The sequence below is a fragment of the Aminobacter sp. SR38 genome (assembly GCF_014843375.1).
Classification (GTDB): domain Bacteria; phylum Pseudomonadota; class Alphaproteobacteria; order Rhizobiales; family Rhizobiaceae; genus Aminobacter; species Aminobacter ciceronei.
On sequence record NZ_CP062112.1, the window covers coordinates 1,465,269 to 1,580,611 of the forward strand.

Below are 115,343 nucleotides of genomic sequence, written 5' to 3' on the forward strand. Positions count from 1 at the left end.
TCGGCATAGATCGTCGTGTACTGATGCGGCACGAAGAACGGTCCGACGATGCAGACGGTCGCCATGGCGATCAGGTAGAAAAGGCTGAACATCGCAGCCTTGTTGGCCTTGAGGCGTGCCCACGCATCGCCCCAGAGCGATCGCCCGACGACGGGCGCTGAAATGGCTGTATCAGTCATAGCGCACCCGCGGATCGAAGAAGGCATAGAGGATGTCGACGATCAGGTTGAAGGCGATCGTAAACAGCGCAATCACCACCACCGTGCCCATCACCAGCGTGTAGTCGCGGTTGAGTGCCGCATCGACGAAGTAGCGGCCGATTCCGGGAATGGCGAAGATCGTCTCGACGATGATCGAACCGGTGAGCAATGCCGCCGCCGCCGGGCCCGCATAAGACACGATGGGCAGGACAGCGCCACGCAGTGCGTGCTTGACCACCACCGACCAGTCGGACAGGCCAAGCGCACGCGCCGTCCGGATGTGGTTGGAACGCAGCGACTCGATCATCGAACCGCGCATCAGGCGCGCCACGATGGCGATCTGCGGCAGTGACAAAGTCAGGATCGGGCCGATCTTGTTGATCCATGCCCCATCGCCCCAACCGCCGATCGGCAGCAGCTTCCAGGTCAGGCCGAACAGCAGCTGGATCACAGGGGCAATGACGAAGGTCGGGATCGTGCTGCCTGCAGTGGCGAGTGCGATCACCGAATAGTCGCCAAGCTTGTTCTGGTTGAGGGCTGCGACGATACCAAGCACCGTTCCGACGGCAAGCGCCAGGACAAGAGCCGACAGGCCCAGCTGAACCGAGATCGGCAGGCCATTGGCGAACAGCTCGGTGACGGTGAAGTCAGGCAGGTTGTAGCTGGGCCCGAAGTTACCGTGCAGCAGGTTCTTGAGATAGTTGAAGTATTGCAGCCAGATCGGATCATTAAGACCGAATTGGGCCTCAAGATTGGCCTTGATCTCGGGACTGAGTCCGCGCTCCTGATTGAATGGGCCGCCCGGAGCGACGCGGATCAGGAAGAAGGCCAGCGTGACGATGACGAACATCGTCGGAATGGCGGTCAGAAGCCGCCTGAATACATAGAGAAACATAGCTACCACGCCTTCGCAGGTTAGCCGGGACCGCCGCCCCCTTTTTCAGGGGCGGCGGCAGAGCCGGGACTAGTCCTTGCTGACGAAGCGTGAAGGATGAACGTCCATGACGTTCTCGTCGAAGCCCTTGATCTTCGGCGAAACGAGGTTCTTGTAGCTGTAGTAGAGCAGCGGGATCTGGCCGACATCATCGATCAAGATGCGTTCTGCTGCGGCCATTTCCTTCAGGCGTTCTTCCGGCTTGCCGCCAGCGGCGGCTGCCTTGTTCATGGCCTCCTCAAACTTTGGGCTATTGTAGTTCGAGTAGTTGTTGCCGGAAGCCTTGCGCGAGATGCCGAGGAAGCTTTCCGGATCCTTGTAGTCGGCAATCCAGCCCGCACGAGCGACGTCGAAGTCACCCTTCTGCTCGAGATGACCGTAGTGGGTCTTGGTGTCGGTGTTGAGCAGCGTCACCTCGATGCCGAGCGGCTTGAGCTGCTCCTGGATCGCGACTGCCGTGTTCTTGTGGTTCTCCGACGTGTTGTAGCGGATTTCCATCTTCAGCGGCTTGTCGGGGCCGTAGCCGAGCTTCTCGAGAACCTTCTTGGCTTCATCCTCGCGGTCGATCTGCGACTTGTCGGCGAAGGTCGCCAGTGCCGAAGTGTAGCCTTCGATACCGGGCGGCACCATCGAGTAGCCGGGGATCATCGAGTTCTGCCAGACCTTCTCGGCCAGGAAGTCGCGGTCGATGGCCATCGACACTGCATTGCGCAGCTCGACATTGTCCCACGGTGCCTTGTCCGTCTTGATGGCGTAGTAGTAGGTGCCGAGATAGGCGCCGATACGCAGCTGATCGCCGAATTTGGCCTTCAGGTCAGCCATCTGCTCGGTCGGGATATCGTCGTTGCTGTCGAGTTCGCCAGCCTCGAAGCGCTTGATGGCGGTCGAGCGGTCTTCCGTCGGGAAGTAGTTGACGGCGTCGAGCTTCACATTGGCGGCGTCATGGAACTTCGGGTTCTTGACCAGCTTGATGTGATCGTTCGGGACGAATTCTGCGAGCGTGAACGCGCCGTTAGACACCAGGTTGCCCGGCTTGATCCAATCGGCGCCGAGCTTGTCGATGGCGGCCTTGTTGACCGGATAGGTCGACTGGTGCGTCAGCATTTCGAGGAAGTATGGGGTCGGTGCCTTGAGGGTCACTTCGAAGGTGTTGGCATCGACTGCCTTGACGCCGAGTTCTTCGGGCTTGGCCTTGCCGGTGTTCACTTCTTCGCCGTTCTTCACGACATAGAGCATCGAAGCATATTCGGCGCCGGTGGCCGGGTCCTCGAGGCGGCGGAAGGAGTAGACGAAGTCTTCGGCGGTAACCGGGCTGCCATCCGACCAGGTAGCGCCCTGACGGAGCTTGAAAGTGTAGACGGTGCCGTCGTCCGAAACGGTCCAGCTCTCGGCTGCACCCGGAATGATTTCGGCATTCTGGTCCTGCATGACAAGACCTTCGAACAGGTCGCGCAGGATGTGGGCTTCATAGACCGTCGATGTCTTGTGCGGATCCAGCGATTCCGGATCGGCCGAATTGCCGCGATTGAAGACGACCTCCGCAAAAGCCGGAACGGACAACGCTCCAGCAGACAGCGCAAGCGTCGTAGCGAACACTGTCGCTTTCAGCATGTTCTTCAGCATGTGTTACTTCTCCCAAATAGGCGTGTTCCCCGTAAACACGGCCTCGCCTGGTTAGCGCCCGAATGCCGGATGTTTCCGGTTTCGTTGAGCGAGCCGGCAGCTCCCTACCGCCAGCGGTGGCTGACACTAGACACGACAATTTTTATTTTCAACACGACTCGTGCTCACCTAAAGTCAACTTGAGCGAGTTCAAACTAAGCGCCCGATAAAGTAATCGAGCGGCGCCAAGGTGATACGGTCTTTTTCGAACTCACCTGAAGCGCCGGGGAACGACACTTGGCTCACGCCGGCAAGCCTTGCCGGAACTGGCAATGAGGCTGCTTTCTCTGAAAAGTTGAAGACGCAGAGCAGCCGTTCGGCCCCTTCCTCACGCAGGAAAGCGAGCACGTCGCCCTCGGTTTCCAGCAGCTCAATCGAGCCGTGGATAAGTGCCGGAAGCGTCCTGCGCGCCTCGAGCACCGCCCTGTAACGACACAGAACTGATTCCGCGTCGCCCTGCTGGCGGTCGACCGCCAGCGCACGATGGGCAGCCGAAATCGGCAGCCAGGGTTTGCCGTCGGAGAAGCCACCCTGCTCTGCCTGGGCCTCCCACACCATCGGCGTGCGGCAGCCGTCGCGGCCCTTGTAGCCTGGCCAGAAGCGGATGCCGTAAGGATCGCGCAAGTCTTCGAAAGCAACGTCGGCTTCTTCAAGACCAAGCTCCTCGCCCTGGTAGATGCAGATCGAACCGCGCAGGCAGGCAAGCAGGGCAATGGAGAATTTGGCCACCGCCTCCGGGTCGCCGCCGGGCCGCGTCCAGCGCGTGACATGGCGGATGACGTCATGGTTGGAGAAGGCCCAGCAGACCCAGCCGTCGGTCACCGCCGCCTCGAAATCGGCAATGCATTTGCGGACGTGGGCGGCGGAAAATTTCGGCCCAAGCAGGTCGAATGTGTAGCACATATGCAGCTTGTCGCCGCCCGAGGTGTAGGCCGCCACCGTCTGCAGCGAGCGCTCGCCGTCGCCGACCTCACCGACCGAACTGCGACTGCCATATTCGTCGAGCAGGGCGCGAAAGCGCTCGAGAAAGGCGATGTTTTCCGGCCGCGTCTTGTCGAACAGATGGTCCTGGTACTCGTAGGGATTGGCTTCCTCGTTCTCGCCGGCAACGCTTTTCGCCAAGGGCGGGTTGTCGCGCAGCCACTTGTCGTGGACGTAGAAATTCACCGTGTCGAGCCGGAAGCCGTCGACCCCGCGATCGAGCCAGAAGCGAACCGTTTCCAGAAGCGCTGCCTGCACTTCGGGATTGTGGAAGTTGAGATCCGGCTGCGAGGCGAGGAAATTGTGCTGGTAATATTGCTTGCGCGTCGAATCCCACTCCCAGCCTGGACCGCCGAAGATCGACAGCCAGTTGTTCGGCGCGGTGCCGTCAGGCTTGGGCTGGGCCCAGACATACCAGTCGGCCTTGGGATTGTCGCGGCTCATCCGGCTTTCGACGAACCAGGGATGCTTGTCGGACGAGTGCGACAGCACCTGGTCGATGATGATCTTCAGCCCGAGGCGGTGCGCCTCCGATATCATCGCGTCGAAGTCGGCGAGCGTGCCGAACATCGGATCGACGTCACAATAATCGGAGACGTCGTAGCCCATGTCGGCCATCGGCGACTTGAAGAAGGGCGACAGCCAGACCGCATCGACGCCCAGCGAGGCGATATGCGGCAGGCGCCTGGTGATGCCGGCGAGATCGCCGCTGCCGTCGCCGGTGCTGTCCTGGAACGAGCGCGGATAGACCTGGTAAATGACGCAGCCGCGCCACCAGTCGGCACCGGATTGCTGGGTCATGGCTGATCTCCTGGGCTTTCGGCCTGAGGCCGTTCGATCGCAAATGAAACGCTGCGCGCCGGCACGGCAAAACGCCCGCCACCCGGATGTGCCCCGGCCATCGCCTGTCGCCATTCGAAGGCCGAACGCGCCGGCAGGGCAAAATGGACATCGCGCCGCGCGCCGTTGATCATGACGGCAAGCCGGCCGCCCTCTGCGGCACCATTGCCCAGAAGCATCGTCAGGCGGTGACGGTCGGGTTCATGCCAGTTGGCGTCGCTCATCGCCCGGCCGGCCTCGGTCAGCCATTCGACGTCCGCCACCTGCGCGCCATCAGGGACTGCGCCGCTGAGGAAGCCGACTTGCGCCAGCGCCGGCACCTCTCGCCTCAGCTTGCCAAGTTCAGCGACGAAGTCCTCCAGGGCGACGTCACGCTCGGCCCAGTCGAGCCAGGTCAGTTCGTTGTCCTGGGCGTAGGCATTGTTGTTGCCGCGCTGGCTCCGGCCAAATTCGTCTCCCGCCGTCAGCATGATGGCGCCGCGCGAGGCAAACAGCGTCGCCAGCAAGGCGCTGATATCGCGACTGCGCTCGGCCGATATCTCGGGATCGCCGCTCTCGCCCTCGACGCCGTTGTTCCAGGAAAAGTTCTCATTGTGGCCGTCGTGGTTGTGTTCGCCATTGGCCTCGTTGTGCTTGCGCTCGTAGCGGACGAGGTCGGCGACCGTCATGCCGTCATGGGCGGCAATGAAGTTCACCGTCCGCGTCTGCGCCCCGCCGCCGAAGCTGTCGGAGGATCCGGCAAGCCGTGTCGCCAGCGCGCCGACCAAACCGCGGTCGCCGCGCCAGAAACGCCTGACGTCGTCGCGGTAGCGGTCGTTCCATTCGAGAAACTCCGGGGGAAAGCCGCCAAGCCGGTAGCCGTTGTGGCCGATGTCCCAGGGTTCGGCGATCAGGACGCGGTCGCCGATGACGGGGTCCTGCCGCATCGCCTGCAACAACGGTGCGTCAGCACTGAATTCACCGCCGACCCGACCCAGCACGGGCGCGAGATCGAAGCGGAAGCCGTCGATGCCGGCGTGGACGATGAAATGCCGCAAGCTGTCGAGCACCAGTCCCTGAACCACCGGATGGTCGCAGGCAAGCGTGTTGCCGGTTCCGGTGTCGTTGGCATAGCGGCCGGGATCGTCGACCGCCGGGCGATAGTAAGCTGGGTTGTCGAGGCCGCGCAGCGACAGGGTCGGCCCGAATTCATCGCTTTCGGCGGTGTGGTTGAAGACCAGGTCGAGGATGACGCCGATGCCGGCGGCATGCAGTGCCGCTGTCGTCTCGCTGAGCTCGGCGATGCCGCCAGGCGCCAGGCGCGGATCAAGCGCCATGAAGGTCACCGGATTGTAGCCCCAGGCATTGCTGAGGCCGAGGCGCGGCAAGTGGCGCTCGTCCATCACAGCCGTCACCGGCATCAGCTCGACCGCCGACACGCCAATCTTCGACAGATGGTCGATGATGACAGGCTCGGCCAGCGCCCGGATCGTGCCGCGCAGGCGCTTCGGCACACCGGGATGGCGCATGGTGAAGGCGCGCACCGGCACCTCGTAGATCAGCCCGCCCGGCCGAAACGCCGGTGCTGCGTGCGGCACGATGGGCAGCCTCGCGGCCACTGCCTTGGGCATCAGCGCAGCGCTGTCGCCGCCCTGCCCTCTTGGGGCGGCAAGCCGGGCGTCATAGCGGTAAGGCCGGTCTATTCGCAGCGCGTAAGGATCGACAAGCAGCTTGCCGGGATCGAACCACAGGCCGTCGTCCGGCGCATATCGCCCGTCGGCGCGAATACCGTAGCGCGTGCCCTCGCCCAGTCCGGCGACATGCAGTGCGAAAACCCCGTCGCTTTCACGCTGAAGCTCCAGCCGGGCCGTCTCCGCCTTGCCGTCGGCGTCGAAGACCGACACCCACATGCGTTCGGCAGCTCCGGACCAGACGCCAAACCGGATGCCGTCATCGGTTAGTGTCGCGCCAAGAGGTGGAGTGCTGCCATCCCTGGTCATCGGGCAGCACCGGTGCGGCCAGCCGATCTCCCCGGAGATGTCCGGCAGGACAGAGGGGCGCGCGAAGGATTGCGACCTCTCCGGACCGGACGAGTATCTCGCCCGGGGAGCAGGCTCGTCCGGTAGACTTCAGAGGAAAGCGCTCGACGTTGCCCCCCTCTGTCCTGCCGGACATCTCCCCCGCAAGGGGGGAGATTGGCAGCGGCACCCTCGGCGATCGTCCTTCGCCATTGGCGATTGGCAGCGTCACCTCCCGTCCTGTGCCGGAGATCGGCGCGGGCAATGAAGGCTAATCTCCCCCCTTGCGGGGGAGATGTCCGGCAGGACAGAGGGGGGTGCGAAGGATCGCGACCTCTCCGGGCCGGACGAGTATCCCGCCAGTGGAGCAGGCTCGTCCGGCAAACGTCGGAGGAAAGCGCTCGACGTTGCCCCCCTCTGTCCTGCCGGACATCTCCCCCACAAGGGGGGAACTCAGCCGCAATCGACCATTTCACGTAATCACGCTCGGCTTGTCGCGGCCGGTGTGGCTGCGGATGCCGGCGATGTCGTCGGCGGCCTTGATCAGGTCGGCAAGTGCGGCCTGCGTGTCCTGCCCGTGCCGCGCCGGATCGGGTTCGTAGCGCTCGATATAGACGCGCAAGGTGGCGCCCGAGGTGCCGGTGCCCGACAGGCGGAAGACGACACGCGAACCGCCTTCGAACAGCACGCGGATGCCCTGGTTCCTGCTCACCGAGCCGTCGACAGGGTCGTTGTAGGCAAAGTCGTCGGCACTGGCGATCTTCATGCCCTGAACGCTGGTTCCCGGCAGCGACGCCAGCTTGCCGCGCAGGGCGTCGACCAGCGCATTGGCCTTGTCGGTCTCGACCTCTTCATAGTCATGGCGCGAATAATAGTTCTGGCCATAGGTCGCCCAATGCTTGGCGACGATGTCCTTGGCGCTCTCGCCGCGCACGGCAAGAATGTTGAGCCACAAAAGCACCGCCCACAGCCCGTCCTTCTCGCGGACATGGTCGGAACCGGTGCCGGCACTCTCCTCGCCGCAGATCGTCGCCATGCCGGCGTCGAGCAGATTGCCGAAGAACTTCCAGCCGGTCGGCGTCTCATACATGCCGATGCCGAGTTTCTCGGCAACCCGGTCGGCGGCACCGCTGGTCGGCATCGAGCGGGCGATGCCCTTGAGCCCGGCCTTGTAGCCCGGCGCAAGATGGGCGTTGGCCGCCAGCATCGCCAGCGAATCCGACGGCGTGATGAAGATGCCGCGGCCGATGATCAGGTTGCGGTCGCCGTCGCCGTCGGAGGCGGCGCCGAAATCAGGCGCGTCGGGCCCCATCATCTCGTCATAGAGATGCTTGGCGTGAACCAGGTTCGGATCGGGATGGTGGCCGCCGAAATCCTCCAGCGGCACGAAGTTGCGGGCGGTGCCCTCGGCAGCGCCGAGGCGGCGCTCGAGGATCTCCTTGGCGTAGGGGCCCGTCACCGCGTGCATGGCGTCGAAACGCATGCGGAAGCCCGACTTGAACAGGGCACGCAAGGCGTCGAAATCGAACAAAGTCTCCATCAACTCGGCATAGTCGGTGACGGGGTCGACGACCTCGACCTTCATGCCGCCGACCTCGAAGGTGCCTGTTTTGTCGAGATCGACAGCGCCGATGTCGGCGATCCTGTAGGCCGAAATGACCTTGCTGCGGGCATAGATCGCATCGGTCATCTTCTCCGGCGCCGGACCGCCGTTTTCGGCATTGTACTTGATGCCGAAATCCTCGTGCGGGCCGCCGGGATTGTGGCTGGCCGACAGGATCAGCCCGCCGAAGGCCTTGCGCTTGCGGATCAGGTTGGAGGCCGCCGGCGTCGACAGGATGCCGCCCTGCCCGACAACGACGCGGCCGAAGCCGTTGGCCACCGCCATGGCGATGACCTTCTGGATCACCTCGCGATTGTAGAAGCGGCCGTCGCCGCCGACGACCAGCGTCTTGCCGGCGAAACCTTCGAGCGAATCGAACACCGACTGGATGAAGTTCTCGGCATAGTTCGGCTGCTGGAAGACCGGCACCTTCTTGCGCAGGCCCGACGTGCCGGGCTTCTGGTCGGTATAGGGCGTGGTGGCGACGGTGCGAATCATTCAGGCATCCCTTTTTGAGAGAAGCATGCGGTAAAGTGCGGCATATTTCTGGGCGCTGCGGTCCCAGGATACATCCGACTTCATGCCCTGCTTCTGGATTGCCGCCCAGACTGCCGGCTCGGCATGCAGCGCATTGGCCCTCGATATGGCGTGGTGGAAGGCGCCGGCGTCTTCGGGCGCGAACTGGAAACCGGTGGCGACGCCGGCCGCCACCGCCGCCTCGTTGGCGTCGATGACGGTATCGGCCAGCCCGCCGGTGCGCGCGACGATCGGCACGCAGCCATAACGCAGGCCATAAAGCTGGGTCAGGCCGCATGGCTCGAAACGCGACGGGATCAGGATACCGTCGGCGCCGCCCTGCAGCAGATGCGACAGGCCCTCGTCATAACCGATGACGACGCCGACACGGCCGCGATGGCGGGCGGCAGCGGCGAGAAGCGCGCCTTCCAGCCCGGCATCGCCCGAGCCCAGTATCGCCAGCCGCGCGCCGGAGGCGACCACCGGATCGATGATGGTCGAAAGAATGTCGATGCCCTTCTGCCAGGTCAGGCGGCTGACGACGCAATAGATCGGACCGTCGTCACGATCGAGCGTCATGCGCTCTTCGATCGCCCGCTTGTTGGCCTTGCGCCCCTTCAGGCTCTTGGCCGTGTAGGTGGCCGCAAGATGGGTGTCGGTCTCCGGGTTCCAGATGTCGTCGTCGATGCCGTTGACGATGCCGTAAAGGTCGGGCGAGCGCAGGTTGATCAGCCCGTCGAGCCCCATGCCGAAGGCCGGAGTGCGAATTTCCTGGGCGTAGGTCGGGCTGACGGTGGTGATCGCCCACGCTGCCTGCAGGCCGGCCTTGAGGAAGCCGACGCCGCCATAATATTCGACGCCGTCGAGCGCCATCGCCTGCTGCGGCAGGCCGAGGCCGGCAAAGATGCTGGCGCCGAACTGCCCCTGGAAGGCGAGGTTGTGCACCGTCATGACAGACGGCACATCAGCCGCCTCGCCATAACGCATATAGGCAAGCGTCATCGCCGACTGCCAGTCATGGGCGTGCACGATGTCGGGCTTGTAGTCCTTGACCACACCCGCAGCGATGTCGGCGCCGACACGGCCGAGTGCTGCAAAGCGCCGCCAATTGTCCTGCCAATCGGCACCGGTGACGTCGCCATAGGGTCCGCCGGGCCGGTCGAACAGATGCGGCGCGTCGAGCACCAGCATGTCGAGGCCGGCGATCTCGGCTGAATGGAGCGCTGCCTTGCCGCCTTGCAAAGCGGGGTAGTGATGAACCGTCTTTTTCTTCTTCAGCGCGTTCATCACCACGGGATAACCCGGCACCAGGCTGCGGGTGGCGACGCCGAGCCCGGCAAGTGCCGCCGGCAAGGCGCCGGTGACGTCGGCCAGCCCGCCGGTCTTGATCAGCGGGAAGATCTCGGGCGTGACCGAAAGCACCTGCACCGGTTACGACTCCAGCCTGTTGATCATCTCCTGGGTGATCAGGCAGATGCCTTTTTCCGAGACGCGGAAACGCTTGGCGTCGAGCACCGGATCCTCACCGACGACAAGTCCCTCCGGTATCTGGACGCCATGATCGATGACGACCCGTTTGAGCCGCGCATTGCGGCCGACATAGCAGGCCGGCAGCATCACCACATCCTCGAGCGTCGAATAGGAATTGATGCGCGCGCCGGTGAAGATCAGGCTGCGCTTCAGCGAGGCGCCCGAGACGATGCAGTCGCCCGAGACCAGTGACGATATGGCGGACCCGCGCCGGCCGTCCTCGTCATGGACGAACTTGGCCGGCGGCGTCAGTTCCGAATAGGTCCAGATCGGCCAGTCGCGATCATAGAGGTCGAGTTCGGGCGTGATGTCGGTGAGGTCGATATTGGCTTCCCAATAGGCGTCGACGGTGCCGACGTCGCGCCAGTAGGCCTCGCCTTCCATGCTCGAGCGCACGCAGGACTTGGCGAAACGATGGGCGACGGCTTTGCCGTGCTGGACGATGTAGGGAATGATGTCCTTGCCAAAGTCGCGGCTCGATTCCGGTTCGTTGGCGTCGCGGCGCAACTGCTCCATCAGGAACTTGGTCTTGAAGACATAGATGCCCATCGAGGCCAGCGCATAGTCCGGCTTGTCGGGGATGCCGGGCGGATCGGCCGGCTTTTCGATGAAGGAAATAATGTTGTCCTTCTTGTCGACATGCATGACGCCGAAGCCGGTCGCCTCCATGCGCGGCACCTCGAGGCAGCCGACGGTGACGTCGGCGCCGGCGTCGACGTGCTGGCGCAGCATCAGCTCGTAATCCATCTTGTAGATGTGGTCGCCGGCGAGGATGACCATGTATTCGGGGCCGTAAGCCTCGATGATGTCGATGTTCTGGTAGACCGCATCCGCTGTGCCTTCATACCACTGCGTTTCGGAGACGCGCTGGCTTGCCGGCAGGATGTCGAAACTCTCGTTGCGCTCCGGCCTGAGGAAGTTCCAGCCACGCTGCAGGTGGCGGATCAGCGAATGCGCCTTGTACTGGGTGGCAACGCCGAGGCGGCGAATGCCCGAGTTCAGCGCATTGGACAGCGCAAAATCGATGATGCGGGTCTTGCCGCCGAAATAGACCGCGGGCTTGGCGCGCCGGTCGGTCAGTTCCTTGAGCCGGCTGCCGCGCCCGCCGGCAAGCACATAGGCCATGGCATCGCGCGCCAGCGGCTGGTTTCTCTTCAGTTCCATGCCATCCTCCCTGCTCAGTCCGCCACAAATTCGAGCATGATCGTCGCCAGCGGCGGCAGAAGCAGCACAGCCGCTGCCCCTCCTCCATCCGTCGGGTGCGCGGTGACCATGCCGCTGTTGCCTTTGCCCGACCCGCCATAGTCCAGCGCGTCGGAGTTGAAGATTTCCCACCATGTGCCTGCCTTTGGCAGCGGCACGCGATAGCCGTCGCGCAGAACCGGCGTGAAGCTCGAGATGACGGCGATGGGTGCAGCGCCAGGCGCCTTGCGCAGCCAGGCGAAGACGGAATTCGCGGCATCGTCGACGATCAGCCACTCGAAGCCTTCGGGCTCGCAGTCGCGGGCATGCAGCGCCGGGCGCGAGCGGTAGAGCTGGTTGAGATCACGCACCAGCTGCCAGACACCACGATGCGGGGCGAAGTCGAGCAGGTTCCAGTCGAGCGCCCTTGCCTCGCTCCATTCCGCGCGCTGGGCAAACTCCTGGCCCATGAACAGGAGCTTCTTGCCGGGATAACCCCACATGAAGGCATAGTAGGCGCGCAAAGTCGCGAACTTCTGCCAGTCGTCGCCGGCCATCTTGGCGAGCAGCGTGCCTTTGCCATGCACGACCTCGTCATGCGACAGCGGCAGGACGAAATTCTCGCTGAAGGCGTAGAGCAGCCCGAAGGTGATCTCGTTGTGATGATGCTTGCGATGCACCGGCTCCTTGGCAAGGTACTCCAGCGTGTCATGCATGAAGCCCATGTTCCATTTGAAGCCGAAGCCGAGCCCGCCTTCATGCACCGGCTGCGACACCTTGGGCCAGGAGGTCGATTCCTCGGCGATGGTCATCACACCGGGATGGGCGCCATAGACAGCCGCATTCATCTTCTGCAGGAAACGCACCGACTCCAGGTTCTCGCGGCCACCGAACTCGTTGGGGATCCACTCGCCTTCCTTGCGCGAGTAGTCGAGATAGAGCATCGAGGCGACCGCATCCACGCGCAGCCCGTCGACATGGTATTTCTCTGCCCAGAACAGGGCGTTGTTGACCAGGAACGACACCACTTCGCGCCGGCCGAAATTGTAGATCGCGGTGTTCCAGTCGGGATGGAAGCCCTGGCGCGGGTCGGCATGCTCGTAGAGTGCTGTGCCATCGAAATGCGCCAGTCCGTGTTCGTCGACGGGGAAATGCGCCGGCACCCAGTCGAGGATGACGCCGATGCCGGCACGATGGGCGCCGTCGACGAAGCGGGCAAAACCTTCGGGTTCACCGAAGCGGGCGGACGGCGCATAAAGCCCCGTCGTCTGGTAGCCCCAGGACGGGTCGTAGGGATGTTCCGAGATCGGCAGGAACTCGATATGGGTGAAGCCGGTGTCGACGGCATAGGGGATCAGCCGGTCGGCCATCTCGTCCCACGACAGGAAGCTGCCGTCGTCGCGGCGCTGCCATGAGCCGGCATGGACCTCATAGATGCTGATCGGCTCGCGCCGATGGTCAGCCGCTTTCCAGTGGGCCCGGTGCGCGGCATCGCCCCATTCATGCGCGGGCGGCATGTCGGTCACCGATGCGGTCGCCGGGCGCAGCTCCGAACGGATGGCGTAGGGATCGGCCTTGAGCGGCAGGCGCACGCCGCGCGCCCCGATCAGCTCGAACTTGTAGGGCCGGCCCGGACCGATGTCGGGCACGAAGATCTCCCAGATGCCGGTGTCCTGGCGCAGGCGCATCGGATGCCTGCGGCCGTCCCAGTCGTTGAAGTCGCCGACCACCGAAACCCGGTGCGCGTTGGGCGCCCAGACGGCGAAATGCACGCCGTCAGCGCCTTCATGCGTAATCAGATGCGCGCCGAGCTTGTCGAACAGGCGGAGATGCGAGCCTTCAGAGATGAAGTAGTCGTCCATCGGACCGAGCACCGGGCCGAAGCTGTAGGCATCGGTCACCCACCAGTCGCCGCCGGCATTTTTTGCCAGATAACGCAGCGGCTGGCGCTTGCGGATCGACAGCTTGCCTTCGAAGAAACCGGCATCGTTGCGGCGGGCAAGATCGCCGCACGCCTTGCCTTCAATCGTGTGGGCGGTGACGGTCTCGGCATGCGGGATGAAACAACGGGCAAGAAAGCCCTTGCCCGACTGCTGGAGCCCGAGCACCGCGAACGGGTCGCCATGGGTGCCGTTCACGATCGCCTCGATATCGCCGTCCGTGGCTCTGTCGAGCTCCGGTTTCGTTTCGGCGGCCGCGCCGGGCTTCAGCATGTCTTGGTGTCCCCTCCCAGGGTTTCTTCGGCGAGGTCAGTTCATGCAATCACATCAGGCCGGTACGTTCCAGATTTCTTTGGCATATTGACGGATTGTCCGGTCCGAAGAGAACCAGCCGACACGCGCGACATTGCGAATGGCGCGCGCGTACCAGTCCGGGCTGTCGCGCCAGACAGTGTCGACCTGGCGCTGGGCAGCGGCATAAGAATCGAAGTCGGCGGCGACCATGAACCAGTCGTGCTGGTAGAGCCCGTCCATCAGCTCGCGGTAGCGCGCGGGGTCGTCGGGCGAGAACACGCCTGAGGAAATCGCAGCGACCGCCTGCTTGAGTTCAGGCGAACCGTCGATCACCGCCGCCGGCTGGTAGGCGCTGTTGCGGCGCTGGGCAACCTCCTCGGTGGTCAGGCCGAAGATGAAGATGTTGTCGTCGCCGACATGCTCCTTGATCTCGACATTGGCGCCGTCGAGCGTGCCGATGGTGAGCGCGCCGTTGAGCGCGAACTTCATGTTGCCGGTGCCCGACGCCTCCATGCCCGCCGTCGAGATCTGCTCCGACAGGTCGGCCGCCGGCATCAGGATCTCGGCGACGCTGACATTGTAGTTCGGCACGAAGACGACCTTGAGCAGCCCGCGCACCGATGGATCGCTGTTGATCACCCTGGCGACGTCATTGGCCAGTTTGATGATCAGCTTGGCGTTGTGGTAGCTGGGTGCTGCCTTGCCGCCGAAGAACTTCACCCGCGGCATCCATTCGCGCTCGGGATGCGAGCGGATCTGGTCGTAGAGCGCCACCGCCTCGATGATATTCAGCAGCTGGCGCTTGTACTCGTGGATGCGCTTGATCTGGATGTCGAACAGCGCCGACGGATCGACCTTGATGCCCAGCCGCTCGGCGACGAGGTTCGACAGCCGCACCTTGTTGGCGCGCTTGACGGCGGCGAACTTGTCGCGGAACGCGGCATCTCCGGCAAAGCCGTCGAGCTCGCGGATCGCCTCGATGTCGTCAAGGAAGCGGTCGCCGATGGCTTCGCGCGCCAGGCCGGTCAAGCCGGGATTGCACTGGATCAGCCAGCGCCGCGGCGTGATGCCGTTGGTCTTGTTGTTGATGCGGTCGGGATAGAGGCTGTGCAGGTCGGCAAACACCGTTTCCTTCATCAGCTCGGTGTGCAGCGCCGAGACGCCGTTGACGCTGTGCGAACCTGCGAAGGCGAGATTGCCCATGCGGACGCGGCGCTCGCCATTCTCCTGGATCAGCGAGATACGACTGATCTGCTCGCCATTGAAGCGGCCGGTCGCCCTGGCTTCGAGCAGAACCTCGGCATTGATGGCGTAGACGATCTGCATGTGGCGCGGCAGAAGCCGCTCGAACAGCGGCACCGGCCAGCTTTCGAGCGCTTCCGGCAAAAGCGTATGGTTGGTGTAGGCAAAGGTCCGCCTGGTGATGTCCCAGGAGATGTCGAAATCCATGCCATGGACATCCATCAGCAGGCGCATCAGCTCGGGCACGGCGACGGCGGGATGGGTGTCATTGAGGTGGATCGCCGCCTTGTCGGGCAAGGAGATGAGGTCGCCATATTTGCTGATGTGGCGCTGCAGGATGTCCTGCAGCGAGGCCGTCGAGAAGAAATACTCCTGACGCAGCCTGAGCTCCTGCCCCTCCTTGTGCGAGTCGGCGGGATAGAGCACGCGCGACAGCGCGTCGGCCTTGTTGCTTTCGGCCAGCGCGCCGATGTGGTCGCCGGCATTGAACCTGTCGAGCAGGATCGGATCGAGCGGCATGCCAGACCACAGCCTGAGCGTGTTGACGCGGGCGCCGCGCCAACCCACCACGGGGGTGTCGTAGGCAACCGCCAGCACGCGGTCGGTCGGTTTCCAGACGTGGCGTTCGAGCCGTCCGTCGGGTGCGGTGATCGACTCGACCGAGCCGCCGAAGCCGACCTCGAAGGCACGTTCGCGGCGCTCGAATTCCCAGGGATTGCCGTGTTCCAGCCAGGTCTCGGGCAGTTCGACCTGCCAGCCGTCATGGATTTCCTGGCGGAACATGCCGTTGGCGTAACGAATGCCGTAGCCATGGGCCGGAATGTCGACGGTCGCCATGCTTTCCATGAAACAGGCGGCGAGCCGGCCGAGACCGCCATTGCCGAGTGCCGCGTCGGGCTCGAGCCTGGCGATGACGTCGAACTCGACGCCGAGCGAGGCCAGCGCCTGGCGCATCGCATCCATCAGGCCGAGATTGGAGAAAGCGTCGCGCATCAGGCGACCGATCAAAAACTCCAGCGAGAGGTAATAAACCCGCTTGGCGCTCTGGTCATAGGCCTCCTTGGTCGAGGAGATCCACTCGTCGACGATGCGGTCGCGCACGACCTTGATCGAGGCGGTCAGCCAGTCATAGTCGGTCGCAACCGTGGCGTCCTTGCCGAGCCGGTACTTCAGCGCGCTGAGGATTTCGGCAGCCAGGGCCTCGGGGCTGGTATCGCCAAGCGGCGGTTCGGGGATTTTGGGGGTCACTGCGCGGGTCATCTCGCCTCTCGCATGTTGTTCGGCCACCGTTCTTCTGCCTCCCTTGCCGACACCTGTCCTCCCACACGCATGTTAGCCATTCCGAATGCGATCTCAATCGATTTAAATCTCCGCGTCAATATCTCGCGACGCGGAGACAGGGGGATCTCGCGAGCGGAGACCCCCAGGTTTAGGCCGGCCGGTCAGGCAGCGATGGCCGCTTCCGGCGGCGCCTTGGCGCCGGTCATGAAGGCCACCGCATCGGACATCGAGTATTCCTTCGGATCGATGACCGTCAGCCGGCGGCCGAGGCGGTGGATATGGATGCGGTCGGCGACCTCGAAGACATGCGGCATGTTGTGCGAGATCAGCACGATCGGCAGGCCGCGCCGCTTGACGTCGAGGATCAGTTCGAGCACGCGCCGGCTTTCCTTGACGCCGAGGGCCGCCGTCGGCTCGTCCATGATCACCACCTTGGAGCCGAAGGCAGCCGCGCGTGCCACCGCCACGCCCTGACGCTGGCCGCCGGACAGCGTTTCGACAGCCTGGCTGATGTTCTGGATGGTCATCAGGCCAAGTTCGGTCAGCTTTTCGCGCGCCCGCTTTTCCATTGCGCCCCGGTCGAGCATACGGAACCAGTTGCCCATGATGCCGGGCTTCCGGATTTCACGGCCGAGGAACATGTTGTCGGCGATCGACAGCGCCGGCGAAAGAGCGAGGTTCTGGTAGACAGTCTCGATGCCGGCGTCGCGCGCCTCCATCGGCGCCTTGAAGTTCACCACCTTGCCTTCGAGGCGGATTTCGCCTTCGTCAGGGGTGATGGCTCCCGAAATCGCCTTGATGAGCGAAGACTTGCCGGCGCCGTTGTCGCCGATCACAGCCAGGATTTCGCCGGGATAGAGGTCGAAATCGGCCTGATCGAGGGCGGTGACGCGGCCATAGCGCTTGACCAGACCGCGCGCGGTGAGAAGGGGTTCGGTAGCCATCAGCCTGCAACCTTTCTGATCCACTGGTCGATTGCGACCGCGATGATGATGAGGGTGCCGATCAGCAGATATGTCCACTGCGGATCGGTGCCGATGAGGCGGAGGCCAAGCTGGAAAACGCCGACGATCAGCGCGCCGAACAGCATACCCAGGATCGAGCCACGCCCGCCGAACAGCGAGATGCCGCCGATCACCACCGCGGTGATGGATTCGATGTTGGCGAACTGGCCTGCCGTCGGCGACACCGAGCCGATGCGGCCGATGAGCATCCAGCCGCCGAGGGCGCAGATCAGGCCGGAAATGACATAGACCGAGATCAGCACCCTGTTGACGCGCACGCCGGAAAGCTGGGCCGCCTCGGGATCGTCACCGATGGCGTAGACATGCCGGCCCCAGGCGGTGTGGTTCAAAATGTACCACAGGACCGCCACCAGCAGCACCATGGCGACGACGCCATAGGTGAACACCGCATTACCGAGCCGAAAATTGGCCCCGAAGAACTGGAGGATCGGAGCCTGGGCCTCGATGTCCTGGGCGCGGATCGTCTCGTTGGCCGAATAAAGGAAATTCGTTGCCAGCACGATCTGCCAGGTGCCGAGCGTGACGATGAAGGGCGGCAGCTTCATGTAGGAGACCAGCACGCCATTGATCCAGCCGCACAATGCGCCGACGGCGAACCCGCACAGGATCGCCAGCGACGGCGGCAGGCCGTATCGGAACGTGAACTGCCCCATGACCACAGACGACAGCACCATGATAGCGCCGACGGACAGGTCGATGCCGGCGGTCAGGATGACCAGCGTCTGGGCGGCGCCGATGATGCCGGTGATCGCCACCTGCTGCAGGATCAGCGTCATCGAGAAGGCGGAGAAGAACTTGCCGCCGATGATCAGGCCGAACAGCGCCACCGAGGCAACCAGCACGATCAGCGGCACCGCCGCGGGATTGGAATGCAGGAAATGCTGGATCTTCTCGATCGGCGACCGTGTATGCGTATCGAAGCTGGCCACTGACGTGTCGCTGCCCGAGAGAACCTTCTCGAACTCCTGCGGCCGCCTGGCATCTGCCGAAGCGTCACTCATGTCGATTTCCTCCCATCAGGGATTTCATATCCCCCTTGTAGGAAGGGCGACCAAGGGGTCGCCCTTCGTCTGCAAGGAAGTGTCTCGCCGTCAGGCGGTCAGATCAACCCCAGCACTTTTCCAGGCCGGTCTTCACGTCGATCGATTCCACGCCGGTGGCCGGCTTGTCGGTCACCAGCGAAACGCCGGTGTCGAAGAAGTCCTTGCCTTCGGTCGGCTTGGGCTTCTCGCCGCTGTCGGCGAACTTCTTGATCGCCTCGATGCCGAGAGCGGCCATCATCAGAGGATACTGCTGCGAGGTCGCACCGATGACGCCATCCTGGACGTTCTTGACGCCCGGGCAGCCGCCGTCGACGGAGACGATCAGCACGTTCTTCTCCATTCCCACGGCCTTGAGTGCTTCATAGGCGCCGGCGGCGGCAGGCTCGTTGATGGTGTGGACGACGGTGATGCCCGGATCCTTCTGGAGCAGGTTCTCCATCGCCTTGCGGCCGCCTTCTTCATTGCCGTTGGTGACGTCATGGCCGACGATGCGGGCATCGTCTTCGTCGCCGATCTTGTTGGCGTCCTTCACGTCGATGCCGAAGCCCATCATGAAGCCCTGGTCGCGCAGCACGTCGACCGTCGGCTGTGACGGGGTCAGGTCGAGGAAGGCAATCTTGGCGTCCTTGGCCTTGTCGCCGAGGGTCGCGGCAGCCCACTGGCCGATCAACTTGCCGGCAAGCAAATTGTCGGTGGCGAAGGTGGCGTCGGCCGAATCGGCCGGCTCAAGCGGGGTGTCGAGGGCTATGACCAGGATGCCGGCGTCGCGCGCCTTCTTGACCGCCGGCACGATGCCCTTGGTGTCGGAAGCCGTGATCAGGATGCCCTTGGCGCCGTCGGCGATGCAGGTCTCGATCGCCGCGACCTGGCTTTCCGAGTCGCCGTCAATCTTGCCGGCATAGCTCTTCAGCGTGACACCGAGCTCCGCCGCCTTGGCAGTCGCGCCTTCCTTCATCTTGACGAAGAAGGGATTGGTGTCGGTCTTCGTGATCAGGCATGCGCCGACATCGGCAGCCGATGCAGGGGCTGCGACAGCGGCGAGCGCGGCTACGGCCGCACCAAAGACAGTCGTCTTCAGAATTGAAAATTTCATAAGGGGCACTCCTCCCAGAACCAAACCATGCACGCCCATCATCGGGCCGTGCTCCGGATGCTCGTTCACTCTTCCCAGTCGAGTATCCGGCGCTGACGAAACACCAATCAGGATCGCCTGTCAATAATTAAATCACTCTTATTTATTATTGACAGGATTGCGGTCGGCCCGCATTCTGCCGCAAAAGAGAATTGCGGATTTTTCAGGAAAACCGCTGAGCGGATCTCTGGAGAAGACCGCGGGCGGATCTTCTGAGAAGACCGCGAAGTATGGGAGGAAGCCGGTGGAGGCCGGGAGTTTGAGGCACGGTTCGCCCGATGCTGCGGAGACCCCGCAATTGCGCGGCACCAACCAGAGCGGCATGCGCGACCAGAACGAGCGGCTGGTGCTGTCACTGGTCAGGCAGAGCGGCGCGCTGGCCAAATCCGACATCGCCCGCATGACCGGCCTGTCGGCGCAGACCGTCTCCGTCATCATGCGCGAACTGGAGGTCGAAGGGCTTCTGCTGCGCCAGGAGCCGATCCGCGGCAAGATCGGCCAGCCCTCCATTCCGATGGCGCTCAACCCGGAAGGCGCCTTCTTCATCGGCCTCAAGATCGGTCGCCGCAGCGCCGAACTCGTGCTGATCGATTTTCTCGGCCGAACGCGGGCGATGCTGCAGAATTCCTATGGCTACCCGACGCCCCAGGACACCATCGAATTCGTGAAATCAGGCATCGCCCAGATGCGTGCCGGCCTGACGCGCGAGCAGGACAAGCGCATCGCCGGCCTCGGCGTGGCCATGCCGTTCGAGCTCTGGAACTGGGTCGACACGGCGGGTGCTCCGCGAGAAATCATGGATGCCTGGCGCAACCGCGACATCCGCGCCGACCTGCAGGCACTGTTTTCCTTCCCCGTCTATCTCCAGAACGATGCCACCTCCGCCTGCGGCGCCGAACTGGTGTTCGGTGACATCGGCGCGCTGCGCGACTTCGTCTATTTCTACATCGGCGCCTTCGCCGGCGGCGGCGTGGTGCTGAACGGCAGGCTCTACAGCGGGCCGACGGGCAATGCCGGCGCGCTCGGCTCGATGCCGGTGCCGGGCCCCGGCGGCAGGCCAACCCAACTCATCGACGTCGCCTCCATCGCCGTGCTCGAAAAGGCACTGAACGCCAGGGGTATCGAAGCGGCCTACCTCTGGACATCGCCCGAGGAATGGCAAGATCTCGGGCCCGACATGGGCCCCGACCTCGACAACTGGATTACGACCGCCTCGGAGGCGCTTGCCTATGCCATAGTGGCGTCGGCCTCGGTCATCGATTTCGAATGTGCCGTCATCGACGGCTGGATGCCGGCGTCGATCCGCGCCCGCCTGGCGCAGGCAGTGCAGTCGGCGATCGGCAGGATCGACGTCGAGGGCTTGCGTATCCCGTCCGTCCGCGAGGGCACCGTCGGCATCCATGCGCGCGCCATGGGCGGCGCCAGCCTGCCGCTGTCAGAGCGCTTCCTCATCGGCTCGACCGCACCGTCGCGAGGGGTCTGATCGTGCTCATCAACATTCCCGCCCTGCTCGGACCCGAACTGCTCTTCACCTTGCGCGCGATGGGCCATGGCGACGAGATCGCCATCGTCGACGGCAACTATCCCGCGCTCGAGCATGGTCGCCGCGTCGTCCGCGCCGACGGGCTGGACCTGATTCCGGTGCTCGACGCCGTGCTGCAGGTGCTGCCGGTCGACGATTTCGTGCCGCAGGCGATCTTCCGCTCCTCGGTCAAGGGCGACCCTGACGTGTCCGACCCCGTGCATGGCGAAATCGCAGAGGTCTGTGCCCATCGCGCCCCCGGCTTCGCCGTCGTGCCGCTCGCCGGTGATGCCTTCTACGACAGGGTCAAGGCGGCCCACACCATCATTGCCACCAGCGAGCCAAGGCTCTACGCCAATGTCATCGTCCGCAAGGGCGTCATCTATCCCAAGGGAACCGGCAAATCATGATCCTGTGCTGCGGCGAAGCGCTCATCGACATGCTGCCACGGCAAAGTCCCGACGGCGAACCCGCCTTTGCGCCTTATGCCGGCGGTGCGATCTTCAATTCGGCGATCGCGCTCGGGCGCCTCGGCGTGCCGACCGAATTCTTCTCCGGCCTGTCATCAGACCTGTTCGGCCAGCAGATCCGCGACGTGCTCGCAGCGAGCAATGTCGGCTCGCGCCACGCCAATCTGTCGGGACGGCCGACGACGCTGGCCTTCGTCCGGCTCGACAACGGCCACGCCACCTACACCTTCTATGACGAAAACACCGCCGGCCGCATGCTGACCGAGGCCGATCTGCCGAGCCTTGGCGACGACATCGATGCCATGCTGTTCGGCGCGATCAGCCTCATTCCCGAGCCATGCGGTTCCGCCTACGAGGCGCTGATGAAGCGCGAGCACCAGCGCCGCGTCATGATGTTCGACCCCAACATCCGGCCGGGTTTCATCCAGGACAAGCAGGCGCATCTTGGACGCATGCGCCGCATGCTTGTCATGGCCGACATCGTCAAGCTTTCGGACGAGGACCTGGCCTGGTTCGGCGAGACCGGCAGCCATGACGAGATCGCGGCGCACTGGCTGGGCCAGGGCCCGAAGCTGGTGATCGTCACCAGGGGCAGCAAGGGCGCAACCGCCTACAGCGCCCGCCATACCGTCTCGGTGACGCCGGAAAAGGTAACGGTGGTCGACACAGTCGGCGCCGGCGACACCTTCAATGCCGGCGTTCTCGCCTCGCTGCACGAACAGAAGATGCTGACCAAGGACGCTGTTGCGGACCTGTCGGAATCAGCCATCGAAGCGGCACTTTCGCTCGGCGCGCGGGCCGCGGCGGTAACCGTATCCAGGGCAGGCGCAAACCCGCCATGGCGGCGTGAACTGGCCTGAATCGGGCGTTTACAGGCGATTTCAGCGATCACTTTATGTTTCGCATCGGCAAGCCGGCTTAAACGCATCTGCCTGAAAATCCCTGTTTTCCGCCATTTTCGACGCGAAATCGCTGCAACCGAAAGTAACAGGAACCGCAGCCGCGCCCTGCATGCCGCAGGGCGCTCGGCTTTTTCGGGCACCCCAACTCTGCTATCAGCGGCGCGAAGAAACGATTGGGTTTTGGGGCAATAATGCAGTTCATCGATCTCGGCGCGCAGCGCGAACGAATCCGCGACCGTCTGAAGGCGGCCATCGACAAGGTTGTCGATGAAGGACGCTACATCCTCGGACCGGAAGTCACCGAATTCGAGAACCAGCTCGCCGAATATGTCGGCGTCAAGCATGTGGTCGCCTGCGCCAACGGCACCGACGCGCTGCTGCTGCCTCTGCTCGCCTCCGGCATCGGCCCAGGTGATGCGGTGTTCGTGCCGAGCTTCACCTTCGCGGCCACCGCCGAAGTTGTGGCGCTTGCCAAGGCCGAGCCTGTCTTCGTCGACATCGAGCCGGACACTTACAACATATCCATCGAGAGCCTCGAAGCCGCGATCGCCATGATCAAGGCCGAAGGCCGCCTGAAGCCCAAGGCGATCATCCCGGTCGACCTGTTCGGCATCGCCGCCGACTATGCGGCCATCGATGCGATTGCCAAGCGCGAGAACCTGCTGGTCATCGAGGACGCCGCCCAGTCGATCGGCGGCTCGCAGGACGGCAAGATGTGCGGCGCCTACGGCCATGTCGCCGCCACCAGCTTCTATCCGGCCAAGCCGCTCGGCTGCTATGGCGACGGCGGTGCGATGTTCACCAATGACGACGCGTTCGCAGCCAAGCTGCGTTCCTTCGCCTTCCACGGCAAGGGCGAGACCCAGTACGACAACATCCATGTCGGCCTGAACTCGCGCCTCGACACGCTGCAGGCAGCGATCCTGATCGAGAAGCTGGCGATCCTGGAAGACGAGATGGAGGCGCGTGCGCGCGTCGCCCAGCGTTATGCCGACGGCCTCGGCGATGTGGTGAAAGCCTCGCGCGCACCTTCCGGCGGCCGTTCGGCCTGGGCCCAATACGCCATCGAGACTGCGGACCGAGACGGCCTGAAGCAGCACCTGCAGGCCGAGGGCATTCCGTCGGTCATCTATTACGTGAAGCCGCTGCATGTGCAGGTGGCCTACAGCCACTACCCGCGCACGCCGGGCGGCCTGCCGGTATCCGATGCCGTGCCGGGCACCATCCTGTGCCTGCCGATGCATCCTTACCTCAGCGAAGCCGACCAGGACCGGATCATCACCACGATCCGCAACTATGTCGGCTCCAACTCGGCCAAGATCGCGGCCGAATAAGCGGTAATTTCAGATCAGAACATGAAGGCCGGGTCGATGATCCGGCCGCTCGAGACGAAATGCGGATTGGCGAAATCCGCATCATTGGCCTGGTTGCGCTTGCCATAGACCAGCGGCGCGCCGTCCAGCGTATGGGTGGTGCCGCCGGCGGCGCGCAACACCGCATCGCCCGCCGCCGTATCCCATTCCATTGTCCGGCCGAAGCGCGGATAGAGGTCGGCCTCACCAGATGCCAGCAGGCAGAACTTCAGCGACGAGCCGACCGAGACGATCTCGGCGGCATGCACGCGCTTGATGAAGGTTTCGGTCTCGGGTGTCAGGTGCGACCGGCTGGCGACGATGGTCAGCGGCTCACGGCCTTCGCGCACATGAATCTGGCGGCGGCCGGCGGCCACGCCGTCGACGATCTCGAAGGCTTCGGCCTTGCCAGGGCGGCCGGCAAAAAACCGGCCGGTGCAAGGTGCATAGACGACGCCGATTTCGGGCGCGCCGTCGCGGACAAGCGCGATATTGACGGTGAAGTCGGTGCGCCGCTTGACGAATTCCTTGGTGCCGTCGAGCGGGTCGATGACGAAGAAGGCGCGGCCGAGATCGGGCGCAATTACACCCTCCGACGTCTCTTCCTCGGCGACACATGGCACACCTGAAAAGGCCGCGCGCAATCCTTCGAGGATGATCTTTTCAGCAGCCCTGTCGGCCTGCGTGACGGGCGAGGCATCCGCCTTGTCCGTCACCGTGATCTCGGAATTGTAGACCTCCATGATCGCTCGCCCGGCCGCGATGGCCAGGCGTTCGAAGGTCTCCAGTATGGCTTCGTCAGATACCGCCGCCGTCGTCGTATTGATGCTCTGCAAGGTCTCGCTCATTCAGCCAGTGCTCGACGGTCTCGACCATCTCTTCAGGGGTCTTGCCGAGTGTCTGGAGATGAATCTCAGGATTCTCCGGCGTTTCATAGGGCGAATCGACACCGGTGAAGTTCTTTATCGCGCCGGCGAGCGCACGGGCATACAGCCCCTTGGGGTCGCGCTTGGCGCACTCCTCGAACGGCGTGTCGACAAAGACCTCGACGAACTCGCCCTGCCCCATCAATTCGCGCGCCATGCGGCGCTCGGCGCGGAACGGCGAGATGAAGGAGACGATGACGATCAGGCCGGCATCGGCCATCAACTTGGCGACTTCGGCGACGCGGCGGATGTTCTCGACACGATCCTCGTCGGTGAAGCCGAGATCGCGGTTGAGGCCATGGCGGACATTGTCGCCGTCGAGGATGTAGGTGTGGCGGCCGGCCGCGTGCAGCTTCTTTTCCAGCATGTTGGCGACTGTCGACTTGCCCGAACCAGACAGGCCGGTGAACCACAGCACCGCCGGGCGCTGGTTCTTGAGGTCGGCGCGGGCATGGCGGGTCACGTCGAGCGACTGCCAGTGGATGTTTTCAGAACGCCGCAGCGGATGCAGGATCATGCCGGCGCCGACGGTGGCGTTGCTGATCCGGTCGATCAGGATGAAGGCGCCGGTGGTGCGGTTTTCGGCAAAACTGTCGAAGGCGATAGGCGACTGGGTCGAGATGTTGCAGACGCCGACTTCGTTCATCTCCAGCGACTTGGCCGCCTCATGGGCGAAGTCGTTGACGTTGATGCGGTACTTCAGCTCGGTGACGGTGGCGCTTGCCTGGTCGGTCTCGGTGCGCAGGATGTAGGAGCGCCCCGGCAGCAGCGCCTGCTCGTCGAACCAGACGACATTGGCGGCGAACTGGTCGGCGACATCGGGCCGGGCATCAGGCGAAACCAAAAGGTTGCCGCGCGACACCTCGACCTCGTCTTCGAGCACGAGGGTGATGGCCTGGCCAGCAACGGCGCTGCGCAGGTCGCCGCCATGGGCGACGATGCGCTTGACCGTCGACGGCTTGCCTGACTTGGCGACGACGATTTCGTCGCCCTGCGAGATCGATCCGGAGGCGATCGTGCCGGCAAAGCCGCGGAAATCGAGATTGGGCCGGTTGACATATTGCACCGGGAAGCGGAACGGCCGGTCGGTCGCCTCTTCCTCGACGACAACCGTCTCGAGATGCTCGATCAGGGTCGGGCCGGAATACCAGCCCATCTTGTCCGAGCGCCGCGTGACATTGTCGCCGAAGCGCGCCGACATCGGGATCGGCACGATAGACCTGAAGCCGAGGCTTTCGGCGAAGCTGGCATATTCTGCAGTGATGCGGTCGAACACGCCCTGGTCGAAGCCGACGAGGTCGATCTTGTTGATCGCGACGACGATGTTCCTGATGCCGAGCAGCGAGGCGATGATCGAATGCCGGCGCGTCTGGCGCAGCACACCCTGGCGCGCGTCGACGAGAACGATGGCGAGGTCGGCGGTCGAGGCGCCGGTTGCCATGTTGCGGGTGTACTGCTCATGGCCGGGCGTGTCGGCGACGATGAACTTGCGCTTCGGCGTGGCGAAGAAACGGTAGGCGACATCGATGGTGATGCCCTGCTCGCGCTCGGCTTCCAGCCCGTCGACCAGCAATGCGAAATCGACGTCCTCGCCGGTCGTGCCGTGCTTGCGCGAATCGCGCTCGAGGGCTGCGAGCTGGTCTTCGAAGATCTGCTTGGTGTCGGAGAGAAGCCGGCCGATCAGCGTCGACTTGCCGTCATCGACCGAGCCGCAGGTCAGGAAGCGCAGGAGCGACTTCTGCTCCTGGCCGGCGAGATATTCGCGGACGCTCTCGGCGGCCTCGATCTTGGTGGCCATGGCGTGGCGCATTCTCAGAAATACCCTTCGCGCTTCTTCTTTTCCATCGAGCCGGCTTCGTCGCGGTCGATGAGGCGTCCTTGCCGCTCGGAGGTGCGGGCGGTCAGCATCTCGCTGACGATGCCTTCGAGGCTGTCGGCGTCGGATTCGATCGCGCCGGTCAGCGGGTAGCAGCCCAGCGTGCGGAAGCGCACGAGCTTGTTTTCGACCACCTCGCCCGGCCTGAGCTTCATGCGGTCGTCGTCGCGCAGGATCAGCATGCCGTCACGCTCGACCACCGGCCGATGCTTGGCGAAATAGAGCGGCACGATCGGGATGTTTTCCTGCAGGATGTATTGCCAGATATCGAGCTCGGTCCAGTTGGAGAGCGGGAAGACGCGGATCGATTCACCCTGGGCGACGCGGGTGTTGAAGATCTTCCACATTTCCGGACGCTGGTTCTTCGGGTCCCAGGCATGCTGGGCATTGCGGAAGGAAAAGATGCGCTCCTTGGCGCGCGACTTCTCCTCGTCGCGACGGGCGCCGCCGAAGGCCGCGTCGAAGCCGTATTTGTCGAGCGCCTGGCGCAGGCCGACAGTCTTCATCACATGAGTATGGGTGTTCGAGCCGTGATCGAACGGATTGATGTTGTCGCGGACGCCGTCCGGATTGACATGGACCAGGAGGTCGAAGCCGAGCTCGCGCGCCATCGCGTCGCGGAACTCGATCATCTCGCGGAACTTCCACGTCGTGTCGACATGCAGGAAGGGGAATGGCGGCTTGGCGGGGTAGAAGGCCTTCATCGCCAGATGCAGCAGGACCGAGGAATCCTTGCCCACGGAATAGAGCATCACGGGCTTGGTGAAAGTGGCGGCAACCTCACGGAAAATGTGGATCGCCTCCGCCTCGAGACGGTCCAGGTGAGTCAGTCTGGCAAGCATTGAAAAGCCTTCGGAAATCGTTCCATGGCCGCGGTTTGAGTGCCGAAACGACCGATTGGCTGCAGTGTCGCACAAATCAGCGGTGTCGCAAGCAGGACACGACCAAAAACCACCGTCTGCACAGTCAGTTTTTGCCCGCCTTCCGCATCTTCTGGAATGCAATTCCCCGGCACGCTTGAACAGCTGATCCTGGCGCGAAATTTGTCCTCGGACAGGCAGGCCGGTCAGTCGGAGGAGAACATCGGGGACACAGGCCACCAGGATCGGCGGCCGCCGGTTCGCACAGGCTCAGCGATGGATGGCAGAAAAGGTATTGCCGCCAGACGCGATCATCTGGCGGCCGAGGTGAAGCGCCTGGATGCGGGGTGATGCCGGATCGGGCCGACGGATGCGCGGAGCCTCAGTCTTGTCGGCAGTCGCTTGCGGCCTTGGAAGAACAGTGGCGGGTCCGTCTTCTCGACCCATTTGAGATGCCTGAGTATACCGACTGGACGTAAGGTTAATATTTTGTTTCACTGATGAAGTAAGAGAGCAACGAAAACTCGTGGGGGGTATCGATGACTATCTCTGATCTTCATTCGCGATTCATCAATTTTGCCAAGGGCATGCCGGCAATTGCCTTCAGCAGGCTGCAGCTGGTTCGGGAAATCCAGGCAATCCAGGGCAAGCTGGAAGGGGTCTTCCCGGACCAGCCGGCAGTCGGCATGGGAGACATCCCGTTGCCGGTCTATGGGCTTGCCTATTCGGCGTTCCTGTCGGACCTGAAGGTCAAGATGGGCTTCGGTTATGTCGAGCTCGACGCCAGGATCGAGGCGACAATCCATCTCAGGGGCAATCCGAGCGAGATCATCAGGACCTACGAGGTCACGACCAGCCAGCCGATCCGGCTCGTGCTCGATTATGACTTTGCGTCGCGAAAACTGTTCTGGCGCGAGCAAGGCGGCGCCGACACCAACATGGTCGGAGCCTGGGGGCCGGACGCGGTCGCGGTCCTGGCGAAGACAGCCCTGCCCGCGCCGCAACAGGACGGCTTTCTGCAGGAGGTCGAGCTGCCGAGCATCTGGACCACCAAGAACATGTTCATCAATCTGCTGATCGCGCTCCTGCCCTATTACGAGACGGGCGAGCTTGCGCCCTGGCTGACATTGCTCGAGCCGCTCCAATTCGACTATGACGGCGATCATGTGCTGGTCACCGCCTCGAGGGCGCAGATCGCTGTCGGAGGCTGCGACCCGACCTCGATCACCGTCGAGCCGGACCCGCTGTTTCCCTATGGCCAGGCGATCCCTGCGCCCAGCTTCAGCGCGGATCGGGTCGACATGGCCGTCTACCTGCCGAAGACCCGGTTCATCGACTTCACCGCCAAGGTTCTCCAGCCCGCGGTGATGGTCAACGCCGGCGGCGGCGGGCTCGTCAAATGGAGCGTCAGCGGGGCCTTCGGCCTCAAGAAGCTGACCGCCGACATCACCACCGGCATCATATTTGGCGGCGCCGGCCTGACGGTAACCGGCAATATCGGGCTCCGGGCGGTCATCGACTTTCTCGGCGCCGCGCGGGCCTGGATCGACGGTCCCAGCGGCCTGAAGCTCGGCCTGGCGAGCGCGAGCGTACTGGGCAGCGGCGACTTCGCATCGGAAATCCGGCTCACCGCCGATCTGACCGCCGGCTATGTCTATGGCGACCTGGTGGTCACCCAGGCCGTTCTGACCAAGGTCGATTTCGACGTCAACACGCCGCTGGGCTGGCCGATCGACGATGTCGCCGGCGAAATCCTGGATCGGGTCGCAAAGAACGAGATCAAGAAGCTGACAGGCCAGGTGACGCATCTCGGCCGCTGGGACTTCATGGGCATTCCGTTCAGCTACAAGGACAGCCTGGGCGAGTTCGACGCGGCGACGCCGGTGATCGAGGGACTTGCCGGGGTCGCCGCCTACACCGGCATCGCCCGCATCGGCATCGGCTAACAGGCAACGTCACGGCCACCGCGGGAGCAGCCCAAGGTCTTTCCCGCGATGGTCGATCGTCTCGCCGGTAATCTTCCCCAGAACCGCGTCAAGCCTGTTAACGTGGTCGTGCAGGAGCGAGTAGGTCTCGTTGAACGGCTTCAGGCCGATAACGCACTGCTGGACTGCTTTGCGGAAAGGGATCGCGGCGAGGACAATCGCCTCGATCTCGCTCTCGGTCAGTTTTTCGCTTCTTTTGGGTCTGCGTGGCATGTCCCAATCTTCCCGGAAAAATGGCATCCCCTAGTCATTGATGGCGACAAGCCTGCGCAGCTTGTTGCCGGCAATCAGACGTGGCTGCACCTGCAAAAGCGTGACCGAACCGCGACCTCGCTGGCATCGTTCAGCTTGGACAGGAAAGGGCATTGTCGGCATTAAGCATTTTGAACAAAACAGGAACAAATACCTTGCGGAGTCAATTCACGACGGTTCACGAAAATCGATCTTGAAACAAGAATTATCCCAACACATATCGAATGCGGGCCGGCACCGCTGTCGGCGTCGGCCTATCCAAAAACGCAAACTTTCGTTCGACTTGGAGGATCTGATGAGCGATCGGATGTTCGACAGCCCTGTTTTCGTGAAGGTCGGAAACAGTCTTGTTGAGGAGATAGCCTGCCTCGAGGACGCCCTAGAATTTCTCTACGAATGGCCAAGAAACCGCCGTGGCCCGATCTACGAGACGGCCCTGAGAGCGTGCCAGCGCGCCTTCGACAGCGACTATCCGATTTCCGCCGCGCGGCAGGCATTCATCGGCTTTGCCAAATCCATCGACATACTGGAAGACGTCAGCGTCCCACTGCCGTGGATGATCGGCGGCAAGACGGGCGCAAGTGGCGTCGGCGTTTGACGGGAGGGGCATGCAATGCTGGCACAGCCGTTCAGCAAGCCCGTCCGCGTTTGGGTCGGTCTTGGTTTCCCGCGTCAGCTGAACACGGTTGCCGACGCCTATCAGTTCGCCATGGAATGGTGCGGCAACAGTCCGGAGCAAAGGGCTGCCATCAGAGCGTGTCGGGCTGCTTTGGCAGGCGACATCGATGCTGAAACCGCCAGGGGTGTCCTTGTCGCCTTTGCGCGCAAGAAGGACATCCTTGTTCAGGACGGCGCAGCGCCGCCGCCGGCGGGATCGGGACAGCAGAGACACGTCTGACTTATGGTTCAAACGGCGGGTGGCGACGTAGGGTCGCCACCCCACTGCACATGGACATGCCATCGATGCCAAAAAACATGGCGATCAGATCGCCGGAAAGTCACGCCAATTCGCTTGCCTATGACGCAGAATGCCAAAGCGCCCTGACAGATCGTTTGGAAAGCCTGCTTGACGATGCCCAGGCTGCCGGCTGGGATCGCACCAAGGCAGCCGCAGCATTGATGTATCTGAGCGCAAAACGCCTGAGGTCATCGGCCGACTAGATGAAGTTGTCCCAACCCTTTGTCATGGATGTCGTGTATGATCCGATCGCGGGCACATTCACAATGTCGAAAGGCTCCTGGAAGAACACCTATCCCATCTCCGATCTGCCTAAATGGCTCGATTTCTATCGAACTCAGCAGGTCATGTTTCCCCGCTACGCATCGCATTATCAGGATTCCGTCGACGCCCTGGAGAAGCTGACGGCAGACCTTCAAGCCAACGGGAGCACTCACGATGCCAAGCGGTGATGTGGCGGCCTGATATTCCATCTATCCGAGCGGTCACTGGCCGTCTCTGCGGTGAGGATGCAACCATGGTTGATGCCAAATATCTCAATCACAAGCTCGAATGTCCTTATTGCGAAACAATTCGCTTGCGCATTCCCGAGGATGTCGACCCTGGGACACCGATATCATGCGAGGATTGTGGCCAGTTCCTCGGAATCTGGGACGAGTTACTGACGGACCTCGAAAAGCAGGGCGGGACCGACGGCGTTTTCCGATTGGACAAGGGCCGTATCAGGAAGATCGGATAGCCTTAAACGCCAGAGGTCTGCGTTACCGTTTTTTCGCCAGCAGATTGGCCTCTCGCAACAGCGACTGCCAACCATACCCGATGAGGGCGATGAGTTCTCGGGCTTCCTCTTCTGTTATGCTGGTTTCTGTCACGAGGCGCTGCACCAGCGGGTGAGAGCCAAGCGGTTAGTTCGGAAGGTCGGACATCTCAAGAAGTCCTTGTGCGCTCCTGTCGGTCGCGCTTCAGCAAGATCATCCAGATCGAGAGTGCTGCCGATGCGAACCCGTTGGCCGCCGGCAATTGCCACGCCAGACCACTCTCGCCTGTATCCGTTCCAAAGTCGAGGCGACAGGTTCCCTCCGTGCCGGAACAGGGCCGGTGGCCTTGGCTCAGCCTTGTTGCTCAATTGCAGGTCACGCTTCGGTGGGCCGGGCTGCTCGATGCAGCTTGCAGCCTCCCCCATCATGAAGCGACGATCGCCAGGACGATGCCACCGACAACCAGCTTGGCGATCGAGCTGACCGGAAGCCCGGCAGCAACCAGACGACCGGTCGATCTGTCGGCCTTGCCTCCTGACGGGCACCGTCGGGCGGCAGCGCCCCGACGCCGGAGCCCCTCCCCCGTCGCCAATGTTCCTTGCGGTCTGCTCGGCCTCGGTTTTCTTCTCGCTCGACGCACGCGCCGGTCCGACGGTTGCACCCTCACCCGCATCATCTGGAACAGACCTCGGCATCGGGCGTTGATCCGGCGTCAACCTATTCGATTTCAGGAGGTGCGCGACAGTGAAGGGTTTGTTGGGGCTCAATCTCCTGGGACGATGCGACGACGGCTTGAGCGACGGGTTCGAACAGTTGCTCCGTGCCGCGGCGCGCGAGTCGCAACGCGAGGCGACGTTAAGACGCCTGCTCGAAGCGGGTTGGTCACAAAGTGGCACCGCTTCGGAACCTGAGCCGACACCGGTCGTTGTCCCCGGGCAATACCTCAACCCCAGGAGCAACGACATGCCTAACAAGGAAAAGGGTCTCGACGACCTGTTCTACGACACGCTGCGCGACATCTATTATGCCGAGCGCAAGATTCTGAAAGCCCTGCCCAAGATGGCGCGCGGCGCCGGTTCGCCGGAACTGAAGGCCGCCTTCGACAAGCACCGCGACCAGACCGAAGGCCATGTCGAGCGTCTCCAGCAGGTGTTCGACATTCTCGGCAAGCGCGCCCAGGGCAAGACATGCCCCGCAATTGACGGCATCATCGAGGAAGGCGAGGAAATCCTCGAGGAGTTCAAGGGCACCGCCGCCGGTGATGCCGGCCTGATCTCGGCTGCCCAGGCCGTGGAGCATTACGAGATCACCCGCTATGGCACGCTGCGCCGCTGGGCGGAGATCATGAAGATGCCGGACGCCGCCAAGCTGTTTGCGGCTACGCTCGCCGAGGAAGAAACCACCGACAATGACCTGACCATGCTGGCCGACAGCAAAGCCAATCGCGAGGCTTTGGCGGCCTGAACCAGCCCACTCGCAAAGGGCTCGCCGGCACCGTCTGCGGGCCCTTTTTTGGTGCCGCCTGGCCGTCGACGAGCGCGCAGCACCGCTTCATCTTCATCGCGGACGCCGGCCCGGTGCATGGCCAGCAGAGGCTTCCACAGGTTCATGACGTTGGGTCCGAAGGATCGAGGCGCAAGGCAGGCATCGTCGTAGCGGCTCACCAGGAGTTGCGGTGCCGAAGGGCTGTCGGACAGACCGTCTCCCGATGCACGGCCGTTATGCTCTGAAGTCACGAAAACCTCGCAAACGAAAAGCCTGCCGTCCGCAAAGGGCAGGCTTTCGCATATGGGTAGAGAGTGGGAACAGAGCTACAGATCGATCGCGAGGGATCCGAACGCTACCTCGCCGCGCCTATGCTACAGTTGCTGCCAGGATCACCGTACTCAGCCGTCCACAATCGAATGCGGCGCGGATGTGAAGGCTGCCGCTGGATTTCTCCAATGCAACTGCCAATGCTCTGGAATCGCTAATCCCCCGGCGGAATAGCGCCATCACACGTGTTGCTACCTCCTCACGATCACGGCCGCCCGCGATGCGATACTTCGCGCAATAGTCATCGACCGCTCTGGTAAGAATGGTGAGTTGGGCGGAGTCCGCCATACCGTTTGCCAACATGCTTGCTTCCCTGGACAGGGCGAAAGCACGATGACCGCTTCCAAGCGCCCGTTTGCCTGTTGCTGATACGGACGACTTGATGACGATAGCCCCGTTCCCTGGTCCGCGCTATTCAATATGACGTACCCCGCCAAATCCAAGAACGGGCGGAGCCTCAACGCATGGAAGAGGCCCGCCGGCCAGCGGGCGCGAGCAACGTCCTCAGCCGCGGAAAATCAGTGCGGCACTTCCGGCGAGGAGAAGCCCGACCGGCCGCCCCCTGAAGAGGGGCGGCATCGCGCGGTCGGTGAAGCGCCCGCGGGGAGACGCCCGATCGCCGTACCTACTGGACGCGGTAATATCTGCCGTACCAGTCGACGAAGCGGACGAGCCCGTCCTCGATCGGCGTGTGCGGCAGCTCGCCGATCAGGTTTTCGAGGTCGCCGACATCGGCCCAGGTGCTGAGCACGTCGCCCGGCTGCAGCGGCATGAAGTTCTTCACCGCCTCGCGGCCGGTCGCGCGTTCGAGGATGCGGATCATCTCCATCAGATGTTCCTTGCGGCGGTTGCCGATGTTCATGACGCGATGCGGCGCCCAGCTGCCCGATGCCCCGCCGGCTGAAATGTCATAGTCGGAGTCAGGCCTGGGCGGCAGGTCGATCAGCCGCACGATGCCTTCGACGATGTCGTCGACATAGGTGAAGTCGCGATACATATCGCCATTGTTGTAGATGTCGATGGTCTCGCCGGCGAAGATGGCGCGGGTGAATTTGTAATAGGCCATGTCGGGCCGGCCCCATGGCCCGTAGACGGTGAAAAAGCGCAAGCCCGTTGCCGGCACGCCGAACAGATGGCTGTAGGTATGCGCCATCAGCTCATTGGCCTTCTTGGTGGCGGCATAGAGGCTGACCGGATGGTCGGCGCCGTCGCGCGGCGAATAGGGCTGCTTCTTGTTGCCGCCATAGACCGAACTCGACGAGGCATAGATCAGGTGTTTCGGCTGCGTTGCGCGGCAGTTCTCGAGGATGTTGAGAAAGCCGGTGACATTGGCATCGACATAGGCTTGCGGATTGTCGAGCGAATAACGCACGCCGGCCTGTGCGGCGAGGTTGATGACGATCTCGGGCCGGCATTCGAAAGCGGACGTCACCGCCGCCGCATCGGCCAGATCGGCCTGGATGAAGCGGAAATCGCCATGCTCAGCCAGAAGCTCCAGCCGTGCTGCCTTCAGCGAGGTGTCGTAATAGTCGGTCACGCTGTCGAAACCGACGACCTCGTGACCATCGGCCAGAAGGCGGCGGGCGACGTGGAAGCCGATGAAGCCGGCCGTGCCGGTGACGAGAACGGTCATGAATTCACTGCTCTTCAAATGCAAAACGCCCCGGCCTTTCTAAGGCCGGGGCGTCCATTAATCCATCGCCCGTCAATCCATCGCCAGGCAAATCCACCGCCCGGCAGATCAAACGCCTGTCGAGGCGATCAGGCTTTCTTGGGCAGCAGCGCCCAGATCGCCGGAACGGCAGCGGCAGCCAGCGCCACCTTGATCAGGTCGGGCACGATGAACGGCACGACGCCGAACTGCCAGGACTTTTCCGCGCCGATCAGCAGCGACAGCCAGGAGAAACCGAGCGCCATCATGACGATTTCGGCGACCAGCATGACGCCGAGCATCTTGACGATGCTGCGGCCCCAGCCACGGTCGACGGCCCAGCCGACGATCGCCGCCATGGCGACGAAGCCGAGCAGATAGCCGCCGGTCGAACCGAGCATGTAGGCAATGCCGATGCCCTTTTCGGGCGTGCTCTGGAACACCGGATACCCCATGGCGCCCTGCGCCATGTAGAGCAGCAGCGTCGCCACGCCGAGGCGCAGGCCATAGGCCGCGCCGATGCCGAGCACGGCCAGCGTCTGCAGCGACATGTCGACCGGTCCGAGCACGACCTTGGTCTTGGCCGAAGCGATGAGCAGCAGCGAGCCTGCAACGGCCAGCAACAGCTGCGTTGCCAGGCGCGTCGCGCCCTTTTCGGGCAATGCCGCCGAGATGAGTGCTGTGGAACTGGATGCAGCGGCCATGTAAATCCCCTTGTGGTATGCGCGCCGAGGCACGCTTTGCATGCCCCAGCGAAAATCGAACTCGATTTTCGCTGGGGATCATGCACCGATTCAAAACTGCTACAGCGTCCTTTGCGCCTCAACGCGCGGCACTGTAGTCATGGTTTTCCCTATATTGTCTTCCATGCTAAGCGGCAAACGAATTTGCCCAGGGCACCTCGAACCCACAGATATCGGCCGGCCATGTCTCTCGATTTCGACACACGCTTCGACCCTGCCTACGGCCAGCCTGTCACTGTTGCCGACGGCGTCATGCGGCTCACCGCCAACAACCCAAGCGCCTTCACCTTCCATGGCACCAACAGCTACATCATCGGCACCGACACGCTTGCCGTGCTCGATCCCGGGCCAAATGACGACGCGCATCTCGAAGCGCTGCTTGCCGTCATTGCCGGCCGCCCGGTCAGCCATATCTTCGTCAGCCATACCCATCGCGATCACTCGCCGCTGGCGGCCCGGCTGAAGGCTGCGACCGGCGCCGTGACGGTTGCCGAGGGGCCGCACCGCTCGGCGCGTCCGCTGCGTATCGGCGAAGTGGCGCCGCTCGATGCCAGCAGCGACACCGACTTCGTCCCCGACGTCATCGTCGCCGACGGCCAGCTCGTCGATGGCGACGGCTGGCGCATGCGAACGGTACTGACGCCTGGCCATGCGGCGAATCACGCCGCCTTTGCGCTCGAGGGCAGCGGCATCCTGTTTTCGGCCGACCATGTCATGGCCTGGTCGACCTCGATCGTGGCGCCGCCTGATGGTGCGATGTCGGATTACATGGCGTCGCTCGACAAGCTGATCGAACGCGACGACAGCACCTATCTGCCCGGTCATGGCGGCCCGGTCGCCTCGCCGCAGACATTCGTGCGCGGGCTGAAAGCGCACCGTCAGATGCGCGAAGCCGCGATCCTCGAACGCCTCGCGGCCGGCGACAGCTCGATCCCCGACATCGTGCGCGCCATCTATCGCAACACCGATCCCAGCCTCTACGGCGCGGCCGGGCTTTCGGTGCTGGCGCATCTCGAAGATCTCGTCGGCCGCGGCCAGGCCGTCAGCAACGGGGCAGCGGCGATCGACAGTCTCTATTCCCCAGCCTGAAAAACATCTGGTCAGAATAAATCGATCGTGCCTTCCAGGCCTATTGTTCGGGCGTCGCCGTCGTCGCGGTTCCGGCCTGGCTGGCAATTTCCTGGTCGAGCTCGGCCAGGAAAGCCGTGATCCGCGCGGCGTTTTCGCCGAGGTCGTGGCGGCCGTAGCGCGAGGCTGAGCGCATGTCGACAAAGGTCGAATCGCCGTCATCGACCATCCGGATGGCCACGTCGGAGGGCAAGGCCAGGATGAAGGTCCGTGCCACAGCCTCGATGTCGACTTCACCAGTGGCCTTGTCGGCGGCCGGCGGCGGCACGACGATCTCCCAGCCCTGGCGGGCGAGCACGGCCGAAACACTCTGCAGCACCTGGTCGAGCGACAGGTCGTAACGCCGCCCGGCAACCAGCGGATAGGACTGGCTCTGGAGGGTGCGCTCGCCTGCGGTCGGGATCTCGAGCCTGTTCATGGCGGAGGTGCGCAGCGAGGCCGCCGCCGTCAGCGCCGGCGGGTCATCGACATCGGTCGAGATGTCGCGCAGCATCGGCAAGGTGGCGATCTGGTAGGCGACAAAACCGAACGGCGCCAACACCACCAACGCCAGCAGGGCACCGAAGGTCAGGTCGTGGCCGCCGCGATCGCCGAATTTCCACAGCCGCGAAAAGGCAAAGCCGGACAACAGCAACGCAAAAGCGGCAAGCAGTGCGACGATGCCGAGCACCCAGAAGAACGCCGTGGTGTCGACGAGGCCGCGGCGATGGCCGAGAACCACTGTTACCAGCAGCACGGCCGCAAACGATGCCATGCCCCTGGACAGACCGGCCGAACGCGTGGTGCGCACCTCATGATATCTCGTCTGGAACTCAGCCATGGAACCCCGTTACCCACCCAGTCTAAATGGCAGCACTGCCGTCCCCACGGCAGACGTCGCTGCTTGGTCAAACTAGAAGGTTTCCGGCTGCGGTTGAAGCGGAAAGGCGGCTCACGCCCCCTTCCCGCACATGAACTTGTCTATGCCGCAGTGTCCGTCGGCAGGCGATAATCCCTGAATTTCTCGCGCAGCGCCGTCTTCAGGATCTTGCCGGTCGCGGTATGGGGGATTTCGTCGACGAAAGCGACGTCGTCGGGCATCCACCACTTGGCGACCTTGCCGTCGATGAACGCCAATATGTCGGCTTTATCAGGCTGCTTGCCCTGCTTGCGCACGATCACCATCAGCGGACGCTCGTCCCAGCGCGAGTGCCTGACCCCGATCACCGCTGCTTCCTGAACGTCGGGATGTCCGACCGCCAGGTTTTCAAGCTCGATCGAAGAAATCCACTCGCCGCCAGACTTGATCACGTCCTTGGAGCGGTCGGTGATCTGCATGTAGCCATGTTCATCGATATGGGCGACGTCGCCGGTATCGAACCATTCGTCGGCGTCGAACTGCTCGGCGCTGGCGCCGCCGAAATAGGAGCCGGATACCGCAGGACCGCGCACCTTGAGCCGGCCGAAGGTCTTGCCATCCCAGGGCAGCTCGTTGTTGTCGTCGTCGGTGATCTTCATCTCGACACCGAAGGGCGTGTAGCCCTGCTTCTGCTGGAGGTTCAGCCTGTCGTCGCCTTCGAGCTCGTCATATTCGGGCTTGATGGTGCAGAGCGTGCCGAGTGGCGACATCTCGGTCATGCCCCAGGCGTGGATGACCTCGACGCCGTAATTGCGCTCAAACTTCTCCGTCACCATGCGCGGGCAGGCCGAGCCGCCGATCACCACCTTGTTGAGATGCGGCAGCTTCTTGCCGGTTTCCTCGAGGTGCTGCAGCAGCATCAGCCAGACGGTCGGCACGGCCGCGGTGAAGGTGACACGTTCGGTGTCGAGCAGTTCGTAGATCGAGGCGCCGTCCATCTTGCCGCCGGGCATGACCAGCTTGGCGCCGACCATCGGCACGCTCTGGGCCAGCCCCCAGGCATTGGCATGGAACATCGGCACGACCGGCAGCACGACATCGCGCACCGAAATGCCCATGGCGTCAGGCATCACGGCGATCATCGCATGCAGCACGTTGGAGCGGTGGCTGTAGACGACGCCCTTGGGGTCACCTGTGGTGCCCGAGGTATAGCACATGCCGGCCGCCGCATGTTCGTCGAGCGCCTTCCAGGCAAAGTCGCCGTCGGCTTCGGCCAGCCACTCCTCATAAGCCATGACATTGGGCAGCGCCGTCGGCGGCAGATGGGCGGCATCGGTCAGGACGACGATCCGCTTCAGCGACGCGACCTGCGGCGCGATCTTTTCGACCAGCGGCATGAAGGTCAGGTCGACGAACAGCGCCTGGTCCTGGGCATGGTTCATGATCCAGACGAGCTGCTCGGGGAAAAGCCTGGGATTGAGCGTGTGATAGACGGCGCCCATGCCCATGATGCCGTACCAGGCCTCCATGTGCCGCGCCGAGTTCCAGGCCAGCGTGGCGATACGGTCGCCGAGCTTGTAGCCGTCACGCTCCAGCCGTTGCGCCACCTTGAGCGAGCGCGCGCGCAGCTCGACATAGTTTGTGCGAACGATGGGCCCCTCGATCGACCGCGTCACGATCTCCCGGTTGGGATGCTGCCGCGCGGCGTGGTCAATGATCTTGTGGCACAATAGCGGCCACTCCTGCATCAGTCCGAGCATGTGGATCCTCCCAGATCTTGTCAGGCCATTTTGGGCGCAATGGCTGGATTGTCCAGTCCGACAAAGGGGAAAGCCAAGCCGGCAAATCCAGCGGCCATATTGCGGCCACGGTCCCGGTTAACCTTTGTTACCGGCTGGCGGGATGGGCAAGATATTGTGAGGCATCACATGGATACGCATCCCCGCGCGGAAGACGAAGGCCTGCCGCAGCACGAAGCGTCATCGCAGGAGCCAGAGGCTCAACTGGATAATGTTGCCGAAACGGTTCAGCCGGAGCTGATCGCAGCCCCGGAGCTTATCGCAACCGAAGAGATTTCGGCCGGCGACGAGGCTGCCGACGTTTCCGCCGCCCAGGTTTCCGTTGCCGAGGCAGAAATCGTCGAGGCCGCATCCGAATCGGTCGCGGAAGCTGCGGCCGATGTCGAGCTTTCGGCGGAGGAGCTGTCCACCGAAGCTGCCGTGGTTCCCGAGGCTGCGGAAGCGCCTGAGCTTGCGGCGGAAACATCAGCCGAAGGTGAAGTTGAGGCGGAAGCGCCGGCCGCCGAGGAAGCTGCGCCCGTCGTGCTTGGCCCCGAGGAGCTGGCCGCGCAAGCGCCGGAGGACGCCGGACCGGCAACCATCGCCGCCCCCTCGATCGCTCCAGGCAGCGTCTCGGAATCGGAATTCGCCGACATGGTCGACGATGCGCTCGAGGCCGTCGGCGGCATCCTGCTGTTCAAGATGCGCCTCGACGAGGCCGGCGAGGACAGGCATGTCGCGGCGGCATCGATCGGTGACGGCGCCAGGCGCCAGTTCCTGCTGCTTTCGCTGCCTGTCACCGGCGGCAAGCTCAAGGTCGAATCGGCCAGCCGCAGCAACAGCCCATTGGCAAAACTCGCCGAAGCCTATGTCGGCGTGGTCGAGGCTTTCCGCGCCGCAGCGTGAAGCGGCGGCGCGACGGCATCAGTTCGTCGTGTCGTCGGTACCGTCATCTTCGACATCGTCCAGCCGCACGAAGGTGTAGCCCTTTGCCTTCAGCGCCAGCAGGCCCTTGACCAGCCCGCCGCCTGCCGCGTGGGTCGGCTGGTTGATGTGGGCGATGATGACGTCGCCATCCCTCGCAGCTGACACGCGGCGCTCGGTTTCGCGCGCACCGAGCAGCGAGCCGCCGTCGCCATTGATCGAATAGCCGGCGATCCTGAAGCCGAGACTGCGGATCAGTGCGATCGAGCTCTTGCTGTATTGCGCGGTAGCGCCGCGGAACCACTTCGGCGCCGGCCCGCCGCGCTCGGTCAGGGCCAGAGCGCCGGCCACGACCTCTGCCTGCACGGCCTCGCTGCTGCCGGCGCTTTTCAGCCCATAGATGCTGTGTGGCGTGTCGACCGCCGGCACATGCTCGGCGCCGTGATTTTCCAGCTCGAACAGCTCGGGATGCGCCCGCATGACGGCGAGCGCCTCAGCGTTGCGCTTCAGCCACTTGCCGGTGACGAAGATCGTCGCCGGTATCTTGTTGTCGACGAGTGCCGAGAGGATGCGGGCGTCTGTCTTGCCGCCGCAGGCGTCGAGCGTCAGCGCCACGCGGGGGGTGGCTTCGGTGGAAGGCCTGAGATGCAACCGCGGTTCGAGAAGTGCCGCCGAGGCTGAAGACCCCATCAGCGCCGCAAAACCGACGCCAATCAAAAACCTGCCGAGCATGCGCATGCGAATTTCCGGGAAATGCAGTCTGGAATCGCGGCCACTGGCGCCCCAATCTTGGCGCGATGATGACCGTGACGGCTATTTGGCTGAGGTGCCGGACGCGTTGAAGACGATGCCGCACCGGCGTTGCTGCCGAACAACGGAACCAAGCGGCGCAATGCCGTCAGCCATCACGGTTCGAAATCGGCGTCTGCCTGGCGAGGTCAGCAGATGCGATCGGTCATACCCAATTTGCAAATGGGTATGACCGATTAAGTTGCCTTGGAACGCTTTAGCGCTGCGCCTTGACCGCCGACTGCGCGGCGGCAAGCCTGGCGATCGGCACGCGGAATGGCGAGCAGGAGACATAGTCCAGCCCGACGCTTTCGCAAAAGTGGATCGAGGCCGGGTCGCCGCCATGCTCGCCGCAGATGCCGAGCTTGATTTCCGGCCGCGTCGCCCTGCCCTTTTCGGCGGCGATCTTGACCAGTTCGCCGACGCCGTCGACGTCGAGCGAGACGAACGGGTCCTGCTCGATGATGCCCTTCTGGCGATAGGTCTCGAGGAAGGACGCGGCATCGTCACGCGAGATACCGAAGGTCGTCTGCGTCAGATCGTTGGTGCCGAAGGAGAAGAATTCGGCCGCCTCGGCAATGACATGGGCGCGAATGGCCGCGCGCGGCAGCTCGATCATCGTGCCGACGAGATAATCGATATTCACGCCCGTTTCCCGCATCACGCTCTGCGCGACCTGGTCGATGCGCGCCTTGACGTAATCGAGCTCCTTCATCAGGCCGACCAGCGGCACCATGATTTCTGGAACGACCGGGCTGCCGGTCTTCTTGCCGGCCTCGACGGCCGCCTCGAAGATGGCGCGCGCCTGCATCTCGGCAATCTCCGGATAGGAGACGGCGAGACGGCAGCCGCGATGGCCGAGCATCGGGTTGAACTCGTGCAGCGCCTCGGTGCGCTGGCGCAGCTTGTCGGCCGAGACGTTCATCGCCGCCGCGACCTCGGCGATCTCTTCCTCGGTCTTGGGCAGGAACTCGTGCAGCGGCGGGTCGAGCAGGCGGATCGTCACCGGCAGGCCGGCCATGATCTCGAACAGCTCGATGAAGTCCGAACGCTGCATCGGCAACAGCTTGGCAAGGGCGGTGCGCCTGTCCTTCTCGGTGTCGGCGAGGATCATCTCGCGCATCGCAACGATGCGGTCGCCATCGAAGAACATGTGCTCGGTGCGGCATAGGCCGATGCCTTCGGCGCCGAAGGAGCGCGCCATGCGCGCATCGGCCGGCGTTTCGGCATTGGTGCGCACCTTCATGCGGCGTGCCGCGTCTGCCCACTCCATGATGGCGGCGAAATCGCCTGACAGTTCCGGCTGCAGCATCGGCACCGAGCCCTTCAGCACCTGGCCGTTGGAGCCGTCGATGGTGATGACGTCGCCCTTGCGGAAGGTGTGTCCCATGGTGATCAGCGTGCCGGCGCGATAGTCGACGCGCAGCGAACCGGCGCCCGAAACGCAGGGCTTGCCCATGCCGCGGGCAACCACCGCGGCGTGGCTGGTCATGCCGCCGCGCGTCGTCAGGATGCCTTCCGAGGCATGCATGCCGTGGATGTCCTCGGGGCTGGTCTCGATGCGCACCAGGATGACCTTGCGCCCGGCCGACTTCAGCTCCTCGGCTTCGTCGGAGGAGAACACGATCTCGCCGGTGGCGGCACCCGGCGAGGCCGGCAGGCCGACGGCGATGACTTCGCGCTGCGCCTTGGGGTCGATTGTCGGGTGAAGCAGTTGGTCGAGCGCCGACGGATCGATCCGGCAGATCGCCTCCTCCTTGCTGATCAGCCCTTCGCCGGCCATTTCGGCGGCGATCTTGAGTGCCGCCTTGGCGGTACGCTTGCCCGAGCGGGTCTGCAGCATCCACAGCTTGCCGCGCTCGATGGTGAATTCGAGGTCCTGCATATCGCGGTAATGCTGTTCGAGGCGATTGGAGATCGCAACGAAGGTGTTGAACGCCTCCGGCATCAGCTTCTGCAGCGAGGGCTTGTCGGAGCCGGCGGCGATGCGCGCGGCTTCGGTGATGTTCTGCGGCGTGCGGATGCCGGCAACGACGTCCTCGCCCTGGGCGTTCACCAGGAACTCGCCATAGAGCATCTTCTCGCCGGTCGAGGGGTTGCGTGTGAAGGCGACGCCGGTCGCCGAGGTCTCGCCCATATTGCCGAACACCATGGCCTGGACGTTGACCGCCGTGCCCCAGCTCTCGGGAATGTCGTGCAGGCGGCGATAGGTGATGGCGCGGTGGTTCATCCAGCTCTGGAACACCGCACCGATGGCGCCCCAAAGCTGCTCGTGCGGATCCTGCGGGAAGGCGCGACCGAGCTCTTCCTCGACCTTGGCCTTGTAGAGCTTGATGACGTCCTGCCATTGCGGCGCGGTGAACTCGGTGTCGAGTTCGTAGCCGAGACGGCCCTTCTCGTCTTCGAGCAGTTCCTCGAAGACCTCATGGTCGAGGCCGAGCACCACGTCGGAATACATGGTGATGAAGCGACGGTAGCTGTCATAGGCAAAACGGGCGTCGCCGGCGTCGATAGCCAGCGCCTCGACGGTGACGTCGTTGAGGCCGAGATTGAGCACGGTGTCCATCATGCCCGGCATCGAGGCACGGGCGCCCGAGCGCACCGAGACGAGCAGCAGCTTTTCAGGATCGCCGAAGCGGCGGCCGGTGATGGCGCCGACAGTGTCGAGGGCGGCGCGGACGTCGGCTTCGAGCGTTGCGGGATAGGCGCGTCCATTGGCATAAAACCAGTTGCAGGCTGCCGTGGTGATGGTGAAACCGGGCGGCACCGGCAGGCCGAGACTGCACATCTCGGCGAGATTCGCCCCCTTGCCGCCGAGCAGGTCGCGGTCGCTGGACCGTCCCTCCGCTGCACCGTCGCCAAAACTGTAAACCCACTTGGTCATGCCTTCTCCTCGCCGACTGAGTGTGGAGCTGGACGGTGGCCGCCGCCTGCTTCTGCGGGGAGCGATAGGATGCTGCGCTGCGAAAGGCAAGGCACTGTTCCGCCACGGAATGTCCTACAATCGATTAATGAACCGGGACTGCGGCACCCTTGCGGCCACCCGCTACCTCATATAGAACATAACGAGAACAAACATCGGAGACGACCATGCGCAAGACCGGCAAGCTCGACTACATCGAAATGGCGGCGGTTGGCGGCACGCTCGACCATGTGAAGTCCTTCTACAGCGCGGCTTTCGGCTGGACCTTCACCGATTACGGCCCCGATTATTCAGCCTTCGCCGAAGGCCTCGACGGCGGTTTCCAGGCCGAAGTCCCGGCAAAACCGCTACCTGTACTCTATTCCGAGGCATTGGAAGACAGCCTTGCCGCGGTCGAAGAGGCCGGCGGCACCATCGTCAAGCCGATCTTCTCCTTCCCCGGCGGCCGGCGATTCCATTTCGTCGATCCGGCCGGAAACGAGCTCGCCGTCTGGGGCGAATGACCGCCATAGCTCCGAGGGGGCAGCGTTGCAGAGGCTCGGCAATCGCCGACACGTCGGCGCATGCGATTCGGTCGATTCGAGCCTAATGCGACCAGCCCCCTGGGCCGCTCATACCTGACGCGAGCTGCCGCAAGATGATGCGGAAAGCGGCAAGGCTACGATTGTGCTTTTGCCGCGCGCTGCATATAAGGCGGCTGTCGATTGACTCGCTGCGGCCTGCTGCCGAAGCGTGTTGGGGCGTCGCCAAGCGGTAAGGCATCGGTTTTTGGTACCGACATTCCCAGGTTCGAATCCTGGCGCCCCAGCCACAATTTTCGCAAATCGCTCGAAATCCCCTCAGTTCGCAAGGTTGGCGACGGGCCTCATGCGCGCGGCAGTCGCATCCTCACCTCACAACGTCGGCAGGACCTGCCGGATGTGATTGGCGAAAGCCTCGACCGCCGGCGAGCGTTCGGTGTCGCCATAGGCGATCAGCATGCCGAGGCTGGAAAGCGGCGGCAGGGGCGCGTTGAGGATGTGGAGGTCGGACGGCACCGCCTCCTTGGTCATGACGCTGATCGCCAGGCCCGAGCGGGCAACCGCGATCAGGCCGGCCAAGCTGTTGCTGGCATAGGAGATCTTGTAGCGCAGCCCGGCATGGGCCATGGCATCGCAGGCGGCGCGGTGATCCATCGCGTTGGAGGCCGGCAGCGCCATCGGGATGACGTCGCCGAAATCATGCTGCTCCAACGTCGGCCGGCTGCCGACCCAGACCAGCGGCTCGGGGCGGACGACATCTGGGGAATCACTCGCATTCGGCGTCGAGACCAACGCCAGGTCGAGCTGCCGCTGGTGCAGCAGCCCGCGCAATTCGACCGTAGGCGCCGAGACGACCTTGATCTCGACATCGGGATATAGACTGCCGAAGGTCTTCAGGATCGCCGGGAAGAAGGCGATCAGATAGTCCTCCGGGCTGCCGAAGATGATCGAGCCGTGCAGGCCCTTGTCCGAAAGGGCCGACACCGCATCGTCCTGCAGCTTGAGGATGCGTTCGGCATAGGCAAGGAAACGGGCGCCGCTGGCCGTCAGGCTGACGCCGCTGCCGCGGCGGTGAAACAGGCTCTGGCCGAGCACCTCTTCCAACCGCTGGATCTGCATCGTCACCGCCGACTGGGTCCGCCCGACCTGCACGGCGGTGGCGCTTAGCGTGCCCAGCTGGGCTGCGCGGACGAAGGTCGTCACCAATCTCAGGTCAAGCGGCGCCTGCATATCAAATCCTCTTATATCTGAATCCTAATATTATCAATTTTACTGCATAAACGCCAAGCCCTATCGTTCGACCGAGCATCATCAAAAGGGGTGAGACATGTCGAACAACCGGGATCAGGCGTTTTGGGCTTCGGCGAGGAAGCACCTCATCCGTTATGGCGGCAGCTTCGAGCCGGCGATCATCGAGCGTGCCGCCGGCTCGTTCGTCTATGACGCCAACGACCGGCCGATCCTCGACTTCACCTCCGGCCAGATGAGCGCCCTGCTCGGCCATGCCCATCCGAGGATCGTCTCGACGGTCAGCCGGCAGGTCGAAAAGGTCGCGCATCTGTTCAGCGGCATGCTCTCGCGCCCGGTCGTCGAGCTCGCCGAGCGCCTGGCCGGGCTGGCGCCCGGCCTCGACAGGGCGCTTCTGCTGTCGACAGGCGCCGAATCGAACGAAGCCGCCATCCGCATGGCCAAGCTGGTCACCGGCAAGCACGAGATCGTCGCCTTCTCCAAGAGCTGGCACGGCATGACCGGCGTCGCCGCCTCGGCGACCTACAGCGCCGGCCGCAAGGGATATGGGCCTGCGGCCGTCGGGTCGATCGCCATACCGGCGCCGAACAGTTTTCGCCCGCGCTTCCGGCATGCCGACGGCAGCCTCGACTGGCGCACAGAGCTCGATGACGCCTTCACCCTGGTGGACAGCCAGTCGACGGGGAGCCTGGCGGCCTTCGTCGCCGAGCCGATCCTGTCGAGCGGCGGCATGCTGGAGCTGCCCGAGGGTTATCTCGCCGCCCTCAGGCAGAAATGCCACGAGCGCGGCATGCTGCTCATCCTCGACGAGGCGCAGACCGGCATCGGCCGCACCGGAACGATGTTTGCCTTCCAGCGCGACGGCGTCACCCCCGACATACTGACCCTGTCCAAGACCATCGGCGCCGGCCTGCCGCTTTCGGCTGTCATGACGACGGCGGAGATCGAGGAGGCGGCCTATGCCAAGGGCTTCCTGTTCTACACCACCCATGTCTCCGACCCGTTGCCGGCGGCCGTCGGCCTTGCCGTGCTCGATGTGGTCGAGGACGAGAATCTCGTCGAACGCGCCCGGCATCTCGGCGCCAGGCTGTTCGACGGCCTGTCGCGGTTCAAGCAACGTTACGAATGTGTCGGCGACGTGCGCGGCCGCGGCCTGATGCTCGGGGTCGAGATCGTCAAGAATGGCACGGACAGGGAACCCGACCATGAGCTCGGCGCGCGGATCGCGGCCGAGGCGTTCAAGCGCGGCCTCAGCATGAACATCGTCAAGCTTCCCGGCATGGGCGGCGTGTTCCGCATCGCCCCTCCCCTGACGATCTCGGAGGCCGAACTCGACCTCGGCCTCGGCATCATTTCCGACTCGATCGAAGCCGGGCTGGCCGCTGGTGCAAGCGGCTCCAGCATCGCCGCAGAGTGAAAGGCACTCCAGACATGACCGACATGAACACCATCAGCCAGGGCGACGCCGCCCGGGCGGAGATCGACGTCAACGCGCCCGGCAGCATCCGGGTGCTTGTCGCCAAGCTCGGCCTCGACGGCCATGACCGGGGCGCCAAGGTGGTCGCCCGGATCCTGCGCGACGCCGGCATGGAGGTCGTCTATACCGGCCTCTACAAATCGCCCAAGGACGTGGTCACTGCCGCGATCCAGGAGGACGTCGACGTCATCGGCGTCAGCCTGCTGTCGGGGTCGCACCTGCCTTTGTTCCAGGAACTCGGACGTTGCCTCCGGGAAAAACAGGCCGAGCATATTTTCGTCGTCGCCGGCGGCGTCATTCCCGAGCATGACTACGCCGCTCTGTCGGACAGCGGCGTCGACGCCATCGTGCCGCAGGAAGCCAGGGGCGACCTGATCGTCACGACGATCAGGAAGCTGATCGCCGAACGTGGCCTGAAATGACGGCGTTCGCCTCATCCCGGCCCGCCCGGCGAACGGCCTATGTGCCTTCGGCGGCCCTCGTGCCGGAAGTGCTCAGGGGCAGCGTGCTGGCGGTCGCCCGGATGATCAGCCGGGCTGAGGCAGGATATGCCGAGGCAGCCGAGGCGCTGGCCGAGATCTACCGCCACGGCGGCAAGGCCCATGTGCTCGGCATCACCGGTGTTCCCGGCGCCGGCAAGTCGACGCTGGTCGCCGCCCTGATCAGGGCCTTTGCCGCAGACGGGCACAAGGTCGGCGTGGTTGCCGTCGATCCGAGCAGCCCGTTTTCCGGCGGCGCCATCCTCGGCGACCGGGTGCGGATGAGCGAGGCGGCGCAATCCTGCCAGGCCTTCGTCCGCAGCATGGCGACGCGCGGACATCTCGGCGGCCTGGCCCGCGCGACGCTTCAGGCCGTCGATGTCCTCGATGCCGCCGGCTATTCGCCGATCATCATCGAAACCGTCGGGGTCGGACAGGACGAGGTCGAAGTCGTCACTGCCGCCCACACCATCGTGGTGCTGTCGGCGCCGGGACTTGGCGACGACATCCAGGCGATCAAGGCCGGCATCCTCGAAATTGCCGACATCCATGCCATCAGCAAGAGCGACAGGCCCGACGCATCGGCAACGGTCGCGGCCCTGCGCGGCATGATGAGCCTCGGACCTGCAAGACCGGGGTCGGACTGGCAGACGCCCGTTCTGCCGGTCAGCTCGCTGTCGGGCGAGCGGATCAACGAGCTGAAGGACGCCATCTCAAGGCATTGGGACCATCTCAGGGACAGCGGCGAGCTGCGCGAGCGCGAGCGCAGCATCGGCAGGACGCGGATCCTGGGCACCGCCCGGCAGCTTTTCCAGGACAGGTTCAAACGCGACACAGGCGAACTCGAGGCCCACGTTCAGGCGGTGGTGAGCCGGACCACGGATCCGTCCGCCGCCGCCTGCCTTTTGCTGGGTTGGGACAATGAGGTGCTGGCATGAATCTGTTCTCAGCCGAGGCGATCGAGGACATCAGGGAAAAGCAGGCCGCGTGGGAAGCCAACGAACTCGCGGCCACGCTGAACAGCAGGCCCGAGGAAAAGGCGGCCTATGAGACGGAATGCGGCATTCCGCTGAAGCGGATCTACACCGCCGCCGACGTCGCCGGCATCCCGGCCGGCGATCTCGGATTTCCGGGCGCCTATCCCTTCACCCGGGGCGCCTATCCGACGATGTATCGCGGCCGCCCCTGGACCATCCGGCAGGTCGCCGGCTTCGGCAATCCCGAGGCGACCAACCAGCGCTACAAATACATGATCCAGACCGGCCAGACCGGGCTGTCGACCGACTTCGACCTGCCGACGCTGCTGGGCCTCGATTCGGACGATCCGATGGCCTTCGGCGAGGTCGGGCGCGTCGGCGTGGCGATCGACACGGTCGACGACGTCGACCGCCTGTTCGACGGCATCGACCTCGAAAAGATCTCGGTGTCGCTGACCATCAACCCCTCAGCCTGGGTGATCTACGCGATGTTCGTCGCGGTCGCGGAAAGGCGCGGCTACGACCTAACCAAGCTGACCGGCACATTGCAGGCCGACCCGCTCAAGGAATATGTCGCCCAGAAGGAATGGATCTACCCGGTACGGCCGGCCGTCAGGCTGCTGCGCGACCTGATCATGCACAGCGCGAAGACGACGCCGAAGCTCAATCCGATCAGCCTCAGCGGCTACCATCTCTCCGATGTCGGCGGCAATGCGCTGCAGGAGATCGCCTTCATCATGGCCTTCACCATTGCCTATTGCGAGGAGGTCATCGCCGCCGGCATGGACATAGACGACTTCGCGCCGCGGCTGTCGTTCTTCTTCATCAGCCACCAGGATTTCTTCGAACAGATCTGCAAGTTCAGGGCGGCCCGGCGGGTCTACGCCAGGATCATGTCCGAGCAGTTCCACGCCAAGAAGCCGGAATCGATGCGCCTCAGGGTGCATGTGCAGACAGCGGCAATGAGCCTGACCAAGGTCGAGCACCACAACAACCTGATGCGCACGGCGATCCAGGCTTTGGGCGCGGTGCTCGGCGGCTGCCAGAGCATGCACACCAATGGCCTCGACGAGGCCTTCGCCATCCCGACCGAGGAGGCGATGAAGCTGGCGATCCGGACGCAGCAGATCATCCGCGACGAAATCAACGTGACGTCGGTGATCGATCCGCTCGGCGGCTCCTATTTCGTCGAGCGCCTGACGCATGACATGGAGACCGAAATCTGGAAGGTGCTGGACGAGGTCAAGGAGCGCGGCGGCGCCATCAAACTGGTCGAGGAAGGCTGGTTCCAGCAGAAGCTGGCCGATTCCGCCTATGCCACCTTCAAGAAGATCGACAGCGGCGAAAAGGTCTCGGTCGGCGTCAACCGACATGTCGACGAGACCAGCGGTTCCGCCGAGGTCCACATCCATCCCTATGACGACCAGTGCACCCAGCTGCAGATCGACCGCCTCAACGCGGTGCGGACCGAAAGGGACAACGGACTGGTCAAGCAGCTGCTGGCCGAGCTCGCCGAACAGGCCCAGTCAGACGACATCAACCTGCTGCCCAAGACGATCGAGCTGGTGAAGGCGCGCGCGACGCTCGGCGAGATCTGCAGCGCGCTGAGAGAAGTCTGGGGCTCCTATGCCGAACCGATGATCGTATGAGGACCCCATCATGACACCAGCAGTCATTTCGACGGACGACGGCGCCATCAGCTGGATCAGGCTGAACCGGCCGGAACGGCTCAACGCCATGAATGGCGACCTGGTCAACCAGCTTTCGGCAGCACTGGCGGCAGCCGAAGCGAGGACGGCCACCCGCGTCGTCATCCTGCATGGCGAAGGCCGCGCCTTCTGCTCCGGCGACGATCTCAAGGATCTCGACGCGCAGACCACGTCGGAAGCGGCGACGCAGGCCTGGGTCGAGTCCATCCAGCAGATCACGCTGCAGATCATGCAGTCGCGCAAGATCGTCATTGCCGCGGTGCATGGCTGGTGCGTCGGCGGCGCGCTGGAATGGGTGGTCAATTGCGACTTCCGGCTGTTTGCCGACACCACGCGCTGGTTCTTCCCCGAGGTCGGCTACGGCCTGTTCGTGACAGGCGGGGTGACAGCACTTCTGACCAAGCAGGTCGGGCCGCAGATCGCCAAGGAATTGATGATCCTCGGCGAACGCCACGATGCGGCCAAGGCGGTCGAGGTCGGCATCGCCTGGAAGCTGGTTGCCGAGGCCGAGCTGCTCGAGGCGGCAAGGACGCTGGCGCTGGCGATCGCCGCGCGGCCCGAGGAGGCGGTCGCCGACATCAAGCACGCCATCAACGAAGGTTTCCACTCCTCGCTCGCCGCCGCCATGGCGCTCGAGACCAGGGCCACGGTCAGCGGCTTCCTCTCCGCCGAAGCGCAGGCCCGGGCAAAAAGGTTCTGAACGCGCCATGACATCGAGCGTCTTTTCCCCCGCCTACATACCGGGTAAGAACGACAACGAGCTGGAGAGCCGGGTGCTGCCGCGGATCCTGCTGCGCCAGGCCGAGCGCTTCGGCAACAAGTCGTTCATCGACGTCTGCGGGCGCAGCGCAAGCTTCGAGGAGATGCTGCAGGTGTCGAGCCGGCTGGCGCGCGGCCTGCGCCAGCTCGGCGTCGGCCGCTCGGACCGCGTGGCGATGCTGTTGCCCAACTCGTTCGAACTCGTCGCGCTGTGGTTTGCGACAGCGAGCCTGGGGGCGATCGAGGTGCCGACCAATCCCGGCCTGAAGGGCGACCTGCTCTGCCACAACCTCAACAATTGCGGCGCCGAGGTGCTGGTTGCGGACGCCGGCGCGCTGGCCGAGCTGGCCAAGGTCCAGGACAATCTGCCCAGCCTGCGGACGCTGATCCTCGTCGGCACGGATCCCGCCGAGGCGCGGGCGGCGGGCATCAGGATCGACCGCATCGTCGCCTTCGACGACTGCATGGCACCGCAATTGGGCTTCGACCTCGTCGATGTCCACTACGCCGACCCGATGGCGATCCTCTACACCTCCGGCACGACGGGCCCGGCCAAGGGGGCATTGATGTCGCACCATCATTGCTATTCCTGGGCGGCGGCGATGGCGTCCAATCTCGGCTACACCGGCAGCGACAGCTATTTCTCCGCGCTGCCGCTGTTTCACACCGATGCGCAGATGTTCGGCGTGCTGCTGCCGCTGATCTACGGCACCAAAACGACGCTGGTCGAAAGCTTCAGCGCCTCCAGGTTCTGGGATCAGCTCCGCGCCAGCGGCGCAACCGCGACCAATCTGCTCGGCGCGATGGCCGTCATCCTGATGCGTGCCCAGCCATCGGACGCCGACCGCGACAATCCCGTCCGGGTGTGTCAGTGCATTCCGATGGTAGCAGACAGGGAGGCCTTCGAACGCCGCTTCGACATGCGGCTCGTCACCGGCTACGGCCAGACCGAAACCAGCTTCGTGACGCTTGATACGGTGGACGAGACCCGTCCCGGGTCCTGCGGCCGGCCGCATCCGGACTGGCAGGTGGCGATCGTCGACGATGCCGACAGGCCGCTGCCGCCCGGCAGCATAGGCGAGATCGTTTCGCGCCCGACCAAGAGCTGGAGCATGTTTTCCGGCTACTACCGCGCAGAGGCCAAGACGGTGCAGACGCTCCGGAACCTCTGGTACCACTCGGGCGACGCCGGCTACATGGACAAGGATGGCTGGCTCTATTTCAAGCATCGGCTGAACGAGGCGATCCGCCGCCGCGGCGAAAACATCTCCGCCTATGAGGTGGAGACGGTCGCCGAAAAACACCCCGACATTCTGGAAAGTGCTGCTTTCGGAATCCCTTCCGAATTCACCGAAGAGGACATCATGGTCGTTGCCCTGCGGCGCGCCGGCTCGACGGTGGAGGCGGCCGACCTGCTCGACCATTTCAGGGACCTCGCGCCCCGTCACATGGTGCCGCGCTACATCGAGATCACCGACACGCCGTTGCCGCGAACGCCGACGGAGAAGGTGGCGCGGAACACCTTGCGCCAGCGCGGCGTGGGGCCTGCCACTTTCGACCGGGGTGAGCGTTAGCGCGGGAGCAGATGCGGTGGAACGTCGGATGGTCGCCCCCTGTTTCGTCGACGATACGCTCGAATGCCTGCGCCGCCACGACGTTCCCATAGCGCCTCTGCTGGCGCAGCTGGGGCTGCCGCCCATCATCTCGGAACCGATCTCCGCCCGGCAGTATGGCGCGCTCTGGCGGGCGGTGGCCGAGGCCATGGACGACGAGTTCTTCGGCGAAGGCGCGCGGCCGATGCGCTCGGGCAGCTTTGCCCTTTTGTGCCATGCGGTGCTGACGACAACGACGCTCGAGCATGCGCTGCGGCGCAGCCTGCGCTTCCTGCGTGTCGTGCTCGACGATCCGCATGGCGAACTGATCGTCCGAGACGGACTGGCGGAGGTCACCCTGCGCGATGCCGGCCCGCTGCGCTCGGCCTTTGCCTACCGTACCTTCTTGATCATCGTGCATGGCCTGAACTGCTGGCTCGTAGGCCGGCGCCTGCCGATCCGCTGGGTCGATTTCAAATGCAGCGCGCCGCCGACCGGAACCGATTATCGCCTGTTCTTCGGCGCCCCGGTGCGCTTCGACCAGCCCGAGACGCGGCTGGTCTTCGACTCCGATTTCCTCAAGCTGCCCGTCATCCGCGACAGCAGCGCCCTGCGCGAATTCCTGCGCCAGGCACCGGCCAACATATTGGTGCGCTATCGCCATGACGATGGGCTTTCCGCTGCCATACGCGGACGCCTGCATGGACTGGTTCCTTCGGCCTGGCCAAGCCTCGGCAACCTCGCCACCGGCATGCGCATACAGGAGCCGACCTTGCGCCGCCGGCTGCAGCAGGAAGGCCAGACCTATCGTTCGATCAAGGACGAGATGCGTCGCGCCTTGGCCATGGAAGCGTTGTTGAGCGGCGGACGGACGGTCGCCGACGTCGCCGCCGACATCGGCTTTTCCGAACCGAGCGCGTTCCATCGCGCCTTCCACAAATGGACAGGCAAGAGCCCGGCTTCGTTTCGCCGGGAGGCCATCGTCATCGCCAACACAGGGGACGGTCCAGCCTCGAGCCCGCACGCGCTCTACGCGCAGGGTGCGGCGAGCAGCAAACATTGCAAAATCGATCACCAAATCTGAGCGCGGCGGTCATCGCCGGTCCCCTTGCTTCGTAGCAACATGCCCGGGAGAGCAACGCATCCGGGCCGAGCAATGCAGATCAAGGACAAGGTTTTTCTGGTGACCGGAGCAGGCTCGGGGCTGGGCGCGGCGGTTGCGCGAATGCTTACCGACGAAGGTGCCAGCGTGCTCGCCATCGACGTCAATGCTTCCGCTGGCGAGAAGACGGCCGCAGAACTCGGCGGCAAGGCGCGTTTCTTTCGCGCCGACGTCACCAGCGAAGCCGACGGCCTCGCCGCGGTGAGACATGCCGAGGAGATGTTCGGCGGCATCCACGGGCTGGTCAACTGCGCCGGCATCGCACCGGGCGAACGGGTCATCGGCCGCGACGCACCGCATGGCCTCGACAGCTTCGCCCGGACCGTCGCCGTCAATCTCTTGGGCACCTTCAACATGTTGCGGCTTGCCGCAAGCGTCATGGTCAAGGGTGAAGCCGACACCGATGGCGAGCGCGGCATCATCATCAACACCGCCTCCATTGCCGTCTTCGACGGCCAGATCGGCCAAGCCGCCTATGCCGCGTCGAAGGGCGGCGTCGTCGCGCTGACCTTGCCCGTCGCCCGCGAACTGGCCCGCCACGGCGTGCGCGTCGTCACCATCGCGCCGGGCATATTCGAGACGCCGATGATGGCAGCGATGCCGCAGGAGGTGCGGGACGCGCTCGGCGCCAGCGTACCGTTTCCGCCGCGCCTCGGCCGCCCTGACGAATATGCCGGGCTGGTCAGGCACATCTGCCAGAACACCATGCTGAATGGCGAGGTTATCCGCCTCGACGGCGCGCTGCGCATGGCGCCGCGCTGAGCACATGCAGGAGGAGAGCTAGGTGAACAGTCATGATCCGGTGGTCATAGCAGGGGCAGCCAGGACACCGCTTGGCGGCTTCCTCGGTAGCCTGAAGGAGGTCACCGCCCCGCAGCTTGGAGCGGCAGCCATCCGCGCCGTCCTGGAGAGGTCCGGGCTGGACACCGGCCTTGTCGACCAGGTGCTGATGGGCTGTGTCCTGACCGCCGGCCAAGGCCAGGCGCCGGCGCGCCAGGCAGCGCTTGCAGCCGGGCTGCCGCTCGCCACAGGCGCCACCACCGTCAACAAGATGTGCGGCTCCGGCATGATGTCGGCGATGCTAGCGCACGACCTCATCGCCGCGGGATCGGCCAGGACGATCGTCGCCGGCGGCATGGAGAGCATGTCGAACGCACCCTATCTGCTCGACCGCGCACGCTCGGGCTACCGCATCGGGCATCATCGCCTCGTCGACCACATGTATCTCGATGGCCTCGAGGACGCCTATGACGAGGGGCGCCTGATGGGCACATTCGCCGAGGACTGCGCCGAGGCCTATGGCTTCACGCGCGATGCTCAGGACACGTTTGCGCTGGAGTCGCTCGACAGGGCACGGCAGGCCATCGCCGACGGCAGCTTTCGCGACGAGATCGTTCCGGTCACGGCACCGGACGGCAAGGCCGATCGGCTGGTCGGCGACGACGAGCAGCCGCAAAAGGCCCGCCCCGACAGGATCGCCTTGCTGAAACCGGCCTTTCGCGACGGCGGCACGGTGACGGCAGCCAACTCCTCGTCGATCTCGGATGGTGCCGCGGCCCTCGCGCTGATGCGCCGCTCGGCGGCGGACAGAGCCGGCCTCACCCCTCTCGCAACAATTCGCGGCCACGTCACCCACGCCCAGGCGCCCAATCTCTTCACCTCGGCACCGGTCGGCGCCATGCGCAAGCTCTGCGAGACGGTCAGCTGGCGTATCGAGGACGTCGATCTCTTCGAGATCAACGAGGCCTTCGCCGTGGTGCCGATGGTCGCGATGAGCGAGCTCGACCTGCCGCGCGACAAGGTCAACGTCCATGGCGGCGCCTGCGCGCTTGGCCATCCGATCGGCGCCTCGGGGGCGCGCATCCTCGTCACGCTCGTGTCGGCGCTGCGCCAGCACGGGCTGCGGCGCGGCATCGCTTCGGTCTGCATCGGCGGCGGCGAGGCGACCGCGATGGCCGTGGAACTGACGTCCTAGACGGCCGCAAGGAGAAGGCCGCCGTTCAACAAGGGAACACCGGCGGCAGGTCCGGAACGGTCAGCCTTGCCAGCGAGCGTGGGCATCACGGCAAGGCATCACGCAACGCCCACAATGCCAATGGGAGTCTCCACATGAAAAAATCGCTGTTGTCAGCAGTTGCCTTGACCGCGCTGGTCGCCTTTGGCGGCACGGCCTGGGCCGACATCGTCATCGGCGTCGCCGGCCCGATCACCGGACCCAACGCCGCCTTCGGGGCGCAGTTCCAGAAGGGCGCCGAACAGGCGGCCGCCGACATCAACGCCGCCGGCGGCGTGCTCGGCGAGCAGATCAGGATCCAGGTCGGCGACGACGTCTCCGACCCCAAGCAGGGCATTTCGGTGGCCAACAAATTCGTCGCCGACGGCGTCAAATATGTCGTCGGCCACTTCAATTCGGGCGTGTCGATCCCGGCCTCCGAGGTCTATGCCGAAAATGGCGTGCTCGAGATCTCGCCGGCTTCGACCAATCCGCAATATACCGAGCGCGGCCTGTGGAACACCTTCCGCACCTGCGGCCGCGACGACCAGCAGGGCAAGGTCGCCGGCGACTACATCGCCGCCAATTTCAAGGACGCCAAGATCGCGATGATCCACGACAAGAGCCCTTATGGCCAGGGGCTTGTCGACGTCGCCAAGGCGGTGCTCAACGGCAACGGCATCAACGAGGTGCTGTATGAAGGCATCAATATCGGCGACAAGGATTTCTCGGCCCTGATCGGCAAGCTGAAGCAGGCCGGCGTCAGCCTGATCTATTTCGGCGGCCTGCACACCGAGGCCGGCCTGATCCTGCGCCAGTCAGCCGACCAGGGGCTGAAGGCGATCCTGTTCTCCGGCGACGGCATGGTGTCGAACGAGCTCGCTTCGATCGCCGGCGACGCCGTGGTCGGCACGCTCAACACCTTCTCGCCCGATCCGCGCAAGAATCCGGCAGCCAAGGGTTTGGTCGAGAACTTCCGGGCCAAGGGTTTCGAGCCGGAAGCCTATACCTTGTATTCCTACGCCGCCGTCCAGATCATCGCCGCCGCCATAACCAAGACGGGCGCGGCCGACGACGCCCAGAAGGTCGCCGAGACGATGCGGGCGAACGGTCCCTGGACGACGGCGATCGGCGACATCGGCTACGACGCCAAGGGCGACATCACCCGCCCCGACTACGTCATCTATGAATGGAAGCGAGGCGACGACGGCAAGCCGACCTATGCCCAGAAGCAGTAGCGTCTGAGGGAGGGATGCCCGGCCCCACGGGGTCGGGCATCCCGCCGGCACTGGCGCACAGGATTATGTGCCTGTCAGGGGCCAATCGATGCGGCGCGGCCGAATTTTCCTGCTAGAAGGATCCGCCACCGGGTCCCCGCAATGAACCACACGATCACCGTCCTCGATAAGCCGTCTTCCGACGAGCTCGACATCATCGGCGAACGCCTCGCCACCTTCAATTCAGGGGATGTCGGCCCGGCAGAAAAGCAAGCGCTGATCGTTGCCGTCCGCGACGAGACCGAAAAACTCCTTGGCGGAATCTCGGGCTACACCGCCTGGGGCTGGCTCTACATACAGTGGCTTTGGGTCGACGACAGCCTGCGCGGCCAGAACATGGCGTCACGCATGCTCGAGGCGGCCGAGGACGAGGCCACCCGGCGCGGCTGCCACGGGGCCTATATCGACACCTTCAACCCGACGGCGCTGAAGGTCTATCAGCGCCAGGGCTACAAGCCCTTCGGCGAGCTGGCAGATTTCCCCAAGGGGCGCACGCGGACCTTCCTGTCGAAGCCGCTTTAACCGGTAGCGGCCTGAACCGGCGGCAACTTGCTTGCCGCCCCGTCAATGGACTGGCTGCCTTGCAGGTCGCAGCCTGCAACCGGTCAGCCGGCGATGCGGCCGCCGGTCATCGGCTGAGGCACACCTGTCGTGCTCGGAAAACTGATCGGCATGCCGCGCAGGACACGTACGGCGAGGAAGGCAAAGCACTCGGCTTCCACCGCATCGCCGCGCCAGCCGATCGTGTCGGCAGAGACGGCATCGACGCCGGCGCGCTGACGCAACATCGCCATGAAGGTCGGATTGTGGCGGCCGCCGCCCGAGACAAACAGCTTCTTCGGCCGCTGCGGCAGGAGGTCGAGCGCCTTGCCGACGCAGGACGCGCTGAAGGCGGTCAGCGTGGCGGCACCGTCCTCGTCGCTCAGCCCGTCGGCCATCCCGGCGGTGAAATCGAAGCGGTCGAGCGACTTGGGATAGGCAGCCGTGAGATAAGGATGTTCGAGCAGGCGCGCGAGCCTCGCCTCGTCGACGGTGCCGGCCGCGGCGAGCGCCCCGCCGCGGTCCATCTCGCCCAGCCCCCGCGCCTTGACGAAGTCGTTGATCGGCGCGTTGGCCGGGCCGGTGTCGAAGGCGACAAGGTCGGACTTGCCGTCCCACCAGGTGACGTTGCCGACGCCGCCGAGATTGAGGATGGCGCTGTCGCCGCTCGCGCCTGCCGTGCCGAGCAGTGCGGCGTGGTAGGCGGCGGCCAGCGGCGCACCCTGCCCGCCGGCGCGGATGTCGGCTGTGCGGAAGTCATAGACCACCTTGGTGCCGAGCAGCGACTGCATCAGCGCGCCATCGCCGAGCTGGCGGGTCTCGCCCGGCAATCCGCCCTTCTGCGGGCCGCGATGCAGCACCGTCTGGCCGTGGAAGCCGACGACGCCGATCTCTGCCATCGTCATGCCGGCCCCCTCGACGACCTGGCGCACGGCGGCGGACTGGGCGCGGGTCAGCGCCTCTTCGGCGCTGGCGAAGATCGCCGGCTCCGGCCCCTCGAAGTTCCAGACCCTGGCCTCGGCCTGGGCCTGCTCCAGCATCGGCCGGACCGACGCCTCGTAAGGCACCAGCGCGTAAGGGCCGAAGGCCTCGATGCGCTCGCCGTCGGTCTTGAGCAGCGCGACGTCGATATTGCCGTCGAGCACGGTTCCGGTCATCAGCCCGACCGACCAGATGGGTTGCATGTTCAAGCTCCTGTCATGATGTCGCCGACCTGGCGGCGCAGATTCGATATGCCGCTGTCGAAATGACGCGTCGGGTGGATACGGTTGGTGAGCAGGGTCCAGGCGCGGCCGGCGTCGAAATCGATCCACAGGCCGGTGCCGGTAAAGCCGGTATGGCCGATTGTGGCTGGGCTGCAGCGGTCGCCGCCGGACCAGCCAGCATGAGCATGCTCCCAACCATGCGTGCGCTTGTCCGAAAGCGGCGTGCGCATCAGCGCGATCGTGTCGGCGGAGGCGCCACTGCCGTCGAGCAGGCCGTGCGCGAAAGCCAGAACCGAGGCCGCCGTGCCGAACAGGCCGGCATGGCCCGCCCCCTGCAGTGCTGCGCAATTGTCGTCATGGACCTCGCCCGACAGCACCCGGTGGCGCCAGGTGCAGTCCTCGGTCGCGGCCGCCTGCTCCGGATCGGTCGCAAAGGCAAAGCCCTTGCCGGCATCCATGCCGCGGATCCATGTGCCCGACAGGCGCTCCATGGCAAAGCCGAGCAGGATGAAGTTGATGTCGGAATAAACAGGCGCATCGAGCTTTCGCCATTGGCGCTGCAGGATGAAAGTCCGCAAAAGATCCGGATCGCGGCCATAGGTGTAGATCGGCTCGACTGCCGGGAACGGCGTCTGGTGGCCGAGGCACTGGCGGAAGGTGACCTGCCGTTCCCAGGCGTCGGCATCATATTGTCGCAAGTCCGGCAGCACCGTCGTCAGGGGCGCGTCGAGGTCGATGCTGCCTGCCTCGGCCAGCGCCAGGATGCGCGGCGTGGTGAAGATGACCTTGGTCAGCGATGCCAGGTCGAACCATGTCTCCTGCTGCATCGGCCGCTCGGACGCCACGCGCTGGGCGTGGCCGATCGCACGGGAGAAGCGACGGCCGTCCTTGTCGACGACCCCCATCACACCGCCGGGAATCCGACCAGCGGCGACGGCCTGTTCGAGCGGGACGAATGCACGCTCGAAGCGCTGGGCTATGTCGTGGCTGGCCATGTTCGCTTCCCTCAGGCCTCGGCGCGGACCTTGTGGTCGGTGCCGTATTGCATCCATGTCGCGACAGGCGGCTCGTAGCCGACCGGACGCACCAAAGACGGCACCTGGCGGGTGTCGAGCTCGAAATTCTGCTTGCGGCGGTCGATTGTCGGCACGGCCTCGATGAGCTTCTTCGTATAGGGGTGCTGCGGGTCGGACAGCACCGATTTCGCATCGCCGATCTCGACGATCTGCCCGGCATACATCACCGCGACACGATGCGCGATGCGCTCGACGACGGCCATGTCGTGCGAGATGAAGAGATAAGCGAGACCATATTCGTGCTGCAGGTCGACCAGCAGCTCGAGCACGCGCGCCTGGACAGAAACGTCGAGCGCCGAGACCGCCTCGTCGAGCACCACCACAGACGGATTGAGCATCAGCGCACGCGCAATGCACAGGCGCTGACGCTGGCCGCCGGAGAACTGGTGCGGATAGCGGGCAAGGCTGTCTTCGGGCAGGCCGACACGCTTGAGCAGTGCTGCCATCCTGTCACGAACCTTGACGTCGATGGGCGTGCCGGTGGCGATCACCGGCTCGGCCAGGAGCTGCTCGACATTGAGACGCGGATTGAGCGAGGCATAGGGGTTCTGGAACACCATCTGCACCGGCAGCCGGCTCTGGCCGGGCCGCGCGGCCTGGGCTTCGACAGCAAACGCCCCGCGCGTCGGCGCAACCAGGCCAAGCACGGCGCGTGCCGTGGTCGACTTGCCCGAACCGCTTTCGCCGACGATCGCCAGCGTCTCGCCCGGCAGCAGGTCGAAGCCGACGCCGTCGACGGCATGCACCGCACCCACCGGCTTGCTGAACCAGCCGCCCTTCAGCGGATACCGCACGACGAGGTCGTCGACTTCGAGCGTCGGCCTGGGCAGCGGCGCTGACATGCGCGCGCCGTCGGTCCGTGCCGCTACGCCGCTGGAGAAATGCGGCACCGCATGCAGCAGATGCTGCGTATATGGATGTTGCGGCTTGTCGAGGATCTCGCTCAGGTCGCCCTGTTCGACGACCCTGCCGTCCTGCATTACCATCACGCGGTCGGCGATGCCGGCGACCAGGCCGATGTCGTGGCTGATGAAGATCATCGACATGCCGGTCTCGCGCCTGAGTTCGGCCAGCAGCGCCATGATCTGCGCCTGGACGGTCACGTCGAGTGCGGTCGTCGGTTCGTCGGCGATCAAAAGACGCGGATTGCAGGCGAGCGCCATGGCGATCATCACCCGCTGCAGCATGCCGCCCGACAGCTCGTTCGGCGTCGCCTTGAGCCGGCGCGCGGCATCGGGGATACGCACCCGCTCGAGCGCCTCGCGCGCAGCACTGCGCGCCTGCGCGCCGGTCAGGCCGCGATGCAGGCGGAACGATTCCTCGATCTGGGCGCCGATGGTCAGCACCGGATTGAGCGAGGTCATCGGCTCCTGGAAGATGACGCCGATCTCGGCGCCGCGGATGCCGGTCAGCTCCTGCCGGCCGGCACGGGTGACGTCGAGCACGCTGCCGTCGGCGCGCAGCAATTCGATGGTGCCGCTGGTGATGCGGCCGCCGGCATAATCGATCAGGCGATTGGTCGACAGCGCCGTCACCGACTTGCCCGAACCGCTCTCGCCGACGATCGCCAGCACCTCGCCGACGCCGAGGTCGAAGCTGACGCCGTGGACGACCTCCTTGGCGCTGGCCGCCGGGCCGAAACTGACATGCAGGTCGCGGACCAAAAGGATCGGCTTCATTTCAGGCGCCATCGTCACGCCCTCCTCGTCTTGGGGTCGAGGATGTCGCGCAGCGCATCGCCGAGAAGGTTGAAACCGAGGATCGAGAGCATGATGGCGACGGCAGGGAAGGCCAGCAGCCAGGGCGCCTGCTCCATCAGGTTGCGGGCGTCGCTCAGCATCAGGCCGAGCGACGAAGCCGGCGGCTGGGTGCCGAGGCCGAGGAAGCTGAGGCCGGCTTCGGTCAGCAGCGCCCAGGCGAGCGCCAAAGTCACCTGCACGGTCAAAGGCGCCACCAGGTTGAGCAGCAGGTGCCGGGTCAGGATGTAGCTGCGGCTGGAGCCGAAGGTGCGGGCAGCATCGACGAAGTCGCGCGCCTTCAGCGACAGCGCCGGGCCGCGCACCACGCGAGTGAAGATCGGGGTGTAGACGATGCTGATGGCGGCAACGCTGGTCCAGGTGCCGGGGCCGACGATGGTGACGATGAGCAGCGCCAGCAGGATCGCCGGGAAAGCCAGCAGCACGTCCATGAACCGCATCATCACCGTGTCCCAGCGGCCGCCGAACCAGGCGGCGGTGAGGCCGAGCACGGTGCCGGCAAGCGTGGCAAGTGCTACGGAGAAGAACGCCACGGTGAAGGACTGGCCGATGCCCTTCATCAGGCGGCTCATGACGTCGCGGCCGAACAGGTCGGTGCCCATCCAGTAGGACGAGGTCGGCGCATGCAGGCGGTCGATGCGGTACTGCATCAAGGGGTCGTGCGGGGTCAGGCCGACGGCGCCGAGCAGGGCGACCAGCAGATAGACCAGCACGATGACGCCGCCGATGCGGCCGCTGGGATGCGAAAGAATGGCCTTCACGACACGCATCAACGGCCCTCCAGGCGAATACGGGGGTCGAGCGCGGCATAAGCGAGGTCGACGAGCAGATTGACGATCATGAAGTTGAGGGCGATGAACAGCACGGCCCCCTGCACCAGCGCGTAGTCGCGTTGCAGGATGGCTTCCAGCACCATGCGGCCGAGGCCGGGCAAGGCATAGATCTGCTCGACGATGACGGCGCCGCCGAGCAGGTAGCCGAACTCGATGCCGCTCAGCGTGACGACCGGTACCAGCGCGTTGGGCAGAGCGTGGCGCCAGATGACGCTGCGCTCGGAAGCGCCCTTGCTGCGCGCGGTGCGCACATAGTCGTCGCTCAACACGTCGAGCATGGCCGAGCGGGTGACGCGGGTGACCGAAGAGGCGAAGGCGCAGCCAAGCGTGATCGCCGGCAGGATCATCTGGCCGAGATTCTGCAGCGGGTCCTGCCAGAACGGGGTGAAGGCGCCCATCGTCGGCAGCACGCCGAAGCCGGCCGACAGGATGTAGATGATGACAAGGCCGACGACGAAACTCGGCGTCGACTGGCCGATCATGGCGACGATGCGGACGCCGAGATCGGCGGGACGTTCGTTGCGGGTGGCGGCGAAGACGCCGGCCGGCACGCCGATCGACAGCGCGATCAGCATGGCCAGAAGCGCCAGTTCGAGCGTCAGCGGAAAGCGTTCGAGGATGACCGACAGCACCGGCTTGCCATAGGTCACCGATATGCCGAGGTCGCCGCTGAACAGGCCGGTGAACCAGCGCCAGTATTGGACCGGCCAGGGTTGGTCGATGCCGAAATAGACGGCCAGCGAATCCCGCTGCTGCGGCGTCAGAAGCCCAGCCTCGGTGCCCAGCATGGCGGTGATGGAATCGCCCGGCACCAGCCGGATGGCGATGAAGACGATGATAGAGACGCCGATCAGCACCAGGGGAAAGGCCCGCAGGCGACGTATCACGTAACTCATGGCGTAAGGACCATCTGGAGTTGGGGAGCCGTTGCGGTTCCCGGGCTGGACCGGCCATGGCCAGTCGCGGGTTCAAGGCCGGTCGGGATTCAAGGGCGGTCGCCATCGGCTCAACGGCGACCGCCTTTGGGCGGCAGCAGGGAGATGCCCGCCGCCCAAAACGCCAGTTGCTACTGGATGGTGACCTTGCCGAGGCTGACCAGCGAGCCGGTCGGCATCGGCACGAAGCCCTGCACGTTCTTCTGCTGGGCGGTGTAGCCATAGCCAGTGTAGAGCCAGATCCACGGCGCCTTTTCGGCAAGCTGCTTGTCGAACTCGGCGAAGATCGCCTTGCGCTTTTCCGGATCGGTCTCGGCGCGGCCGTCCTGCAGCAGCTTGTCGAGCGTGTCGTCGGCGAAGTTGGAAACCTTCTGCAGGTTGCCGTTCTTGGTCCAGTAGCGGTTGTACATGGTGTAGGGGTCGGGACGACCGCCATTCAGCGCCACCGCCATGTCGAAGTCGCCCTTCAGCCAGGTGTCGACATAGACGTTGAGCTCCATCATCTTGATGTCAAGCTTGACGCCGATCTCGGCCAGCTGCGACTGCAGCACCTGGGCTTCGGCGGCAGCCGTCGGCGGCTCGCCGGTGGCGGCGATCACCGTGGCGCTGAAGCCGTCGGCAAAGCCGGCATCGGCCATCAGCTTCTTGGCCTTGTCGATATCCTGCTTGTAGCAGAACAGCGAATTCGGATCGGAAGCGAAGAAGGGTGCAGTGATCGGCCCGGTCACCTGGCCTTCGCCGAGGGATGCCGTGTCGAGCACCGCCTTGCGGTCGACGGCGCAGGAGATCGCCTGGCGCACGGCAAGCTCGTTCATCGGCTTGCGCGCCGGGTTGAGCTGCAGCACATGGTAGGCGAGCAGCGGCGCGCGGTTGAGCTGGAGCTTGGGCTCGTTGGGCACCAGCGTCGCGATCAGCGGATCGTTGAGCAGGGCGAAATCGACCTGGCCGGTGCGCATGGCGGCGAGGATCGCGGTTTCGTCGGGCAGGACGCTGATCTCGATGCCGTCGACGCCGGTCGCGCCGCCGGCCCAGTCCTTGTTGGCGACGAGTGCCGCCTTGGAATTGGGATCCCACTTCTCGAGCTTGAACGGACCCGAGCCGACAGCCTTGGTGCCGATGGTGCCGGCCGCGATCTCGCTTGCGGGGACGATCGACGAATTGGTGTCGGTCATGGCGGTCAGGATCGGCGCGTCGGGCTGCTTCAGCTTGAACACCACGGTGCCGGCATCGGGCGCCTCGATGGTCTCGATGGAGAGATAGTTGGCGCGGTTGGCGGCACCCGTCTTCTCGTCGAGGATACGCTCGAACGATGCCTTGACGTCGGCCGAGGTCACGGCGGCGCCGTTCTGGAACTTGGCCTTGGGGTCGAGCTTGAAGGTGAGCTGCTTGCCGTCGGCTGCGAATTCCCAGGACGTCGCGATGCCGGGGATGATCTTGAGATCGGCGTCGAGGCGCACGAGCGGCTCATAGATCAGCTCGAGCAGGCGCAGCGACGAAAACGCCGTCTGCTTGTGCGGGTCGAGGCCGGTGGCGTCCTGGGCCCAGGCCATGCGCAGGTTCGCCGCATCGGCATGGCCGGCGACTGCCGACAGGCCGATCATCACGGCCGTCGTCGCGCCTAGGAAATACTTGAACTTGCTGGTCATTTCATCCTCCCTGTTACTCTTTCGCCGGCGGCCGGAATGGCCGCCCAGATCACTCACTTATCCGGATCAGTGGCCCGGATCATATGGATGCCTGCTTCGCATCCTGGATTGCTTGCCGCAAGAAGCCTCTGGAGCCGTCCAGCGCCGATCGCGCCGTGGCGACGTCCATCCCCGTCATGACGATGAGGATGGCGAGCTTCACGTCGTTGTCGGTCTGGGCGAGCGCTGCCTGCGCCTCTTCCAGCGTGCAGTCGGCTGCCTGCATGACGATGCGGGCCGCGCGGGCAACAAGCTTCTTGTTGGACGCCTTGAGATCGACCATCAGGTTTTCATAGGTCTTGCCGATGCCGATCATGCTGGCGGTGGTGAGCATGTTGAGCACCAGCTTTTCGGCCGTGCCCGATTTCATCCGCGTCGAACCGGTCAGCGCCTCGGGGCCGACGACGGGCGAAATGGCGATGTCGGCGATTTCAGCGATGGCCGACTGCGGGTTGCAGGACAAAGCCACCGCGGTGGCGCCGACCTTCTTCGCATAGTTCAGACCGCCGATGACATAGGGCGTACGGCCGCTTGCAGCGATCCCGACGACGACGTCCCTGGATGTCAGCTCGATGTCGGCCAGCGCCTCCGCACCCTTGGTCAGGCTGTCCTCGGCCCCTTCGGTGGCCTTCAGCAGCGCGCTGTAGCCGCCGGCAATGAGGCCGACCACCATGGTCGCAGGCACGCTGAAAGTCGGCGGGCACTCCGAGGCGTCGAGCACGCCGATGCGGCCGCTGGTGCCGGCGCCCATATAGATCAGGCGCCCGCCCTGGCGGAAGGCGGCGATGGTGCGGTCAACGGCAGCGGCGATCTCTGAAATCACGTCCTCGACCGCATGGGCGACAAGCTTGTCTTCGTCGTTGATTTTCCTGAGCACGTCGATGGTCGGCAAAAGGTCGATATCCATGGTGCGCGGGTTCCGCTCCTCGGAAACCAAACGCCCCAGTTCCGAAATCAAGGCTTGTTCTGACACTTGTCGCCACCTGCCCGGTTCTCAAGATGCAAGAGCCTGTGGAGCCGGTTCTCCTAGGCTTTCATTAACGTTTTAGAATGACATATTCCTGTTGTCAATAAATTTTGGAATGGATTATTCCTTGGCAATGAGCGTCCGGTCGAGCTGTCGGGCCAGGATGATCGCCCCCGACACGGCATCGCCGTCCGCCGGCTTGAGGCGGCGGCGGACGTCGGGCGCAAGCCAGGGCTCCAGCGGGCTGGCCAGGCCGCCGAGCAGGGTGACGCGCGGCGCGCCCTTGTCGAACAGGGTGCGCACGATGGTGTCGATCTGCTCTGCCGCCGCCTGCACGATGCGGCGTCCAGCGGCATCGCCCTGGTCGGCATGGCGCATGACGGTGGGCGCAAGTGCTGCATAGTCGGTGGCGGTTGCCCGGTCCATCCAGGCCACGGCTTCCATCGGATCGTTGTGGAAACGCTGCATGACCTCGCCGAGCAGCGCCGAGCGATCATGGCGGCCATCATGGGCGCGCAGCGCCAGTTGCACCGCCTTCAGACCGAGATCGGCGCCACTGCCCTCATCCGAGATCGGAAAACCGTAGCCGCCGACCCTGAGGTCGCGTCCCTCGACGAAACCCAGCCCGATCGAACCGGTGCCGGCAATGACGATGCCGCCGTCCTTGCCCGAATGGGCGCCAAGGCAGGCGCCCATGCCGTCGCTGGTGAAGCCGATGGCGGCGAAGGGGTGTTCCAGCGCCTGCAGCGCCTCCAGCGCGCCCTTGCGGCCGATGCCGGCAAGGCCGATGCCGGCAAAGGTGCGCGCCAGCTCGGCTGCGCCGAAGCCGGCCTCCTCGACAGCGGCGCCATAGGCACGGGCGATCGAGGCCCAGGCGACGTCGATGCCGAGCCGCGTCGTCGCCGGACCGGAGAGCCCTTGGCCGAGCACATCGCCTGTCGCATCGACGATGCGGGCGCGGCAACCGGTGCCGCCGCCATCGACGCCGAGATAGAAACGGGGGAGCGCCACCGAACTCATCCGGGTAGCCGCTCGATTGTCGCTCCGCACATCTGGAGCTTGCGGTCGAGGCTCTCGTAGCCCCGGTCGAGGTGGTAGACGCGATTGACGATGCTCTCGCCCTCGGCGACCAGGGCTGCAAGCACCAGCGACACCGACGCCCGGAGATCGGTGGCCATGACCTGCGCCCCGCGCAGTGGTGTGCCGCCGCGCACCAGCGCCGTCGTGCCCTGCAAGGTGATGTTGGCGCCGAGGCGAACCAGCTCGGGCACATGCATGAAGCGGTTCTCGAACACCGTCTCGCGCAACAGCGACGCGCCCGGTGCGCAGCACATCAACGCCATGAACTGGGCCTGGAGATCGGTCGGAAAGCCCGGATAGGGCTCCGTGGTGACGTCGACCGGCGTCAACGGACCGTCGCGCGAGACGATCAGCCCGCGGTCGCCCGGCCAGACGCTCACGCCCGCCGCCTCCAGCACCTGCACCACCGACGCCATGTGCTCGAGCCGCGCATTGGTCAGCTCGAGCTGGCCGCCTGTAATCGCTGCGGCAATCGCATAGGTTCCCGCCTCGATGCGGTCGGGGATGGTGTGATGGCTGGCCGCGCGCCAGGACGTGCCGCCCTGGACGAGGATCCGGTGCGTGCCCGCCCCTTCGATGTTTGCGCCCATGGCGCCGAGGCAGGCGGCGAGGTCCATCACCTCGGGCTCGCGGGCGGCGTTGACGATCTCGGTCTCGCCCCGGGCAGTCGTTGCCGCCATCATCGCCGTCTCGGTCGCGCCCACCGACGGCGAGCCGAGCACGATGCGTGCGCCGGTCAGCCCCTTGGGCGCGGCGGCGACGATCGAGCCGCCGCGAATGCCGATGTCGGCGCCCAATTGTCCGAGCGCCTTGATGTGCATGTCGACGGGCCGCGCGCCGATGGCGCAGCCGCCGGGTAGCGACACCTCGGCCTTGCCGAAACGGGCAAGCAGCGGCCCCAGCACCAGCACCGTGGCACGCATCTTGCGCACCGTGTCGTAGCTGGTTTCCCGCGACGAGGCCTTGCTCGCGTCGACATGGACGGAGCGGCCCTGGCGGCTGATTTCGGCGCCATGCTGGGTGATGACGCCGAGCATGTTCTCGACGTCGCTCACCGCAGGCAGGTTTGTCAGGTGGAGCGGTTCCGGGCTCAGCAAAGAGGCCGCGATCTGCGGCAAGGCCGCATTCTTGGCGCCTGAAATGGCGACCGCGCCCTGCAGCCTCTGCCCGCCGACGATACGCAACTTGTCCATATCAAAGAATCCGTTCAGCAGCCGATCGAACCGGCAGAACTGACATGAGAGTTGATCGCAATATTCTTCTCTGTCAACCTTGCCTGGAATATTCTATTCCTTGATGTCAGCTGGATGAGAGAGCCCCGAGGAGCTTCATGTCGGTTCTCACGAAAATCATTGCGACGCTCGACACCATGGCGCCGGCAGACCGGCAGATCGGCCAGTTCATCGTCGACAATCCAGATGAAATGCTGCGCCTGTCGTCGGTGGCGCTGGGCGAACAGACGGGCCGCAGCCAGTCCAGCGTGGTGAAATTCGCGCAGAAGCTCGGTTATCCCAGCTACCAGCAGCTGAAGCTCGCGGTCAGCGAGGCCAAGGCCCAGCAATGGCAGGCGCCGCCCGGCATGGTCCATGGCAGCATCGACCGAGCCGACGGCTACATCGCCGTGCAGCAGAAGCTGGTCGCCGGCAAGCTGGCGGCGATGCAGCAGACGATGTCGGTCAACAGCGAACAGACGGTGGAGCGGGTTCTCGAACTGCTCGACCGGGCCGAGCGCATCCACCTCGCCGGCGTCAGCGCCTCGTCGCTGGTCGCCCGCGACTTCGCCATCAAGCTGATGAAGCTCGGCCGCAACGTCCTGCACGACAGCGACAGCCACGTCCAGCTGGCCAGCGCCGCCTCGCTGGGGGCGCGCGACGTGATGCTGGCCTTCTCGCATTCGGGCACAAGCATCGAGACGGTGCGCATCGCCGAACTCGCCAAGGAGCGGGGTGCCACCGTCATCGTCATCTCCTCGCTCAGGGACAATCCGCTGAGCGCCATTTCAGACGTCGTGCTGCACTCGGTCAGCGACGAGGACAATGTCCGCTCGTCGTCGATCACCGCCCGCGACGCGCAACTGGCGCTGACCGATCTGCTGTTCATCCTGCTGGTCCAGCGCCAGGACGACGCCAACGACCATATCCACCGCAGCGAGGCGGCGGTGGCGGCGCTCAAGATGCGGTGATACCGACAGGCGCGGCTGCTCCCCTCGCCGGCTTCACTCGGCGGCCAGCAGGCGTGACGCTTCGAGCATGGTCCTGATCTCAGACCGGCAGGAGCCGCAATTGGTGCCGGCCTTCAGCGCTGTGCCGATCTCGTCGAGGCTTTTGCTGCCGCCCGATATCGCGGCGGTGAGCTGGTTGACCCCGACATTGAAGCAGGAGCAGACGATGCGGCCGACAGACGGCACCGGCACCGGCGCTCGCCCCGACAGCAGCGCGCGGCGGTCGAGCGGCGACAGCGGCTCGGCGGAAGCGAGCAGCGACAGCAGCCAGTCGCGCTCGGGCAGATGGCCGTGCGGCGCGACCAGCAGCGCCTCGCCGAGCCGGCCCGCCGCGTCGGTCGCAGCGGCGCGGAAGGTCGAGGTACGCCGGTCGGTGTATTCGAGCAACTGGTCGGCCGGCACGACGTCGACCAGCCGGCGGGCGAGCAGGATGCCCTGTTCGGGCGGTTCGGTGCCGGACAGTTCATAGACCCAGCCGCCTGCCACCGCCGCGCGACTCCAGTGGACAAAGCCGGTCGGCCTGATGTCGCGGCGGGTCATCAGCACGCCGGCCCAGGCGACCGGCTCGCGCGCGATCCGCACCGGGACGTGCTTGAGTTCCGGCTGGCCGGAAAATGGATCGGTGACCGGCGCCGACAACGACCCGGCGGCGGCGTTGGCGGCAAAGCGCCCGCTCCAGTGCATCGGCAGGAAGGCCTCGCCCCGCCGCTGGCCGGCGCTGGCAGCGACCTTGGCCCGGCCGCCGCCATAGCGGCTCTCGATGCGGACGAGATCGCCGTCGGCGACCCCAAGTGCGGCGGCGTCGGCAGCGTTCAGCTCGATCACCGGCTCCGGCGCATTGGCCATCAGGCGCGGCACCCGGCCGGTGCGGGTCATGGTGTGCCACTGGTCGCGCAGACGGCCGGTGTTGAGAACCAAGGGAAACGCCGCGTCGACCGGCAGCGCCGCGCCCTCCTGGCGAACGGCGACGAAACGGGCGCGGCCGTCGGCGGTGGGAAAGCGGCCATCGCCAAGCAAGCGTGAGCTCTTGGCCGAGGCGCGGGCGGGAAAAGGCCAGTGCAGCGGCACAAGCGTATCATAGGCGCTGTCCTCGATATCGGCGAGGCCGCCAATGTCGAACAGGCGGACGCCGTCATTCTCGAAGGCGGACAATGCGGCATGCTCGCGAAAGATCGCCGCCGGGTTGGCGTAGTCGAAGGCCTCGGCAAAGCCCATGCGCCGGGCGACCTGCGAGACGATCCACCAGTCGGGCCTGATATCACCCGGCATCGGCAGGAACGATTTCTGGCGCGATATCAGGCGCTCGGAATTTGTCACCGTGCCGTCCTTTTCGCCCCAGGCGGCGGCAGGCAGCAGCACGTCGGCGAAATGGCCAGTGTCGGTGCGGGTGACATCCGAGACCACGACGAATTCGCACGCCTTCAACGCCGCGCGCACCTTGCCGGCATCCGGCATGCTGACGGCGGGGTTGGTGCCCATCACCCAGAGCGCCTTGATGCGGCCGTCGCCTGCCGCCTCGAACATGTCGACGGCCTTCAGGCCCGGCTTGCGGGCAATGGCAGCCGTGCGCCAGAAGCGGCCGACCCTGTCAGGCGCCTGGGGATCGTCGAAGCCCATATGCGCTGCAAGCTGGTTGGCCAGGCCGCCAACCTCGCGCCCGCCCATCGCATTGGGCTGGCCGGTGACCGAGAACGGCCCCATGCCCGGCCTGCCGATGCGGCCGGTCGCCAAGTGGCAATTGAGGATGGCATTGACCTTGTCGGTGCCATGGGCCGACTGGTTGACGCCCTGGCTGTAGACGGTGACCGTGCGCGCCGTCGCCGCGAACCAATCGTAGAAACGTGCCACTTCGGCGCTGTCGAGATCGCAGCTTTCGGCGACACGCCGGGGCGTCGGCGCATCGGCGCAAGCGAGGCTGAGCGCCGCCTCGAAGCCCGAAGTGTGGGCGGCGACATAGTCGCGGTCGATGGCACTGCTGCCCACAAGATGCGCCAGAAGGCCGTTGAACAGCGCCACGTCGGTGCCCGGCCTGAGCTGCAGGTGCAGGTCGCACTCGGCAGCGGTTGCCGTGCGGCGCGGATCGACGACGACGATCCTGGTGCCGCGCTCGCTCCGCGCGGCGAGCAAGCGCTGGTAGAGGATCGGATGGCACCAGGCAGCGTTGGAACCGACAAGCACGACGAGGTCGGCCTGTTCTAAATCCGCGTAGACGCCGGGCACAATGTCTTCGCCGAAGGCGCGCTTGTGGCCGGCGACGCTGGAGGCCATGCACAGCCGCGAATTGGTGTCGATATTGGCCGAGCCGATGAACCCCTTCATCAGTTTGTTGGCGACGTAATAATCCTCGGTCAGCAATTGCCCCGAGACATAGAAGGCAACGGCGTCAGCTCCGTGCCGGGCGATAGTCTCGGAGAAGCGTTTTGCCACCAGATCGAGCGCTGCGTCCCAGGAGGTGCTGCGGCCGGCGATCTCGGGATGGAGCACGCGCCCGTCGAGGCCGAGCGTCTCGCCGAGCGCCGAGCCCTTGGAGCACAGCCTGCCGGCATTGGCGGGATGGCCGGGGTCGCCGCGCACGGACGACGTGCCGTCCGCAGCGACCCGCGCCTGCACGCCGCAACCCACCCCGCAATAGGGACAGATGGTCCTCACCTCGCGTGCATCTGTCATGGTCAGGCTGCCTTCGAAGCACGGAGTTCGAGGGCGATGAACAGGCGTCCGTCCTCGACCTTGAGCGGGATGGTCCTGACCGCGCCTTCGTCGGCGCCGAGCGCCTTGCCGGTTTCCAGCGAAAACACCCAGTTGTGCAGCGGGCAGGTCACCGCCGCACCATGGACGATGCCCTGGCTCAGCGGCCCACCCTTGTGCGGGCAGTGGTCCTCGATGGCGAAGACCTGGTCTTCGGCGGTGCGGAACACGCCGATCTTGCCCTGGGGCGTGTTCACGCAGCGCGCGCCGCGTAACGGTATGTCGGCCAGGGTGCCGATCGCGATCCAATCCATCTCGCTCATTCCGCTGCCTCCGCAAAGCCGACCGAGGCCATAGGCCGGAATTCGTGCTTGTCCTTGCCGGAGACGCGCTCCGACCATGGGTCGACCTGGGCGAATTTCTGGCTGAAGACGAAACGCTCGTAATAGGCCTTGCGCTTGCCGGCATCGTCGAGGATCTGGCGCCTGATCTCGGCAATGCCGACACGCTTGGCCCATTTGTAGATGCGTTCGAGATAGCGGCCCTGCTCGCGATACATCTGCGTCAGCGCGACGATGACCTCGAGCGCCTCGTCCTCCGATTTCACAAGGCCGAGCACCTCGGTGCCCTTGATGTCGAGGCCGGCAGCACCGGCAAAATGGATCTCGAAACCGCTGTCGACGCAGATGACGCCGATGTCCTTGCAGGTCGCCTCGGCGCAGTTGCGCGGGCAGCCCGACACCGCCATCTTGAGCTTGGCCGGCGTCCACGAGCCCCACATGAACTTCTCGATGCGGATGCCGAGTCCGGTCGAATCCTGGGTGCCGAAACGGCACCAGTCGGAGCCGACGCAGGTCTTCACCGTGCGCAGGCCCTTGGCATAAGCGTGGCCCGAGACGAAACCGGCCTTGCCAAGATCGGACCAGACTTCAGGCAGGTCCTCCTTCTTGATGCCCAGCATGTCGATGCGCTGGCCGCCCGTCACCTTGACCAGCGGGATCTCGAACTTGTCGACGACATCGGCGATGGCGCGCAGTTCATTCGCATTGGTCACGCCGCCCCACATGCGCGGCACCACCGAATAGGTACCGTCCTTCTGGATGTTGGCGTGGACACGCTCGTTGATGAAACGCGACTGGTAGTCGTCGGCATATTCGTCGGGCCAGTCGCAGACGAGGTAGTAGTTGAGCGCCGGCCGGCACTTGGCGCAGCCGCAGGAGGTCATCCACTGCAGCTCCTGCATGACTTCCGGGATGGTCTTCAGGCCCTTGGCCTTGATCAGGCGACGCGCGTCGTCATGGCCGAGCTCGGTGCATTTGCACATCGGCTGCACGGCTGTGGGGTTGTAGCTGTCGCCCAGGGTCAGCGACATCAGTTGCTCGACCAGGCCGGTGCAGGAGCCGCAGGACGCGGACGCCTTGGTATGGGCGCGGACGTCGTCGAGCGAGGTCAGCCCCTTCGCAACGATGGTGCCTGTTATCTTGCCCTTGCAGACGCCGTTGCAGCCGCAGATTTCCGCATCATCCGCCAGTGCCGCAACGGCCGCCATAGGGTCCAGCGGCGATCCTCCCTGATAGGCCTGGCCAAAGATCAGCGTGTCGCGCATCTCCGAAATATCGGTCTGCTTCTTCTTGAGGTCGTTGAACCAGGCCCCGTCACCCGTTTCGCCATAGAGCACCGTGCCGATGACACGATTGTCCTTGAGCACCAGCCGCTTGTAGATGCCGGCTGCGGCATCGCGCAGCACGATCTCCTCGCGGTCGTCGCCATCGGCGAAGTCGCCGAGCGAATAGAGGTCGATGCCGGTGACCTTGAGCTTTGTCGGCGTGTCGGAATGGACGAAGCAGGCCGTCTCGTCGCCAGCGAGATGGGCCGCTGCGACGCGTGCCATCTCGTAGAGCGGCGCGACGAGCCCGTAGACCTGGCCGCCGACCTCCGCGCATTCGCCGAGCGCAAGGATGTCGGGATCGGAGGTGCGCATGCCGTGGTCGACCACAATGCCGCGATTGGTGTCGATGCCGGCATCCCTGGCGATCGAAGCATTGGGCCGGATGCCGACTGCCATCACCACCAGCGTCGCCGGGATGATGGTGCCGTCGGCGAGTTTCACGCCCTCGACCTTGCCATCGCCGACGATGGCCTTCGTGTTGGCCTTGGTCATCACCTTGATGCCACGCGCCTCGACCGCCTTCTGCAGGAGATAGCCGGCGGCAGGGTCGAGCTGGCGCTCCATCAGCGTCGGCATGACGTGCAGCACCGTCACATCCATGCCCTGCTCCTTCAGTCCCGCCGCGGCCTCCAGGCCGAGCAGTCCGCCGCCGATCACCACCGCCCTGGCGCGTGACTGGGCGGCAAACAGCATGGCATTGACGTCGTCGAGGTCGCGGTAGGTCAGCACGCCGGGCAAATCCGTGCCCGGCACCGGAATGATGAAGGGCACCGAACCGGTGGCGACGACCAGCTTGTCATAGGGCTCGGTGACGCCATGGTCCGATGTGACGGTCTTCGCCACGCGGTCGATGGCGACGATCCTGTGGCCCTTGTAGAGCGTGATGCCGTGCTTGATGTACCAGCCGTCGCCGTGGATCACGATCTCCTCGAAGGCCTTCTCGCCCGACAGGACCGGCGACAGCATGATGCGGTCGTAGTTCACGCGCGGCTCGGCGTTGAAGATGGTGACCTGGTAGCGGTCGGGTGCTGCTTCCAGCAGATGTTCCAGCATGCGCCCGGGGGCCATGCCGTTGCCGATGATGACAAGTCTCTCGGTCATTGCTGTGCTCCTCGACAATGTCACTGGGCAGCGAAGGTCAGCGGCGCGTCGGCGCTTTCGCGCGACATCCGGCGAATCGACAGGTGCATCCAGACCAGCGATGCCACGACGATGGCGAACAAAAGCATGAAGCAGCTCGACCACAGGCCGGTGAGGTCGTTGAGGGCACCGAAGGCGATGGGCAGGATGAAGCCGCCAAGGCCGCCGATCATGCCGACGAGGCCGCCGACGGCGCCGACATTTTCAGGATAATAGGCCGGGATGTGCTTGTAGACGGCGGCCTTGCCCAGGCTCATGAAGAAGCCAAGCACGAAGGCGACGACCATGAAGGCGATCGGCCCGACCTCGAAATGGAAGGACATCGGTCCGCTGATGCCGTGCACGACATAATCGGCCGTCGGCAGCGACAGGATCAGCGTGGCGATCGCCGAGACGCCGAAGGTCCAGTACATCACCGTGCGGGCGCCGACGCGGTCGGAGAGGATGCCGCCATAGGCGCGGAAGATGCTGGCCGGGATCGAATAGGCGGCACCGATCATGCCGGCGGTGACGATGTCGAAGCCATAGACGCCGATCAGGTAGCGCGGCAGCCAGAGAGCCAGGGCGACGAAGGCGCCAAAGGAAAAGAAATAATAGAGGCCGAAGCGCCAGACCTGGACGTTGCGCAGCGGCGCGAACTCGGCCCAGAAGCTCTTTGCCTGTCCGCCATGGATGCGGCGCTGGCGGATGACGGGGTCGTCCTCGCTGCCGAACCAGAAGATGAAGGCCATGAAGCCGAGGCAGGCGGCCCAGATCAGCGCCACTTCCTGCCAGCCGCCGGCAAGCAGCACGAAGGGTGCCAGGAACTTGGTGACGGCGGCGCCGACATTGCCGACGCCGAAGATGCCGAGCGCCGTGCCCTGCTTTGCGGCCGGAAAGAAGCGCGAGACATAAGCGACACCGACGGCGAAGGAGCCGCCGGCGAGGCCGACGCCGAGGGCGGCGATCAGCATCTGGGTGTAGGTCTGGGCAAAGGCGAGCAGGAAGGTGGCGATGGCCGCCGCCAGCATGGTCGCGGTGTAGACGAGACGCCCGCCGAAACGGTCGGTCCAGACGCCGAGCACGATGCGCACCAGCGAGCCGGTCAGGATCGGCGTGCCGATGAGCAGCCCGAACTGGGTTTCGGAGAGGCCGAGCTCCTGCTTGATGCGCACGCCGATGATCGAAAAGATCGTCCACACGGCAAAGCAGACGGTGAAGGCGATGGTGGAGATGGCTAGCGCCCTGACCGGAGCATTGTCCTGGCTGGGCGCGGCTGGGAGGGTGGTGGTCATTGTCGGCTCCGTTGTGCGGCGTGGGAGGCGCCGCGCTGATCTGGATCGCGAAAACAAAAAAAGCTGCCGGCCAGGGTCGCGCGTCCGTACATCCGGGATCGCGGTCATCTGGTCGGCAGCTTCGCCTGGGGCGCCCGCCATTGGACGCCGATATGTCTGGCCCTGCCGCATCGTGGTCACCGAAACTCGATTTCGAGTTTCAGGCCGATGCGGTGGCCTCGCCTATTGCAATGCACAAGCCGTGCCAGTTTCACTGATCACGGCGTTCCCTTTTATTTTCAGATGCTTATGTAAAATCGGCCGCATCGGCTGCCGAATTACAGGCGATCAATCGATAGCCAACTCACGTCGGCACCTGCCCAATTTATGTGCAGTGCACAAAAATTGACGACCGATCAGCCGGCCACGTTCCGCTGGGCAGCGATGTAGCCGTCGAGATCGTCGGGATCGAACAGGCCGCCGTCAAAGAATCCGTCCGGCCCAAGCACTAGGCTGGCGCCGGCCGAGCCGACCGGTGTCGGCACCGGCAGCGCACCTTCGACCTTGGCATTGGCGCCGGGCAGTGCCGCCCCCAGCGGCTTGAGCGCGGTGCGGTAGAGGTCGGGACGGTAGGTGTCGCGGGCGATCGCGGCATTGGCGGCGGAATGCTCCACCTGGCCCCAGCGCACCATCTGGCTGTAGAACCACAAGGCATGGCTCTTCCACGGGAAGGTCGCGGCCTTGGCCTGCGGCACGAAGAAATCGTCAACGTCGACGACACTGTCCACCGCCGTGCCGAGATGGCCTGACAATGCCGGCAGCATCCATTCGGCCGGGCGCCCGACATAGGCAGGCGCCGACATGATGCCGGCAAGCTCGGCGTGATTGGCCGGTTCCGCGCACCATTGCGCCGCATGGTGGATGGCGCGCAGCAACGCCGACAGCGCCTCGGCATTGGCCTCGCCCCAGCGCGCGTCGGCGCCCAGCACCTTCTCCGGGCTGGAACGCCAGATCTTGGCCTTCACCGTGGCGATGCGGCCATGGCCGAGCAAAACGGCGGCGGTATTCCAGGGTTCGCCGGCGCAGAAGCCGTCAAGCACGCCCGAGCCCAAGGCATCGGCCATCAGCGGCGGCGGCAGGATCACGATCTCGACGTCGCGGTCGGGATCGATGCCGCAGGCAGCCAGCCAGTAACGCAGTTCGTAGTTATGGCCGGAATGCGGATGAACGACGCCGAGACGCAGCGGCGACGCGTTGCTGCGGGCACGGTCGGCCACCACGGCCCTGAGCGCGTCGCCGGCGGTGCGCGGCGAAAGATCGCCGCTCGCGCCATGGCCGGCCATGTCGCGCCACAGCGCGTTCGACACGGTGACCGCATTGCCGCCGAGGCCGAGCGCCATCGGCACGACGGTGTTGGCCGCCAGCGGGGTCAGGCCGAGATTGCAGGCGATCGGCATCGGCGCCAGCATGTGCGCGACCTGGAAATGCCCGACCGCGAGCCTGTCGCGGATGTTGGCCCAGGAGGTCTCGCGCAGCAAGGTGAGCTCGATGCCTTCGGCCGCGGCAAAGCCCTTCTCCCGGGCCGCGACCAGAAGCGCGCTGTCGAGCAGCGGCAGGAAACCAGCTGAAATCTCGAAGCGGGCCTCGCTCATGCGTCGTCTCCCAACAGGCCTGCAGCGGTGACGAGGCTTTGGGCGATCTCCGACAGCTTGCGGTTCTGGTTCATCGCCGCCTTGCGCATCAGCGCATAGGCCTCGGTTTCGGAGATGCCGCGCGACTTCATCAGGATGCCCTTGGCGCGGTCGATCACCTTGCGGTCCTCGAGTTCGCTGCGCGCCTCCTCCAGTTCGCGCGCCAGCCGCGAAAACGCATTGAAGCGACTGACGGCCATGTCTAGGATCGGCTTGACCCGCTCGCGCTTCAGCCCGTCGACGACATAGGCGGAGACGCCGGCATCGACCGCGGCCTCGATCGAGGCGCTGTCGGAGCGGTCGACGAACATGGCGATCGGCCGCTTTACCGCTCGTGACAGCTGGAACATGTTCTCCAGCATGTCGCGGTTGGGGTTTTCGAGATCGATGACGATGACGTCGGGATTGATCTCGGCGATGCGTCGGCCGATGCCTGAAACATCGTGGACCAGTGTGACGTCCTCATGCCCGGCCTCGCGCAGCCCCGCCTCGATGATCGAGGCGCGGATGCGGTTTTCGTCGATGACGAGTACCCGGAGCGCGGCGGTCTTCATGCTCTTCTTCTTTGCGCGCCGGCCGTCATTGTGCAACGCAAAAATGCAGTGGCGGCCGTGGCAAAGCAAGAGGCCCCGGATCGCTCCGGGGCCTCTTTCATTTCAGATCATCCGCTCAGGGATGGTGGGCGGGTTCCGCCATCTGCGCGGCGTCGGGTTCCTCGACATGGGCGGCGAGGTCCTTGCGCGAGATGAAGGTGTAGAACATCGGCACCACGAACAAGGTGAAGATCGTGCCGACGATCACGCCGCAGAAGATCACCAGACCCATCGAATAGCGCGCGGCGGCACCGGCGCCCGAAGCGATGATCAGCGGCACCACGCCCAGCGCCATCGCCGCCGTCGTCATCAGGATCGGCCGCAGGCGAACCTTGGCCGAAGCGATGATCGCCTCGCTGCGCGACAGCCCATGCTCTTCACGCTGCTGGTTGGCGAATTCGACCAGCAGGATGCCATGCTTGGTGATCAGTCCTATCAGCGTGATCAGACCGACCTGGGTGTAGATGTTGAGCGTGCCCAGCCCGAGATTGAGCGGCACGATGGCGCCGAAGATCGACAGCGGCACCGACATCATGATGATGAACGGGTCGCGGAAGCTTTCGAACTGCGCCGCCAGAACCAGGTAGATCACGACGATGGCCAGGCCGAAGGCGATCAGGATCGTGCTGCCCTGCTCGCTCTCCAGACGCGACTGGCCGGAGTAGTCGATGAAGAAGCCCGCCGGCAGCAGCGGTCGGGCGATTTCCTCGATCGTCGTCAGGCCGTCGCCGGTGGTGACACCGGGCACCGGCAGTGCCGAGATCGTCGCCGAGTTGAGCTGGTTGAACTGCTCGATCGAGGCCGGCGAGGAGTTGGTCTTGATCGACACCACAGCCGACAGCGGCACCATCTGCCCGTTGACGCTGCGGACGAAGAACTCGCCGAGCTTCTCGGGATTGTTCCGGTATTCCTCCGGCACCTGCATGATGATGTCGTAGCTGTTGGAATCGCGGTCGAACTCGGCGATCGACCCACCGCCGACAAGCAGGCTCAGTGTCGTGCCGATGTCGCGCACCGACAGGTTGAGCGCTGCCGCCCTGTCGCGGTCGATGGTGACCGTGACCTGCGGCGCATCGAAGGACAGCGAGTTCTGCACGACGATGAAGCGGCCGGAGGCCTGCGCCTTCTGCTTGATCTGTTCGGCCACCTCGAAGACCTGGCTCGGATCGCCGGTCGACTGGATGACCATCGAGATCGGCAGACCGCCGCCGGCGCCCGGCAGTGAGGGCGGTGCGAACACCAATGCCTCGACGCCGCTGACCTTGGACAGGCGCGCCTGGATATCCGCCTGGATCTCCTTCTGCGAGCGCGTGCGGTCGGCCCAGTCCTTCAGCACCCAGACGGTGAAGCCCGAATTGGTAGCGCCGCCCATGCCGACGATCGAGAAGCTGGTCTTGAGCTCCGGCAGGTCCTTGGTGAGGTCGCGGATCTGGTCGGTATAGAGGGTTGTGTACTCCGTCGTCGCATAGCGCGGCGCCGTGACCAGCGCAAACAGCGCTCCCTGATCCTCTTCCGGCGCCAGCTCGTTCGACGTCTTGAAGAACATGAAGCCGGTCACGCCGACGAGTGCGACGACGATCAGCAACGTCACCGGCCGGTATTTCAGCGAGCCGGCGACCAGGCGTTCATAGCGGTTGGCGATGCGTTCGAAGGAACGGTCGACGAACTGCGCGAAGCGGCTGTGGTTGCCGGCCTTGAGCATGCGCGCCGACATCATCGGCGTGATGGTGACCGCGATGAAGCCTGACAGGATGACCGCACCGGCAAGTGTCACCGCGAATTCGCGGAACAGCGAACCGGTCAGGCCGCCGGTGAAGGCGAGCGGCGCGAACACCGCGGCAAGCGTGATGGTCATCGCGACCACCGGCCCGAAGATCTCGCGCATGCCCTTGAACGCCGCCTGCATCGGCGACATGCCCTCCTCCATGTGGCGGTGGATGTTCTCCACCACCACGATGGCGTCGTCGACGACAAGGCCGATGGCAAGCACCATGGCCAAAAGCGACAGAAGGTTGATCGAGTAGCCCATCATCAACAGGATGAAACAGACGCCGATCAGCGACAGCGGGATCGTCACCACGGGCATCAGCACCGAGCGGAACGAACCGAGGAACAGCAGGATGACGACGATGACGATGGCCACCGCTTCGGCGATGGTCTTGAACACCTCTTCGATCGAGGCGCTGATCGTCTCGGTCGAGTCATAGACCATGGTGATGGTCATGCCCTGTGGCAGGCTGGCGCTGATTGCCGGCAGCTCGTTGATGACCGCGGCCGCCGTATTCAGCGGGTTGGCCGACGGCGTCGGGAAGATGCCGATGAAGGTGCCGGGCTGGCCGTTGAAATTGACCACCGTGTCGGTGCTTTCGGCGGCCAGTTCGACATGGGCGACGTCGCGCAGCCTGACGACGTTGCCGTTGTCCGACTTGAGCGGCAACTCGCCGAAGGATTCCGGCGTCTGCAGCGTCGACTTCATGGTGATCGAGTAGGCGACATACTCGTTTTTGGTCTTGCCGGGCGCCGACAGGAAGTTGGACGCGTTGATGGCCTGCAGCACTTCGGCTGCAGTCAGGCCACGCGCGGCGAGCTTCACCGGATCGACCCAGACGCGCATCGAATAGTTGGCGGCACCTAGCACCTGAACTTCGGCAACGCCCTCGATCGTCGACATGCGCGGACGGATGACGCGCTGGATGTATTCGGTCAGCTCCTCCGAGCTCATGTTCGGGTTCTGCATCGCCAGATACATGATGGCGAACTGCTGGCCTGTGCCCTTGACGATGGTCGGATCCTTGGCGTCGGACGGCAGCTGGCCGCGCACCTGCTGGACCTTGGACATCACCTCGGTCAGAGCCGTGTCGGGATTGGAGCCAAGCTCCATCTGCACGGTCACCGTGCTCGACGACGGCCGGCTCTGCGAGGTCACGTAGTCGATGTTCTCGGTCGTCGCCACAGCGGCGGCGATCGGTGCCGTGATGAAGCCCTGGATCAGGTCGGCGCTGGCGCCGGGATAGACGGTTGTGATGGTGATCACCGTCTCCTCGACCTTGGGGTACTGGCGCACCGACAGGTTGAACAGCCCCTGGAAGCCCAGGAGAAGGATCATGAGGGCGACCACCGTCGACAGGACGGGGCGGCGGATGAAGATGTCTGAAAAACTCATTTTGCAGCCGCCTTGGCATCGGCCGAGGTGACCGGCGAGACCGTGTTGTCGACCTTGACGGGGGTGCCGTTGGTCAGCCTGTTCTGGCCGGCGATGACAAGTTCGTCGCCAGGCTTGATGCCTTCGATGATCTCGACGCGGCCTTCCGAACGGCGGCCGACCTTGACGAAGACCTGGCTGACTGTGAGCGCCGGTTCAGCGTTGGCCTCCGCCGGTGCTGCGGCGGCTGCCGCAGCCGGTGCGGCCGCACCTTCGGCGACAGGCTTGGCCTCGGCCGGACGCACGACATAGACATAGTCGCCATAGAGGCTGGTGGTCAGCGCCGTCTGCGGCACGGCCAGCACGCCATCTTCCCGGGGCAGCTCAACGCGCACGCGCACGAACTGGCCGGGGCTCAGCTTGCCGTCAGGATTGGTGATCTCGGCACGGACCGAAACCAGGCGGCTTTGCGGATCGACCTTGGGATCGATACCGACAACAGCGCCCTTGAAGGCCATGTCGTCGGCGGTCACACCAAAGACGACCGGCTGGCCCATCTTCAGCGAGGCGAGCTGCTGCTCGGGCACGGAAAAGTCGGCACGCATGGTGTCGAGGTCCTGCAAGGTGGCAACGATGGTGCCGGGGGCGAGATACTGGCCGTCATCGACCTTGGGAATGCCGATGGTGCCGTTGAACGGGGCACGCAGCTGCTTCTGGTCGAGCACGGCCTGCAGCTTCTGCACCTGCGACGCCGAGGTCGAGGCGGTGGCACGGGCGGCATCGAGCGCCACTTCCGAACCGACGCCGCGGCGCTGCAGCTCGATGGCGCGGTCGAGCGACTGCTGGTCGAGCGCGGCCTGGGTCTTGGATGCGGCGAGGTCCGCCTGCTGGACGGTGTCGTCGAGCTGGATCAGCACGTCGCCCTGCTTGACGCGCTGGTTGGCGGCGAAATTGATGTCCTTGATGATGCCTGCCTGCTCGACCGTCAGGTCGACGCCCTGCGAGGCATTGACCGTGCCGATCGTTTCAATGCCGGGCGTCCAGGGAGCCGGTTCGACCTTGGTGGTCGCCACCGTCACCGACGCGACCGGCATGTTGGCGAAGAACTGCTGGATCGCATTGTCGCGGAACATGTTGAAGCCGACGATACCGCCACAAACAAGGACAAGCAGAACGAGAGCGATGATGAGACGCTTGATCAAAGGAGACCCCAATCGATTTGGAACCGCATATCCCCGGATGGGTTGCGGTGCACAATGGACCCATTTTGGCGAAAACCCAAGGGCGGCGGGCTTACTGTACCGTCTGGACGGTATTGTCAACATACGATAAAGTGAACTTTCAGGAGGTAGCGCCGATGGCTGGTCATCGACCGAGTTCACGCGACAAGATTCTGGCCGCGGCCAGCGAGCTTGCCGACATCGTCGGCCCGGGCAACTTGTCGCTCGACGCGGTGGCCCAGCGCGCCGGCGTGTCGAAAGGCGGATTGCTGTACAATTTCCCGACCAAGGCCAAGCTCATGCAGGCGCTGGTCCAGGACTATCTCAAGAGCTTCGAGGATGCGCTGGAGGCAGAGGCGTCAAAGCACGGCGATGCCACCAAAAATAGTCTGACCGCCTACATTGAACTGTCGGCGCGGGAGTGCGAACAGAAGCAGCCGTCAGCGGCCGGAGTGCTCGCAGCACTTGCCGAAGACCCCGATTTTCTCAATCCTGTCAGGGACTTCAAGCGTCAGTTGCTCGACCGCCTGAAGTCGGAAACACCAGATACCGCCAAGCTGATGGTGGCGTTTCTGGTCATTGAAGGGCTGCGCAGCATGAAGCTGTTCGACATGGACATATTGAACGACGACGAGCGCAACATGGCGCTTTCCTACCTGCTCGGCGAAGCCGCGGCTTCTTAAGGCGGTCGCGGCAAGGCGGTCGCGTCAGGCGGAGCGCTGCTTTTGCGACATTTGCCATTTTCCTACTATACGTTGCGCCGAGTTTATGAGATTCAACCACCGCACAAAATATCGTTGCATTCGAACGCGTGCCCATGTTGCCCAATGGTTGCGCGTAGTTTAGCGGTACACGCATATAAGTGAGCCACTATATGACTTCGTCGTTGCCGGTCACCTTTGTCGTGACAGTGGATGCCGAAGCTGGGCCCCGGCGCAAGTCGGCGAACGCACAGCTTTCAGCACTTTCGTGGCCCTTCGCGTTCGTCGAAGGCCTCACCCCTCAATGTGCTGAAACCATTCAGCTTTACGACGCCAGGCAGAACCGCAGGCATTCCAAGCGCCCGCTGGCGCCGGCCGAAGTGGCGGCCTATGCCAGCCATCGCAAGGCGATGCGCGCCTTCCTCGACACCGATGCGCCGACGGCTCTCATCCTCGAGGACGATTTCCGCCTGCTGGAGCCGGAAGCCTTTGCCGCCCGCATAGCGGCGCTGCAGCAAGCGCCTGTCGAATGGGATATCCTCAAGCTGTTCGATTTCCAGGATCGGCCGGTGGTGGACTCCGTCGCCGTCGCCGACATCGCCATCGTTTCGCATGGCAGCCCGACTGCCGGCATGGTCGGCTATCTCATCACGCGGCGTGGCGCGGAAAGTTTCCTGAGCCGGGCCACCGTCTACCGCCAGATCGACGAAGACATAAAGTTCTTCTGGGAACTCAAGCTGCGCGTGCTCTCGATCAAGCCCAATCTGGTGACCGACGTCAGCGCCGAACTCGGCGGCAGCCTGATCGAGGCCGATCGCAACGAGGTCAAGCTGAGGCGGCATTGGACTGTGTCGGTCAAGGCGCTCGGCCAGACCGCGCTGCGCCAGATCAACTATCGGCGCCACCGCAAGCACTACAGCCTCAAGCTCAAGTAGCCTTTTCCGGGACAGCTCGCTTTGCCCAGCGCAGACCAGTTCGCTGCGCGAACGGTCGGGATCAGCTCGCTACGCGAAGCGATCGGGAGCAGCTCGCTGCGCGAGCGCTTGAAGAGTTCGCTGCGCGAACGCTGGAGATCAACTCGCTTCGCGGAGCGATTCAGCAGCCTGCAGGTCGACCGACACCAGCTGGCTCACCCCCTGCTCGGCCATGGTGACGCCGAACAGCCGGTCCATGCGCGCCATGGTGATGGGATTGTGGGTGATGACGACGAAGCGCGTCTCGGTCGATGCCGCCATCTCGTCCATCAGGTTGCAGAAGCGCTCGACATTGTGGTCGTCCAGCGGCGCGTCAACCTCGTCGAGCACGCAGATCGGGGCCGGATTGGTCAAAAACACCGCAAAGATCAGCGCCATCGCCGTCAGCGCCTGCTCGCCGCCGGACAAAAGCGTCATCGTCTGCGGCTTCTTGCCGGGCGGGCGGGCGAGAATTTCGAGACCGGCTTCGAGCGGATCTTCCGACTCGATCAGCTGCAACTCGGCGGTGCCGCCACCAAACAGATGGGTGAACAGGCGCTTGAAGTGGCCGTTGACCAGATCGAAGGCGGCCAGCAGGCGCTCGCGGCCCTCGCGGTTCAGGCCCTGGATGCCCTGGCGCAGCTTGCGGATCGCCTCGATGATGTCCTCACGCTCGGAGACGATCGCCTCCAGCCGGTCGGACAGCTCCTTCTGCTCTTCTTCGGCGCGCAAATTGACCGCGCCCAGCCGCTCGCGCTCGATCTTCAGCCGCTCCAGCGTCCGCTCGACCTCGCCGGGATCGGGCATCTGATCGTCGGCTTCGAGGCCCGTATGCTTGATCACCAGATGCGGCGGCGTCGCCAGCACTTCCTGGATCCGCGCCTCGACCTCGCGCCGACGTTCGTCGGCGGCGGTCAGGCGCTCCTCGGCGCGGGCTCTTGCTTCGCGCGCCTCGGCCAATCCCTGGATGGCAGCGGTTGCGGCCTTGTCGAGAACGGACTGCTTGTTCTCCGCCTCCTGCAGCCGGTCGGAGACTTCCTTGCGCGTGGCCTCGGCGCGCGTCAGCTCCGACATCAAGGTTCGGCGGCGGGCGTCGAGTTCGTCGGGCGCCTCGGCCAGCGTCTCGCGTTCGGCGGCTGCTTCCTCGCGCCGCTCAGCCAGCGCCTCGACCTGCTCGGCGGCACTTTCGGCGCGCAGCACCCAGCTCTGGCGCTCGGCGGCGATCGCGCTGAGACGGCGCCCCCTCGCCTCGGCTTCACGGTTGAGGCCGTCATGCACGGCGCGTGCATCGGCAACCGCGGAGCGATCGCGCGCCACCGCACCGGACAGCTGTTCGAGCCGCGCCTGCAGGTCGGCCAGATCAGGTGCCGAGCCCAGCATGTCCTCGGCTTCGACGTAGCCGGCCTGCGCTTCCTCATGCGCATCGGCGACGCGCGCGCGGGCTTCATCCAGCGCCGCGCGACGGCTGGTCAGTTCGCCCGCGGCCTTTTCGGCCTGGGCAAGCGCGTCGCGCGCCGCACCGACATGGTGCTGGGCGTCGCGCCATGCCTGCCGCGCCTGGCGTTCGGCCTCGGTGTTTTCGCGAACGGCGTTTTCCGCCCGCGCCAGGGCCTCTTCGGCGGCGCGCACGACAAGCGTCGCCTGGACGGCTTCGGCGTCGAGCTCGGCGAGCCGGTTCTTCTGGGCGAGACGCTGCGCTGCTGCGGTCGGCGCGTCGGCGCTGGCCGTCAGCCCGTCCCAGCGCCACAGCGCGCCCTGCCTGCTCACCAGCCTCTGGCCCGGCGCAAGCAGCGGCTGCAGCCTTGTCGCATCGGCGGCATCGACGACGCCGATCTGGGCGAGACGGCGCGCCAGCTGATGCGGTGCGCGCACGACCTCGGCGAGGCTGCGCACGCCTTCGGGCAGCTTCGGGTCAGTCGGAGCCAGCTTGGCATCACCCCAGTGTACGGGTGCTGCGCGGTCGAGCGCTGCTTCGAGATCGTCGCCAAGGGCAGCACCCAGGGCTGTCTCGAAGCCGCGCTCGACGCCGATCTGCTCCAGCACCGCCGGAAAGAGATCACCAGACGCTGCGTTGATGATCTTGGCCAGCGTGCGTGCTTCGGTTTCGATCCGCGCCAGCTCGGCCTTGGCTTCCTGCAGCGGCGTGCGCGACGAAGCCTCGGCCTGGCGTGCCTCGGTGACGGCGCGCTCGGCCTCGGTTGCCGCGAACTCTGCTTCCTCGAGCGCTTCCTGTGCCGCCTCGGCCAGCATCTGCTTTTCCGCCGGATCGGCCAGCGCCGAAATGCGCGCCGCAATCTCGCCGGCCTCGCGGTCGAGTTCGGCAAGTTGGCGGGCGAAGCGGTCGCGGCGTTCGGCAGCGTCGCGCATGGCGCGTTCGGCCTGGGTGCGGCCGGCAGCCGCCTCGGCGCGTTCGGCGGTCAGGCGGCCAAGCTCGGCCTCGCTCAGCGCCAGCGTCGCCACCGCCTCCTCGAAGGCAGCACGCGTATGCGTCTCGCGGTCGGTCGCGCCGGCATTCTCGTCGTTGAGCGCCTTCTCCTCGGCATCGAGGCGCGCCAGGATTGCCGCATTGTCGCCGATCATGCGCTGTTCGCGGGCGATGTCGGCATCGAGCTGCTGCAGGCGGCGGTCGAGCTCGCTCTGGCGCGAATTGATGCGGCCGGCTTCTTCCTCGAGCTGCGAGCGCGCAATGGACAGGCGCTGGAAGGTTGCGGCGGCAGCAGCAGCGGCGTCGCGCATCTCGGGCAGTTTGTGGGCACCGACGGCCTGGTCCTTGGCCGCCGCCATCTGCGAGGCGGCGCGGTCACCGACAACAGCGGTGGCGGTGGCCAGCGCCGACTGTGCCTCGCCCTCCTGCGCCTTGGCCAGCGTCCAGCGCAAATGCAGCAGCGTCGCTTCCGCCTTGCGAATGTCGGCCGACAGGTTCTTGAAGCGTGACGCCTGGCGCGCCTGCCGCTTCAGGCTTTCGATCTGGCTTTCCAGCTCGCCGACGACATCGTCGAGGCGCTCGAGATTCTGTTCGGCGGCGCGCAGGCGAAGCTCGGCTTCGTGGCGGCGGGTGTGCAGACCGGAAATGCCGGCGGCCTCTTCGAGCAGCGCGCGGCGTGCCTGCGGCTTTGCCTGGATCAGCTCGCCGATGCGGCCCTGCCCGACCATCGAGGGCGAGCGCGCGCCGGTCGACTGGTCGGCAAACAGCAGCTGCACGTCCTTGGCGCGGGCTTCCTTGCCGTTGATGCGATAGACGGAGCCGGCCTCGCGCTCGATACGGCGCGACACCTGCAGCTCGTCGGCATCGTTGAAGGAGGCGGGCGCGGTGCGGTCGCTATTGTCGAGGAACAGCGTGACTTCGGCGGTGTTGCGCGCCGGGCGCGTGCCGGAACCGGAAAAGATGACGTCGTCCATGCCGGAAGCGCGCATGTTCTTGTATGAGCTCTCGCCCATCACCCAGCGCAACGCTTCGACGAGATTGGACTTGCCGCAGCCATTCGGCCCGACGATGCCGGTCAGCCCGCGTTCGATGACGAACTCGCCGGGCTCGACAAAGGATTTGAAACCGAGAAGGCGGAGGCGCGAAAACTTCATGCGCGCCAGTCCGCACGGAAGGGTGCACCGAAGCCGTGTCGCCTCGGTGCCATGAGCCTGTCAGAGCATGCCGTCGATAACCGCCGACATTTCCTCAATCGTCATTGCCCCCTTGTAGACTTTCCCGTTGATGAAGAAGGTCGGCGTCGAGTCGACCTTGAAATCGTTCTCGCCGCGGGCGCGCACGGCTCTGATATCGTCCAGAAGCTTCTGGTCAGTCAAGCAGGCCTCGAACGACTCCTGTGTAAAGCCGGCGAGCTTGGAGATCTGCAGCAGCGCATCCTTGGGGTTCTGCGACCCGGCCCAGCTCTGCTGCTGCTTGAACAGCACGTCGACCATCGGGAAGTAGTTGTCCTTCGAGCAGCGCGCCAGCATGAAGCCGGCCTCGGCCAGCGGGTCGAAGGGGAACTCGCGATAGATCAGCCGAGCCTTGCCGGTGTCGATGTACTTGGTCTTCAGCGCCGGCAGCGTCGTCTCGTGGAAATGCGCGCAATGCGGGCAGGTCATCGAGGCGTATTCGACGATGGTGACGGGTGCATCGGCCTTGCCGAGCTGCATGTCAGGCAGGGTGCCGGCTTCGAGCAGCTTGGCCATGTCGACCGAGCCCTGTGCCTCGGGCACCTTCACCGCCTGGGCAGGCGTCGCGGGTGCGGCCGGCGTGGCAGCCGGCGTCGCCGGCTCGGCAGGCTTGGGCGTTGCTGCGTTGGCCTGCTCGCCGGAGTCGCTGCAAGCGGAGAGCAGCGCCGCGGCCGAAACGGCTGCGAGCCCGGTAAGTGCGGTCCTGCGAGAAATCGAACGAAGCATACGAATCACCTGACGATGGTTGGATTTTGCAATGTGCGGTTACGTGAAAGCGATAGTTGGCGCGAATTAAGGCATGGCTGTCCCCAAACCAATCGCAATTTGCCGCAGTTTCAATCACGAAAGCGCGAGAAAGCCGGCATTTTCTACTTTCGGCTGCCCAGGATGCTCGCGCCCAGCTTTTCCAGCGACGCTCGCAGTCCTTCATCCTCGATGAGCCTTACTGCGCCAGTAAGCTTGCCCTGCTCCGCATCGGTCAGCTTGCGCAGGCGTGGACGCGGCTTGGCACCCGTGTTCGCCACCGGCTTCTGCACGATGCGGATGCGTCCGATGGCGTTGAAGCCGAGAAAGGAATTGACCCTGCTGATGATCTCGCCGGTTTCATGCTGGAGATGGAGTGCTGCCGGCCCCGAACAGGCGACGATCAGCACCGCCGGCTCGAACGGATCATCCTCATGCATGCGCCGCGGCCACTGGATCTTCTCGGGCCGCGTGTTGTGGGCCAGGCGTGGGCCGACGATCTCTTCCCAGGACTGGACAAGCCCGACGGAGATGCCGGTGCGCTTGCGCAGGACGGGATCGAGGATGGCGCTTGCCAGATCGCTGACCGGAACGGGATTGCCCGTCCATCTTTTCCCTGCCATGTCGTTCTCCAGGTAACCTTGTCGACATGTAAAGCCGAAGGCAGTTCCGACCACCAATGGCATCCCCAGCACCGACCCGCAAGCATGCCGACGCCGCCGACAACAGGATCGCCGCCGATCTGCTCGGCTGGTACGATGCCAACCATCGCGAACTGCCCTGGCGGATGCCGCCGCGTGAGCTCGCCAAGGGCCTGAGACCCGATCCCTACCGCGTCTGGCTGTCGGAAATCATGCTCCAGCAGACGACCGTCGAGGCGGTGAAACCCTATTTCAGGGCCTTCCTGGAGAAATGGCCCGACGTGGCCGCGCTTGCATCAGCCGAAACCGAAGACGTCATGAAGGCCTGGGCCGGCCTCGGATATTACTCCCGCGCCCGCAACCTCAAGCTCTGCGCCGAGACTGTCGCCGCCCTGCCCGGCGGCCAGTTTCCTGAAACGGAGGATGGTCTGCGCGCCCTGCCCGGCATCGGGCCGTACACGGCGGCTGCCATCGCTTCCATCGCCTTCATGCGGCCTGCGGCAGTGGTCGACGGCAATGTCGAGCGCGTGGTCACACGGCTGTTCTCGATCGCGACGCCGCTGCCGGAGGCCAAGCCGGAAATCCGTGCCCATGTCGAACGCATGCTGGCTGTCGCACGGCCCGGAGATTTCGCCCAGGCGATGATGGATCTCGGCGCCACCATCTGCACGCCGCGCCGGCCGCGCTGCATGCTGTGTCCGCTGCGCGCCGATTGCAGCGCCATCGTCAATGGCGACCCCGAGCTCTATCCGGTCAAGCCGCCGAAGGCCGAGAAGCCGATGCGACGCGGTGCTGCCTTCGTCGCCGTCACGCCTGATGGCTCAGTGTTGCTGCGCAAGCGCTTGGGCAAGGGCTTGCTCGGCGGCATGACCGAAGTGCCAACGACAGGCTGGACCTCGCGCATCGACGGCGCGACGGACACAGACAGCGCGCCTTTTCCCGCCCAATGGCGACGCGCCGGCAGCATCAACCACGTCTTCACCCATTTTTCGCTCGACCTCGAGGTGTTCCGCGCCGACGTCGCATCGCGAACCGCGCTCGACGGCCATTTCTGGTCGGCGGCAGACGAGCTCAATGGCGAAGCCTTGCCAACGGTCATGAAAAAGGTCATCGAAGCTGCCATACCCGGCGCAATGAAACGAGCACACCAGGGAAAGTCATGAGCGAGATCCGCCACATCGTCTACGACATCGGCAAGGTTCTGATCCATTACGACCCAGATATCCCTTTCAGCCGTATCATTCCCGATGCAGTCGAGCGGCGCTGGTTCTTTGACAATGTCTGCACCAGCGAGTGGAATATCGAGCAGGACCGCGGCCGAAGCTGGGAAGAAGCCGAGGCATTGCTGATCGCCGACTTCCCCGAGCATGAAAAGAACATTCGCGCCTTCCGCCTGCACTGGCACGACATGGTGCCGCATCACTATGAAGACAGCGTCGCGCTGATGGAGGGTCTCGTCGCTGCCGGCCACGACGTCACCATGCTGACCAACTGGGCCTCGGACACGTTCCGCGAGGCGCGCGGCCGTTTCCCGTTCCTCGAAACGCCGCGCGGCGTGACGGTTTCAGGCGATGTCGGCCTGATCAAGCCGGACCGCCGCATCTATGACCTGCATGTCGAAACCTTCGGGCTCGACCCAAAGGCTTCGTTGTTCATCGACGACAGCCAGAAGAACGTGAATGCCGCCATCGACGCCGGCTGGCAGGCGGTGCTGTTCACAAATGCGAAAACGCTCGAGGCGGACCTCGAGCGTCTCGGGATCGGACGGTGACTGGAAACCGGCCGATCGGCGAACCCGGGCTGGCTAGTTTGGCTGCCGGAATTCGATTGCTATGGCAGGCGCGGCGCGGTCTCTGAAGGTCCAGAACCGGCGACCCATGATGCCTGCACGCTCGCGCCGGACGATCCGGCGCGGCTGAAGCTTCAGGCGCCCGCCTTTTCCATGCCGACACGGACGATACGGCGCAGTTCGTCGATCTGGGTCAGGCCGCCGGCGCGCTCATAGTGCCAGAAGGTCCAGCCGTTGCAGGCGTCGAGCCCCTGCACCGAGGCGCCGACGCGGTGGATCGAACCGGCGGTGTCGCCGATCGACAGCGTGCCGTCGGCGCGGACCTTTGCCGCCCAGCGCTTCTTGGCGTCGTACAGCGTCGCTCCAGGGGCCAGCAGGCCCATGTCGAGCAGGCTGCCGAAAGCGACACGCGGCTCGGCACGCTTGCCGGTCAGCACCGTCAGCGACGGGCCGTCGAGCGGACGCACCGCGGCGATGCGCTCGTTGGCGGCGTCGATATAGGCCTGTTCGCGCTCGATGCCGACGAAGTGGCGGCCGAGGCGCTTGGCAACCGCACCCGTCGTCCCCGAGCCGAAGAATGGGTCGAGCACCACGTCGCCCGGCTTGGTCGAGGCCATCATGACGCGTGCCAGAAGCGCTTCCGGCTTCTGCGTCGGATGCAGCTTGTTGCCGTCGTCGTCCTTCAGACGTTCGCCGCCGGTACAGATCGGGAACAGCCAGTCCGAGCGCATCTGGACGTCGTCGTTGGAGGCCTTCAGCGCGTCGTAGTTGAAGGTATAGTTCTTGCCCTTCTGGTCGCGCGAAGCCCAGATCATCGTCTCATGGGCGTTCTGGAAACGGCGGCCGCGGAAGTTCGGCATCGGGTTGGTCTTGCGCCAGACGACGTCGTTGAGGATCCAGAAGCCGAGATCCTGCATCGTCGCACCGACGCGGAAGATGTTGTGATAGGAGCCGATGACCCAGATCGTGCCGTTGGGCTTCAGCACGCGGCGGGCGGCAAGCAGCCAGGCGCGGGTGAAGGCGTCGTAGGCACCGAAGCTCTCGAACTGGTCCCAGTGATCGTCGACCGCGTCGACCTTCGACTGGTCCGGACGATGCAGGTCACCGTCGAGCTGCAGGTTGTAGGGCGGGTCGGCGAAGATGACGTCGACGGAGTTCGCCGGCAATTTGTCGAGCGCCGCCACGCAGTCGCCCTTGATGATGGTGTCGAGCCATTCGGACGGCTTTGGCGTGCGGGAAAGCTGGTCGAGAGGACGCACTGCTGACATTCTGATACCCGGGATGACGCGTTACTATTTACTCGCCGTTATGGTTACCGATCAGCGTAAACAATTGATGAAGCGAGCGTTCTAATTTGCGGATCGGGCTGGAATGGTGTAGTTGCCGCGCCTTGAACTTTTCCGCCCCGACGGCGCCCCAGCTTCCCGGACTGCCATGACCCAGCCAGACCTAGTGATATTCGATTGCGACGGCGTGCTCGTCGATTCCGAAATCATCGCCGCCCGCGTCGAAGCGGAACTGCTGACCGCAGCCGGTTTTGAGATATCTGCCGAAGAGATCGCCGAGAGTTATGCCGGCCTGACCTTCAAGGACATCATGCTGAAGATCGAGGAGAAGGCGGCGATCCCCTTCCAGGCCTCGCTGATCAGTCAGGCCGAGGAGCTTGTCGACCGCAAGCTGAAGACCGACGTGCGCGCCATCGACGGCGTTCACGAGGCCGTTGCCGCCGTCACCGCGCCGCGCTGCATCTGCTCCAACTCGACCAGCGAACGCATCGAGATGATGCTCGAGCGCACCCGCATCCTGCCGCTGTTCAAGGGCAGCATCTTTTCGGCGCTGGAAACGCCGAGCAAGAAGCCGAAGCCCGCGCCCGATGTCTTCCTGCACGCCGCAATGACCTATGGCGCCGACCCGGCCAGAACCTTTGTCATCGAGGATTCGGTGCACGGTATTTCGGGCGCCGTTGCGGCCGGCATGCGTGTCATCGGCTTCACCGGCGGCGCCCACAGCTATCCCGGCCATGCCGACGCGCTGACCGAAGCCGGCGCCGAGACGGTGATTCGCCGCTGGGCCGACCTTGGCGGCGTGATCCAGGCACTCAGCATGTGGTCGGAACACGCCTGACGAACGCGGCCGCGCAATGAGCAAGCGGCTGCTGCTGATCAGCGAGAGCGTGGGGACGCCGACGCCGGCGCGCGGCATTCTCAACTACAGCGCCGGCCTGCTCGCCTGCTGCAAGCGCCTCGGTGTCGAAACGACGCTGCTCGTCGAGACGCAGCAAGCGGCCCCGTCGTCGCCTGACGAGATCATCCGCTTCCTCGTCGAAGGCACGGTCGATGGCGCTATCCGTCACAGGCCCCATTGGAAACATCTCTACGTAAAATACGTCCAGTCGCGGCGCCAACGTGACCGGTCTGCGGTCTCTTCTCGACTGCCGGTGCGCAAGCTGGTCCCTGCCGCGACGCCGGGCTCCACGGAGATGGACAAGGCAGCGCCGCACCTTGCCTGGATCGATGCCTTCATGCCCGTCGCCGGCTTCTACAGCGACAGTACCTTGCGGGCGTCCTATGACTTGCCGCCTCCGACTGTCGACGCACGCGGCTTCGACATCGTGCTGATGGACGCCTTCCACTACGTGCAACCGGTCACGGACCAAGGCGCGCGGGTCGTGCTGGTGATCCACGACCTCATCCCGCTCGACGAGCTCTCGGGACGCTACAGGTTCACTTTCGACCAGAAATTCAGGACGGCTCTCGACCAGGCGACCGAGTTGATGTTCGTCTCGGCAGCAACCAGGGACGAATTCAACAGCCGCTTTCCCGACCACGCTGCAAGACTGCCTGCGTCGCTCTTCCCGCCGGTCATTCGGCCCGATCTTCAGTCGGCCGCACAGACTGCAAGCGCCACACCGAAACCGGAGCGGCCGAGATTCGTCTCGATCCTCTCCAACGAACCGCGCAAGAACATCGCCCTTCTGGTCGAAGCCTTCGCCGGCATGGCAGACCGTGCCGAGCTGGTGATCATAGGCAACGTCCCGGCCAGCAATTTTCCACGCGCCGGCTCAAACGTCCGTTTCGTCGGCCAGATCACCGATGACCACAAGGCCGAGCTGCTGCGCTCGGCCTCGGCCCTTGTCTTTCCAAGCCTGAGTGAAGGCTTCGGCATTCCCATCGTCGAAGGCGCCTTGTTCGGCCTGCCCGTCATCTGCTCGGACCTGCCGGTCTTCCGCGAGATAGCAGGCGATCTGGCGATCTTCTTTGATCCGCGCAGCGTCGCAGACCTCGTCCGGCGGCTGGACGAGGTCGCCTCGAGCCCCGCCCATGTCGGGCAGCAGACGGCAGCCCTGCGTGACCGCTGCGTCGCCAGATATGGGGTGGAGGCCGCAACGGCGAGGCTGACAAAACTCCTCGCCTTGCGACAGGGCGACTAGCTGCCGGACCACGTCCGATCGACGAAATCCGCGATCAGCGGCACGATTTCGGGCAGCTTCTCCTCCAGGGCGAAATGCCCGGTCTGAAACAGATGCAGTTCGGCCTCCGGCACGTCGCGAAGGAAGGCATGGGCGCCCGGCTCCGGGAAAAACGGATCGTCCTTGCCCCAGACGACCAGCGTCGGCGGCTGGTGGCGCCGCAGCCAGGCCTGCCATTCGCCGTAACGCGCGACGTTGCTGTGGTAGTCGAACGCCAGGTCGACCTGCGGCTGCTTGCGACCGGGCTGGTCGAGGAAATGCTGGTCGAGCGTCCAGCCGTCCGGCGCCAGCAGTTCCAACTGTCCGACACCGGTCTCGTACTGGAAGCGCGTGCCTGAAAGCGTCAGCAGGTCTCGGATCTTCAGCTCCGCGTCGGGCTGATCCGGCCGCAAGGCGATGAAGTGGCGGGCACCGTCCGACAGGCCCTCTTCATAGGCATTGCCATTCTGGACAATCAGGCCGGCAAACCATTCGGGATGCCGCGTCGCCAGGCGAAAACCGACCGGCGCGCCAAAGTCGAAGAGATAAGCGACGAAGCGGTCCAGCCCCAGTCCCTTGACGAAGCCTTCCATCATGTCGGCGAGGCGGTCGAAGCTGTAGCCGAACGTGCCGCCGGCGCTTGTCGGGAGCGGCGCGTCGCTGTGGCCAAACCCGGGATAATCGGGCGCGATGACCCGGTAGCTGTTGCCGATGGCGTCGATCAGTCGGCGGAACTGGTGCGAAGCCGAGGGAAAGCCGTGCAGCAACAGCAGTACCGGCGCGTCAAGGCCGGCCTGGGCCGGGATCGACTCGCGGTAGAAGACGCGGATGCCATCGACGTCGAGATAACGATGGGCCACGCGAGGAAAAGCCAGGATTGTCACTTCACATGCCTTCAATGTAGAATTACGCATTAGCAATCTTGGTTGAATTACCTAATGTGTCAATGGCAATTTTCGGAGTTAGCATGAGCCCCGACACCCCCCCTCTCACCGGCGAGCTGCTTGGGCTGGACCTGATCAACACGCGCGCACGCAGCGGCACCGACAGCATCGACCATCTGGCGACGCCTGACGGGTTGCGGACCTGGGTGGCGCTGCAGGGCGAGCGGCTGGCACAATATGGCGGGAACGTTCTGGCAGAGGCGTCGCAAACCGACCTCGCCGCCATTCACGCGGTGCGCAAAACTGCGAGCCAGCTCGTCGACAATATCAGGCACGGCAAGGCGCCTTCAGACGCCAGCCTGCGCGAACTCAACCGGACGCTGTCTGCTGCGCCGGTTTATCTCGAACTGCGATGGTCGGGGTCGTCACTGGCGGTGGCGCCAAGGCGCACCGGCTCGGTCATCGCCGATCTCGCCGCGCATCTTGCCGAAGCAGTGGCACTTGTGCTGACCGACCCCGGCGTCGGCACCATCCGCAAATGCGAAGCCGAGGATTGCACCATGCTGTTTCTGCCGGCGAGCAGTCGCCGACGCTGGTGTGCTGCGGCGCGCTGCGGCAACCGCATGCGCGTCGCGCGCTACTACCAGCGCCACAAGGACAGCTGAACGTTCAATGCCCTGAACCCAGCGCATCGAGCAGCCACTCGCTCAGCATGCGCACCTCCGGTCGCGGCGTCCTGGGATGGACGAGGTGGAAATCATAACCATCGATGGTCGGCCCGAACGGCTGGACCAGAACGCCTGACGCAAGATCGTCGGCGACGAGCACGAGGCTGAGCAGCGCCACCCCCTGCCCGGCCACCGCCGCCTGCACGGCATGGCCGTCGTCGTTGAAGCTGATGCCGGCATCGGCGTCGACGCCGTCAACCGCAGCCGCGTCGAACCAGCGCCGCCATGTCGGCGTGTCGGCATTCGGGTGCCTCCATCGCGAATGGAGCAGCGTGACGTGGCGCATGTCGTCAAGCGTCTTCAAGCCCAGGCGGGCACTGCACACCGGCGCGAAGCGATTGGCCATCAGCCAGGTAGAACTGAGATCCGGAAAGGGCCCGCGACCATACCGCACGGCAGCGTCGGCGATGCCGGTGCGAAAATCGACAGGATCGTCCGACGCATGCAGGCTGAGGTCGACAGCTGGGTATCGCTCACGGAACGACGCCACCCGTGGCACCAGCCAGCGCGCGGTGAATGAGGTCGTGGCCGAAAGCGTGACCACGCTGCGGCGGCGCTCCGAGACACGGTCGAGCGCTTCGGCGAACGCGTCGAAACCGTCGCGCAGCACCGGGTAAAGCTCACGCCCCTCACGCGTCAGCACCACCTGCCGCGTGCGGCGATCGAACAGCCGCAAGGCCAGAGTTTGCTCCAGCAGCCTGATCTGGTGGCTGATGGCGGTTGGCGTAACCCCCAGTTCCCAAGCGGCCTGCTTGAAGCTCGCATGCCGGGCGGCGGCCTCGAAGGCACGCAGCGTCGCAAGCGGAGGCAGTTGGCGATGCATGATTTCAACTCATCCATTGCATGACGAATTCGATTTCGCCACGCACCATATCACCCACTATTTGCATATGGAACGCGAGCGGACGCCAACGCACCACGCGCGCTCACATGAATTCCTCTATCTTATGGGAACCCCTGAAATGACCCGGATCCTGCATATCGACGCCAGCGCTCGGCTGCATTCTTCAGCCGAGAATCCGTTCGGATCGCACAGCCGGCGCCTCGGCGCGCGTTTTGCACTGGCATGGCGCGCCACGCATGGAAGCGATGAAAACATCGTCTATCGCGACGTCGGCCAGCAGCCGCCACAGCCGGTGTCAGGCGCCTGGATCCACGCCGCGTTCACCAAGCCGGAGCAACGCCTGCCTTGGATGAGCGAGACGCTTGCCGAAAGTGATGTCTTGATCGACGAGTTGCTTGCGGCCGACATCATCGTTGCCGGCGTGCCGATGTACAATTTCGCGCCGCCGGCACAATTCAAGGCGTGGATCGACAACATCGTGCGGGTCGGCCGCACCTTCGGCTTCGACCGGTCGCGGCTAGGCGATCCCTACTGGCCGCTGCTCGCCGGCGCCGGCAAGACACTCGTCATCCTGTCTTCGCGCGGCGACCACGGCTATGGCAAGGGCGGCAGGATCGAGGCGCTCAACCACGTCGAGGCCAGCATCGCGACCGCCTTCAACTACATCGGGATCACCGACATCAGGTCGGTGGCAATCGAGTTCGACGAATTCGCCGACGCCAGACTAAAGGCGTCGATCGAAGAGGCCGAAGCCGAGGTCGACGCGCTTGTCGAGACACTGGTCAGGGAACGACAGCAGCGAAACGCCGCTTGAGGCATTGCCGGCGCCTGCGTCCTCCTTTGGACGCGGGCGCTTCTGGCATGCGAACCGGTGCTGCGTGCTTCGCGGCGCTCCGGATCGTCTGGCCGAGACGTTACTGCTGGGCGGGCTTCTTCGCCGGACCTTCGTCGTAGCCGACATAGATCACGATGTCGCGCGCCGTCGGATTGGGGATGTTGATGTTCGGCACGGTGAACACCCACTGTGTCGCCACCGACGGATCGGTCACCTGCACGGCGTTCTTGTGCAGCTCGGAATAAAGTACCTCCTCGCCACGGGTCACCGCGACGCGGATCGGCATGGTGATCGTACCGGCACCGCCGGCAGGACCGACAACGACCTTGCCGGCAACGCCGACCTTGATGGTCATCGTGCCATCGGCGCGCGTGCAGCTGCGGGTGACGTCGGTGATCGCCGACTGATGGACGAGCTTTGCTGGGTCGTCCTGGCCGCCCTTGGCATAGCTGTTGAAGAAGGCGGTGCCGTCACGCAAGGTGATGTTGGGGCAGTAGGCAAGCAGTTCGCTGGCCAGGATCTTGCCCTCTTCGGCCGCGATCACCTTGGGATCCTTCGGGGCGGGAGGGCTAAAAAAGCCGCCGCTGCCGCCTGATTGGCAGCCTGTGACGGCGAGCATAAAGCCGGCGGTCGCCAAAGCCGTCAGAAAACGGCCGTCGATCAAACGAAACACCATGAACTGCACTTCCCTCTCGCAAAGCAGTCGTTCTATATCAACCGCGCGGCAAAAATGCGACTGACGGAGCGCAGTTTTCCCGTCCTGCCGACAGGCAGCAGGTCGCATAGCCTTGGATTGGATAGATATGCACTATGTGAGCACCCGTGGGGAAGCGCCCACGCTCGGATTTTCTGATGCTGTACTTGCCGGCCTGGCACGCGACGGCGGCCTTTACCTCCCGGCGCAGTGGCCGACTTTCAGCCCCGCCGAAATCCGGGCGATGCGAGGCCTGAGATATCCTGATCTCGCGATCAAACTGCTGACCCCGTTCCTCGGTGGCGAAATCAAGCCTGATGTCTTCGAGCGCCTGGTTCGCGAAGCCTATGGCACGTTCCGCCATGAAGCGGTCTGCCCACTGGTCCAGACCGGCGCCAACAGCTTCGTGCTCGAGCTGTTCCATGGCCCCACCCTCGCCTTCAAGGACGTCGCCATGCAGCTCCTGGCGCGGCTGATGGACCATGTGCTTGCCGAACGTGGCCAGCGCGCGACCATCGTCGGCGCAACCTCGGGCGATACGGGCGGCGCTGCGATCGAAGCCTTTGCCGGGCGCGAACGCACCGACATCTTCATCCTGTTTCCGCATGGCCGCGTCTCGCCGGTGCAGCAGCGCCAGATGACCACCTCCGACGCCGCCAACGTGCATGCGCTGTCGATCGAAGGAAACTTCGACGACTGCCAGGGCCTGGTGAAGGACATGTTCAACGACCACGGCTTCCGCGACCGTGTTCAGCTGTCGGGCGTGAATTCGATCAACTGGGCCCGCATCATGGCCCAGATCGTCTATTATTTCTCCTCCGCCATCTCGCTCGGCGCCCCCGACCGGCCGGCGTCGTTCACCGTGCCGACCGGCAATTTCGGCGACATCTTCGCCGGCTATGCCGCCAAGAAGATGGGACTGCCGATCGACCAGCTGGTCATCGCCACCAACGACAACGACATTCTCGACCGCACGCTGAAGAGCGGCGAGTACCGCCAGACCGGCGTGGTGGCCACCACCTCGCCATCGATGGACATCCAGGTTTCGTCCAACTTCGAGCGCCTGCTGTTCGAGGCTTCCGACCGCGATCCAGCGGTGGTGCGCCGCTACATGGCCAGCCTGAAGCAGTCCGGTGCATTCACCATCGAGGCCCCGGCGCTGGCTGCGATCCGCGGCGAGTTCGGTGCCGGGCGCGCCGACATGACCGAGACCGCTGCGACCATCCGCGCGACGCTCGACAAGAGCGGCTACCTGCTCGACCCCCACACAGCGACCGCCGTGCATGTCGCGTCCAGCCTGCCCAAAAGCGATGTGCCAATGGTCGTACTCGCCACCGCGCACCCGGCAAAGTTCCCCGCCGCCGTACTTGCAGCCAGCGGCATCGAGCCTGCTTTGCCAAAATGGCTGTCGGGGCTGATGGAACGTAAGGAAAAGTTCACGGTACTTCCATCAGAGATAAAAATGGTGGAAGATTACATTAGCCGCCGCACACGAGTGGCGGATTAGGGAGTAGGCGTAATATGGGTGTTGAGGTAAGCCGTCTGTCGAACGGCCTGACAGTGGCCACTGAAACACTTCCAAGCGTAGAGACAGTCGCTCTCGGCACATGGGTCAAGTCTGGCGCGCGCAACGAGCGTGACGACGAACATGGCATGGCCCACCTGCTCGAGCACATGGCTTTCAAAGGCACCAAGAACCGGACCGCCTTCCAGATTGCCTCGCAGATCGAAAATGTCGGCGGCGAAATCAACGCCGCCACATCGGTCGAAACGACCTCCTTCTACGCCCGCGTGCTGTCAGACGACGTGCCACTGGCCGTCGACATCCTGTCCGACATTCTCCAGGATTCGGAGTTCGACCCGGACGAGCTCGAACGCGAGCAGCACGTCATCCTGCAGGAAATCGGTGCCGCGCACGACACGCCGGACGACATCGTCTTCGATCGCTTCACCGAAACCGCTTTCCGTCACCAGACCATCGGCCGTTCGATCCTCGGCACGCCGGAGACGGTGAAATCCTTCACCTCCGCCAATCTTCACGACTTCATGACCCGCCAATACGGCGCCGAGCGGATGGTCGTGGTCGCTGCCGGCGACGTCAAGCATGACGAGTTCGTCCGCCACGTCGAAAAGCGCCTCGGCAACTTCCGCTCCAAGGCCGAAAGCGCCATTCCGCAATATGCGCAATATGTCGGCGGCGACTTCCGCGAAGACCGCGACCTGATGGACGCGCAGATCGTGCTCGGCTTCGAAGGCCGCGCCTACCATGTGCGCGACTTCTACGCCTCGCAGGTGCTGTCGATGATCCTCGGCGGCGGCATGTCCTCGCGACTGTTCCAGGAAGTGCGCGAGAAGCGCGGCCTCTGCTACTCGGTCTATGCCTTCCATTGGGGCTTTTCCGACACCGGCATCTTCGGCATCCATGCCGCCACCGGCCAGAGCGACATCGCCGAACTGATTCCCGTCATCATCAACGAGCTGCAGCGGACAGGCGAGAACATCCTGCTCGAAGAGCTGGACCGCGCCCGCGCGCAGTATCGCGCCGGCTTGATCATGTCGGCCGAGAGCTGCTCCAGCCGCGCCTCGCAGATCGCGCGCCAGCTCCTGCTGTTCGGCCGTCCGATCGCCAAGGAAGAGCTGATGGAACGGCTCGGCGCACTCACCGTCGACCGCCTGACCGACCTGTCGTCGCGGCTGTTCTCGACCCGCCCGACCATCACCGCGGTTGGTCCCGTCGGCACGCTGGCGCCTTACGAATCAATCCTGGACTCGCTGCCGGGCGCACAGGCAACCGCCCGCAAGCTCGCCGTCTGAGCAGCTTTTGCACGCATGTTCTCGCTCTCGCTTTTTCGCCGCGATACCCCGGCACTGAGAGGCGAACGCGTCAATCTGCGCCTGCCAAACTGGCGCGACTATCACGAATGGGTCACGCTGCGCGGGGAAAGCCGCTCTTTCCTCGAACCGTGGGAGCCGCGCTGGGCGCCCGACGAACTCGACCGTTCAGCCTGGCGCATTCGCCTTGCGCGCTACCAGGATGAATTCATCCAGGGCACCGCGGCTGCCTTCTTCATCTATGAAAATGCGAGCGGCAAGCTCGTCGGCGGCATCACGCTCGGCAACATACGCTACGGCGTCGCCCAGACAGGGCATATCGGCTACTGGATCGGCGAGCGATATGCCGGCCGGGGCCTGATGGTCGATGCCCTCAAGCTGGTCGTGCGGCATGCCTTCGATACGCTTCGGTTGCACCGGATCGAGGCTGCCTGTATCCCCGACAACGCACGCTCCGTACGCGTGCTTGAAAAAGCCGGATTCCGGCGCGAAGGACTTTTGCGATCCTACCTCAGGATCAACGGCGAATGGCATGACCACTACCTCTACGCACTGATTGCGGACGACCCGCAAGCTGTCACCATGAAGGCCTGAACTTGTCGAAGCATTTCCTGCTGGCGCCGTTGTTTGCGCTCATCGTTTCCGTTGTCGCGAGCGTCTGTGCGGTGTCGCAGGCCTTGGCCGTGGAGCCGATCAAGATCTCCCGTGACGACGTCGCGCTCAATCTCACGGGCGCGGTCGAGATCTACAGGAATCAGGGCGAGAACTTCCAGGTTTCCACGGCCCCCGGCGCCGACGGCATCGTGCGCCGCATCGAGGTTGAGGCCAACGACCAGCGCTCCAGCGGCGACTGGGCCGTCTTCGCGCTCGCCAACACCACCGACCAGCAGCTCGATCGCCTGATCGTTGCGCCGCACTTCCGGCTTGTCGGCTCCGGCCTGTTCTGGCCCGACCTCGGCTCCAACCGCCTCACCGCCATCACGCCTTCCGAAGGCCTCGCTGTCGACCGCCAGGCGAGCCCCGACGCCGACGTCTTCCTGGTCACGCTCAACCCGGGTGCCGTCGTCACCTTCATCGCCGAGCTTGCTTCACCCAAGCTGCCGCAGGTCTATCTGTGGGATCCGGAATCCTACAAGGACACCGTCAATTCCTACACGCTGTTCCGCGGCATCGTCATCGGCATCGCCGGCCTGCTCGCGCTGTTCCTGACCATCCTGTTCGTGGTCAAGGGAACCTCGATGTTTCCTGCCACCGCAGCGCTTGCCTGGGCGGTGCTTGCCTATATCTGCGTCGACTTTGGCTTCCTCAACAAGGTCATCGAGGTATCCCCCGGCAACGAGCAGATATGGCGAGCGGGCACGGAGGTGGCGCTTGCCGGCACCTTCGTCGTGTTCCTGTTTGCCTATCTCAACCTCAACCGCTGGCATGGCCATTTCAGCTATGGCGCCTTCGTCTGGATCATCGGCCTGTTCCTGATCGCCGGCGTCGCCATCATCGATCCGGCAGTTGCCGCAGGCATCGCGCGCATCTCGTTTGCGGCAACCGCGCTCACCGGCCTCGGCCTGATCGTCTATCTCAGCATTCGCGGCTATGACCGCGCCATCATGCTGGTGCCCAGTTGGGCGATGGTGCTGATATGGCTCAGCGGCTCGTGGATGGCGATAACAGGCGTCCTCGACAACGACATCGTCCAGCCGGCGCTCGGCGGCGGCCTGATCCTGATCATCCTGTTGATCGGCTTCACCGTCATGCAGCACGCCTTCGCCGGCGGCGGCGCCCATCAGGGCCTGTTCAGCGACATGGAACGGCAGGCACTCGCCATCTCCGGCTCCGGCGACATCGTCTGGGACTGGGACGTGCTGCGCGACCGCGTGGTCACCCGTCCCGACGTCTCGGTCCAGCTCGGCCTTGCGCCGAACAGCCTGGGCGGTGCTGCCCGCAACTGGCTGCCGGTGCTGCATTCCGACGACCGCGATACGTTCCGCACAACGCTCGACGTCGTGCTGGAGCACCGCCGCGGCCGCGTCTCGCAGAGCTTCCGCCTGCGCGGCGCCGACGGCCACTACCACTGGTTCCAGCTCAAGGCGCGGCCAGTCATCGGCTCCGATGGCGAGGTCATCCGCTGCGTCGGCACCATGGTCGACGTCACCGAACAGAAGAAATCCGAAGAGCGCCTGTTGCACGACGCCGTGCACGACAACCTGACCGGCCTGCCCAACCGCGAGCTGTTCATGAACCGGCTCGAGGCGATCATCTCGATCGCCCGCACCGAAGAGAAGGTCCGCCCGTCGGTGTTCGTCATCGACATCGACCGCTTCAAGCAGGTCAATGACGGCCTGGGCATTTCGGCCGGCGACACCATCCTTCTGACCATCGCCCGCCGCCTGCACCGGCTGCTCAAGCCCAAGGATTCGCTGTCGCGCTTTGCCGGCGACCAATTCGCGCTGATGCTGTTGTCGGAACAGGATCCGTCGCGCATCGCCGCCGTCGCCGACGCCATCAAGCAGGCGATCAAGGCGCCGATCACCTTCGCCAAGCGCGAGATCGTGCTGACCGCCTCCGTCGGCCTGATCACCTGGACAACCGCCCAGGCGACCGCCGAGGACATGGTCAAGGACGCCGAACTGGCGATGCACCAGGCCAAGCGTTTCGGCGGCGACCGCATCGAACCGTTCCGTCCGGCCTTCCGCACCGTCGGCACCGATCGCCTGCAGCTCGAATCGGACCTCCGCCGCGCCATCGAGCGCAAGGAATTCACCCTCGCCTACCAGCCGATCGTGCGACTGGAAGACGGCAGCGTCGCCGGCTTCGAGGCGCTGCTCAGATGGGACCACCCGCGTCGCGGCATGATCCCGCCGGGCGATTTCATCCCCGTTGCCGAGGGCTGCGGCCTGATCGTCCAGCTCGGCCTGTTCGCCATGCAGCGCGCCGCCGAGGATCTGGCCGACTGGCAGAAGCAGATCAGCGACGCGCCGCTGTCGGTTTCGGTCAATCTGTCGAGCCGCCAGCTCATCCGCCGCGACCTCGTCAGCGATGTCCGCTCGGTCATCGCACGGGCCAATCTCAAGCCACGCTGCTTCCGCCTGGAGCTGACGGAATCGCTGGTCATGGACAATCCCGAGCAGACCAACCACGTGCTGACCAAGCTCAAGCAGCTGGGCATCGGCCTGTCGCTCGACGATTTCGGCACCGGCTATTCGTCACTCGCCTATCTCACCCGCTTCCCCTTCGACACCATCAAGATCGACAAGAGCTTCGTCGACGACACCTCACCCAAGCGCGCGGTGCTGCTCAAGTCGATGGTCAACATGGCGCATGAGCTTGGGCTATCGGTGGTCGCCGAAGGCATCTCCGACGAGAGCGACGCGCTCGAACTGCGGCAGATGGGCTGCGAATATGTGCAGAGCTTCATGTTCGGCGCGCCGGTTCCCGGCGACCAGGCGCTGAAGATGCTGAAAGAGCAGTATCCGCTTGCTCAGGCGTGACCGGCAGCGCTGCTGAGCCGCGCAAGGTCGATGCCGAGCGTGGCCAGGATGCGGTCGTATTTGCGGTCGATGTCGGTGTCAAACAGAAGCTCCGACGTCGCCGGGCAGGTCAGCCAGCCATTCTCGGCGATTTCGCTTTCGAGCTGGCCGGCGCCCCAGCCGGAATAGCCGAGCGCCATCAGCGCATGGCGCGGCCCGCGTCCGGCGGAAATGGCGCGCAGGATGTCGACGGTCGCCGTCAGGCAGATCTCTTCTGAGACAGGCAACGAGGACTCGACCTTGTAGTCGTCGCTGTGCAGCACGAAGCCGCGGCTGCGGTCGACCGGCCCGCCATTGCGGACGATGAAGTCCTTGGCCTTGCCAGGCAGCCGGATCGCTTCCTGCTCGTCGAGTATCCCGAGTTGCACAAGCAGATCAGGAAACAGCAGCGGCTGGACCTGGTTGATGATCAGACCCATGGCGCCTTCGTCGCTATGGGCACAGATGTAGATCACGGCACGCGAGAACCTGTCGTCCTTCATCCCCGGCATGGCGATGAGGAACTGATCGTCGAGAAAACCGCGCTGCGAGGCGCCCTTTTTCTGGCGTAAGAGGTCCATGGCTTGAAGGTAACGCGTTTCCTGCCGTCTTGAAAGATGGCGCACGGCGCGACGCATTCATCTTTTGACAGGCAACGTCACGCAAAAATGATGCGATGTGTTGGCGCCCCCTGTTGCGGACGCTGCGGGAGGCTATCAAATCACCGCCATGAAAATTGCGCTCCACTCCGCGATCGGCCTCTGCGCGGCATTGCTTGCCGCTGCCCCGGCCCACGCCTCCTCGTCAGCCTGGTTCGAGGCCGATGGCGGCCGTTTCCGCTTGGTCACCTCGGGGGCGCCTGATGCATCCGGCAAGCTGCAGGGCGTGCTCGACATCGAGCTCAAGCGCGGCTGGAAAACCTATTGGCGGGACCCCGGCAATTCCGGCGTGCCGCCGCAGATCGACGTCTCGGCAAGCCGCAACGTATCGGGCGTCGACCTGTCCTACCCGGCGCCGCGCCGTCATGACGACGGCTATGCCAAATGGGCCGGCTACGACCACTCCGTGCGCCTGCCCGTGAGCTTTACCGTCGCCGCCCCGGGCGAACCGGCGACCATCACCGCCAACGTCTTCCTCGGCGTCTGCGAGACGATCTGCGTGCCGGTGCAGGCCACGCTTGAGGTCGATCCCGCCGCCGATCCCGACAATCCAGGCGATGCCATCCTGGTGAAGACGGCGCTTGCCGCCCTCCCCGGTGCCGCACAAGAGGACTTCGGCGCCACGCTGGAGCCGACCGAAGGCGAGCATGTCTCGATCACCGCGACGGCGCCTGGTCCCGCCGATGAGCTGGATGTCTTCGTCGCCGGCGTCGACGGCTACGTCTTCGGCACGCCCGAGCGGCACATAGAGGGCGGCAAGGCGGTGTTCACCGTCAAGCTGCTCGAACGCCCTGACACAAAGCCAGCCGGCAAGGGACTGCCCTACACGCTGACAAGTGCTGCAGGCGCCGTCGAGGGATTTTTGCCCTATCCCTGACTTTTTACCCTATCCCTGAAAAGAGCTGTCCAGCTTCCTATATCCAGCTGGCCATTGGACGCGGGCGACATCTGCGCTAGGTGATTGCCGCGTCCTTCCGATTTCAACTCGAACTCTACGCTTACGAGGAAATTCATGACCATTTCGATCGGCGACAAGCTGCCAGCGGCCACGTTCAAGACGATGACCGCCGATGGCGCCAAGAGCATCAGCTCCGATGAAATCTTTGCCGGCAAGAAGGTCGTGCTGTTTGCGGTACCGGGCGCCTTCACGCCGACCTGCAGCAACAACCACCTGCCCGGCTATGTCGAGAACCATGACGCGATCATCGCGCGCGGCGTCGACACCATTGCGGTGGTTTCGGTCAACGACGTCCATGTCATGGGCGCCTGGGCCCGGTTCAGCGGCGGCGAAGGCAAGGTGCAGTTCCTCGCCGACGGCAGCGGCGATTTCGCCCGCGCCATCGGCCTCGACACCGACCTTTCGGCCGCCGGCATGGGCCTGCGCTCGAAGCGTTATTCGATGATTGTCGAAGACGGCAAGGTCGCCCAGCTCAACCTCGAGGGCGCACCCGGCCAGGCCGTCGATTCGGGCGCGGCCCGCATTCTCGAACAGCTCTGAGACGGACACAGCTCCAAGACTGAAAAGGGCGCGCGGCCTTACGGCGGCGCGCCCCACTCGGGCCTGGCAGAAGGCCTATGCCTTGCGGCCACTCTTGAACGGCGCCATACCCTCACGCGCCAGCTCGTCGGCGCGTTCGTTCTCGGGATGGCCGGCATGGCCCTTGACCCAGTGCCACTTGACCTTGTGACGCCTGTTGGCCTCATCAAGCGCCTGCCACAGCTCGCCGTTCTTGACCGGCTTCTTGTCGGCGGTCTTCCAGCCGTTTTTCTTCCAGCCGTGGATCCATTTCGAGATCCCGTCCATGACGTATTTGCTGTCGGTGTGCAGGTCGATCTCGCACGGCTCCTTGAGGGAGTTCAGGGCAGATATGGCAGCCAGCAACTCCATACGGTTGTTGGTGGTCTCCGCCTCGCCGCCCGACAGCTCCTTGACCTTGGCCTTGTAGCGCATGAGCGCCCCCCAGCCACCCGGACCCGGATTGCCCGAGCAGGCGCCATCGGTGAAAATTTCAACTTGCTTCATTTCAGTCCGTATTCCTGGGCGGTCTTGATCGTCCGGTGGAAGCGCATGCGGCGGATGTATTCCGACGGGTCACGCTTCATCACCAGCCCGCCGTCCGGCACCGTCAGCCAGTCGTAGAGCCGCGTCAGCATGAAGCGCAGGGCCGAGCCGCGCGCCAGGATCGGCAGCGCTGCCTTCTCGTCCGCGCTGAGCGGGCGGACACTCTGATAGCCGTCCAGCAGGGCCGTGCCCTTGGTCAGGTTGAAGGAAAAATCCTTCTCGAAGCACCAGGCATTGAGGCAGGTGGCGAGGTCGTAGGCGTAGGCGTCGTTGCAGGCGAAATAGAAGTCGATCAGGCCCGACAGATTGTCGCCGAGGAAAAACACATTGTCCGGGAACAGGTCGGCGTGAATGACGCCCGACGGCAGGTTCTTTGGCCAGTTCTTCTCGAACTCGGCAAAGTCGGCGTCGACTTCGCGGGCGAGCCCGGGCTCGACTTCGTCGGCACGTGGATGTGCTGCATCCCAGAGCTTGCGCCAGCCATCGATGGCGAGCGAATTCGGCCGCGTCATCGCAAAGTCCCTGCCGGCGATGTGCAGTTCGGCCAGCGCCCTGCCGACCTCGCGGCAATGCACGACCTGAGGCCGGCGCAACCACATGCCTTCCAGGAAGGTGATGATGACGGCCGGACGGCCGGCCAGCGTGCCGATGACATTCCCGTCCTTGCCGTCGACCGGCAGCGGGCAGGAAATGCCCTTGTGGGCAAGATGCTGCATCAGGCCGAGGAAGAACGGCAGGTCCGCCTTGTCGACTCGCTTCTCATACAGCGTCAGGATGTATGACCCTGTCGTCGTGTGCAGCAGGAAGTTGGTGTTCTCGGTCCCCTCGGCAATGCCCTTGTAGGACAGCAACTCGCCAACCGGATAATTGCGCAGGAACGCTTCGAGCTCGCCCTCGCCGACGTCGGTATAGACAGCCATCAGCCGTTACCGTTGACGAAGGCCATGTCGGCTGGCGTCAGCTCGACGTCGCGCAATACCCGCATCACCGGAAACTCCTCCGTCTCGGTCGCCGTGATGGCGAGTTCCACGTTCACCTCGAAGCGTTCGCGGAAAGCGTTGATGATCTCGTCGACGATGATCTCGGGCGCCGAAGCCCCCGCCGACAGGCCCAGCGTAGCGATGCCGCCGATGTCGTTCCACGGGATCTCCGACGCGCGCTGAACCAGCAGCGACATCTTGGCCCCTGCCCGCTCGGCGACTTCGACGAGGCGGCGCGAATTGGACGAGTTGGGCGCGCCGACGACGAGATAGAGGTCGGAGCCCGGCGCCGTTTCCTTGACCGCGTCCTGGCGGTTGGTGGTGGCATAGCAGATCGATTCGGCGGCAGGCGCCTCCATCGCCGGGAACTTCTCCTGCAGCGCCTTGAGGATGCCTGCGGTGTCCTCCACCGAAAGCGTCGTCTGGGTGACGAAACCAAGGGCTGCCGGATCGGCCGGCGTGAAATTGCGGACGTCGGCCTCGGTTTCGATCAGCGTGACCGCACCCTCGTCCAGCTGGCCCATGGTGCCGATCACCTCGGGGTGGCCGGCATGGCCGATCAACAGCACGTGGCGGCCCTTGCGCTGGTGGCGCATCGCCTGCTTGTGCACCTTGGATACCAGCGGACAGGTGGCGTCGAGATAGAACAGGTTGCGCGCCACCGCATCCGCCGGCACCGACTTCGGCACGCCATGGGCGGAAAACACGACCGGCGCGTCGTGATGCTCGTCGGGGATCTCGTTGAGTTCTTCGATGAAGACCGCGCCGAGATTCTGCAGCCCCTCGACGACGTAACGGTTGTGCACGATCTCGTGGCGGACATAGACCGGCGCGCCGTATTTCTTCAGCGCCAGCACGACGATCTGGATCGCCCGGTCGACGCCGGCGCAAAAGCCGCGCGGCTGGCAGAGCCTGATCGTCAGGGGCGGTTTGGCAATCGTCTGGAGCATCTGATCCGCTTCTTCGTTCAGGGCCGAAATGATGTCTGTGCCCCCTTGCTGTCAAGGGAGGCTGAAGCACCGCGCGTCTTCTTTGGCGTGCAAAGGACGCCCTGGCACTCTGGAACCGTGCGCGATCCCGAATTCCGGGATCATGCAAGGTCAGTCATTTGCCGTCGGGCCGACGCAGCAGCCAGACGCCCATGACACCCAGCAGCGCCGCCGCCAGCCCATACCAGGTGACCGCGTATTGCAGGTGGTTGTTGGGCATGTCGACCATGGTCACCCCGCCGACCGGCAAGCCGCCAGGATTGGGCGTCTTGTCGGCATCGACGAAGAACGGCAGCACGACCGCATCGGCAGGCAGCCCGGCGCTCGCCGCCATGGCGTCGCGGTCCTTCCAGTAGAAGACGTTCTTGGCCGCGTCGTTGTCGGGCACCAGCGAACCCGGCTTGCCCTCCAGCGGGTTGCGCGCCAACCCGACGATGCTGACGGGGCCCGTCACCTGTCCGGTCGGCCGCTTGGTCGCGTCCTTGAGGTCGTAGGGAACGAAGCCGCGGTTCAGCAGAACGAAGCGGCCGTCATCCAGCTTCAGCGGCGTGTAGACGTAGAAGCCGGACTGGCCTTCCCATGTCGCCAGGAAATGCCGCTCGCCGTCATGCATGAAGGTGCCCGATAGCGCGACCGGCCAATAGTCGACGTCGGCGGTGGCGCGGTACTTCACTTCCATTTCAGCCAATGGCAATGGCTGCGACTTCGTCCGTTCGGCGATCTGCGCGATCAGTTCCTCTTTCCAATAGAGCCGCTGGACCTGCCAGCTGCCGAGCACGAGCAGCAGCGCAAAGGCAATCGTGCCGAGCACGAGCATCAACACGTGCCCGGAACGTCGCGCCGGGACCGTCATCGTCTTTTCCTGGATCATTCGCCCTTGTCCAAACGCCCTTCGGCTGCCTTGTTGCGATACTGCAGCGTTATCAGCACGCCCTTGATGAGGCGCAGCGAGCCGAGGCCGAGTGCCACGGTCAAAGGGATCCACAACAGCAGATGGAGCCACAGCGGCGGTCCATAATTGACCTCGAGCCACAGCGCGAGCCCGACCACGACAAAGCCGATGATCAGGATGACGAACACCGCCGGACCGTCGCCGGCATCGGCAAAGGAATAATCGAGCCGGCAGACGCCGCACTCCTTGCCGACGGACAGGAAGCTGGAGAACAGCCTGCCTTCACCGCAACGCGGACAGCGCCCCTTGAGCCCGGCCGCGATCGGCTCGACCGGCGGCCAGATTGCTCGGTCTTCGCTCATGGATTTATCTCGATGGGAGTGCCGTTTGCGACCATCTGCCAGATCTCCGCCATGTCCTCGTCGGTAACGGCGATGCAGCCGTTCGTCCAGTCGAACATCTGTATCAGCCAGGACCACCAGCCATATCCGTTCGGTTGGCCGTGGATCATAATCATTCCGCCAGGTTCGACACCTGCCCTCTTTGCCGCAGCCACGTCGTCAACATTCGGGTAGGAGATGTGGATCGACCTGAAATAGCCGCTTTCCGGGTTGCGCCAGTCGAGCAGATAGCGGCCTTCGGGCGTGCGTTCGTCGCCCTCCATCGCCTTGTGCCCCATCGGGTTCGCGCCGAGCACCATGGCGTAGCTGCGAACCACCTTGTCGCCGGAAAGCAGCTCGAGCCGGCGCTCCGACTTGTCGACGCGGACGAGATCGACCTCGCCCGCTTGCGCAGTCATAGTCGAGGCAAACAGGGTAATCATGCAGGCGAAGCGTCTTGTCGGCATGCCGGATGATTGCACCGGGAAAGCGCCCAAAAAAAGAGAAGGCGGCCGCGTTGCCGCGACCGCCTTGCAACAGGAACCGGATCGATCAGTGGCCGTGGGCGATGGTGCCGCCAACCGAACCCCAGATGTAGATCGCGGCGAACAGGAACAGCCACACCACGTCGACGAAGTGCCAGTACCAGGCCGCTGCCTCGAAGCCGAAATGCTGCTTCGGGGTGAAGCCGCCGCGCATGGCGCGGAACAGGCAGACCAGCAGGAAGATGGTGCCGACGATGACGTGGAAGCCGTGGAAGCCCGTCGCCATGAAGAAGGTCGCGCCGTAGATCGAGTCCTTGAAGGCAAACGGAGCGTGGATGTACTCGTAGGCCTGCACGAACGAGAACAGGATGCCGAGGCCGACCGTCAGCGCGAGGCCGTTGACCAGGCCCTTGCGGTCGTTGTGCAGCAGGGCGTGGTGCGCCCAGGTCACGGCCGTGCCCGACAGCAAAAGGATGATCGTGTTGTAGAGCGGCAGGTGGAACGGATCGAGGATCTCGATGCCCTTCGGAGGCCAGACGCCGCCGGTGAATTCAGCGCGCATGACCTGATGCGCTTCATTCGGGAACAGCGCCGCGTCGAAGAACGCCCAGAACCAGGCGACGAAGAACATCACCTCGGAGGCTATGAACATGATCATGCCATAGCGCAGGTGGAGCGAGACGACGCGGGTGTGATGGCCCTCATTGCCTTCCTTGATCGTATCCGACCACCAGCCGAACATGGTGTAGAGCACGATCAGCAGGCCGATCAGAAAGATCCAGTAGTTGGCGCCGGCCATGTTGTAGCCGAAGACCGGGAAGCTGCCGCCCTTGAGATGCTGCATCCAGGCGACGCCGCCGAATGCCATGATCAGCGCACCCAGCGAGGCGAGGAACGGCCACGGGCTGGGATCGATGATGTGATAGTCGTGTTGTGGTTTCGCGTGCGCGTCTGCCATATCAGCCCCCGGCTTTTCCGTCGGAATTAACATTTTTCGCTTCGCCGTCAACCTTGGGCGCGACAGCCACAGGCTTTTCCCCCGCAATGGGGAAGAAGGTATAGGACAGCGTGATCGTCTTGACGTCCTTCATTTCAGGCACGTTGACGATTTCCGGATCGACGAAGAACACCACCGGCATGTCGAGCGTTTCGCCCGGCTTCAACGTCGTGTCGGTGAAGCAGAAGCACTCGACCTTGTTGAAATAGGCGCCGGCGATCTCCGGTGTCACGTTGAAGGTCGCACGGCCCTGGGTCGGCGTGTCGAAGACGTTCTTCGCCGTGTAATGGATCTGCTTGGTCTCGCCGATCTTGATCTGGACGTCGCGGGCCACGGGCTGGAAATCCCACGGCAGGCCGCCCGACACATTGGCGTCGAAACGGACGGTGATCTCGCGGTCGAGGATCTTGTCGGAATATTGCTCGACGCGCTGCGTCGTGCCGCCATAACCGGTGATCTGGCAGAACATGGCGTAGAGCGGCACCGCGGCATATGCCATGCCGACCATGCCGCCGACGAAAGCGACGCACATGCCCGCAACCATCCGGTTGGAGCTCTGCTTCTTCAGGTCGACAGCCTTGGTGTCGTCGGTCATGCCGTTGCTCATAGCGGCCGGTCCAGAATGGCCGGGCCGAACTTGGCGATGGTGGCGAGATAGAAGATGATGACGAGTGCCGCCAGCGCCAGGCCGATGGCGACGTTGCGGCTGCGGCGTGCCTTCCTCTGCTTGTCGGTGAGCGTCACTAGGTCCTTGTCCGACATCATGCACCTCCAAGCGCAAAGACACGCTCGATGATGCTGTCGGCCAGATAGGCCGCAAAGATCACGAACAGATACAGCAGCGAATATGCAAAGAGCTGCTTGGCGGGCTTCATCACGCGGTCGCTGTCCGGCATCCGGAGAACCTTCCAAGCGTACCAGACAAAGCCTGCGCCCAGGGCCAGCGAAACGACGCCATAGCCAATAGTGGTGTAGCCGAGCAGCCAGGGCGCCACGCCGACGGGGGCGAGCAGCAGCGAATAGGCGAAGATCTGGCGCCGTGTCGAGGCTTCGCCGGCGACGTTCGGCATCATCGGGATGCCGGCGCGCTCATAGTCCTGCGACTTGAACAGCGCCAGCGCCCAGAAGTGCGGCGGCGTCCACAGGAAGGTGATGAGGAAGAGCACGACGCTCTCGAAACTGACCGAGCCGGTCACGGCGGCCCAGCCGATCATCGGCGGCAGCGCACCGGCCGCGCCACCGATGACGATGTTCTGCGGCGTCCAGCGCTTGAGCCACATCGTGTAGATGACGGCATAGAAGAAAATGGTGAAGGCGAGCAGTGCTGCCGAAAGCCAGTTGACGAGGACGCCGAGCGTCATCACCGAAAGGGCCGAGAGCACGAGGCCGAAGGTCAGCGCTTCATGCGGCGTCACCTTGCCCGACGGAACCGGCCGGCTGGCGGTCCGCGTCATGACGGCGTCGATGTCGGCGTCGTACCACATGTTGAGCGCACCCGAAGCGCCTGCGCCGATGGCGATCGCCAGGATCGCGACGATGGCGAGGAACGGGTTGATGGTGGCAGGCGCGGCAACCATGCCGACAAAGGCGGTGAAGACCACCAACGACATGACGCGCGGCTTCAGCAGGGCGAAGAAATCGCCCGCCGTCGCTTCCGACATGCGGATGGTTTGATCGTCAAACCGGTTGTGGACAAGGGCCATGCGTACTTACGTCCAGTCGTTCCGTTTGGCCGAAGCCGCCGGTCTTGCCGGCGGCTTCGTAGTTCAATCAGTGCCTTACTTGATCTTCGGCAGCTGTTCCCACTGGTGGAAGGGCGGCGGCGAAGGCAGCTGCCATTCGAGCGTGGTCGCACCATCGCCCCAGGGGTTGGCACCGGCGACGCGCTTCTTGGAGAAGGCTTCGAAGACGCCGAACAGGAAGATCAGCACGCCGATGGCCGAGATGTAGGAGCCGTAGGACGACACCGCATTCCAGCCGGCATAGGCATCCGGATAGTCGATGTAGCGGCGCGGCATGCCGGCGAGGCCGAGGAAGTGCTGCGGGAAGAAGATCAGGTTCACGCCGACGAACGTCACCCAGAAGTGGGTGTTGGCGATGGCCGCCGAGTACATGTAGCCGGTCATCTTCGGGAACCAGTAGTACCAGGCCGCAAAGATCGCGAACACGGCACCCAGCGACAGCACATAGTGGAAGTGCGCCACGACATAGTAGGTGTCGTGCAGCGAACGGTCGAGACCGGCATTGGCCAGCTGCACGCCGGTGACGCCACCGACGGTGAACAGGAAGATGAAGCCGATCGCCCAGATCATCGGCGTCTTCATGGTGATCGAGCCGCCCCACATGGTGGCGATCCACGAGAAGATCTTCACGCCGGTCGGAACCGCGATGACCATCGTGGCGAACACGAAGTAGCGCTGCGTGTCGAGCGACAGGCCGGTGGTGTACATGTGGTGAGCCCACACGACGAAGCCGACGGCGCCGATGGCGACCATGGCGTAGGCCATGCCGAGGTAACCGAAGATCGGCTTGCGCGAGAAGGTCGACACGATGTGGCTGACGATGCCGAAGCCCGGCAGGATCAGGATGTACACTTCCGGGTGACCGAAGAACCAGAACAGGTGCTGGAACAGGATCGGGTCGCCGCCGCCTTCAGGCGCAAAGAAGGTCGTGCCGAAATTGCGGTCGGTCAGAAGCATGGTGATGCCACCTGCCAGGACCGGCAGCGACAGCAGCAGCAGGAAGGCGGTGATCAGCACCGACCAGGCAAATAGCGGCATCTTGTGCAGCGTCATGCCCGGAGCGCGCATGTTGAAGATGGTGGTGATGAAGTTGATCGCACCCAGGATCGACGACGCGCCGGCGATGTGCAGCGACAGGATCGCCAGATCCATGGCCGGACCGGGCT

101 protein-coding genes and 1 tRNA gene (2 of these 102 cut by a window edge) are annotated in these 115,343 nt (G+C 64.5%); 42 read left to right on the plus strand and 60 right to left on the minus strand.

Features of this window, described 5'->3' with window-relative positions; genetic code table 11:
* The 13 genes from IG197_RS07210 to IG197_RS07270 all read right to left on the minus strand — a co-directional run.
* On the minus strand, window positions 1–179 hold the 5' portion of the coding sequence (locus tag IG197_RS07210) for an ABC transporter permease (protein ID WP_067964415.1). 940 nt of this gene lie to the left of the window's left edge; 179 of the gene's 1,119 nt are visible here — the first part of the coding sequence; it begins with the start codon at window positions 177–179; its stop codon lies beyond the left edge, outside the window.
* Window positions 172–1,095: an ABC transporter permease subunit gene (locus IG197_RS07215; protein WP_192317950.1), complete on the minus strand. Its 924-nt coding sequence runs from the start codon at window positions 1,093–1,095 to the stop codon at window positions 172–174. Before IG197_RS07215 ends, IG197_RS07210 begins: the two co-directional genes overlap by 8 nt.
* Before the next feature lie 69 nt (window positions 1,096–1,164).
* Entirely contained in the window at window positions 1,165–2,757 is a 1,593-nt protein-coding gene (locus tag IG197_RS07220) for a peptide ABC transporter substrate-binding protein (RefSeq protein ID WP_067964419.1), read from the minus strand.
* A gap of 189 nt (window positions 2,758–2,946) precedes the next feature.
* Window positions 2,947–4,578: an alpha-glucosidase family protein gene (locus IG197_RS07225; protein WP_192317952.1), complete on the minus strand. Its 1,632-nt coding sequence runs from the start codon at window positions 4,576–4,578 to the stop codon at window positions 2,947–2,949.
* A complete protein-coding gene (gene glgX, locus IG197_RS07230) occupies window positions 4,575–6,596 on the minus strand; it encodes a glycogen debranching protein GlgX (protein WP_192317954.1) in 2,022 nt (673 codons plus the stop codon). Before glgX ends, IG197_RS07225 begins: the two co-directional genes overlap by 4 nt.
* A 490-nt stretch (window positions 6,597–7,086) precedes the next feature.
* Window positions 7,087–8,715 (minus strand): alpha-D-glucose phosphate-specific phosphoglucomutase, encoded by a 1,629-nt coding sequence (locus IG197_RS07235; RefSeq protein WP_067964423.1) that lies wholly within the window; start codon window positions 8,713–8,715, stop codon window positions 7,087–7,089.
* On the minus strand, window positions 8,716–10,161 hold the full coding sequence (glgA, locus tag IG197_RS07240) for a glycogen synthase GlgA (RefSeq protein ID WP_192317956.1): 1,446 nt from the start codon (window positions 10,159–10,161) through the stop codon (window positions 8,716–8,718).
* Between the two features lie 3 nt (window positions 10,162–10,164).
* The gene (gene glgC, locus IG197_RS07245; RefSeq protein ID WP_192317958.1) at window positions 10,165–11,427 is read right to left on the minus strand and encodes a glucose-1-phosphate adenylyltransferase; all 1,263 of its coding nucleotides are present in this window, start codon (window positions 11,425–11,427) and stop codon (window positions 10,165–10,167) included.
* Between the two features lie 14 nt (window positions 11,428–11,441).
* Entirely contained in the window at window positions 11,442–13,658 is a 2,217-nt protein-coding gene (glgB, locus tag IG197_RS07250) for a 1,4-alpha-glucan branching protein GlgB (RefSeq protein ID WP_192317960.1), read from the minus strand.
* A 54-nt stretch (window positions 13,659–13,712) separates the two neighbouring features.
* Window positions 13,713–16,181, minus strand: coding sequence for a glycogen/starch/alpha-glucan phosphorylase (locus IG197_RS07255; protein ID WP_192317962.1), 2,469 nt, complete (start codon window positions 16,179–16,181; stop codon window positions 13,713–13,715).
* 182 nt (window positions 16,182–16,363) lie between these two features.
* Window positions 16,364–17,146: an ATP-binding cassette domain-containing protein gene (locus tag IG197_RS07260; RefSeq protein WP_192317963.1), complete on the minus strand. Its 783-nt coding sequence runs from the start codon at window positions 17,144–17,146 to the stop codon at window positions 16,364–16,366.
* Window positions 17,146–18,228, minus strand: coding sequence for an ABC transporter permease (locus tag IG197_RS07265; protein WP_192317965.1), 1,083 nt, complete (start codon window positions 18,226–18,228; stop codon window positions 17,146–17,148). Before IG197_RS07265 ends, IG197_RS07260 begins: the two co-directional genes overlap by 1 nt.
* 103 nt (window positions 18,229–18,331) lie before the next feature.
* Entirely contained in the window at window positions 18,332–19,363 is a 1,032-nt protein-coding gene (locus tag IG197_RS07270) for a sugar ABC transporter substrate-binding protein (RefSeq protein WP_192317967.1), read from the minus strand.
* A gap of 283 nt (window positions 19,364–19,646) precedes the next feature.
* Between IG197_RS07270 and IG197_RS07275 the strand changes: the two genes are divergently transcribed.
* From IG197_RS07275 to IG197_RS07290, 4 genes are all read left to right on the plus strand, one after another.
* Window positions 19,647–20,885: an ROK family transcriptional regulator gene (locus IG197_RS07275; RefSeq protein ID WP_192317969.1), complete on the plus strand. Its 1,239-nt coding sequence runs from the start codon at window positions 19,647–19,649 to the stop codon at window positions 20,883–20,885.
* A 2-nt stretch (window positions 20,886–20,887) separates the two neighbouring features.
* On the plus strand, window positions 20,888–21,334 hold the full coding sequence (locus tag IG197_RS07280; RefSeq protein WP_192317971.1) for an RbsD/FucU family protein: 447 nt from the start codon (window positions 20,888–20,890) through the stop codon (window positions 21,332–21,334).
* On the plus strand, window positions 21,331–22,254 hold the full coding sequence (locus tag IG197_RS07285) for a carbohydrate kinase (protein WP_192317973.1): 924 nt from the start codon (window positions 21,331–21,333) through the stop codon (window positions 22,252–22,254). Before IG197_RS07280 ends, IG197_RS07285 begins: the two co-directional genes overlap by 4 nt.
* Before the next feature lie 233 nt (window positions 22,255–22,487).
* Window positions 22,488–23,630: a DegT/DnrJ/EryC1/StrS aminotransferase family protein gene (locus IG197_RS07290; protein WP_067964442.1), complete on the plus strand. Its 1,143-nt coding sequence runs from the start codon at window positions 22,488–22,490 to the stop codon at window positions 23,628–23,630.
* A gap of 14 nt (window positions 23,631–23,644) precedes the next feature.
* Here IG197_RS07290 and cysQ read toward each other — a convergent pair whose 3' ends face one another.
* Genes cysQ through cysD form a run of 3 tightly spaced genes read right to left on the minus strand, consistent with a single transcriptional unit; the run spans window position 23,645 to window position 27,292 of the window.
* Entirely contained in the window at window positions 23,645–24,496 is an 852-nt protein-coding gene (gene cysQ / locus IG197_RS07295) for a 3'(2'),5'-bisphosphate nucleotidase CysQ (RefSeq protein WP_154385969.1), read from the minus strand.
* Window positions 24,447–26,384 (minus strand): sulfate adenylyltransferase subunit CysN, encoded by a 1,938-nt coding sequence (gene cysN, locus IG197_RS07300; protein ID WP_154385970.1) that lies wholly within the window; start codon window positions 26,382–26,384, stop codon window positions 24,447–24,449. Before cysN ends, cysQ begins: the two co-directional genes overlap by 50 nt.
* 2 nt (window positions 26,385–26,386) lie before the next feature.
* Window positions 26,387–27,292 (minus strand): sulfate adenylyltransferase subunit CysD, encoded by a 906-nt coding sequence (cysD, locus tag IG197_RS07305; protein WP_067964446.1) that lies wholly within the window; start codon window positions 27,290–27,292, stop codon window positions 26,387–26,389.
* A gap of 557 nt (window positions 27,293–27,849) precedes the next feature.
* Here cysD and IG197_RS07310 point away from each other — a divergent pair.
* The 8 genes from IG197_RS07310 (at window position 27,850) to IG197_RS07345 (ending at window position 32,727) form a co-directional block, all read left to right on the plus strand.
* The gene (locus IG197_RS07310) at window positions 27,850–29,256 is read left to right on the plus strand and encodes a hypothetical protein (protein ID WP_192317975.1); all 1,407 of its coding nucleotides are present in this window, start codon (window positions 27,850–27,852) and stop codon (window positions 29,254–29,256) included.
* Window positions 29,257–29,304: 48 nt separating this feature from the next.
* A complete protein-coding gene (locus IG197_RS07315) occupies window positions 29,305–29,673 on the plus strand; it encodes a hypothetical protein (protein ID WP_192317977.1) in 369 nt (122 codons plus the stop codon).
* A 169-nt stretch (window positions 29,674–29,842) separates the two neighbouring features.
* Window positions 29,843–30,145, plus strand: coding sequence for a DUF982 domain-containing protein (locus tag IG197_RS07320; RefSeq protein WP_067964454.1), 303 nt, complete (start codon window positions 29,843–29,845; stop codon window positions 30,143–30,145).
* Window positions 30,146–30,160: 15 nt separating this feature from the next.
* The gene (locus tag IG197_RS07325; RefSeq protein ID WP_182575797.1) at window positions 30,161–30,445 is read left to right on the plus strand and encodes a DUF982 domain-containing protein; all 285 of its coding nucleotides are present in this window, start codon (window positions 30,161–30,163) and stop codon (window positions 30,443–30,445) included.
* A 50-nt stretch (window positions 30,446–30,495) separates the two neighbouring features.
* Window positions 30,496–30,708: a hypothetical protein gene (locus tag IG197_RS07330; RefSeq protein ID WP_246341028.1), complete on the plus strand. Its 213-nt coding sequence runs from the start codon at window positions 30,496–30,498 to the stop codon at window positions 30,706–30,708.
* Window positions 30,709–30,957: a hypothetical protein gene (locus IG197_RS07335; RefSeq protein WP_192317979.1), complete on the plus strand. Its 249-nt coding sequence runs from the start codon at window positions 30,709–30,711 to the stop codon at window positions 30,955–30,957.
* Between the two features lie 65 nt (window positions 30,958–31,022).
* Window positions 31,023–31,244 carry a hypothetical protein gene (locus IG197_RS07340; protein WP_182575795.1) on the plus strand — a complete coding sequence of 74 codons (222 nt, stop codon included), beginning with the start codon at window positions 31,023–31,025 and terminating at the stop codon, window positions 31,242–31,244.
* A 982-nt stretch (window positions 31,245–32,226) separates the two neighbouring features.
* Window positions 32,227–32,727, plus strand: a complete 501-nt coding sequence (locus IG197_RS07345; protein ID WP_192317981.1) for a ferritin-like domain-containing protein — start codon at window positions 32,227–32,229, stop codon at window positions 32,725–32,727.
* Window positions 32,728–33,117: 390 nt separating this feature from the next.
* Here IG197_RS07345 and IG197_RS07350 read toward each other — a convergent pair whose 3' ends face one another.
* The 3 genes from IG197_RS07350 to IG197_RS07360 form a co-directional block, all read right to left on the minus strand.
* Window positions 33,118–33,381 carry a hypothetical protein gene (locus IG197_RS07350; protein ID WP_192317983.1) on the minus strand — a complete coding sequence of 88 codons (264 nt, stop codon included), beginning with the start codon at window positions 33,379–33,381 and terminating at the stop codon, window positions 33,118–33,120.
* Between the two features lie 322 nt (window positions 33,382–33,703).
* Window positions 33,704–34,711, minus strand: a complete 1,008-nt coding sequence (locus tag IG197_RS07355; protein WP_192317985.1) for an NAD-dependent epimerase — start codon at window positions 34,709–34,711, stop codon at window positions 33,704–33,706.
* A 128-nt stretch (window positions 34,712–34,839) separates the two neighbouring features.
* Entirely contained in the window at window positions 34,840–35,433 is a 594-nt protein-coding gene (locus tag IG197_RS07360) for a biotin transporter BioY (protein WP_067964466.1), read from the minus strand.
* A gap of 222 nt (window positions 35,434–35,655) precedes the next feature.
* Here IG197_RS07360 and IG197_RS07365 point away from each other — a divergent pair, with 222 nt between their 5' ends.
* Window positions 35,656–36,561 carry an MBL fold metallo-hydrolase gene (locus tag IG197_RS07365; RefSeq protein WP_192317986.1) on the plus strand — a complete coding sequence of 302 codons (906 nt, stop codon included), beginning with the start codon at window positions 35,656–35,658 and terminating at the stop codon, window positions 36,559–36,561.
* Window positions 36,562–36,601: 40 nt separating this feature from the next.
* On the opposite strand, the gene IG197_RS07370 is transcribed toward IG197_RS07365, so the two are convergent.
* Entirely contained in the window at window positions 36,602–37,420 is an 819-nt protein-coding gene (locus IG197_RS07370; protein ID WP_246765331.1) for a DUF1499 domain-containing protein, read from the minus strand.
* A gap of 140 nt (window positions 37,421–37,560) precedes the next feature.
* A complete protein-coding gene (locus tag IG197_RS07375) occupies window positions 37,561–39,198 on the minus strand; it encodes a fatty-acid--CoA ligase (RefSeq protein ID WP_192317988.1) in 1,638 nt (545 codons plus the stop codon).
* Window positions 39,199–39,366: 168 nt separating this feature from the next.
* Between IG197_RS07375 and IG197_RS36165 the strand changes: the two genes are divergently transcribed.
* Window positions 39,367–40,122: a hypothetical protein gene (locus IG197_RS36165; RefSeq protein WP_246341027.1), complete on the plus strand. Its 756-nt coding sequence runs from the start codon at window positions 39,367–39,369 to the stop codon at window positions 40,120–40,122.
* A gap of 18 nt (window positions 40,123–40,140) precedes the next feature.
* On the opposite strand, the gene IG197_RS07385 is transcribed toward IG197_RS36165, so the two are convergent.
* Entirely contained in the window at window positions 40,141–40,878 is a 738-nt protein-coding gene (locus IG197_RS07385) for a polysaccharide deacetylase family protein (RefSeq protein WP_192317990.1), read from the minus strand.
* Window positions 40,879–41,146: 268 nt separating this feature from the next.
* Window positions 41,147–43,813 carry a pyruvate, phosphate dikinase gene (ppdK, locus tag IG197_RS07390; protein ID WP_192317992.1) on the minus strand — a complete coding sequence of 889 codons (2,667 nt, stop codon included), beginning with the start codon at window positions 43,811–43,813 and terminating at the stop codon, window positions 41,147–41,149.
* A 206-nt stretch (window positions 43,814–44,019) separates the two neighbouring features.
* Between ppdK and IG197_RS07395 the strand changes: the two genes are divergently transcribed.
* Both IG197_RS07395 and IG197_RS07400 read left to right on the plus strand, forming a co-directional pair.
* Window positions 44,020–44,355 (plus strand): VOC family protein, encoded by a 336-nt coding sequence (locus tag IG197_RS07395; protein ID WP_067964478.1) that lies wholly within the window; start codon window positions 44,020–44,022, stop codon window positions 44,353–44,355.
* 233 nt (window positions 44,356–44,588) lie between these two features.
* Window positions 44,589–44,663, plus strand: a tRNA-Gln gene (locus IG197_RS07400).
* An 82-nt stretch (window positions 44,664–44,745) separates the two neighbouring features.
* Here the strand turns inward: IG197_RS07400 and IG197_RS07405 are convergent.
* Window positions 44,746–45,603, minus strand: a complete 858-nt coding sequence (locus IG197_RS07405; RefSeq protein WP_067964480.1) for a LysR family transcriptional regulator — start codon at window positions 45,601–45,603, stop codon at window positions 44,746–44,748.
* A 97-nt stretch (window positions 45,604–45,700) separates the two neighbouring features.
* Between IG197_RS07405 and IG197_RS07410 the strand changes: the two genes are divergently transcribed.
* From IG197_RS07410 to IG197_RS07460, 11 genes are all read left to right on the plus strand, one after another.
* Window positions 45,701–47,038: an aspartate aminotransferase family protein gene (locus IG197_RS07410; protein WP_192317993.1), complete on the plus strand. Its 1,338-nt coding sequence runs from the start codon at window positions 45,701–45,703 to the stop codon at window positions 47,036–47,038.
* Between the two features lie 23 nt (window positions 47,039–47,061).
* Window positions 47,062–47,520: a cobalamin B12-binding domain-containing protein gene (locus IG197_RS07415; RefSeq protein ID WP_067966937.1), complete on the plus strand. Its 459-nt coding sequence runs from the start codon at window positions 47,062–47,064 to the stop codon at window positions 47,518–47,520.
* On the plus strand, window positions 47,517–48,515 hold the full coding sequence (meaB, locus tag IG197_RS07420; RefSeq protein WP_192317995.1) for a methylmalonyl Co-A mutase-associated GTPase MeaB: 999 nt from the start codon (window positions 47,517–47,519) through the stop codon (window positions 48,513–48,515). Before IG197_RS07415 ends, meaB begins: the two co-directional genes overlap by 4 nt.
* On the plus strand, window positions 48,512–50,203 hold the full coding sequence (locus tag IG197_RS07425; RefSeq protein WP_067964486.1) for a methylmalonyl-CoA mutase family protein: 1,692 nt from the start codon (window positions 48,512–48,514) through the stop codon (window positions 50,201–50,203). Before meaB ends, IG197_RS07425 begins: the two co-directional genes overlap by 4 nt.
* Window positions 50,204–50,213: 10 nt before the next feature.
* The gene (locus tag IG197_RS07430) at window positions 50,214–50,963 is read left to right on the plus strand and encodes an enoyl-CoA hydratase/isomerase family protein (protein ID WP_067964488.1); all 750 of its coding nucleotides are present in this window, start codon (window positions 50,214–50,216) and stop codon (window positions 50,961–50,963) included.
* Between the two features lie 7 nt (window positions 50,964–50,970).
* The gene (locus IG197_RS07435; protein WP_192317997.1) at window positions 50,971–52,596 is read left to right on the plus strand and encodes an AMP-binding protein; all 1,626 of its coding nucleotides are present in this window, start codon (window positions 50,971–50,973) and stop codon (window positions 52,594–52,596) included.
* A 16-nt stretch (window positions 52,597–52,612) separates the two neighbouring features.
* A complete protein-coding gene (locus tag IG197_RS07440) occupies window positions 52,613–53,698 on the plus strand; it encodes an AraC family transcriptional regulator (RefSeq protein WP_192317999.1) in 1,086 nt (361 codons plus the stop codon).
* A 72-nt stretch (window positions 53,699–53,770) separates the two neighbouring features.
* Complete coding sequence (locus IG197_RS07445) at window positions 53,771–54,538, plus strand: 3-hydroxyacyl-CoA dehydrogenase (protein WP_192318001.1); 768 nt, start codon at window positions 53,771–53,773, stop codon at window positions 54,536–54,538.
* A gap of 22 nt (window positions 54,539–54,560) precedes the next feature.
* On the plus strand, window positions 54,561–55,751 hold the full coding sequence (locus IG197_RS07450) for an acetyl-CoA C-acyltransferase (RefSeq protein ID WP_067966940.1): 1,191 nt from the start codon (window positions 54,561–54,563) through the stop codon (window positions 55,749–55,751).
* A 134-nt stretch (window positions 55,752–55,885) separates the two neighbouring features.
* Window positions 55,886–57,007 carry a branched-chain amino acid ABC transporter substrate-binding protein gene (locus tag IG197_RS07455; protein ID WP_192318003.1) on the plus strand — a complete coding sequence of 374 codons (1,122 nt, stop codon included), beginning with the start codon at window positions 55,886–55,888 and terminating at the stop codon, window positions 57,005–57,007.
* 141 nt (window positions 57,008–57,148) lie between these two features.
* Window positions 57,149–57,568, plus strand: a complete 420-nt coding sequence (locus IG197_RS07460; protein ID WP_192318005.1) for an N-acetyltransferase — start codon at window positions 57,149–57,151, stop codon at window positions 57,566–57,568.
* A gap of 83 nt (window positions 57,569–57,651) precedes the next feature.
* Here the strand turns inward: IG197_RS07460 and IG197_RS07465 are convergent, their stop codons facing one another.
* From IG197_RS07465 to murA, 9 genes are all read right to left on the minus strand, one after another.
* Window positions 57,652–58,770, minus strand: a complete 1,119-nt coding sequence (locus tag IG197_RS07465; protein WP_192318007.1) for an anhydro-N-acetylmuramic acid kinase — start codon at window positions 58,768–58,770, stop codon at window positions 57,652–57,654.
* 2 nt (window positions 58,771–58,772) lie between these two features.
* Window positions 58,773–59,786, minus strand: coding sequence for a serine hydrolase (locus tag IG197_RS07470; protein WP_192318009.1), 1,014 nt, complete (start codon window positions 59,784–59,786; stop codon window positions 58,773–58,775).
* Between the two features lie 11 nt (window positions 59,787–59,797).
* Complete coding sequence (locus tag IG197_RS07475) at window positions 59,798–61,546, minus strand: ABC transporter ATP-binding protein (protein WP_192319633.1); 1,749 nt, start codon at window positions 61,544–61,546, stop codon at window positions 59,798–59,800.
* Between the two features lie 14 nt (window positions 61,547–61,560).
* Window positions 61,561–62,394: an ABC transporter permease gene (locus IG197_RS07480; protein ID WP_182575285.1), complete on the minus strand. Its 834-nt coding sequence runs from the start codon at window positions 62,392–62,394 to the stop codon at window positions 61,561–61,563.
* Window positions 62,394–63,353 (minus strand): ABC transporter permease, encoded by a 960-nt coding sequence (locus tag IG197_RS07485; protein WP_192318011.1) that lies wholly within the window; start codon window positions 63,351–63,353, stop codon window positions 62,394–62,396. The genes IG197_RS07480 and IG197_RS07485 overlap by 1 nt, the downstream gene beginning before the upstream one ends.
* A gap of 170 nt (window positions 63,354–63,523) precedes the next feature.
* Window positions 63,524–65,038, minus strand: a complete 1,515-nt coding sequence (locus IG197_RS07490; protein WP_192318013.1) for an ABC transporter substrate-binding protein — start codon at window positions 65,036–65,038, stop codon at window positions 63,524–63,526.
* 79 nt (window positions 65,039–65,117) lie between these two features.
* Window positions 65,118–66,050, minus strand: a complete 933-nt coding sequence (murQ, locus tag IG197_RS07495; protein ID WP_192318015.1) for an N-acetylmuramic acid 6-phosphate etherase — start codon at window positions 66,048–66,050, stop codon at window positions 65,118–65,120.
* A gap of 114 nt (window positions 66,051–66,164) precedes the next feature.
* Entirely contained in the window at window positions 66,165–67,055 is an 891-nt protein-coding gene (locus IG197_RS07500; protein WP_371746518.1) for a BadF/BadG/BcrA/BcrD ATPase family protein, read from the minus strand.
* Window positions 67,056–67,060: 5 nt separating this feature from the next.
* A complete protein-coding gene (gene murA, locus IG197_RS07505) occupies window positions 67,061–68,317 on the minus strand; it encodes a UDP-N-acetylglucosamine 1-carboxyvinyltransferase (protein WP_067964510.1) in 1,257 nt (418 codons plus the stop codon).
* Between the two features lie 137 nt (window positions 68,318–68,454).
* On the opposite strand from murA, the gene IG197_RS07510 reads away from it, so the two are divergent.
* Window positions 68,455–69,306: a MurR/RpiR family transcriptional regulator gene (locus IG197_RS07510; RefSeq protein ID WP_192318019.1), complete on the plus strand. Its 852-nt coding sequence runs from the start codon at window positions 68,455–68,457 to the stop codon at window positions 69,304–69,306.
* 33 nt (window positions 69,307–69,339) lie between these two features.
* On the opposite strand, the gene IG197_RS07515 is transcribed toward IG197_RS07510, so the two are convergent.
* The 8 genes from IG197_RS07515 to IG197_RS07550 all read right to left on the minus strand — a co-directional run bounded on the left by IG197_RS07515 (window position 69,340) and on the right by IG197_RS07550 (window position 82,720).
* Entirely contained in the window at window positions 69,340–72,012 is a 2,673-nt protein-coding gene (locus IG197_RS07515; protein ID WP_192318021.1) for a nitrate reductase, read from the minus strand.
* 2 nt (window positions 72,013–72,014) lie between these two features.
* On the minus strand, window positions 72,015–72,344 hold the full coding sequence (gene nirD / locus IG197_RS07520; RefSeq protein ID WP_192319635.1) for a nitrite reductase small subunit NirD: 330 nt from the start codon (window positions 72,342–72,344) through the stop codon (window positions 72,015–72,017).
* A gap of 5 nt (window positions 72,345–72,349) precedes the next feature.
* Window positions 72,350–74,800, minus strand: a complete 2,451-nt coding sequence (gene nirB / locus IG197_RS07525) for a nitrite reductase large subunit NirB (RefSeq protein ID WP_192318023.1) — start codon at window positions 74,798–74,800, stop codon at window positions 72,350–72,352.
* A gap of 20 nt (window positions 74,801–74,820) precedes the next feature.
* The gene (locus tag IG197_RS07530) at window positions 74,821–76,113 is read right to left on the minus strand and encodes a nitrate/nitrite transporter (RefSeq protein ID WP_192318025.1); all 1,293 of its coding nucleotides are present in this window, start codon (window positions 76,111–76,113) and stop codon (window positions 74,821–74,823) included.
* A 395-nt stretch (window positions 76,114–76,508) separates the two neighbouring features.
* Entirely contained in the window at window positions 76,509–77,744 is a 1,236-nt protein-coding gene (locus IG197_RS07535) for a CmpA/NrtA family ABC transporter substrate-binding protein (RefSeq protein ID WP_192318026.1), read from the minus strand.
* Complete coding sequence (locus IG197_RS07540; RefSeq protein ID WP_067966949.1) at window positions 77,741–78,337, minus strand: ANTAR domain-containing response regulator; 597 nt, start codon at window positions 78,335–78,337, stop codon at window positions 77,741–77,743. Before IG197_RS07540 ends, IG197_RS07535 begins: the two co-directional genes overlap by 4 nt.
* 115 nt (window positions 78,338–78,452) lie before the next feature.
* Window positions 78,453–81,539 (minus strand): efflux RND transporter permease subunit, encoded by a 3,087-nt coding sequence (locus IG197_RS07545; RefSeq protein WP_192318028.1) that lies wholly within the window; start codon window positions 81,537–81,539, stop codon window positions 78,453–78,455.
* Window positions 81,536–82,720: an efflux RND transporter periplasmic adaptor subunit gene (locus tag IG197_RS07550; RefSeq protein ID WP_067964524.1), complete on the minus strand. Its 1,185-nt coding sequence runs from the start codon at window positions 82,718–82,720 to the stop codon at window positions 81,536–81,538. Before IG197_RS07550 ends, IG197_RS07545 begins: the two co-directional genes overlap by 4 nt.
* A 17-nt stretch (window positions 82,721–82,737) precedes the next feature.
* Here IG197_RS07550 and IG197_RS07555 point away from each other — a divergent pair, with 17 nt between their 5' ends.
* On the plus strand, window positions 82,738–83,421 hold the full coding sequence (locus IG197_RS07555; RefSeq protein ID WP_312870962.1) for a TetR/AcrR family transcriptional regulator: 684 nt from the start codon (window positions 82,738–82,740) through the stop codon (window positions 83,419–83,421).
* Between the two features lie 191 nt (window positions 83,422–83,612).
* A complete protein-coding gene (locus IG197_RS07560; RefSeq protein WP_157097150.1) occupies window positions 83,613–84,374 on the plus strand; it encodes a glycosyltransferase family 25 protein in 762 nt (253 codons plus the stop codon).
* 138 nt (window positions 84,375–84,512) lie between these two features.
* Here the strand turns inward: IG197_RS07560 and smc are convergent, their stop codons facing one another.
* From smc to IG197_RS07575, 3 genes are all read right to left on the minus strand, one after another.
* A complete protein-coding gene (gene smc / locus IG197_RS07565) occupies window positions 84,513–87,971 on the minus strand; it encodes a chromosome segregation protein SMC (protein WP_192318030.1) in 3,459 nt (1,152 codons plus the stop codon).
* A 60-nt stretch (window positions 87,972–88,031) separates the two neighbouring features.
* The gene (locus tag IG197_RS07570; protein ID WP_182575275.1) at window positions 88,032–88,775 is read right to left on the minus strand and encodes a DsbA family protein; all 744 of its coding nucleotides are present in this window, start codon (window positions 88,773–88,775) and stop codon (window positions 88,032–88,034) included.
* 143 nt (window positions 88,776–88,918) lie between these two features.
* Window positions 88,919–89,416, minus strand: a complete 498-nt coding sequence (locus IG197_RS07575; RefSeq protein ID WP_067964536.1) for a DUF721 domain-containing protein — start codon at window positions 89,414–89,416, stop codon at window positions 88,919–88,921.
* Window positions 89,417–89,472: 56 nt separating this feature from the next.
* Here IG197_RS07575 and mutY point away from each other — a divergent pair, with 56 nt between their 5' ends.
* Together mutY and IG197_RS07585 are read left to right on the plus strand one after the other, a co-directional pair.
* Window positions 89,473–90,597 carry an A/G-specific adenine glycosylase gene (mutY, locus tag IG197_RS07580; protein WP_192318032.1) on the plus strand — a complete coding sequence of 375 codons (1,125 nt, stop codon included), beginning with the start codon at window positions 89,473–89,475 and terminating at the stop codon, window positions 90,595–90,597.
* Window positions 90,594–91,205 (plus strand): HAD family phosphatase, encoded by a 612-nt coding sequence (locus tag IG197_RS07585; protein WP_182575273.1) that lies wholly within the window; start codon window positions 90,594–90,596, stop codon window positions 91,203–91,205. The genes mutY and IG197_RS07585 overlap by 4 nt, the downstream gene beginning before the upstream one ends.
* Window positions 91,206–91,357: 152 nt before the next feature.
* Here the strand turns inward: IG197_RS07585 and IG197_RS07590 are convergent, their stop codons facing one another.
* Complete coding sequence (locus tag IG197_RS07590) at window positions 91,358–92,491, minus strand: site-specific DNA-methyltransferase (protein ID WP_192318034.1); 1,134 nt, start codon at window positions 92,489–92,491, stop codon at window positions 91,358–91,360.
* A gap of 166 nt (window positions 92,492–92,657) precedes the next feature.
* Between IG197_RS07590 and IG197_RS07595 the strand changes: the two genes are divergently transcribed.
* Complete coding sequence (locus tag IG197_RS07595; protein WP_192318036.1) at window positions 92,658–93,347, plus strand: HAD family phosphatase; 690 nt, start codon at window positions 92,658–92,660, stop codon at window positions 93,345–93,347.
* A 16-nt stretch (window positions 93,348–93,363) separates the two neighbouring features.
* The gene (locus IG197_RS07600; RefSeq protein ID WP_192318038.1) at window positions 93,364–94,653 is read left to right on the plus strand and encodes a glycosyltransferase family 1 protein; all 1,290 of its coding nucleotides are present in this window, start codon (window positions 93,364–93,366) and stop codon (window positions 94,651–94,653) included.
* On the opposite strand, the gene IG197_RS07605 is transcribed toward IG197_RS07600, so the two are convergent.
* Window positions 94,650–95,555 (minus strand): alpha/beta fold hydrolase, encoded by a 906-nt coding sequence (locus IG197_RS07605; RefSeq protein ID WP_246765332.1) that lies wholly within the window; start codon window positions 95,553–95,555, stop codon window positions 94,650–94,652. The two genes, IG197_RS07600 and IG197_RS07605, sit on opposite strands and share 4 nt — an antisense overlap.
* A gap of 83 nt (window positions 95,556–95,638) precedes the next feature.
* On the opposite strand from IG197_RS07605, the gene IG197_RS07610 reads away from it, so the two are divergent.
* Window positions 95,639–96,220 (plus strand): ABATE domain-containing protein, encoded by a 582-nt coding sequence (locus IG197_RS07610; RefSeq protein ID WP_192318042.1) that lies wholly within the window; start codon window positions 95,639–95,641, stop codon window positions 96,218–96,220.
* A gap of 4 nt (window positions 96,221–96,224) precedes the next feature.
* Here the strand turns inward: IG197_RS07610 and IG197_RS07615 are convergent, their stop codons facing one another.
* Window positions 96,225–97,106, minus strand: coding sequence for a LysR substrate-binding domain-containing protein (locus IG197_RS07615; protein WP_192318044.1), 882 nt, complete (start codon window positions 97,104–97,106; stop codon window positions 96,225–96,227).
* Between the two features lie 139 nt (window positions 97,107–97,245).
* On the opposite strand from IG197_RS07615, the gene IG197_RS07620 reads away from it, so the two are divergent.
* Entirely contained in the window at window positions 97,246–97,941 is a 696-nt protein-coding gene (locus IG197_RS07620) for an FMN-dependent NADH-azoreductase (RefSeq protein ID WP_192318046.1), read from the plus strand.
* A gap of 100 nt (window positions 97,942–98,041) precedes the next feature.
* On the opposite strand, the gene IG197_RS07625 is transcribed toward IG197_RS07620, so the two are convergent.
* Complete coding sequence (locus tag IG197_RS07625) at window positions 98,042–98,638, minus strand: hypothetical protein (protein ID WP_067964554.1); 597 nt, start codon at window positions 98,636–98,638, stop codon at window positions 98,042–98,044.
* 127 nt (window positions 98,639–98,765) lie between these two features.
* Here IG197_RS07625 and thrC point away from each other — a divergent pair, with 127 nt between their 5' ends.
* Genes thrC through IG197_RS07645 form a run of 4 tightly spaced genes read left to right on the plus strand, consistent with a single transcriptional unit; the run spans window position 98,766 to window position 104,973 of the window.
* Window positions 98,766–100,163, plus strand: coding sequence for a threonine synthase (gene thrC / locus IG197_RS07630; RefSeq protein WP_192318048.1), 1,398 nt, complete (start codon window positions 98,766–98,768; stop codon window positions 100,161–100,163).
* A 14-nt stretch (window positions 100,164–100,177) separates the two neighbouring features.
* The gene (locus tag IG197_RS07635; protein ID WP_067964558.1) at window positions 100,178–101,470 is read left to right on the plus strand and encodes a pitrilysin family protein; all 1,293 of its coding nucleotides are present in this window, start codon (window positions 100,178–100,180) and stop codon (window positions 101,468–101,470) included.
* A gap of 15 nt (window positions 101,471–101,485) precedes the next feature.
* Window positions 101,486–102,082: a GNAT family N-acetyltransferase gene (locus IG197_RS07640; RefSeq protein ID WP_067964560.1), complete on the plus strand. Its 597-nt coding sequence runs from the start codon at window positions 101,486–101,488 to the stop codon at window positions 102,080–102,082.
* Between the two features lie 2 nt (window positions 102,083–102,084).
* Window positions 102,085–104,973 (plus strand): EAL domain-containing protein, encoded by a 2,889-nt coding sequence (locus IG197_RS07645; protein ID WP_067964562.1) that lies wholly within the window; start codon window positions 102,085–102,087, stop codon window positions 104,971–104,973.
* On the opposite strand, the gene IG197_RS07650 is transcribed toward IG197_RS07645, so the two are convergent.
* Complete coding sequence (locus tag IG197_RS07650) at window positions 104,964–105,572, minus strand: YqgE/AlgH family protein (RefSeq protein WP_067964563.1); 609 nt, start codon at window positions 105,570–105,572, stop codon at window positions 104,964–104,966. The two genes, IG197_RS07645 and IG197_RS07650, sit on opposite strands and share 10 nt — an antisense overlap.
* A gap of 148 nt (window positions 105,573–105,720) precedes the next feature.
* Between IG197_RS07650 and IG197_RS07655 the strand changes: the two genes are divergently transcribed.
* Window positions 105,721–106,527, plus strand: a complete 807-nt coding sequence (locus IG197_RS07655; protein WP_246765333.1) for a protein-disulfide reductase DsbD domain-containing protein — start codon at window positions 105,721–105,723, stop codon at window positions 106,525–106,527.
* A gap of 135 nt (window positions 106,528–106,662) precedes the next feature.
* The gene (locus IG197_RS07660) at window positions 106,663–107,148 is read left to right on the plus strand and encodes a peroxiredoxin (protein WP_154386006.1); all 486 of its coding nucleotides are present in this window, start codon (window positions 106,663–106,665) and stop codon (window positions 107,146–107,148) included.
* A gap of 75 nt (window positions 107,149–107,223) precedes the next feature.
* Here the strand turns inward: IG197_RS07660 and rnhA are convergent, their stop codons facing one another.
* The 11 genes from rnhA to ctaD all read right to left on the minus strand — a co-directional run.
* Window positions 107,224–107,673: a ribonuclease HI gene (gene rnhA / locus IG197_RS07665; RefSeq protein ID WP_067964568.1), complete on the minus strand. Its 450-nt coding sequence runs from the start codon at window positions 107,671–107,673 to the stop codon at window positions 107,224–107,226.
* A complete protein-coding gene (locus IG197_RS07670; RefSeq protein WP_067964570.1) occupies window positions 107,670–108,632 on the minus strand; it encodes a homoserine kinase in 963 nt (320 codons plus the stop codon). The genes rnhA and IG197_RS07670 overlap by 4 nt, the downstream gene beginning before the upstream one ends.
* A complete protein-coding gene (gene ispH / locus IG197_RS07675) occupies window positions 108,632–109,642 on the minus strand; it encodes a 4-hydroxy-3-methylbut-2-enyl diphosphate reductase (protein ID WP_067964572.1) in 1,011 nt (336 codons plus the stop codon). The genes IG197_RS07670 and ispH overlap by 1 nt, the downstream gene beginning before the upstream one ends.
* 154 nt (window positions 109,643–109,796) lie before the next feature.
* Window positions 109,797–110,552, minus strand: a complete 756-nt coding sequence (locus IG197_RS07680; protein ID WP_192318050.1) for an SURF1 family protein — start codon at window positions 110,550–110,552, stop codon at window positions 109,797–109,799.
* The gene (locus IG197_RS07685) at window positions 110,549–110,935 is read right to left on the minus strand and encodes a DUF983 domain-containing protein (RefSeq protein ID WP_192318052.1); all 387 of its coding nucleotides are present in this window, start codon (window positions 110,933–110,935) and stop codon (window positions 110,549–110,551) included. The genes IG197_RS07680 and IG197_RS07685 overlap by 4 nt, the downstream gene beginning before the upstream one ends.
* Window positions 110,932–111,420 carry a murein L,D-transpeptidase family protein gene (locus IG197_RS07690; RefSeq protein ID WP_192318054.1) on the minus strand — a complete coding sequence of 163 codons (489 nt, stop codon included), beginning with the start codon at window positions 111,418–111,420 and terminating at the stop codon, window positions 110,932–110,934. Before IG197_RS07690 ends, IG197_RS07685 begins: the two co-directional genes overlap by 4 nt.
* 85 nt (window positions 111,421–111,505) lie before the next feature.
* The gene (locus IG197_RS07695) at window positions 111,506–112,396 is read right to left on the minus strand and encodes a cytochrome c oxidase subunit 3 (protein WP_067964577.1); all 891 of its coding nucleotides are present in this window, start codon (window positions 112,394–112,396) and stop codon (window positions 111,506–111,508) included.
* A gap of 1 nt (window position 112,397) precedes the next feature.
* The gene (locus IG197_RS07700; protein ID WP_067966957.1) at window positions 112,398–113,030 is read right to left on the minus strand and encodes a cytochrome c oxidase assembly protein; all 633 of its coding nucleotides are present in this window, start codon (window positions 113,028–113,030) and stop codon (window positions 112,398–112,400) included.
* 8 nt (window positions 113,031–113,038) lie between these two features.
* Window positions 113,039–113,197: a hypothetical protein gene (locus tag IG197_RS07705; RefSeq protein ID WP_169808282.1), complete on the minus strand. Its 159-nt coding sequence runs from the start codon at window positions 113,195–113,197 to the stop codon at window positions 113,039–113,041.
* Window positions 113,197–114,138 (minus strand): heme o synthase, encoded by a 942-nt coding sequence (locus IG197_RS07710; RefSeq protein ID WP_067964579.1) that lies wholly within the window; start codon window positions 114,136–114,138, stop codon window positions 113,197–113,199. Before IG197_RS07710 ends, IG197_RS07705 begins: the two co-directional genes overlap by 1 nt.
* A 75-nt stretch (window positions 114,139–114,213) precedes the next feature.
* Window positions 114,214–115,343: the 3' portion of a cytochrome c oxidase subunit I gene (ctaD, locus tag IG197_RS07715; protein WP_067964581.1), read on the minus strand. The gene runs 520 nt beyond the window's last position; the window shows 1,130 of its 1,650 coding nt (coding positions 521–1,650); its start codon lies off the right edge, out of view; it ends in the stop codon at window positions 114,214–114,216.

Excerpts from the sequence above, each read along its gene's own strand:
- IG197_RS07585 (WP_182575273.1), top strand. The coding sequence starts at position 90,594 with ATGAGCGAGATCCGCCACATCGTCTACGACATCGGCAAGGTTCTGATC.
- IG197_RS07700 (WP_067966957.1), bottom strand. The coding sequence starts at position 113,030 with ATGACCGACGACACCAAGGCTGTCGACCTGAAGAAGCAGAGCTCCAAC.
- IG197_RS07310 (WP_192317975.1), top strand. The coding sequence starts at position 27,850 with ATGACTATCTCTGATCTTCATTCGCGATTCATCAATTTTGCCAAGGGC.
- meaB (WP_192317995.1), top strand. The coding sequence starts at position 47,517 with ATGACGGCGTTCGCCTCATCCCGGCCCGCCCGGCGAACGGCCTATGTG.
- IG197_RS07260 (WP_192317963.1), bottom strand. The coding sequence starts at position 17,146 with ATGGCTACCGAACCCCTTCTCACCGCGCGCGGTCTGGTCAAGCGCTAT.
- IG197_RS07475 (WP_192319633.1), bottom strand. The coding sequence starts at position 61,546 with ATGAAGCCGATCCTTTTGGTCCGCGACCTGCATGTCAGTTTCGGCCCG.
- ispH (WP_067964572.1), bottom strand. The coding sequence starts at position 109,642 with ATGCTCCAGACGATTGCCAAACCGCCCCTGACGATCAGGCTCTGCCAG.
- rnhA (WP_067964568.1), bottom strand. The coding sequence starts at position 107,673 with ATGAAGCAAGTTGAAATTTTCACCGATGGCGCCTGCTCGGGCAATCCG.
- IG197_RS07460 (WP_192318005.1), top strand. The coding sequence starts at position 57,149 with ATGAACCACACGATCACCGTCCTCGATAAGCCGTCTTCCGACGAGCTC.
- thrC (WP_192318048.1), top strand. The coding sequence starts at position 98,766 with ATGCACTATGTGAGCACCCGTGGGGAAGCGCCCACGCTCGGATTTTCT.
- IG197_RS07670 (WP_067964570.1), bottom strand. The coding sequence starts at position 108,632 with ATGGCTGTCTATACCGACGTCGGCGAGGGCGAGCTCGAAGCGTTCCTG.
- IG197_RS07590 (WP_192318034.1), bottom strand. The coding sequence starts at position 92,491 with ATGTCAGCAGTGCGTCCTCTCGACCAGCTTTCCCGCACGCCAAAGCCG.
- IG197_RS07515 (WP_192318021.1), bottom strand. The coding sequence starts at position 72,012 with ATGACAGATGCACGCGAGGTGAGGACCATCTGTCCCTATTGCGGGGTG.
- cysQ (WP_154385969.1), bottom strand. The coding sequence starts at position 24,496 with ATGAGCGAGACCTTGCAGAGCATCAATACGACGACGGCGGCGGTATCT.
- IG197_RS07560 (WP_157097150.1), top strand. The coding sequence starts at position 83,613 with ATGACTTCGTCGTTGCCGGTCACCTTTGTCGTGACAGTGGATGCCGAA.
- IG197_RS07445 (WP_192318001.1), top strand. The coding sequence starts at position 53,771 with ATGCAGATCAAGGACAAGGTTTTTCTGGTGACCGGAGCAGGCTCGGGG.
- IG197_RS07355 (WP_192317985.1), bottom strand. The coding sequence starts at position 34,711 with ATGACCGTTCTCGTCACCGGCACGGCCGGCTTCATCGGCTTCCACGTC.
- IG197_RS07270 (WP_192317967.1), bottom strand. The coding sequence starts at position 19,363 with ATGAAATTTTCAATTCTGAAGACGACTGTCTTTGGTGCGGCCGTAGCC.
- IG197_RS07320 (WP_067964454.1), top strand. The coding sequence starts at position 29,843 with ATGAGCGATCGGATGTTCGACAGCCCTGTTTTCGTGAAGGTCGGAAAC.
- IG197_RS07265 (WP_192317965.1), bottom strand. The coding sequence starts at position 18,228 with ATGAGTGACGCTTCGGCAGATGCCAGGCGGCCGCAGGAGTTCGAGAAG.
- smc (WP_192318030.1), bottom strand. The coding sequence starts at position 87,971 with ATGAAGTTTTCGCGCCTCCGCCTTCTCGGTTTCAAATCCTTTGTCGAG.
- IG197_RS07655 (WP_246765333.1), top strand. The coding sequence starts at position 105,721 with ATGAAAATTGCGCTCCACTCCGCGATCGGCCTCTGCGCGGCATTGCTT.
- cysD (WP_067964446.1), bottom strand. The coding sequence starts at position 27,292 with ATGCTTGCCAGACTGACTCACCTGGACCGTCTCGAGGCGGAGGCGATC.
- ppdK (WP_192317992.1), bottom strand. The coding sequence starts at position 43,813 with ATGACCAAGTGGGTTTACAGTTTTGGCGACGGTGCAGCGGAGGGACGG.
- glgB (WP_192317960.1), bottom strand. The coding sequence starts at position 13,658 with ATGCTGAAGCCCGGCGCGGCCGCCGAAACGAAACCGGAGCTCGACAGA.
- murA (WP_067964510.1), bottom strand. The coding sequence starts at position 68,317 with ATGGACAAGTTGCGTATCGTCGGCGGGCAGAGGCTGCAGGGCGCGGTC.
- IG197_RS07485 (WP_192318011.1), bottom strand. The coding sequence starts at position 63,353 with ATGAGTTACGTGATACGTCGCCTGCGGGCCTTTCCCCTGGTGCTGATC.
- IG197_RS07680 (WP_192318050.1), bottom strand. The coding sequence starts at position 110,552 with ATGATCCAGGAAAAGACGATGACGGTCCCGGCGCGACGTTCCGGGCAC.
- IG197_RS07535 (WP_192318026.1), bottom strand. The coding sequence starts at position 77,744 with ATGAGCGAGGCCCGCTTCGAGATTTCAGCTGGTTTCCTGCCGCTGCTC.
- IG197_RS07510 (WP_192318019.1), top strand. The coding sequence starts at position 68,455 with ATGTCGGTTCTCACGAAAATCATTGCGACGCTCGACACCATGGCGCCG.
- glgX (WP_192317954.1), bottom strand. The coding sequence starts at position 6,596 with ATGACCAGGGATGGCAGCACTCCACCTCTTGGCGCGACACTAACCGAT.
- IG197_RS07465 (WP_192318007.1), bottom strand. The coding sequence starts at position 58,770 with ATGCAACCCATCTGGTCGGTCGGGCTGATGACCGGAACCGTGCTCGAC.
- IG197_RS07385 (WP_192317990.1), bottom strand. The coding sequence starts at position 40,878 with ATGCGCATGCTCGGCAGGTTTTTGATTGGCGTCGGTTTTGCGGCGCTG.
- IG197_RS07325 (WP_182575797.1), top strand. The coding sequence starts at position 30,161 with ATGCTGGCACAGCCGTTCAGCAAGCCCGTCCGCGTTTGGGTCGGTCTT.
- IG197_RS07290 (WP_067964442.1), top strand. The coding sequence starts at position 22,488 with ATGCAGTTCATCGATCTCGGCGCGCAGCGCGAACGAATCCGCGACCGT.
- IG197_RS07705 (WP_169808282.1), bottom strand. The coding sequence starts at position 113,197 with ATGTCGGACAAGGACCTAGTGACGCTCACCGACAAGCAGAGGAAGGCA.
- IG197_RS07340 (WP_182575795.1), top strand. The coding sequence starts at position 31,023 with ATGGTTGATGCCAAATATCTCAATCACAAGCTCGAATGTCCTTATTGC.
- IG197_RS07620 (WP_192318046.1), top strand. The coding sequence starts at position 97,246 with ATGACCCGGATCCTGCATATCGACGCCAGCGCTCGGCTGCATTCTTCA.
- nirD (WP_192319635.1), bottom strand. The coding sequence starts at position 72,344 with ATGGATTGGATCGCGATCGGCACCCTGGCCGACATACCGTTACGCGGC.
- IG197_RS07600 (WP_192318038.1), top strand. The coding sequence starts at position 93,364 with ATGAGCAAGCGGCTGCTGCTGATCAGCGAGAGCGTGGGGACGCCGACG.
- IG197_RS07405 (WP_067964480.1), bottom strand. The coding sequence starts at position 45,603 with ATGCAGGCGCCGCTTGACCTGAGATTGGTGACGACCTTCGTCCGCGCA.
- IG197_RS07635 (WP_067964558.1), top strand. The coding sequence starts at position 100,178 with ATGGGTGTTGAGGTAAGCCGTCTGTCGAACGGCCTGACAGTGGCCACT.
- IG197_RS07345 (WP_192317981.1), top strand. The coding sequence starts at position 32,227 with ATGCCTAACAAGGAAAAGGGTCTCGACGACCTGTTCTACGACACGCTG.
- IG197_RS07650 (WP_067964563.1), bottom strand. The coding sequence starts at position 105,572 with ATGGACCTCTTACGCCAGAAAAAGGGCGCCTCGCAGCGCGGTTTTCTC.
- IG197_RS07225 (WP_192317952.1), bottom strand. The coding sequence starts at position 4,578 with ATGACCCAGCAATCCGGTGCCGACTGGTGGCGCGGCTGCGTCATTTAC.
- IG197_RS07690 (WP_192318054.1), bottom strand. The coding sequence starts at position 111,420 with ATGCCGACAAGACGCTTCGCCTGCATGATTACCCTGTTTGCCTCGACT.
- IG197_RS07315 (WP_192317977.1), top strand. The coding sequence starts at position 29,305 with ATGGTCGATCGTCTCGCCGGTAATCTTCCCCAGAACCGCGTCAAGCCT.
- glgC (WP_192317958.1), bottom strand. The coding sequence starts at position 11,427 with ATGGAACTGAAGAGAAACCAGCCGCTGGCGCGCGATGCCATGGCCTAT.
- IG197_RS07530 (WP_192318025.1), bottom strand. The coding sequence starts at position 76,113 with ATGACCACCACCCTCCCAGCCGCGCCCAGCCAGGACAATGCTCCGGTC.
- IG197_RS07435 (WP_192317997.1), top strand. The coding sequence starts at position 50,971 with ATGACATCGAGCGTCTTTTCCCCCGCCTACATACCGGGTAAGAACGAC.
- IG197_RS07425 (WP_067964486.1), top strand. The coding sequence starts at position 48,512 with ATGAATCTGTTCTCAGCCGAGGCGATCGAGGACATCAGGGAAAAGCAG.
- IG197_RS07335 (WP_192317979.1), top strand. The coding sequence starts at position 30,709 with ATGAAGTTGTCCCAACCCTTTGTCATGGATGTCGTGTATGATCCGATC.
- IG197_RS07410 (WP_192317993.1), top strand. The coding sequence starts at position 45,701 with ATGTCGAACAACCGGGATCAGGCGTTTTGGGCTTCGGCGAGGAAGCAC.
- IG197_RS07365 (WP_192317986.1), top strand. The coding sequence starts at position 35,656 with ATGTCTCTCGATTTCGACACACGCTTCGACCCTGCCTACGGCCAGCCT.
- IG197_RS07470 (WP_192318009.1), bottom strand. The coding sequence starts at position 59,786 with ATGGCCAGCCACGACATAGCCCAGCGCTTCGAGCGTGCATTCGTCCCG.
- IG197_RS07660 (WP_154386006.1), top strand. The coding sequence starts at position 106,663 with ATGACCATTTCGATCGGCGACAAGCTGCCAGCGGCCACGTTCAAGACG.
- IG197_RS07710 (WP_067964579.1), bottom strand. The coding sequence starts at position 114,138 with ATGGCCCTTGTCCACAACCGGTTTGACGATCAAACCATCCGCATGTCG.
- IG197_RS07395 (WP_067964478.1), top strand. The coding sequence starts at position 44,020 with ATGCGCAAGACCGGCAAGCTCGACTACATCGAAATGGCGGCGGTTGGC.
- IG197_RS07415 (WP_067966937.1), top strand. The coding sequence starts at position 47,062 with ATGAACACCATCAGCCAGGGCGACGCCGCCCGGGCGGAGATCGACGTC.
- IG197_RS07640 (WP_067964560.1), top strand. The coding sequence starts at position 101,486 with ATGTTCTCGCTCTCGCTTTTTCGCCGCGATACCCCGGCACTGAGAGGC.
- IG197_RS07610 (WP_192318042.1), top strand. The coding sequence starts at position 95,639 with ATGAGCCCCGACACCCCCCCTCTCACCGGCGAGCTGCTTGGGCTGGAC.
- IG197_RS36165 (WP_246341027.1), top strand. The coding sequence starts at position 39,367 with ATGGATACGCATCCCCGCGCGGAAGACGAAGGCCTGCCGCAGCACGAA.
- IG197_RS07215 (WP_192317950.1), bottom strand. The coding sequence starts at position 1,095 with ATGTTTCTCTATGTATTCAGGCGGCTTCTGACCGCCATTCCGACGATG.
- IG197_RS07540 (WP_067966949.1), bottom strand. The coding sequence starts at position 78,337 with ATGAAGACCGCCGCGCTCCGGGTACTCGTCATCGACGAAAACCGCATC.
- IG197_RS07615 (WP_192318044.1), bottom strand. The coding sequence starts at position 97,106 with ATGCATCGCCAACTGCCTCCGCTTGCGACGCTGCGTGCCTTCGAGGCC.
- IG197_RS07430 (WP_067964488.1), top strand. The coding sequence starts at position 50,214 with ATGACACCAGCAGTCATTTCGACGGACGACGGCGCCATCAGCTGGATC.
- IG197_RS07685 (WP_192318052.1), bottom strand. The coding sequence starts at position 110,935 with ATGAGCGAAGACCGAGCAATCTGGCCGCCGGTCGAGCCGATCGCGGCC.
- IG197_RS07330 (WP_246341028.1), top strand. The coding sequence starts at position 30,496 with ATGGACATGCCATCGATGCCAAAAAACATGGCGATCAGATCGCCGGAA.
- IG197_RS07255 (WP_192317962.1), bottom strand. The coding sequence starts at position 16,181 with ATGACCCGCGCAGTGACCCCCAAAATCCCCGAACCGCCGCTTGGCGAT.
- IG197_RS07480 (WP_182575285.1), bottom strand. The coding sequence starts at position 62,394 with ATGCGTGTCGTGAAGGCCATTCTTTCGCATCCCAGCGGCCGCATCGGC.
- IG197_RS07350 (WP_192317983.1), bottom strand. The coding sequence starts at position 33,381 with ATGTTGGCAAACGGTATGGCGGACTCCGCCCAACTCACCATTCTTACC.
- IG197_RS07545 (WP_192318028.1), bottom strand. The coding sequence starts at position 81,539 with ATGAGTTTTTCAGACATCTTCATCCGCCGCCCCGTCCTGTCGACGGTG.
- nirB (WP_192318023.1), bottom strand. The coding sequence starts at position 74,800 with ATGACCGAGAGACTTGTCATCATCGGCAACGGCATGGCCCCCGGGCGC.
- IG197_RS07625 (WP_067964554.1), bottom strand. The coding sequence starts at position 98,638 with ATGGTGTTTCGTTTGATCGACGGCCGTTTTCTGACGGCTTTGGCGACC.
- IG197_RS07490 (WP_192318013.1), bottom strand. The coding sequence starts at position 65,038 with ATGACCAGCAAGTTCAAGTATTTCCTAGGCGCGACGACGGCCGTGATG.
- IG197_RS07695 (WP_067964577.1), bottom strand. The coding sequence starts at position 112,396 with ATGGCAGACGCGCACGCGAAACCACAACACGACTATCACATCATCGAT.
- cysN (WP_154385970.1), bottom strand. The coding sequence starts at position 26,384 with ATGCGCCACGCCATGGCCACCAAGATCGAGGCCGCCGAGAGCGTCCGC.
- IG197_RS07235 (WP_067964423.1), bottom strand. The coding sequence starts at position 8,715 with ATGATTCGCACCGTCGCCACCACGCCCTATACCGACCAGAAGCCCGGC.
- IG197_RS07375 (WP_192317988.1), bottom strand. The coding sequence starts at position 39,198 with ATGCTCGGACTGATGCAGGAGTGGCCGCTATTGTGCCACAAGATCATT.
- mutY (WP_192318032.1), top strand. The coding sequence starts at position 89,473 with ATGGCATCCCCAGCACCGACCCGCAAGCATGCCGACGCCGCCGACAAC.
- IG197_RS07595 (WP_192318036.1), top strand. The coding sequence starts at position 92,658 with ATGACCCAGCCAGACCTAGTGATATTCGATTGCGACGGCGTGCTCGTC.
- IG197_RS07360 (WP_067964466.1), bottom strand. The coding sequence starts at position 35,433 with ATGGCCGCTGCATCCAGTTCCACAGCACTCATCTCGGCGGCATTGCCC.
- IG197_RS07570 (WP_182575275.1), bottom strand. The coding sequence starts at position 88,775 with ATGCTTCGTTCGATTTCTCGCAGGACCGCACTTACCGGGCTCGCAGCC.
- IG197_RS07285 (WP_192317973.1), top strand. The coding sequence starts at position 21,331 with ATGATCCTGTGCTGCGGCGAAGCGCTCATCGACATGCTGCCACGGCAA.
- IG197_RS07455 (WP_192318003.1), top strand. The coding sequence starts at position 55,886 with ATGAAAAAATCGCTGTTGTCAGCAGTTGCCTTGACCGCGCTGGTCGCC.
- IG197_RS07220 (WP_067964419.1), bottom strand. The coding sequence starts at position 2,757 with ATGCTGAAGAACATGCTGAAAGCGACAGTGTTCGCTACGACGCTTGCG.
- IG197_RS07575 (WP_067964536.1), bottom strand. The coding sequence starts at position 89,416 with ATGGCAGGGAAAAGATGGACGGGCAATCCCGTTCCGGTCAGCGATCTG.
- IG197_RS07370 (WP_246765331.1), bottom strand. The coding sequence starts at position 37,420 with ATGGCTGAGTTCCAGACGAGATATCATGAGGTGCGCACCACGCGTTCG.